We start from the raw sequence: 110332 nt of genomic DNA on the forward strand, positions 1-110332 counted from the left end.
GTTGTCCGGCCTGGGTGGCCGGAGCGGGCGCCGTGGCGGGGCCGGGCCGGTTGCCCGGCCCGACCCCGTCAGCGGGTGGTGCGGGTTACCGGTTGCCGGAGCGCCCGGTGGTGCTGCCGTGCGAGGCCGTCCCCCCAGAGGCCTTGCCGGACTTGTCGCCCTGGCCGTTGTCGCCGTTGGCGACGCCCTTGCCGGGCACCGGGGTTCCGCTGCCGGGGACGAGGGACGTGGCGGGCTTGCGGGTGGTGTCGCTCGGGCCCACCGGGACCGGGGTGGTGACACCCTGCGGCACGACCTTCTTGTCCGCCGGGGCCGGGGCCGGGACGGACTTGGCCGCGATGCTCGGCGCCACGGCGGCCGGGGCGGCCGGCGCGCTGCCGGAGGGGAGCTGCAGGGCGACGCTGCTCTGCAGGGCGCCCGGGGACACCCAGCCGGAGAGCGTACCGGCGTAGGCCGAACCGAAGGCGGTCGATCCGATGGCCAGCTTCTGAGCAGTTCCGGTCGGCACGGTGGCCTGGATCTGAACACCGGCCGGCGCGCTGACGGTGACGCTGTTGCCGACCTTGTACGCGGTCACCTGACCGGAGGCGACGGCCGAGTTCCAGGCCGCGCGGCGCTGGAACTCCAGGCCGATCTCGCGCTCACCGAGGTTCACGATCGGGGTGTTGTCGGCGTACAGCGAGCGGTAGGTGCCGAGGATCTTCTCCAGCACCGGGTACAGGATGCGGCCCTCGGAGAGGTTCGACTGGTGCACGAAGTGCGGCCGCGGGTCGTTGCTCAGCACGTGGCCGAGGTCGATCCGGGCCTCCAGCGGCACGATGTACGACTGGTAGCCGGTGGTGGTGTCCAGCGGCTTGGGCAGGCAGGTGGAGTTGGCGTTGTTCTCGCAGACGCCGCTGCCGCCGTTGGCCTTGCTGGTGTAGATCCAGTTGTACTCGTCGGCCTCCTCCTGCGCCGTGCCGGCGTTGTAGAAGACGTTCATCGGGTACCGCGGCACGGTCAGCGTGGACGGGCCGACGGGCCGCTGGGCGGGCTCGCGGGAGGCGTCGCTGCCGGTGAACTTGATGCCGTTGGCGGCGAGCGCCGGCGCCAGGTTCGGGTTGTCGCTGGTCTCCTGGGGGGCGGTCAGCAGGCCGGAGTGCTCGCCGGTGACGAGCACCTGCGGGTCGACGTTGAGGCCGTTCTTGGTGGCCCAGTCGAAGTTGTTCTTGATCTGGGTGGAGATGGTGTTCTGGTCGACCCAGACGGTGTTGCCCGAGGCGTCCTTGGTGCAGCGCCACGGCACCACGCTGACGTCCTGCACACAGCCCAGGTACGGGTGGGTGTAGGTGTGGTTGACCCAGCGGTAGCTGTTCTGGTCGGCGATCATCTGGTTGGCGGTCGGGTCCACCGTGGTCTGGTGGTCGGCCTTCCAGTCCTCGCTGCCGCCGCCGTTGAACACCATGTCCAGCGTGAAGTTGTTTGCGGTCTGCCACTGCTTCAGGTAGTTGGCGTCGTCCGGGGTCATCCGGATCGGGTTGGCACTGTCCGGGGTGCCGGGCGGGCAGGTGACGTCGCCGGGGGTGCACTTGAGCGTCGTGTCCCAGCGGTCGTCGGCCAGGAACACGTCGTCCACGTGGGTGGCGAAGTAGTTGCGGTCGTAGCCGAGGTGGACGCCCTGGGTGATCCAGTCGACCATGCCGCGGGCCAGCAGCCGGAACTGCTGCTGGTACTGGTTGTAGACGAAGGTGACGACCAGTTCCTTGCGGCCGTCGTGGGTGTACTCGCCGACCAGCGAACCGCGGGTGGTCGAGTTGGGTATCTGCGCGTCGACCAGAGGGACGAAGGAGGCGCCGGACGGCAGATTGGCGAGCGGGGTCGCCAGGTAGCCGTAGCTCTCACTGACGTTCGGGTCGTTGTCCTCGAACGGCACGCCGCCCTTGAGGTACCCGAACGGGCCCGAAGTTCCGGCCGCGGTGGTGGCGGCCTGGAATCCGTCGAGGGTCCCGACGAAACCGGGATTCTGCGCGTAGTTCAGACCGACGGCCGGGCTGGCCCAGGTGTACGCGTCAATCTGCCGCACGTTGAAAGCGGCTTCGTAGGTCGCGATCGCCGTCATCTCGGCGGCGCTGTTGGGGAAGGGGTTTTCGTTGGGCAGCACGATGCCCTGGTACTTCCCCCGCGGCAGCCCGTTCAGCGTGTCGCTCAGGAAAGCCGCGTTGATGACGGGGCGGTTGGGGTCATTGAGGCTGACGACCTTGTACGGCGTCCCCTGGCTCTTCAGCTCGGCGGTGATCGCCGCGACGGACGGACCCCCGTCGTCGATGACCAGGACGGTGAGGTCGATCCTGGGCGGCGTGGTGTCGCCGTGGGCCAGGGTGGTCTGCAGGCCGCTGGCCAGCAGAACTGCCGCTGCGCAAGCGGCAACTCTTCGGGTCGCTCGACCCATGGTTGATCCTCCCCTTGGGGCCGGCGCAGCGCTGCTCCGCGCTCGCCCGCCCGTGTAGCTGTTCGCGGGCAGCAGGCTGCCCGGCGCCCATCCTGGTCGAGGGTCGACTGTGCGAGGGACCAATTGGGCGAGAGTGCAGCGAACCTGTTACCAACGTTCATGGCGAAGCCATGGAGGCGCTGATTGTGACCGCAACCGGACCGCCCACGCAAATAATGAATTGAAAATGAAAAAACGGAAGCCGAGTGCTACAGCTGGTTACCGAGTGTGCGGCTCAGGCGGTTCCGCAGGAGACCTACACTGTCGTCGTTGCGCATGACACCCTTGCACATCTCGCCGGTCTGACGGCAGGTTCATGCAATATCGGGCACCGCTGTGCCATGTGACAGTCTGAATATGCAATGGAGGCGCGCGGGTGACCGATCGGCAGATCGAGTCCGAGCGAATCGGAGACGCACGGAATGCACTCCCGGAGCCGGACGCGGCGGTGCTGGTCGGGCGCAGCCTCGGCCTGCGCGGCGCGGTCAACGCCCGGGATCTGGGCGGCTGTCGGACGGCCGACGGGCGGTCGGTCCGCGGCGGAGTGGCCCTGCGCAGTGATGGCCTGAACCACGTCACCGCCGAGGACCTCGGACCGCTGGGCACGCTCGGCCTGCGCCGGGTGGTGGACCTGCGCAGTGCCGAGGAGATCCGCGAGGCCGGCCCGGACCGTCTTCCGGACAGTGTGATCCTGCACCATCTTCCGCTGCTGGCAACGGACTTCGACATCCACCTGACGCTGCGCAGTGCCCTGTCCGACCGCAGCGCTCGCAAGCAGCGCGCCCTGCTCGGCGGTGGCCGGGCGGTCGCGATGATGACCGGCCTCTACCGCTGGTTCGTCACCGACGCGCAGGCCCGGGAGCGTTTCGCCGACCTGCTGCGGCTGCTGGCCGCGCCGGACGGGGTGCCGCTGCTGTTCCACTGCTCGGCCGGCAAGGACCGCACCGGCTGGGCCGCCGCACTGGTGCTGACCGCCCTGGGCGTGGACCGCGAGACCGTGCTCGCCGACTACCTGCTCACCAACGAGCGTTCCGCCCCGGTGGTGACGAGGGTGCTGGACGACTTCGGCAGCCGCGGCCTGATGCGCGAGCCCGAGCTCCTCCTGCCGGTCTTCCGGGCCGACCGCGCCTACCTGGACGCGGCCTTCACGGAGGTCGAGGCCGGCTGGAGCGGCTTCGACGCGTTCTGGCGGGAGGGGCTCGGGCTGGACGAGGACGTGCTCACCGGGCTGCGGACCAACCTGCTGGACGGCGGCGGCGGTTGAGCCGGCGAGGGGTCAGCCCTCGCTGATCAGCCCCGCGCGGAGCTGGGTGAGCGTCCTGGTGAGCAACCGGGAGACGTGCATCTGGGAGATCCCGATCTCCTCGCCGATCTGCGACTGGGTGAGGTTGCCGAAGAAGCGCAGCATGATGATCCGGCGTTCGCGCGGCGGCAGCTTGGCCAGCAGGGGCTTGAGCGACTCCCGGTACTCCACGCCCTCCAGCGCGAGGTCCTCGTAGCCGAGCCGCTCGGCCAGCGGCCCCTCGCTGTCCTCCTCGCCGGGGCTGGAGTCCAGCGAGCTGGCGGTGTACGCGTTGCCCACCGCGAGGCCCTCGACCACGTCCTCCTCGCTGACGCCCAGGCAGGTGGCCAGCTCGGCGACGGTGGGGGAGCGGTCCAGCCGCTGGGACAGCTCGTCCCCGGCCTTGGTGAGCGCCAGCCGCAGCTCCTGGAGCCGCCGCGGCACCCGGACCGACCAGCTGGTGTCCCGGAAGAAGCGCTTGATCTCGCCGACCACGGTCGGCATCGCGAAGGTGGGGAATTCCACCCCGCGCTCCGGGTCGAAGCGGTCGATCGCCTTGATCAGGCCGATGGTGCCGACCTGGACGATGTCCTCCATCGGCTCGTTGCGGCTGCGGAAGCGCGCGGAGGCGTACCGGACCAGCGGCAGGTTGAGCTCGATCAGGGTGTCGCGGACGTAGGTGTGCTCCGCGCTGCCCGGTTCCAGGGCGGCCAGCCGCAGGAACAGCGAGCGGGAGAGCGTCCGGGTGTCCAGCCCGGAGCCGGGCGGCGTCTCGGGCGGAGCTCCGGGGCCGGGCGGCTCGGCGACGGGCCTTTCGAGGGACGTGGCCCGCTGGTGCGGGATCCGCTCCTCGGCAACCACGGTGCCCTCGGCCTGACCAGCGTGGATCTCCGCAGTGCCCAGCTCTCCGGACATGCACCCACCCCCTTGTGACTGACAGTTGAACGGGGGCCGTCGCACGGAGGTTCCCGGCGAGGGCCCAACCCCCTGCATACCGGAACACGATCCACGGCAAACCCGAACGTCGCAAGATGTCACGTCGGGGTAACGCGCTGCAATCTCACTCTTCCCAGGAGTTGCCGGTGCGAAGCCTGGTCAGGATCCGCGAGAGCAGCCGGGAGACGTGCATCTGGGACATCCCCAGCTCGGTGCTGATCTGCGACTGGGTGAGGTTGGCGAAGAACCGCAGCATCACGATCCGCCGCTCCCGCTCGGGGAGTTGGACCAGCAGGTGGCGGACCATGTCGCGGTGCTCGACCTCGGCGAGCGCGGAGTCCTCGTAGCCGAGCCGGTCCAGCAGGGCGAGCCCGCCCTCGTGCTCCTGCGCGGCCTCCAGGGACGCCGCGTTGTAGGCCCGTCCGGCGTCCAGGCAGGCCCGGACGTCCTCCTCGGGGATCCGCAGGCTGGCGGCGATCTCGGGCACCTTGGGGGTCCGCCCGTTCAGCACCGTCAGTTCCTCCATGGCGCTGCTGACCTGGACCCACAGCTCCTGGAGCCGGCGCGGGACGTGCATGGTGCGGACGTTGTCCCGGAAGTAGCGCTTGATCTCGCCGAGGATGGTCGGCAGCGCGTAGGTGGGGAACTGGACGCCGCGCTCCGGGTCGAAGCGGTCGATCGCGTTGATCAGGCCGATGGTGCCGACCTGGACGACGTCCTCCATCGGCTCGCTGCGGCTGCGGAAGCGGGTGGCCGCGTAGCGGACCAGCGGGATGTTCACCTCGATCAGGGCGGCCCGGACCCGCTCCCGTTCGGGGGCGTCCGGCGGCAGCTCGGCGAGCCGCTCGAACAGCACCCGGGTCAGCGTCCGTACGTCCACGGCCGGCCGGCCGCCGGCGCCGCGCAGCCCGTCCGGGCGGAGCTCGCCGGCCGGGCTGATGATCGCAGCCAGCACCTCGTCCACGGACACGTCACCCCTCCCAAAGTCGACAACGGCGGGCCCTGCGGATCGGGTGTCGCGGCTGGTTCACCACCTAGCCATGTCCGGCAAAACCGGTCATAGCATCACAAGGTGGGCGCAGTTCGGGCAAGCACCCGATGGAGGTGTGTTGGTGGGGCGCCCGGTCCCCACCGGTCCCGTCGCCGAATCGCCGCAAGGGTCGTCCCTGGACGGAGCAGAACGCCCCGCCCGGGGGCCGGGCGGGGCGGCGCGGGCCGTCCGGGGGACGGTCCGGTGGGGATCAGACCTCGATGTCGGCGATCACCCAGGTGGCGAACTCGCGCCACTGGCCCGCCGCGGCCTGGTGGGCCGGGTGGGTCAGGTAGGCCTGCAGGGACTCGCGGTCCTCGACCAGGCTGTTGATCGCGTAGTCGTACGCGATGTCCCGCTCGGTGGTGTTCCAGCCGCACTCCCACTCGCGGAGCTCGGGGATCAGCGAACCGAGCTCGGCGAACGCCTTGGCGCCGGCGAGCACGCGCTCTTCGTCCTTGGTGACGCCTTCGTTGAGCTTGAACAGGACCAGGTGCCGGATCACGATTGCCGCTCCTCGCGGACGGGGGTAGAGGGTCCCGCCCACCGTAGCCGGTGCGCCCGGGCCGGTCGCGGGCCGTCCGGGTGTCGAGCCGACCGCTACTTGATCAGGCCGGTCATGAAGGTGCCGACGGCCTTGGCCGCGTTCGAGATGCCCTCGAAGCCGAGCTGGACGAGTTCGGCGGAGCGGGCGGGTGAGGTGATGATCGAGTAGAGCACGAAGATGAGCAGGAGGATCATGCCGATCTTCTTCGCCTGCGCCATCGTGACCTTCCTCCCTGCGGTGGACCGCCGCCATTCGGGTGCCCGAGCGGCCCTGCAGGGCAGCTTATCCACCGGACGGGCTATCAAGTGTGCGACGCGTTCGTCCGACGGGACGAAGGTCCCCGTGACTGGGGCCTTTCTCCGGGTGCCCGGACGGGACCGGGGCGGCAGGATGGATGACGTACCGGGGATCTGGCAGGAATCCCCCGGTGCGTGGATCCGGAGCTCCCCGCTGTGGGACCGGGCGCCGCGACTTCCCCCGACGCGGCACCGGTTGTGGGACTCCGCCGGGGGAGCGGTCAGTCCCCCCGAGCCGCTCCCCCTCCAGGCTCCGTACGGGCCGGGCAACGGTGGTCGTCGGCCCGGAGTGCGGAGCCGTTTCCGCGTCCGAGGGTGCGTGGAAACGCCGAGGGCCCGTCCGGATCGGACGGGCCCTCGGGCTTTCCAGCGGTAGCGGTGGGATTCGAACCCACGGTGGAGTTGCCCCCACACACGCTTTCGAGGCGTGCTCCTTTGGCCGCTCGGACACGCTACCGAGGGGAACTCTACCGGACGGGTGGGGCGGTCACGAAATCCGTTGTCGGCGGGACCGCGGCCGAGGGCACAGCGGCGGGTGTCGAAGCTCAGCGGTGGGTGTCGAAGAAGGCGCGCAGCTGCTCGCCGCACTCCTCGGCGAGGACGCCCCAGATCACCTCGGGGCGGTGGTTGAGCCGGCGGTCGCGCATCACGTCGAAGAGCGAGCCGGCCGCGCCGGCCTTCTCGTCGAGGGCGCCGTAGACCACCCGGTCGATCCGGGACAGCACGATGGCGCCGGCGCACATCGTGCAGGGCTCCAGCGTGACGACCAGGGTGCAGCCGCTCAGCCGCCACTCCCCGATCTTCTCCGCCGCCTGCCGGATCGCGACCACCTCGGCGTGCGCGGTCGGGTCGCCGACCGCCTCGCGCTCGTTGTGGCCGCGCCCGAGCACCTCGCCGTCCGGGCCCAGGATGAGCGCCCCGACCGGGACGTCACCGGTGGCCGGCGCCAGGGCGGCCTCGGCGATGGCGAGGCGCATCGGCGCCGCCCAGCGGTCGCGGACCGGGTCGGGGCGGACGGGGGCGGGCAGCGGGGGGACGTACGGGACGGTCAGTGGGGTGGATGCGGGCTGCATGGCATCCAGTGTCGGGCATCCGCCCGCTACCGGACCGCCTCCAGGACCTCGCCGCAGCCCAGGGCCTCGGCGATCTCCTCCAGGGCGTCTCCGGGTACCGCGCCCTCGCCGCTGAGGGCGAGCAGCTCGTCGGCGGCGAGGCCGAACTCGGTGAGCAGGTGGGCGTCGCCGAGCGGGCCGACCGGGACGCCGCCGCGGGCGTCCGCGTCCTCGTCGTCCTGGTCCTCCGCCTCCTCGGCCTCGTCCAGCAGGTGGTCCAGGTCACCGAACTCGCTCTCGCCGGCCTGGTCGACCAGCTCGTCGGTGAGGACGGAGCCGTAGGAGCTGCGGGCGGCGGCGGCGCCGTCCGACACGAAGATCCGCGGGTCCTCCTCACCGTCCACCCGGACGATGGCGAACCAGGAGTCCTCCTGTTCGATGAAGATCAGGACGCTGTCGTCGTCCTGCGTGGAGTCGCGGGCCAGGTCGGCCAGATCGGCCAGGGTTTCGACGTCGTCGAGTTCCGTCTCGCTCACATCCCACCCGTCCTCGGTGCGAGCAAGCACTGCAGCGAAGTACGCCACCAGGGACACTCCCAAGATCATCGGTCTCGGCTGTCGGCGCGCTCGGGCAACGCGGAAATCTGGCCGCCCCCGCGCCAGAGGCGGTCCGCTTGTTCGGACCGTCCCATCGGAATCGTGACAGAAAGCCCGCCCTTGCGGGGGGTGTTCTGCAGCGCGTCTTTGCAGGTCGTGTCGGAAGGACCGGGTGGCGGACAGCGGAGCCGGGCCAGGAGTGTCCGAAGGCGGTCGAAATTTGGTCCGAACGTCCGTCGGAGTCGGGTCGGTCGAGTCGGCGGCCATCGCGGGCCCGGGTCGGACCCCGGTCGGACCCGGTTCCGCCCCTCGTCGGCTCGCCGACGGAACCGCGTCAGATCCGCGTCAGGAGCGCTTCAGATCCGGAATGTTCGCATTCGCATCGCTTCGCGCATCCGCCGTTCCCTGGTCCGCCGGGGCTGGACCCGTTCCCTCAGCTCGCGGGCCTCGGCGAGCTCACGCAGAAAGACGGCCCGCCGCTTGCGGCGTTCCGCCTCGGTCTCCGAGGGGTCGTGCGGCGGGCCGGCGCCAAGGGCCGCCCCGCCGACGGGCTCGTCCGCCGAGCCGTCCCCGGCTTTCGGGTTGCTCGTCATAAGACGTGACATTCCCAGAACGGGCGGGTTGATACCACAGGAGACGGTTCCGTCCGGACATCCGCGATGTGTCACGGCGTGTCACGGCCGTGTCACCCCGGCTGGTGGGCGGCTGTGGCACGGCGTGTCGTACAGGCGTCCAGGACCGGGCTAACCTCGATACATGCGTCTCCACGTCGTCGACCACCCCCTGGTCGCCCACAAGCTCTCCACCCTGCGCGACGAGCGCACCGACTCGCCGACCTTCCGTCGCCTGACCGACGAGCTGGTGACCCTCCTCGCCTACGAGGCCACCCGGGACGTCCGCACCGACGAGGTGGAGATCACCACGCCCGTGGCGGTCACGCTCGGCACCCGCCTCAGCTACCCCCGTCCGCTGGTCGTGCCGATCCTGCGGGCCGGCCTCGGCATGCTGGACGGGATGACCCGCCTGCTGCCGACCGCCGAGGTGGGCTTCCTCGGCATGGTGCGCAACGAGGAGACCCTGGAGGCCTCCACGTACGCCACCCGGATGCCGGACGACCTCTCGGGCCGCCAGGTCTACGTGCTCGACCCGATGCTGGCCACCGGCGGCACCCTGGTCGCCGCGATCAAGATGCTGATCGAGCGCGGCGCCACCGACGTCACCGCCGTGGTGCTGCTGGCCGCGCCGGAGGGCGTCGAGGTGATGCGCCGCGAGCTGGCCGACCTGCCGGTCACCGTGGTCACCGCGGCCCTGGACGAGCGGCTGAACGAGAACGGCTACATCGTCCCCGGCCTGGGCGACGCGGGCGACCGGCTGTACGGCACCGCGGGCTGAGTCCCCGCTCACGTACGGCCTGCTACGACCGGCCCGCCGCGTACGGGCCCCCTTCAGGCACGACTCCGAACGACCGAGAGCCCCCGGCACTGCCGGGGGCTCCTGCATGTCCGTCGGGCCTCAGCAGCTGCCGGTGGCGCTCGGGGTGGGGGAGGGCTTGGTGGCCAGGGCGAGGGCGGCGGCCGCCTGGGTCTCGTCCAGCAGGGCGTTGTAGCTGTCGCCGATCACGAAGTCCACGCTGGCGTCGGTGCGGGCGTCGGCGGTGACGGTGGCCCCGGCGATCTGCGAGCCGACCAGGGTGCCGCCCCCGGCGCCGGCCGGGCCGGCGATCACCTGGGCGGTCCCGGGCACCTTCTTGTCCAGTTCGGCCGGCGCGTTGCCGACCTTGCCGATGGTGAAGCCGCGCTTCTTGAGCTCGTCGGCGGTCCGCCCGGCCAGGCCGGCCTTGGTGGTGGCGTTGTAGACGTTCACCGTGACGGCCGAGGCCTGCGGGATGACGTGCGGGTCGCCGCCGGGGGCGCCGGGTGCGGCGGCGGTGGCGCCGGAGGCCGCGGGGGTGCCCGGCGTGGCGCCCGGCGTCGGGGCGGCCAGCGGCTTGCCGGACGACGTCGCGCAGGCCTGCGCGGAGGCGTTCTTGGTCTTGCCGATGAAGATGTCGTAGAGCTGCACGCCGCCGAGCGCGATCAGGGCCAGCGCCAGCAGGCCGGCGAGCGCGGCGATCACCTTGCGGCTCTTCCTCGGGGGCCGGCCCAGCCGTGGGTAGGCGTTGCCGGTGATGCGGTACTGCTTCCCCTTGAGGCCTTGGGGAGTCAACATGCTCACGGTTTGTCTCCCCCTCGTGCCAGGGCGGGGTCGGGATGACGACGGGTGGGCCGGGTAGGGGCGCCCCCCACGTGCGGGCGGATCCCCTGGTCGCGGCCGTAGTCAGCAGAGTAGTGCCGTACGGCTGAGAAGGTACTAAACGATCATCATGTGGAGTACGCCGGTACCCGAAAGGAGGTACCCGGGTACGCGCGGACCGCCCGCCGCCGGATGGCGAGGAGCGGTCCGTGAAGCCTGCGTGGATGCCCCGGGCCGCCGGCCCGGGGTCGGAGTCCTGGGGTCGGTGCCCTGCGGTGGGGCGCCGTCAGTCCATTTCGAGGACGCGGGCGTGGAGCACCTGGCGCTGCTGCAGCGCGGCCCGTACGGCCCGGTGCAGCCCGTCCTCCAGGTAGAGGTCGCCGCGCCACTTCACCACGTGGGCGAAGAGGTCCCCGTAGAAGGTCGAGTCCTCGGCCAGCAGGGTTTCCAGGTCGAGTTGGCCCTTGGTGGTCACCAGCTGGTCGAGCCGCACCGGACGTGGGGCGACGTCAGCCCACTGGCGGGTGCTCGTCCGGCCGTGATCCGGGTACGGCCGTCCGTTGCCGATGCGCTTGAAGATCACACGGAAAGCCTACCGTTTGGGCGGCGGATGGCGCAGCAGCCGCGACGTCGCCACGCGCGCGGGTGTGAACTGCGGATGGACGAATGTGGCTGTTTGATAGGAAATGTCGCGAACATCGGCCCCGGTTCCGATCGGGTTCCGGTCCTGAATGCGAAGCGTTCCGATCCCGTGTCCCGATCCCGTGTCCCGATCCCGCGTTCGAGCGGCGGTGAGCCTCAGCCGGCGAGCGCGGCGCCGATCCGGTCGAGCGAGGACAGCCGCATCAGGCCGTAGTTGTAGAACTCGACCTCGGGGACGCCGAGTCCACGCAGGGTGGCGATCTTGGCGGCGAGGTTCTCCGGGCCGTCGCAGTCCGAGGCCATCGGGCGCAGGATCACCGCCATCCGCTGCGGGCGGACGCCGTGCAGGGCGAAGGCGGCGAGCTTCTCCCGGACGGCCTCCGGGGTCCTGGCGTAGCCGAGGGTCTCGATCTGGTCGGTGGCCCCGGCGAGGGCGGGCAGGTCGATGCCGGACAGCCAGCCCTTGCCGGGGCCACCGCCGTCCATGAAGCTCAGCCGCATGCCGTGCCGGCGGGCCTGCTCGGTGAGGTCGGCGGCGAGCGCGGTGACGGTGGCGGCGGAGGCGTCCACGTAGGCGGCGAAGGCGCCGTCGGCGAGGGCGCTCAGGTCGGTGGGCTCGGCGGCGGCCTCCTGGTCGGCCAGCCGGTGGCGCAGTTCGCTCCGTACCGCCTCGGCGACCTGCTCGGCGGGGACACCGGCACGGGTGGCGGCGGCGCGGCAGTGCGGGCAGAAGCAGACGCCGAGCAGGGCCTCGGCGGTCGGCCCCAGCTCCTCGAAGTAGCGCTCGTGGTGGTAGCCGTGGCGCAGGCCGTGGAAGTGCAGGGACTCGGCGCGGATCGCGTCCACTCCGTAGCGGGCGAGTTCGTCGACCAGGGTCAGCGCGTACTCGTGGACCTCCGGGTTCGCCGGGCAGAGCTCGGTGAGGTGGCGGTCGCCGAAGGCGTTGGCCGGGGCGCAGTCGGGGTGGGCGAAGCCGAGCCGGTCGTTGTGGCAGAAGACCGTCCAGGCGTGCAGTTTCAGGCCGCGCCGGCCGGTCTCGGCGGCGGCCTCGGCGAAGGGGTCGCGGTCGCCGATCGCGGTGGACGGGACGGGCGTCAGGCGCCGGCCCTGCCAGCGGGCCGGGTCGGGACGGAAGTAGGCCGCGCCCGGCTCCAGGTAGCGGATCACCCGCCGGGGGTTGTGCGGGAAGACGTCGCGGGCCTCGTGGTAGACCGAGGCCAGGGTGACGCCGCCGACTCCGGCGCGGTCGGTGAGGTTGCCGAAGAAGGTGTCGGCGCCCTCGTCGAGCAGGTCGGTGGCGAAGGCGAGGACGGACGACTCCACGGTGCGGCTCCGGAGCTGGGGGCAGGGGCGTCGTTCACGCTAGCCGCAGGGGTGGGAATGGTCTATACCTGACTTCCCGGGCGGCCTACAGGCCCAGGTCGTCGAGTTCCTTGAGCAGAGCGGCGTTGGGGCTGTTCGGGTCGGTGCCGGTCGACTTGGCCTTGCCCTGGGTCTTGCCCCCGGCCGGGGCCGAGGCCTGGGCCTTGGCCTGGGGCTCGCGGGCTCGGCGCGGGGCGCGGTTGCGGAAGATCCACGCGCCGGCCAGGCCGCCGATCAGACCGCCCAGGTGGGCCGACCAGCTGATGCCCGGGGCGACGCCGGGCAGGGCGCTGGTCACCATGTAGGCGTAGGAGGCGCCGAGCACCACGCCGATCAGGGTGTCGATCAGGTTGCGGTCGATGATCCCGCGCAGCACCACGTAGCCGAAGTAGCCGAACACCACGCCGCTGGCGCCGGCGCCGATCCGGTTCGGGCTGTCGAAGACCCAGGAGGTCAGCTCGCTGGTCAGGGCGACCAGCAGGGTCAGGCCGAGGAACTTCCTGACCCCTCGGTAGGCCGCCAGGAAGCCGAAGACGAACAGCGGGCCGGAGTTGGCCTCCAGATGCGCCCAGTTCCAGTGCAGGAACGGCGCGGTGACGACGTTCGGCAGTCGGCTCACATCCTGCGGGATGACGCCGAAGCGCTTGCCGAGGTCGTAGTCGTCCATCCAGTTCACCAGCTGGATCAGCCAGATCGCGGCCAGTACCCCGACCATGGTGAACAGCGCCCGGCGGGCGTCGGCGATCATCTGGACGGGGTCGATCGTGGTTGCCGTGCTGCTGCGGTGCTCCGAGGCCATGACCTCGACTGTAGGGGCGACGGGAACGGACGTGCACCCCATTACAGTGATCGGTGGCGGCCGGTTCACGGCCGTCACCGGCCCGTTGAGAGGTGACAAACCCATGAGTGTTCGTCCGCCGCTGCCGTACGAGTTCCTGCCGCAGGTGCCGTCCTTCCCGCTGAGCAGCCAGGACTTCACCGAAGGAGCCACGCTGGGACGGGAGTTCATCTACTCCGGCGGCAACCTCTCGCCGCAGCTGGCCTGGTCGGGCCTGCCGGAGGCCACCAAGAGCATCGCCGTCACCTGCTACGACCCGGACGCGCCGACCGGCTCCGGCTGGTGGCACTGGCTCGCCCTCAACCTGCCCGCCGACACCGTCGAACTGCCGCGCGGCGCCGGTTCGTCGGACGGGAGCCTGCCGGGCGCGGCCTCCTTCCACGGCCGCACCGACTTCCCGGGCAACAAGTACGACGGCGCCGCCCCGCCGCCCGGCGCCCCGCACCGGTACGTGTTCGCGGTGCACGCGCTGGACGTGGAGAAGCTGGACGTCACCGCCGACACCCCGGCGGCCCAGGTCGGCTTCAACCTGACCTTCCACACCCTGGGGCGGGCGCTGCTGACCGGCGAGTACGGGGTCTGAGGACCGGTGTCGACGTCCGATCGTCCGGTCGAGGTCTGGCGGCTGCCCGAGGAGGACTGGCGGGCGGGCCGCCGGGCCGCGACGTGGACGGTCGGGCCGGGCGGGGAGCTGCTGGTCCTGCTGACGGCCGGAGCGGAACCGGAACCGCCGTACGACGCCTGTCTGGTGACCGTCGCGCGGGGTGGTGAGCGGCGGCTCGATCTGCCGCAGGTCCCGCTCCGCCACCCGACGTACCTCGGCCTGCTGCCGGGCGGTCGGCCGCTGGTGGTGGACGGTCGGGCGGAGGAGCTGGCGGACGGCTGGGAGCTCAACGGCCTGGTGTTCGCACCGGACGGCCGGCCGACCCGGCGGTTGCAGCTCGGCGACGACGTCCAGGCACTGGTGACGGACCGTGAAGGCCGGATCTGGCTGGCCTTCGGCGACGAGGGTTGCTACGGGGACAATCCGCTCGCCCGGCGCGGCCTGCTGGGTCTGGACGGCGCCGGGCGGACCGTCTGGGTTCCGGACTTCGAGGACCTGCCCGAGGAGCCGATGGAGGGCCTCGCCGCCGCCACCGAGGGGCGGCGGGTCTGGCTGGCCTGGTACGGGGAGCGCACCTTCCTCACCGCCGCCGACCCGGGGGGTGGGCCGCCCCTCAGCATGCGGCTGCCGGCCCGGCAGCCGGTGGGCTTCGCGATCGCCGACGACCGGGCCGTCTTCCTGCAGCCCGACGGCGAGTTGGTCCGGTGCGTACGGGAGAGCCGCAAGGGCTGGCGGGAGGTCCGCCGGGAGCGGCTGGACCTGCCGGGGGAGTTGGAACGGCAGCACGCCCACGGCCGGGACGGCGTGCTCTGGTTCCGCTGCGGCAACGGCTGGTACCGGGTCCGGGCCTGAGTCACCGGCATCGGCCCCGAGGTCCGTCTAACCCGGCTGGTTCGCCGCGTGGTCGGCCAGGTCCGCGAGCCTGCGCAGGTGCTCGCGCAGCTCCGGCGGCTCGTGCACCTCGAAGGGGCAGTCCAGCATCAGCAGCCCCGCCGCCAGCCACCTCAGGGAGTCCGCCCGGGAGCGCAGGCGGCAGCTGTGGTCGTCGATCGGATCGATCTCGTAGTCCCCGGTCCACGGCATCCAGCCGTCGACCTCGGCGGCGGGCCGGTGGACGGTGGCCACCATGGTGTGCGTCGGAGACTGGCCGCGCAGCCTGCTCGCCACGAACGCGCCGGCGTCCTCGGCGGGGAGCGGGCGCGGGGTGAAGCGGGCGCCGGTGGCGAAGGGCTCGCTCAGCCGGTCGATCCGGAAGAGCCGCCAGTCCTCGCGGTCCAGGTCGTAGCCGATCAGGTACCAGCGGCGGCCGGTCGAGACGAGGCGCTCGGGTTCGACGTTGCGCCGGGTCTCGGCGCCGTCGCGGGCCCGGTAGGAGAAGCGCAGCCGCTCCTTGGCGGTGACGGCGCGGGCGAGCATGGTGAGGTCCTCCGGATCGACGGTCGGGCCGTCCCCGGTGAGCAGCGGCACGGTGGCGCTGTTGAGCGTGCCCACCCGGTGCCGCAGCCGGGCGGGCAGCACCTGGAGCAGCTTGCCGAGGGCCCGTACCGAGGCCTCCTCGATGCCGACCACCGCGTGTCCGGCCGCCGCCCGGAGCCCGACCGCGATGGCCACCGCCTCGTCGTCGTCCAGCAGCAGCGGCGGCATCGCGGTGCCCGCGACCAGCCGGTAGCCGCCGACCGCGCCCATGGTGGCCCGCACCGGGTAGCCGAGGTCGCGCAGCCGGTCGATGTCGCGCCGGATGGTGCGGGGGCTGACGCCGAGCCGCTCGGCGAGTTCGCTGCCGGGCCACTCGCGCGGGGTCTGCAGCAGGGACAGCAGGTTCAGCAGCCGGGCCGGGGTGTCGGTCATGCCGTCCAGGATGCCGGACGAACTGGGACAGGTCCTGACCTACATGACCCCTACCTTGGTGGACGTGCAGCAGAAGAGCGAGGAGTGCGGAATGACCACGGCGGGAGCCGACCGGCGGAGGTGGATCGCGCTGGCGATCGTGATGGTCGCCTCCTTCATGGACCTGGTGGACGTGACCATCGTCAACATCGCCATCCCGAGCATCCAGCAGGACACCGGCGCCTCCTTCAGCGCCATCCAGTGGGTCACCGGCGGCTACGCGCTGGCCTTCGCGATCGGGCTGATCACCGGCGGCCGACTGGGCGACATCCACGGCCGCAAGCGGCTGTTCCTGATCGGGATCGGCGGCTTCACCGTGGCCTCCGCGCTGTGCGGGCTGGCCTCCGGCCCGGAGATGCTGGTCGCGATGCGGCTGCTGCAGGGCGGCACGGCGGCGCTGATGGTGCCGCAGGTGCTGTCGATCATCCACGCGACCTTCCCGGCGGAGGAGCGCGGCAAGGTGTTCGGCATGTTCGGCGCGGTGGTCGGGCTGGGCGCGGTCTCCGGTCCGATGATCGGCGCGCTGCTCACCGAGTGGGACCCGCTGGGCCTGGCCTGGCGGCCGATCTTCCTGATCAACCTGCCGGTCGGCATCGCCGGGCTGCTGCTCGGCCGACGCTACATCGACGAGTCCAGGGCCGAGCACGCGCTGAAGCTGGACCTGGTCGGCGTGGCGCTGGCCAGCCTCGGCCTGCTGATGCTGGTCTACCCGCTGACCCACGGCCGGGAGGCCGGCTGGCCGCTCTGGGGCTATCTGTCGATGGCCGGGAGCCTGCCGGTGTTCGCGCTGTTCGTGGTGTACGAGAAGGCCAAGACCCGGCGGGACGGCTCGCCGCTGGTGGAGCTGTCGCTGTTCCGGGTGAAGAGCTTCGCGGCCGGGATCTGCGTGCAGCTGGCCTTCGGGGTGGCGCTCGGCATCTTCTTCCTGGTCTGGACGCTCTACATGCAGGTCGGGCTGGGCTGGAGCCCGCTCAAGGCCGGCGCGACCGGCATCCCGTTCTCGCTCGCGGTCTCCACGGCGGCCGGGCTCTCGGTGCAGAAGCTGGTGCCGCGGTTCGGGCGGAAGGTGCTCCAGGCGGGCGCGCTGGTGATGGCGGCGGGCGTGCTCACCTACATCTGGGAGGCGGACCGGTACGGGACGTCGATCGCGCCCTGGCAGATGGCGCTGCCGCTGGTGGTGATGGGCCTCGGGATGGGGCTGATCGTCGCCCCGATCACCGACGCGGTGCTGTCCGAGGTGCCGCACCGGCACGCCGGGTCGGCCTCCGGGCTGATCAACACCGTGCAGCAGGTGGGGAACGCGCTCGGGCTCGGGCTGGTGTCGGTGGCCTTCTTCGGGGCGATGGACGACGTGGTCGCGCCGGACGCGGTCGGGACGGCCTTCGGCGGGGCGTTCACCAACGCGCTGTGGTGGGTCGCTGGGGTGCTGCTGGCGGTGTTCCTGCTGATGTTCGCGCTGCCGCGGAAGCGGGCGGCGGGGGGTGTCGCCGCTGCGGGGGACGCGGCGGAGGAGCAGGAGCAGCAGTCGGCGCTGATCTGACGCCCGGATGCGCCGAGGGCCTCGGTCGCGCGTGTGCGGCCGGGGCCCTCGGCGCATCCGGGACTGCACGCCGACTACGGGTGCCCGGCTGCCCGGACCCCCTGGTAGCTGCTGCCGTCCTTGGGGCGGGCCAGGTGGCCGGCCTCGACCAGGTCGCGGCGCAGGGCGGGGGCGTCGTCGTGCACGGTGCGCAGGGCGTCGTTGACCTCGGCCTCGGTGTAGCTGCGGCCCGGCTCGAACAGGGTCTCGGCGAGACGGGCCAGCAGTTGCTCCCGGCGGGCCGCCTTGCGGGGGAGGCCGGTCAGGCGCCCGTCAGGGGTGAAGAACGCGGACACACTGTGGCGTGCGGGGGTGGATGCGGTCATGCCGGAAGCGTCGCCCGGTGGAGCGGGGCGGGGCAATCGGTTTTCGGTGCCGTCGTCCTCCGGTCGGCTCAGCGGGTGCCGGGCACGGCCGCGGCGGTCGTCCGGGAGGTGGTGCGGGGCTTGGCGGCGGCCTTCGCCTCCTTCGCGGCGCGCTTCATCTCCTGCTTGAACTCCCGTACCAGGGTGAGGGAATCGGGGCCGGTGATGTCGGCGACCGAGCGGTGCGAGCCCTCCTCGCCGTACGCGCCGGCCGCCTCGCGCCAGCCCTCCGGCCGCACCCCGTACTGCTTGCCGAGCAGGGCCAGGAAGATCTGCGACTTCTGTTTGCCGAAGCCGGGGAGGGCGTTGAGGCGGCTGAGCAGCTCCTTGCCGGTGCGGGCGTCCTTCCACAGCGCGGCGGCGTTGCCGTCGTACTGCGCGACGAGGAACTGACAGAGCTGCTGCACCCGTTTGGCCATCGCGGCCGGGTAGCGGTGGACGGCCGGTTTCGCGGAGAGGAGGGCGACGAACTCCTCCGGGCTGTAGGTGGCGATCTCGTGGGCGTCGAGGTCATCCCGGCCGAGGCGCTGGGCGATGGTCAGCGGGCCGGTGAACGCCCATTCCATCGGCACCTGTTGGTCCAGCAGCATGCCGACGAGCGCGGCGAGCGCACTCCGTCCGAGCAGTTCGTCGGCCTCGGGCTGCTGGGCGAGCCGGACGGTGACGTTCATGGGGTTTGCCCTCCTCGGAGTTGACGTCGGGTCGGCGCCCAGTCTGGTGGACGCGGCGTGGGCGGACGCCGTCAACACGCCCGTAGCCGGGGAAGTCTTGGTGTCCCGGCCTTGCCAGGCCTGCATTGTTCGTTGGCGGAACGGTTGTTGGGGGCCGTTCGGAGGGGACGCGGAAAAATTTTTGTCCGCGCCGGTCACATCCGCGACGCGCGCCGGGTCAGTGCTGTGTCCGACCGACCAGTCACCGAATGGGGAGCACACCAATGTCCGTCGCCCACACCATCGTCACCATCCTCGGCGCCCTCATGGTCGGCTTCTCGGCGTACTCGGTCTTCGCCGAGGCCGAGTACGTCGTGGGACCCCTCGCCGAGTACGGCGTCCCGCGTGCCTGGTGGACCTGGCTCGGGGCCGCCAAGGCCGCCGGCGCCCTCGGCCTCCTGGTCGGCCTCGCCGTCCCGGCCCTCGGCTACGCCGCCGCCGTCGGCATCATCCTCTACTTCCTCGGCGCCGTCGTCACCGTCGCCCGCGCCCGCGCCTACGCCCACATCCCCTTCCCCCTCATCTACATGGCACCCGCCGCCGCCTCCCTGATCCTGGGGCTCGCGGCCTGACGGGGGCCATCGGCTCAGGGGCGGACCGCCGAGCGGTCCGCCCCTGAGCCGATGTCTCCGTGGGGAGTTGGGTGCGCGCTCGGCCGGGCGGGTGTTGCGGTGGGGTGGGTGTGGGGGTGAACGAGAAGGTGGGTCATTTCATATGACTGTTCCTGTTGTGCCGGTGCGGTGACCTGACGGCGGGTCATTCTTGGTCCAAACGACGCGTCCAGAAAGGCTCGCCCGCCGTGACCCAGCCGTTCGAACTGCCGTCCTTCTACGTGCCGCACCCGGCGCGCCTCAACCCCCATCTGGACGAGGCACGGGCCCACTCCACCGACTGGGCCCGGGAGATGGGAATGCTGGAGGGATCGGGCATCTGGGACCAGGCCGACCTGGAGGCCCACGACTACGGGCTGCTCTGCTCCTACACCCACCCCGACACCTCCGCCGAGGCGCTGTCGCTGGTCACCGACTGGTACGTCTGGGTCTTCTTCTTCGACGACCACTTCCTCGACATGTACAAGCGCACCAACGACCGCGAGGGCGGCAAGGCGCACCTCGACCGGCTGCCGCTGTTCATGCCGGCCGACCCGACCACCCCGACACCCGAGCCGGAGAACCCGGTCGAGGCGGGCCTGGCCGACCTGTGGCGGCGCACCGTGCCGGCGATGGGCGAGGACTGGCGGATCCGCTTCGCCGAGAGCACCCGCAATCTGCTCAACGAGTCGCTGTGGGAGCTCTCCAACATCAACGCCGGCCGGGTGGCCAACCCGGTCGAGTACATCGAGATGCGCCGCAAGGTCGGCGGCGCTCCGTGGTCCGCGCAGCTGGTCGAGTACGCGGCCGACGCCGAGGTACCGAAGGAGGTTTCGGGCTCGCGCGCGCTGCGGGTGCTGATGGACGCCTTCTCCGACGGCGTGCACCTGCGCAACGACATCTTCTCGTACCAGCGCGAGGTCGAGGACGAGGGCGAGCTGAGCAACGGCATCCTGGTGCTGGAGCGCTTCCTGGAGTGTTCCACCCAGGAGGCCGCCGAGGCGGTCAACGACCTGCTCACCTCGCGGCTCCAGCAGTTCGAGAACACCGTGTTCACCGAACTGCCGGTGCTGTTCGCGGAGACCGGGCTCGACGCCGAGGGCCGCGCCCGGGTGATGGCGTACGTCAAGGGCCTGCAGGACTGGCAGGCCGGCGGGCACGAGTGGCACATGCGCTCCAGTCGCTACATGAACGGCGGAGGTGTGAACGGCGGTGGCGCGGCGGCGGGTTCGGCCGACGACGCGACGCCCGGAACGGGCGGCGGGCTGCCCGGGCTGCCGGGTTCCGGCAACTGGTGGGACCGGTACGCGATCGGCGGCATCGGAACCTCGGCGCTGGACGTCCTGCGCAAGGGAGTTGAGAAGGCGGCGGCCCCCGCCGCCCTCCCCGCCCCCGCTGCCGAGCGGCGGGCGCGCTCGCACGGCCACGTGCCGTTCCAGCCCGTCGGCCCGTCCAGACTGCCCGAGTTCAAGCTGCCGTTCAGCCTGTCGCTGAGCCCGCACCTGGACGGCGCCCGGGAGCGGGTGATCGAGTGGGCCGAGCGGGTCGGAATGCTGGCCGGGCACCCCGACGTCCCCGGCTCCGGAATCTGGGACGCCGAGTCGATGCGCGACTACGACCTCCCGCTCTGCGCGGCCGGCATCCACCCGGACGCCACCGCCGACCAGCTCGACGTCTCCTCGGCCTGGTTGGCCTGGGGCACCTGGGCGGACGACTACTACCCGAAGGTCTTCGGGCGCACCCGTGACCTGGCCGGCGCCAAGGCCGCCAACGCCCGGCTGTCGCTGTTCATGCCGCTGGACGGTGGCCCTGTGCCCGAGCCGGTCAACGCGCTGGAGCGCGGCCTCGCCGACATCTGGGAGCGGACCGCCGGTCCGATGACCGTCGAGGCCCGGGGCAGGTTCCGGGAGTCGGTCGAGGTGATGACGGACAGCTGGATCTGGGAGCTCAGCAACCAGATCCAGAACCGGGTCCCGGACCCGGTCGACTACCTGGAGATGCGCCGCACCACCTTCGGCTCCGAGCTCACCACGGGCCTCAGCCGGCTGTCGCACGGCAAGCCCGTGCCGGAGGAGGTGTACCGACACGGCTCGATGCGCGCGCTGGAGAACTCCGCCATGGACTACGCGTGCATGATCAACGACGTCTTCTCGTACCAGAAGGAGATCGAGTACGAGGGCGAGCTGCACAACATCGTGCTGGTGGTGCAGAACTTCTTCAACTGCGACTATCCGTCGGCGGTCAGGATCGTCGACGACCTGATGCACTCCCGGCTGGAGCAGTTCCAGCACGTCGCACAGCAGGAACTCCCGGTGCTGTACGAGGACTTCGGGCTGGACGCGGCCGCCAGGGAGCTGCTCGACGGGTACGTCACGGAGCTGGAGAACTGGATCGCGGGCGTGCTGAAGTGGCACCAGGACTGCCGCCGGTACCGCACCGAGGACCTGGAGCGGCACTTCGGCGCCGAGCGGGACCTCGCGGAGGCGGTCCGGGCGCGGGCGGCGGCGCCCGAGGCGGCCGAGGCGTCGGCGGCCGGGGCCGGTGCGGCGGCCCCGAGGGTTCCGACGGCTCCCGTCCCACCGGTGCCCGTACCCGCTGCCGCGCCGGACCCGGGGCCGAGCGCCGCCGCCGTGACCGGCGCGGTGCCGCTCGGACCGACCGGCCTCGGCACGGCCTCGCTGCGCCCGCCGCTGAGCGGGGCCGTCCCGGCGAACTGAGGCGGCACACCCGAGGCGCACCCGAGGCGCACCCGCGCGTGCAAGCCCGCGCGGGTGCGCCTCGTCGTGGCTGGGCTGGCGAGTCGGGGGCCGCGCGCGCCTTCCGGCGCGCGCCCGCATCGTCACGGACCAGGGCTGAGAGATGGCCTGATCGACCTCGGCCGGACCGTGGGCGAGCAGCCCAGGACCGTGGACGTCTGACGGGGGAGCGGGAGGACCTCGTCGAGACCCTGGGCAACCACCGCGACCTGCCCGACCTGGGCCTCGCAAACCCGCTGCCGCCGGCGCCCTGGTTCGAGCCGGGAGCGAGAGGGTTCAGGCTGCCTCGGGGTTTCAGAGCGCCTCGCGGGCTCAGGACATCTCGACCCCGAGCAGTTCGCGCAACGCCCGGCCGCCGTCCGGGGTGACCCGCACGGCCCGGCCGGAGCCGATCCGCTCCACCCAGGCGCGGTCCAGGGCGGTGCGACAGAGTGCCGCGCCCAGCGCCCCGCCGAGGTGGTTGCGGCGCTCCGTCCAGTCCAGGCAGCCGCGCACCACCGGGCGCCCGCCGGGGCGGCCTGCGCGCGGCGGCAGTTCGATCGCCTGCGCGGCCAGCCAGGCGCGGCCGCGCTCGGTGACGGCGAGGCCTGCGTCGTCGCTGACCAGGCCGCGGTCGAGGAGCGCGTCGGCGACGGCCACGCCGAGGCGGCCGGCCAGGTGGTCGTAGCAGGTCCGGGCGCGGGCCTCGGCGCTCTGCCGGGTGGCCTCGCGGAGGGTGTGGGGTGCCCGGTCCGGCAGCTCGGCGGCCTCGGCGAAGACCGTCTCGGCGAAGACGGTGACGTCCTCGATCAGGGTGGCGACGGCCGGGGTGGCCAGTCGGACGTACCGGTGCCGCCCCTGCCGTTCCTCGGCCAGCAGCCCGCTCGCGATCAACCGGGACAGGTGCTCGCTGGCGGTGGACGGCGCGACCCCTGCGGTCCGGGCCAGTTCACCGGCCGTCCAGGCGCGGCCGTCGAGCAGCGCGGAGCAGAACTCGGCGCGGGTGGGGTCGGCGAGCAGGGCGGCGAGGGCGGCGAGCGAGGAGCCCCGGTGGGCCGGCGGCATGCGTCCATGGTCGGGCATACCGCCATGGTCGCGCAGGCACAGTTCGGCCGGGACCGAAACGAGCCGGGGCCACGATGGCCGCATGAGTGATCCCACGGTGATCCGAATCGAGTTCTCCCGGTACGAGGACGTGACCGCGGCCCTGGCCGACCCGGCGCTGGTCCCGCCGCCCGCGACGCCCGGGCCGTACGGCACGGTGGCCTGGCTGCGGGCCGCCGTCGCCCGGTTCAGCGCGGGCGGGCCGCACGCCCGGCGGCGGGCGCTGGTGCTGGCCGACCTGGAACGGCTGGACCCGGCCGCGCTGCGGGTCGCGGCGGCGGGCGGCTACGGGACGGACGTCCGGCTGCGGGTGGTCCGGGTGCTGGCGGCGGCGCTCGGGCTGGCCGAGCCGGAGGCCGTCGCGCGGGACGTGGAAGCGGTGTCCCGGGCGTACTTCGAACCGGCGCCGGACGACCCGGAGGCGGACGCGGCGGTCGCCCGGTTGCTGCCCGCGATGGGGGACGCCGACGAGGAGACGGCGGCCAACCGGATCGGCCTGCTCGTCCAGGCCTGTGACGCCACGGCCACCCTGGTCGAGCACGCCCGGCGGCACCCCGACGGCCTGGCCGGCGCCCTGCGGGAGGACTCGCCCGTACGGGAGATGCGCCGCTTCGCCGCCCGGGCGACCGAGGTCGGCGGGGTCGCCGTCCCCGCCGGGGCGCACGTCCTGCTGGACGTCGCGGCCGCCCAGTGGCCGGATCGCGAGCCGCTGGCCTTCGGCGCCGAGCCCCGGCTCTGCCCGGGCCGCTCGCACGCGCTGGTCATCGCCGAGGGCATCCTGTACGGCTCCTCGGATCCGGCGGACGACTCGGTGCCGCCCTCCCAGGACGTCGATCAGGCCGAACTCGCCGCCCTGATCCCGCAGATGATGGAACACGTCCTCGGTCTCGCCGCCACCTGGACGACCTGGGACGGGCGCCCGATCGTGAACGCCGACAGGCGAACCTACACCCCGCACAAGGTGGTTCGTCGGGTCGCCGACCATCTCCTGGACCACCTGGCCGAGTTGGAGGCACGACTGGTCGGCGAGCCGGCCGAGCCCGACCACTGGCACGCCTCCGACGTCACCACCCCGGCCGACCTCGCGCCGTTCACCGTCGCCGACCTGGACGAGGCCCGCAGCCGGCTCACCCGGCTCGGTCGGATCTGGTCCCAGCGGGTCGCCGCGCTGCCGGAGAAGCACCTGGACGACTCGCCGGGGGCGGGCTGGAGCTTCCGTCAGATCGTCTGCCACCTCGCCGGGGCGTCCGGCTACTACGCGGACTCCGTCGGCGAGTTGAACCCGGAGGTGACCCGATGACCCCGTTCGCCGCGCTGCACCACCGCCCCGGCCGCCCGCTGCTGCTCCCGAACGCCTGGGACCACGCCTCGGCCGTCGCCCTCGCCGCCGAGGGCTACCCGGCGATCGGCACCACCAGCCTGGGCGTGGCGGCCGCCGCCGGCCTGCCAGACGGTGCCGCCGCCACCCGCGCGGAGACCGTACGGCTGGCCCGTCGGCTCGGCCGCGACGACTTCCTGCTCAGCGTCGACGTGGAGTCCGGCTTCAGTGACGACCCGGAGGAAGTCGCGGTGCTGGCCGTGGAGTTGGCGCAGGCCGGGGTGGCCGGCATCAACCTGGAGGACGGCCGGGCGGACGGCACGCTGGCACCGGCCGCCGTCCACGCGGCGAAGGTCGCGGCGGTGAAGGCGGCCGCGCCGGAGCTGTTCGTGAACGCCCGCACCGACACCTACTGGTGCGGGCAGCACGACCCCGAGCCGGAGGCCGTCCGGCGGCTGGAGGTCTACCAGCGGGCGGGCGCGGACGGCGTGTTCGTCCCCGGGGTGACCGAACCGGCGGTGATCGCCCGACTGGTCGGCCGGGTCGCCGTCCCGCTCAACATCCTGCTGACGCCGACCGGCCCGGGCCTCGCCGAACTGGCCGAGCTCGGAGTGGCCCGGGTCAGCCTGGGCTCGCTGCTCTATCGGGCGGCGCTGGCGGCGGCGGTGGCCACGGCGGCGGCTGTCGCCTCGGGCGGTCCGGTCGGACCGGTGCCGGGGTACGCCGAGGTGCAGGCACTCAGCGGGAGTTGAGCGCTGCTCGGCGGTGGTCGGCGGAGATCGGCACTGGTCGGCGGTCGACGGCCCAGGCGTTCGCGGTGCGCCGCCCGGGCCGTGGTGGCGGGGCTCAGCCCTTGCCCTGTGCGGCCCGGGCCGCCTCGATGCCGTCCAGGATCACCCCGACGCCGCGGATGAAGCTGTTGTCCCGGCTGCCCTCGTTGACCTCCTGTTGCACCTGGGTGGTGTACAGCCGGTGCAGTCGCGGATGGCTCTTGGTGGCCTCCAGGACGGCGGGCAGCAGCTGCTCCATCCACACCCGCTCGTCCTGGCCGCTCCTGGTCAGCGCGCTCAGCCAGGCGGCCTCCACGCAGGCGGTCCCGATGGTGTATCCCATGACCGCGCTCATCGCGTCGTTGCCCTCGACGAGTTCGAAGCCGGCCGCTTCCATCAGGGCCAGGAGGGCCTCGGAGACCCGCAGCCAGTTGGGGCCGAGGTAGACCATCCCGACGTCGCCGATCACCGAGACCATCCACGGGTGGCGCAGGATGGCCGCGCGCACGCTGTCGGCGCAGTCGACGACGGTCGCGCGCCAGACCTTGGGGTCCTCGGCGCCCTCGGCCGGCGGCAGCGGGAGCTCGCCGAAGACCTGGTCGACGACCAGGGCGAGCAGCTCGTCCTTGTTGGCGACGTGGGTGTAGAGGGAGGTGGCGCCGGCGGCGAGGCGGGCGCCGAGCTTGCGCATGCTCAGCGCCTCGATGCCGTCGGAGTCCAGCAGTGCGAGCGCCTCGGTGACGATCAGCTCGCGGCTGAGGGCGGGCTGGTCCCGCCGCCGCGGCGGGCGGTTCCACGGCGACTGGAAGCCGGTCGGGTCCGGTCGACCGTCCGACGATGTGTCCTCTGACCTGGCCGCCATCGGCCCTCCTCGCTCTCGGTCCGGGTTCTTCCGATTCAGCATAAGCCGCGCCGCACGCTGTACGGCGTTGCGAACACTGTGCGGCAGTCGTACGGTGTTCGGAGTGGCGCACACCGTACGGCCGGGGTGGGCGGACGGTGCGCCCTCGACGACACTTTCGCGCGGCCGAAACCGAAGGGGGATCACGGTGGAACGTCACCCGCGTCGCTGGCTCATCCTGGTCGTGCTCTGTCTCAGCAGCCTGGTGCTGGTGATCGACAACATGGTGCTCACGGTGTCCGTCCCGCCGATCGCGGAGGACCTCAAGGCCGGGGCGCAGGACATCCAGTGGATCATCGACTCCTACATCCTGGTCTTCGCCGGGCTGCTGCTGACCTCGGGCAGCCTCTCCGACCGCTTCGGACGGCGAAAAGTGATGATCACCGGCCTGGCACTGTTCGGCGCCGCCTCCCTGGTCGCGGCGGTCGCCACCAGCCCCGGCCAGCTGATCACCGGGCGCGTCCTGATGGGTGTCGGCGGCGCACTGATCATGCCCAGCACGCTGTCCATCCTGATCACCGTCTTCGACAACGAGGAGCGGCCCAAGGCGATCGCCGCCTGGAGCGCGGTGGCCATGGTCGGCCTGATCGGCGGCCCGGTGCTGGGCGGCGCGCTGATCGCGCACTTCTGGTGGGGCGCGGTCTTCCTGGTCAACGTGCCGGTGGCGGCGATGGCGATCGTCGCGGCGGTCGTGCTGATGCCCGAGTCCAAGGGGCCGTGGCGCCGACCCGACCTGCCCGGGATGCTGCTCTCGATGGTCGGCATGACGGCCCTGGTCTGGTCGATCATCGTGCTGCCCCGGAACGGCTTCACCGACGCCGGCACCCTCGGCGCGCTGGCCGTCGCGGTGGCCGCGCTGATCGGCTTCGGCGTCCGGCAGGTTCGCACCGACTCGCCGATGGTCCCGCTCAAGCTGTTCCGCAACCGGGTCTTCACCGGCGCCAGTTTCTCGCTGGTCCTGCTGACCTTCGCCACCGGCGGCCTGATGCTGGTGCTCACCCAGTACCTGCAGTTCGTGCTGGAGTTCTCGCCCACCGACGCCGGCCTGTCCTTCATGCCGCTGGCCATCGCCTCGCTCGCCTTCAACGCGATCGGCGCCGTGCTCGGCAAGAAGCTCCAGCCGCGCGTACTGACCTCGGTCGGCATGGTGATCATCGCGGGCGGCTTCGCCCTGCTGGCCACGCTCTCGGTCGGCGACGGCTTCACCAAGGTCGCCCTGGCCATGCTGGTGCTGGGCGTCGGCGCCGGCCTCGGCATGCCGGCCGCCGCCAACGCGCTGATGGGCGCGATCCCCGGCGAGCACGCCGGAGTCGGCTCCGCGCTCAACGACACCATCCAGCAGTCCGGCGCCGCGCTCGGCGTGGCCGTCCTCGGCACCGTGCTCTCCAGCACCTACACCGGCTCGATGCCGGCCGGTGCCCCCGCCCCTGCTCGGCACGCTGTCACCGACGCGCTCGCCCTCTCGGCCTCCACCGGCGACGGGGCCCTGGCGAACGCCGCCCGCGAGGCCTTCAACACCGCGACCTCGACCACCTTCACGGCCGGCGGCGTCGCCGTCCTGACGGCGGCGGTGCTCACCCTGGTCCTGATGCGCGACCGCGGCACGGGCGGCCAGGAGGCCGTGGCGGAGTCCACCGAGCCCGCCGTCGAGCCGGTGGGCTGAGCCCCGCCGGCCGTACCCCACCGGCCCCGGCTGCCCCGCGCGGCCGGGGCCGTCGGCTCACCCGGCCCGTCGGCCCCGTCGGCCCGTCCGGGGCGTAGCCTTCGAAGCGTGTTCACCGACTACGCGGAGCGCGCGTCCCGGCTGCCCGGAGCGGTGTTGTGGACGAAGGGCGCCGACCGTACGGGCGACGGCGCGGGCGGGCTGGTGCTGCCGGACGGTTGCATGGACCTGCTGTGGACGGAGGGTCGGCTGCTGGTCGCCGGCCCCGACACCCGGGCGTTCCGGCCCGGACCCGGGCCGCGGGGCCCGTGGGCGGGCGTCCGGTTCCGGCCCGGGGCCGCTCCGGCGCTGCTCGGGGTGCCGGCCTGTGCGCTGCGCGACCAACGGGTCGACCTGGCCGATCTGCGCCCCGGCGGCGAGGTGCGGCGGCTGACCGGGCGGATCGACGCGGCGCCCGACCCGGCCGCTGCGCTGGAGCGACTCGCGCTGCGCCTGGCCGCCGAGGCGCAGCCGGAGGACCCGTTGGTACGGGCGGTGGCCGGAGCGCTCGCGGCCGGGCGCACCGTCGCGGCGACGGCCGAGGCGGTCGGGCTCGGCGCCCGCCAGCTGCACCGCCGCTCGCTGGCCGCCTTCGGCTACGGCCCCAAGACCCTCGCCCGGATCCTGCGCCTGCAGCGCGCCCTCGGGCTGGCCCGCTCCGGCGTCCCGCTCGCCGAGACGGCGGCCCGGACCGGCTACGCGGACCAGGCGCATCTGGCCCGCGAGGTGCGGGAGTTGGCGGGACAGCCGGTGACGGCACTGCTGTAGTACCGGCGCGGTGGAGCTACTGCGCCAGCGGCGCGAGCAGGTCGACCCCGTTGCCGTCCGGGTCGCGCACCGTCGCGTACCGCTGGCCCCAGAAGGCGTTCCAGGGCTTGAGCTCGCCGTGGTACCCGGCGCAGGTCAGCTCCTCGTACACCGCGTCCACGTGCGCCGGGCTCTGGCAGCGGAACGCCAGCGCGGCCCGGCCGTTGCCGGTCGGCGGCCGCCAGCCGGGGTGGAAGGAACGGATGGTGGACTCGGCGTCGAGCACCAGGAGCAACCCGCCGGGCAGCTCGGCCTCGACGTGCGGTGCCTGCTCGGAGCCCTCCGGGAAGGCGATGCCGAGCCGCCGGTAGAAGGCGACCGAGGCGGCCATGTCGGAGACGGCGAGGCCGAAGAAGGCGAGCTGCGGTGCGGGTGTGCTGTTCATGGTCGCCACGCTAGGCGGGGTACGGGCGGGGGGTCTTGAAGGAATCGGACATCCGGGTCGGCCGGCCCGGGCCCGTGGCCGCTACCCTCCTGGTCGTGTCCACTGCGCCCGACCTCGACGAACCGGTCCACCTCGTCCCGTACGACCCGGCCTGGGAGATCCGGGGCCGGGCCCTGGTGGAACAGCTCACCGCAGGGCTCGGGGAGCCGGGCCCGTACGTCGAGGTCGAGCACATCGGCTCGACCTCCGTCCCCGGCCTGGACGCCAAGCCGGTGCTCGACGTCCAGATCGGCTGTGCGGCCGGGGACGTCGACGCGGTGGTCGGGTACGTCCGCGGGCTCGGCTTCGAGCACCTGGGCGAGGCGGGCGTCCCCGGCCGCGAGTACCTGAGGCGGCGCTCGGAGCAGCCGGCCAACGTCCATGTGGTCGTACTGCGCGGGCGGTTGTGGACCGACAACCTGCTGTTCCGCGACCACCTGCGGGCCCACCCGGAGGCGGCCGTCCGCTACGCCCGCGCCAAGCGGGCCGCCGCCCGGGCCGCCGGGCGCCTGCTCGCCTACTCGGACCACAAGGCGGCCACGGTGGCCGAACTCATGGCGGAGGCACGGGCCTCCAGGGCCTGAACTGCAACCGGAAGGCCCGCTGTCAGTGGCTCCTTGTACCGTCGATCACGGCAACAGTGATCACTGCACGGGGGCATGACGAATGATCAGGACCGATCCGGAGACGCCCGACCGCTTCACCACTCCGGTCGAGGACGTCTTCGTCCGCAACCACCTCGGCCCGCACCCGCGGCTCGACCCGGCCACCTGGGCGCTGACCGTCGAGGGCCTGGTGGAGCGACCCCTGCGGCTGGACTTCCCGAGCCTCCAGGGCCTGCCGCAGACCCGGTTCACCGCCGTCCACGAGTGCTTCGGCAATCCGCTGCGCCCCGATGTGCCGACCCGCGCCGTCACCAACCTGGAGTGGGCCGGCGTCCCGCTCGCCGCCGTGCTGGAGCTGGCCGGCCCGCGTCCGGAGGCCCGGCACGTCTGGCTGGAGGGCGCCGACCGCGGCGACTTCGCGGGGGAGAGCGGCGTGAGCTACCTCAAGGACCTGCCCCTCGACCGGGCGGGCGCCGAGGTCGTCCTCGCCCACACCATGAACGGCGAACCGCTGCGCCCCGACCACGGGTATCCGGTGCGCGCGGTGGCGCCCCTGATGTTCGGCACCAACTCGGTCAAGTGGCTGACCAGGATCGTGCTGGCCGCCGAGCGCCCCGACCACCTCTTCACCACCCGCCTGTACACCCGCGTCCTGCCCGGGGAGAGCGAGGCCCGTCCGGTCCGCGAGAAGGACGTCAGCAGCAAGCTGCTCACCCCGCGCGACGGGCGGTCCGTCCCGGCCGGAGTCTGTGAACTGGCCGGCTACGCCTGGAGTTCCACCGAGGTGACGGCCGTGGAGATCGCCGTGGACGACGCCGACTGGCAGCCCGCCGAGCTGGACCGGCGCGGCCCGCACCCCAGTTGGCAGCGCTTCCGGCTCCGGTGCGAGCTCGCCCCGGGCCCGCACCGCGTCCGCTGCCGGGCCACCGACTCCGCCGGGCGGGTCCAGCCGCTCACCGGCGACCGGAACGCCGTCCACGAGATAGCCGTGGTGGCCGAGTGACGGCTGCCGCCGCGCTCAGCGCGCGACCGGCTGGGCGGTGATCGCCGGACGGACCACGGTGAGCATCAGGTCGAGGAACCGGTCGGGGTGGCGGAAGCTCGCGAAGTGGCTGGCGTTCCGGATCAGCGCGAACTCCTTGACCGGGGCGGTGACCTCGTCGAAGAAGCGCCTGGCCGGCTCGGGCGGGGTGAGGACGTCGCTGTCGCCCTGGAAGACGAAGAACGGGATCCGGAACTCCGTCCCCTCGGCGCGCTCGTCGAAGGCCGCGGCCTCCAGCTGGAGGCGCTCGGAGAACTCCATGGCCTTCAGGTACGACCGCAGGCCGCGCAGGGTGTGCAGGGGCGAGAACCGGAGCGAGCGCACCACCACGGTCTTCATGGTGTCGAAGGAGAGCGGGTCGCTGGTGAGGACCAGCTTGTTGTACTCGCCGACGTCCTTGGTGGTCCACGTCGACCGGTCGGCGCCCATCGCCAGGGCGGCGGCCAGCTCCTTCTCCTTCTTCCGGCCCGCCGCGCGCAGTCGGCCCACGAGCGCGTCGTAGGCCGAGCGCTCCCGGCCGCCGTCGATGATGTTCTGGTCGGTGCCGACGTAACCCGAGTACAGCTCGGGGTGGTTGCGGGCCAGCCGCAGGCCGAGTTCGGCGTCTCGGCGATGGCGCTCTACCGCTACGTGCCCGGCAAGGCCGAACTGATCGAGCTGATGGTCGAGTCCGTGCTCGCCGAGGCCCCCGACCTGTCGACGGCCGGGACCGGCTGGCGGGAGCGGATCACCGAGTGGGCCCGCCGGTCCGCGGCGACCCACCGCGTCCACCCCTGGCTACTGGCCGCCACCGCCATGCGCCGTCAGCTGTTGGGCCCCAACCAGCTCGGCTGGCTCGACGCGGCCCTCGCCGCCCTGGAGCCCAGCGGGCTGACCGTGGCCGAGCAGCACCGGGTCTTCGTCCTGGTCGCGGGCCTGGTCCGCACGCTCGTCCAGCAGGACCTCGACTTCGACGAGCAGCACAGCCAGGAGTGGAACCGCCTCACCGGCGAGCTCCTGGAGCGCCACGCCGACCGCTTCCCCACCCTCACCCGCGCCATCGCGGCCGGCGCCTTCGCCCCCGACCCGGTCGACCCCTTGGAGTTCGGCCTCGCCCGGATCCTCGACGGCGTCCAGCTGCTGGTCGACCAGCCCTCCTAGCGGACCGGTCCGCCAGGACGACGGCCCGGCCCGGGGGCCGCGGGGGAGGGCGGGCCGCCCTCCCCCGCTAGGCGGTCGGGCGGCTGGCGGCCAGGAGGTCGTGGAGGAGTGGCAGCAGTTCCTCGGGCGCGGCCTTGGCGAGTTCGGCGAAGGCCCCGCTGGAGCGGGCCAGGATGATCCCGGCGAAGGCGGCCGCCGCGAGTTCGGCCCGCAGCTGGGGGCGGTCCACGTGCTCGGCGGCGAAGCGGCGGTGCAGCGGCTCGACCATCCGTTCGTGGAGGTAGGTGCGCGCGGACTGCTGGACCTCGGTGTTGTCGCCGGGCAGGACCGCGGCCATGAAGGAGGGACCGGGGCCGCGTCGGGTGAGCCGCTCCACCAGGGTGCGCAGGCGGTCGTCGTCCAGCAGGTCGGCCGGTGCCGAGTCGCCCAGCTCCATGCGGACGGTGGCCAGGTAGAGCTGGGTCTTGCCGCCGAAGTAGCGGGCGATCAGCGCCGGGTCGACGCCGGCCCGGTCGCCGATCTCCCGGATGGTGGTGCGCTCGAAGCCGCGGTCGGCGAAGAGTTCCATCGCCGCCCGGATCAGGAGCTCCCGGCTGCGGGCGGCGTCCCGGCGCCGTGGGGTCGCGGGTTCCGGCTGTCCGCCGTCCGCGACGGCGGGCCCGTCGGTCCCGGGGGCCGCCTCGGTCACCGCTCGGCTCCGGCCCGCAGCACGGGCACCTCGGCCTCGCCGGCCACGCTGTCGGCGATGCTCTCTTCCACCATCAGCTCCTCGTCCACGCGGGCACCCTTGCGGGCGGCGGTCGCGGCACTGAGCCGCGGCAGGACGATCGTAGTCAGCCCGGTCACCACCCACACCGCGCAGCCGATCAGCGCCGCGTCCCGGTAGCCGCTGTCGGCGGGCAGCAGTCGGCCCGGCGCGGTGTGCGCCTGGAGGACGGCGCCGCACAGCGCGCTGCCGGCGGAGTAGCCGACGGTGCGCAGCAGCTGGTTGAAGCTGACCGCGCTGCCGACCTCGTCGGCGGGCACCGCGTTGACGATCAGCCCCGGCATCACGGCGAAGGTGCAGCCGACGCCGAGTCCGGCGATCCCCATCACCACCAGGTGCTCCCACAGGTGGTTCCGGGCGAACAGGAAGAACAGCACCGAGATCAGCGAGACCACGCAGCCCAGCGGCAGCACCAGGGCGGAGGAGGTGCGCCGGGCCAGGGTCGGGACCACCTTGTTGGACAGCAGGCTGAGCGCCGAGAACGGCAGCAGCACCAGGCCGGCCACCACGACCGAGGCGCCCAGGCCGTAGCCGGTGCCGGTCGGGGTCTGGACGTAGCGGATCACCAGTGACAGCAGCAGGTACATCCCGACGCCCGCGATCAGACCGGCCACGTCCGCGGTCAGCACCACGGGGTTGGTCAGGCTGCGCAGCTCCACCAGTGGGTGGGCGGTGCGCAGCTCGTGCCGGACCCAGCAGACCAGTAGCAGCACCGAGACGCCTGCCACCGTCCACAGCCGGGCGCTGCCCCAGCCCCAGCTCTCGCCCTCGCTGAGCACCAGCAGCAGTCCGACCAGCGCCAACCCGAGCAGCACCGCGCCGAGCGTGTCCAGCGGGCGCCGTTCGCGGTCCGTCGTCGGGGGCAGGACCAGAACGGCCAGTGCCAGGGCCAGCGCACTGATCACGGCGCCGAACCAGAAGGCCGCGTGGATGCCGAAGGACTGGGCGATCAGGCCGGTGATCGGGTAGCCGAGGCCGACGCCGGCGACGGTGGTGATGGAGAGCAGCCCGACCGCCGAGCGGGAGGCCGCGCCGGGCAGGGCGTCCCGCGCGGTGGCGATGGCCAGCGGGGTCAGCCCGACCCCGACGCCCTGCAGCGCGCGTCCCGCGATCAGCGAGCCGAACCCGAGCGGCAGCGCGGCCAGCACGCTGCCGACCACCACCATGGCGGCGGCGGTGAGGGTGACCGTACGATGGGCCGGCCCGTCGCCCAGTCGGCCGAGCACCGGGGTGGCGACCGCCCCGACCAGCATCGTGACGGTCAGCGACCACTGCGCCTCGGCGAGCGACACGTGGTCGACGGCCGCGATGGTCGGGATCATCGGCGCACCGAGGCTGCTGATCACCGCCACCACGGCGCTGAGGAACACCAGCACGGGCACCAGGGCCCGCTCACGTCGCGTCGACAGGCCCGTTCGGGTCTCCATGGACGCGCCCTCCCTTGTCGGAGATCGAGTGTCTGACGGTTGTCATCATGCGATGTCATCAGACGATGTCATCGCATGATGACATACCCGACCCGCCGAGCAGAAGCCCGTATCGACAGGGGATCGCCGCCGCCGCGCCGGGGGACCGGGTCGGGAGCGACGATGGCCCCGACCGGAACCCGGTCGGGGCCATCGAGAACGCGGAGACGCCCCGAGACCGTCGACCGCGTTCCGCCCCGTGACCGCGGCCGGCGGCCCGGGTGGTCTTCTTGTCCGACTGCCGCTCGGATCGGCGGCACGGAGGGTTGAGGGCGAACGTGACCAGGGCGAACGGGACCAGGGGCCATCAGCGTTTCCCGCATCCGCCGGTCGGTGTCACGGTCGCGCGACGACGGCTGGACGGGCCTGCGGGGGCGGGCCCTCGGTCGGGCTCAGCGCCTTCGCCGCCGCGACACCCGGGTGGTGTGCCGTGGCGACGGACGGCGGGGGCGAGAGGTCGATGCGATCTGACGCACCAGCTGGTGCAGACAGACGGCCGAGGTGATCGGCGGCAGGCCCGCGACGATGATGTCGAGCGGATCGAGGGACGTCCGGTACACCTCGAAGGAGCACAACCCCGTCGCGATGCCGGAGAAGACGACCACCACGACCCACGCGTGCACCAGCCTGCGCGATTCCAGCGTGCTGCGCAGCGTCGAGAGGCTGCCCACCAGCCACGGCCCGTAGATGATCACCGGCCAGAGGTGGTCCATTCCGTGCGGCACCCGGGACCCGGCGAGGTCGCGCAGCGGGTTGTAGCAGAGCATCCAGTCCAGCACGCAGACGGCGGTGACCGTGACGGCCGTCAGCACCCCGAACAGCTTGCGGAAGACCAGCGGCCACGACGTCGCCGACTGCTCGCGGCGGTGCCGGACGGACGGAGCGGGCTCCCGCGTCGCCTGGTGCGGCACGGTGTCGAGCAGGTCGAGGTCGTCCAGCGACGCGTAGGCGTGGTGCGGCACGGTGTCGAGCAGGCTGAGGTCGTCCAGCACCGCGTAGGGGTGGGGCTGCCCGGGCTGCCCGCTGTCCCAGTTGACCCATCCCTCGGTGGTCGGGACGCCGAGGACGCTGGCCCCGGTCCCGAACCAGGCGGAGGACTCGCCCATCGGGTCGTACATCGCCATCTCCCAACGTTGTGCCGTCCGCTGCCTTGCTCGCCCGCCGCCGAGTCGCGCGGGTCAGCATTCGGCCGGGGCCGAGGAGCCGGCACGCTGGGCGTGGCTCTCCTGGAGGTGGCGGATCGTCCGTAGGAAGTCGGCCAGCAGCCGGGAGCAGTGCGCCAGGACGACGCGCTCCCCGTTGCGGGCCAGGTAGCCGCACTGCACGTCTCCCGCGGCATTTCGACGGTCGGGCACAAAAAGCCAGCTGCCGACGCTGCATACGGGCTCCCGGTCTGCCGGGGGCAAATTTTGCCATTGACGAATTACACCCATGTCCGGGTCAACGACGGGGATGGCCCATCGAATATCCGCAATCCGGGCGACCTTTAATAGCTCATTTCGGACATGCTACATGGAATTCCTCGGACGATCCACCAGGGCTGCCGGATTAAAGAGTCCGTATGGTGCTCCCGAAAATTCCCCACCCAGCGGAATGGTGGTCATATGTTCATAACTGCCCGCACCTGCTTGGCGATTCTCCCCGGGTGGCGCGACGGGGTGGCGCGCGCGGAGGCCGCGTCCTCCCCGGAATTCTCAACGAATCAGTGGTGTAGACATCCTGCCCGCTTCGCATCTTCCGGATACTCATGTAAGGTCTTTGGCTCGTTGGAGGAATCCGCCATCCACATGCACCCGGCATGATTTTTTAGCCGGTTTCGGCAAGGGGACTGGAATGCTCGCGAGGAAGGAATATCTGGAGATGCGGGAGCTGCATCTCCAGGGTTGGTCGATCTCGGCGATCGCCCGGCATCTGGGGCGCGATCGCAAAACGGTGCGGTCCTACCTCGGCGGTGGCCGGGTCGCGGGCGTGCGCAGTGCGACGCCGGACGCGTTCCTGCTCTTCCTGCCCTACTGCCGACAGCGGCTGGCCGATGACCCGCACCTCCTGGCGACCCGGCTGTTCGCGGAGGTGGTCGAGCTCGGCTACGTCGGCGCCTACTCCACCTTCACCCGGGCGCTCCGTCGGCACGTGCTGCGTCAGCCCTGTACGCACTGCCCGCCCGGTGGGTATCCGGGCGGGCCGGTGGACGCGTCACGAGGCGGCAAGGAGATCCGGTTCGACTGGCTCCGGTTGCCCGCCCCGCCGGCGTGGTGGGGGTGCGGTACCCACGTGCAGCTGCTGATCGGCACCCTCACCACCTCCGGTCGCTGGCGCGGCGTGCTGAGCGACGGCGACGACCTCCCGCACCTGGTGGAGGCGATCGACCGGGTGCTGCGCCGGTTCGGTGGCACCCCCGGATGCTGGCGGCTCGGCCGGACGCCGGTCGCGTGCACCGTCTCGACCGGCCAGCCGAAGCCGGCCTTCGCGCAGGTGGCCCGCTACTACGGCGCGGCGGTCCAGCTCGGTCCGGCCGACCACGTCGACCCGCCGGACGAGGCCCGGGGCGCGGTGCTGCGCGACTGGTGGAACGGCTCCGCGCGTGACATCTGGCTGACCGGTGCCCAGGACGAGCTGGATCGGCTCGCACGGTGCCAGGACACCCAGGACGACCATCGGCTGCCGGCCCTGCCGGACACCCCTTTCCCCGCGCGACTGTGCACGCACCGGGTCGTCGACCCCCAGGGGCTGGTGCCGTACCGCGACAGCTTCTATGCGGTCCAGCCCGACCTCGCCGGCGCGTTGGTGACGGTCCACCACCGGCTGGACGAGCCGTACCTGTCGATCGCCACCCCCACCGGCGCCGTCATCGCCCGCCACCGGTTCGCGCCGCCCGGGTCGGCCCGGACCATGGCCGACGGCGCCGCAACGAGCGCCCTGGAACGCCCCGCGCGCCTGGCGCGCCCCCAGATCCCCGCCTGCCGGGACGGCTGGCGGCACATGCCGCTCTCGCGGCAGGCCCTGGCCGAGGCGCAGGCGCTGCGCGCGTCCGACGGCGGACGCGCGGGGGCGGACGGCGAAGGCCCGGACCGCTGAGCGGTCCGGGCAGCCGCCGGTTCCCGGTCGGCGATCCGTCCTGCCCGCCGGGGCCTTCGCGCGTGCGTCTCCTCGGGCCGGGTGGCAGCGTGGAGGAGGGGACCCGGATGCGCGGGGACAGCCCGGACGCACACAGGGAGCATGCCCTTGAGCAAGGCACAGGACGGACCGGAGGAACACCGGTCCGCTCGTGGGCGACTGCGCTCGCGGCTGCGGGCGCGCAGTGTCGCCGGGCAGGTGTTCCTGTGGCTACTGGTCGTGGTGGTGCTGCTGGTCGGCGCTGCGCTGACGACGCTCATCCTGCAGGCCCGCAGCTACGCCATCAGTGATGCCGGGCACAGCACGCGCGCCGCGGCCGTCACGTTGTCGCGCTATCCCGGGCTGGCGGCTGCTCTGGACAGCGCCGATCCGCCCGCGGTGCTGCAGCCCCTGGCCGTGGACGTGCAGAAGAGCGGCGGCTTCGACTACATCGTGATCTTCGGCACCGACGGGACCCGCTACGCCCAGACCGCCCATCCCGAGCTGATCGGACAGCACGTCTACGGCGACTACCAGGATTCCCTGAAAGGGCCGTACACCACGACCGAGAACATACCGCTGGGACCCGATGTGGACACCACCGTGGCGGTGACCAGGCCGGACGGTTCGGTCGCCGGGTTCCTCTCGGTGGGGTACTACGTCAAGAACACGACCGGCGCGGTGAGCCGGCAGCTGCCGGTCCTGTTCGGCGGCGCGGCGGCCGCGCTCGCCGTGGGCACGGGCGGGGCGGTGCTGGTGCGGCGGCGGCTTCGCCGCCAGACGCACGGCCTGGGCCCGGCCGAGATGACGCGGATGTACGACCACCACGACGCGGTGCTGCACGCGGTGCGCGAGGGCGTGCTGATCGTCGGCGGGGACGGGCGGGTGGTGCTGGCGAACGACGAGGCCCGGCGGCTGCTGGAGCTGCCGGACGAGCTGGAGGGGCGGCCGGTCACCGAGCTGGGGCTCGATCCCGGGCTGGCCGAGCTGCTGGTGTCGGGGCGGGCCGCCACCGACGAGGTGTACCCGGCCGAGGAGCGTCTGCTCGCCGTGAACAACCGTCCGACCGCGCCGTTCGGCGGCAGTGCCGGCAGTGTCGCGACGATCCGGGACACCACCGAGCTGCGGGCGCTGGCCGGGCAGGCCGAGGCGGCGCGGGCCCGGCTGAAGCTGCTCTACGACGCCGGGCTGCGGGTCGGCACCACCCTGGACATCGTGCGGACCACCCAGGAGCTGGTCGACGCGGTGGTGCCACGCTTCGCGGACTTCGTCACGGTCGAGCTGGCCGAGGCGGTGCTGCGCGGAGACGAGCCGCTCCCGGGCACGGGCGTCGCGGGGGGCCCGCGGATCCGCCGGGTGGCCGCCGGCGGCATCCGCGAGGACCGGCCGTTCTACCCGGTGGGCTCGCAGATCAGCCCGCTGCCCGGCACACCGGAGGCCCTCGCCCTGGGGAGTGGGCGCGCCGCGCTCGCCGACGACCTGCGCCAGGCACACGCCTGGCGGGCACGCGACCCGCGGACCGCCGACCGGATCCTCGCGTACGGGGTCCACTCGCTGATCTCCGCGCCGCTCAAGGCGCGCGGCCTGACCCTGGGCACGGCCACCTTCTGGCGCGCGGGGCAGTCCGCACCGTTCGGGGAGGAGGACGTCTCCTTCGCCGAGGAACTGGTCGCCCGCGCGGCGATGTCCGTCGACAACGCCCGCCGCTACACCCGCGAACACCGGATGGCCGAGGCCCTGCAGCGCAGCCTGCTGCCCCGCGGGCTGCCCGAGCAGAACGCCCTGGCGGTGGCCTACCGCTACCTGCCCGCGCAGCGGGGCGTCGGCGGGGACTGGTTCGACGTCGTCCCGCTGCCCGGCTTCCGCGTGGCCCTGGTCGTCGGCGACGTCGTCGGCCACGGCCTGCACGCCGCCGCCACCATGGGCCGACTGCGCACCGCCGTCCTCAACTTCGCCACCCTCGACCTGCCCCCGGACGAGCTGCTCGCCCGCCTCGACGAACTGGTCGCCCGCCTCGACCAGGGAGAACCCGCCGAGGACGACAGGACGAGGGCGGTCACGGGCGCCACCTGCCTGTACGTGATCTACGATCCGGTCTCCGGGCACTGCGCCATGGCGCGGGCGGGCCACCCGCCGCCCGCCCTGGTCCGCACCGACGGCAGCGTGGAGTACGTGGACCTGCCCGCCGGGCCACCACTCGGCGTGGGCGGCCTGCCCTTCGAGACCACCGAACTCCGGCTGGCACCCGGCACCGCACTGGTCCTCTACACCGACGGACTCGTCACCGGCCGCGAGCGCGACCTGGAGAACGGACTCGCCGCGCTGCACCGCTCCCTGGCGCAGGCCCCTGCCGACGGATCCCCGGAGGAGATCTGCCGGGCCGTGTCCGACGCGCTGGTCCCGCCGCACCCGAGCGACGACATCGCCCTCCTCGTCGCCCGCACGCGGCTGTTCGAGCCGTCCCAGGTGGCCACCTGGGACGTGCCGTACGAGTTCGCCGCCGTCTCCCGCATCCGCAACGCATGCGGCGACCAGCTGACCGCCTGGGGACTGGAGGAACTGGGCTTCACCGCCGAGCTGATCCTCAGCGAGCTGATCACCAACGCCCTCCGCTACGGCGCCGAGCCCATTCGCGTGCGCATGCTGCGCGACACCAGCCTGGTCTGCGAGGTCTCCGACGCCGGCAGCACCGCGCCGCACCTGCGCTACGCCGCCACCATGGACGAGGGTGGCCGGGGCCTGTTCCTGGTGGCCCAGATCGCCGAGCGGTGGGGGACCAGGTACACGGCCCGCGGCAAGATCATCTGGGCCGAGCAGCCACTGACCGCACCGGAGTTCCAGTTCGAGGCGATGCTGCTGTAGGGCCTGTGTGGCGGAGGTGGTCCTGGGCGCTGGTGCGGTCGTCGAGCCCGGCGAGGATCATGCCCCTGATCAGGCGACGCGGGGAGGGCGGTGGCACCGGGTGACCACCAGGATGGCCATGTCGTCGCCGCGTTCGCCCTCGGTCCAGTGGCCGACGTCTTCGGTGAGGGCATCCACCACCGCATCGGGGTCACCGAACAGCCTGCGCATGTGCTCCGAGGCGAGCGGATCGTAGAAGGCCCCCCGCCTGTCCCGTGCCTCGGTGACGCCGTCGGTCACCAGCAGCAGCGAGGCCCCCGGGGGCAGCCGCACGACATCGGCGGGTACGGAGCCGGCATGAGTGAGATCGCTCAGCCCCAGGCCGAGGGGCAGCTGCGGGACGGCCGGGTCGAGCCGCGCGAGCTGTCCGTCGTGAATCAGGTACGGGGGCGGATGCCCGTGGTTCACCAGGCTCACCACCGCGCCGTCGGCGGAGAACTCGGCCAGCACGGCGGTGATGAAGCCCTCCATGGAGGGCACTGGGCCGCTCCGGGCGGTATGCCTGGTCACCGCCTCGTCCATCCTCCGTCCCAACGTGACCAGGCTGGGAGCGTACTCGGCCTCCTGCCGGAAGGCTCCGATCGCGATCGACACGGCGGCCACAGCCGCAAGGCCCTTGCCCCGCACGTCGCCGATGATCATCCGCACCCCGAACGGTGTCTCCTGTACCGCGAAGAAGTCACCGCCGATCCGCGCCTCGGCCTGCGCCGCCGTATAGCCCGCGGCCACGGTCAGTGGCCCGATGTTCGTCGGCGGCTCCGGGAGCACCGCCCGCTGGACCCTCTCCGCGACCTTCCTGGCCAGTGCCAGATCGCGCCCTTGCCGCACGATCAGCCGGTTGACCGCGAGAGCCAGCACGCCGATCACGCCGACCACGGCGAGATCGACGATCAGCGGTGTCGCCGGACGCCCGCGATCGACGTCCACCAACACCGAGGCCACGCACGTGAGACACACGACGACGAGCGCGGCGCGGAAGGAGAGCGTGGCACCCGCGATGAGCGGTGCGGCTGCCAGCAGCGGGAGCCCCGTGTACGGCTGGGGCGCGAAACGATCCAGGAGGACGCCGACCACGAGGACCAGCGCCGCGAGCATCCACGGGGCCTTCGCCAGAGTGGGTCGCAGGACTTTCACGGTGCACCTCCCGTCCCGGCCGGTCAGGGCCCGGAGCGCGGGCCCCGGCCAGCCTGTCACATCAGGGACTTACACGATCTTTCGGACACGCTCGTGGTCGCCCGCAGGGCCTGCGACCCGGCCGGCCGATGTCGGTCAAGGGCGGAGATGTCATCGAGGGTGCCGCCGCAATGATCTGATTGATCATCAAACTCGGTGTTTGTCCGGGTTGTTGTGCAGCCTCACTGCATGTCCGCCGGACGTGCGGTCGGGCCGCGCGAACTGCAATGTGCCTTGAGTGGAATCGGGGCGCCGGTGCACCATTCCAGCTGGTCATGCTCACGGACGAGGGCTGATCAGGCTGGAGCAACACGTCGATCCACGCGGCACCCTCTCCGTGGTCGAGTCCGGCGCGACCACGGACTTCGCCATCCAGCGCGTCTACTACATGTACGGGCAGTCGGAGTCGGCGCCACCCCGTGGTGAGCACGGGGAGCGCGGCCTACCGGGAACTGCGGGCCGACCTCGACGCGGCCGTGCGCCGGGTCGCCGCCTCCGGCCACTACCTGCTCGGCGCCGAACTGGAGGCGTTCGAGGCGGAGTTCGCCGAGTACTGCGGCAACGGGCACTGCGCCGGGGTCGGCAGCGGCAGTGCCGCGCTGGAGCCGGCGCTGCGCGCGCTGGGCATCGGACCCGGCGACGAGGTGGTGGTGCCCGCGCACACCTGCATCGCCACCTGGCTGGCCGTGTCCGCCGTCGGGGCCGGACCGGTGCCCGTCGATCCCACGCCGGACGGGCTGTCCCTGGACCCGGCCCTCGTCGAAGCGGCGCTCACCCCCCGGACCAGGGCCGTGCTGCCCGTGCACCTGTACGGGCATCCGGCCGATCTGGATCCGCTGCTGGCGATCGCCGAACGGCACGCCCTGGCCGTCGTCGAGGACGCCGCGCAGGCGCACGGCGCCCGCTACCGGGGCCGCCGGAGGTCGTCCGGCTGCCCCGGTACACCCGTGCCGACCAGGACGAGATCTTCGGCCCGGGCGACGACCCCTACAGCGTCGGCAACCTCGGACTGACCTTCCGGCCCAAGGAGATCCACGACCGGCTCGTCGCCCACATCGGCCTGGTGCCGATCCCGCTCAGCGTCGGTGACGCGGAGCTCGCGGTCGTCGGCATGGGCGGCCTCGCCGTCGCCCCCGGCAGGCGCGACGGCAGCCTCGCGCGCGCCCTGCTCGAAGCCGCGTTCGACCACGCGCGCACGCTCGGCTCCGCGCATGCGCTGGCGTTCTGCCGCCCGAGGCTCGTCCCCTACTACGAGCGGCGGGGATTCCACGAACTGGCTGCGGAGGTGACGGTGGAACAGCCCGGAGGGCGGCTCGTGGTGATGCCGCTGCGCACGATCTGGGCGCCGCTGCACGACGGTGCCGAGTGGCCCGCGGGCGGCGGTGCGGCTGCGCTCGCTGCCGATCTGGGCCGGCAGGGGCCACGGAACGAAGAAGGCTCCGACCGGAAGCCCGGTCGTGGCCGATCGTCCGGGCACCGGCCGTGAGCTGGGCCGGTGCAGCCCTCAGGCGTCCAGCGGGTTCGCGGCGATCCTGGCGGCGATGCCGTTGCGCATCGACGCCGCCGCCGAGCTGTCCGGCTTGCGCAGCGCCTGCTCACGGAAGCACGACACGAACTCGTCGCCGAGGCCGAGGCGGGGGTGGCGTGCGAGCACTTCGCCCCGGAAGGCGGCGGTGAAGTCGTCCACGTTCCGGCCCGAGATGTCCAGGCTGGTGGAGCGTTCGAGCAGGTGGCCCTCGGGGTCGTCGGCCACGTCGACCTGATCCCACATGTGCCGGACGATCACCTCGGCCAGCCGCGTGCGGCGCGCCGCCGGCCATCCGGCACCGGCCGCGAACACCCACGCCACGTGTCCGCCGGCTTCGTCGAATGCCACGGTGTGGCTGTCGAACTCACGCACCAGGCCGATGTCATGGAACATCGCGGCCACGTACAGCAACTCCGCGTCGAACGAGATGCCCTGGGACGTGCCGTAGGCCGCCGCCCACAGGTAGGCCCGCACGGAGTGGTTCAGCAGTGCGGGGGAGCAGTAGGCGGAGGCCACTTCCCGGGCGGTGGCGCACGCGTCGGTGTCGGGGATCACAAGATCATCGAGTTTCACGTCAGTGATTATCCGTGTCGTCGGACCGTCGGACCGTCGGACCGTCAGGCGGTCGAGGCCGTGGCCTCCGTGACTCCCGTCGGGCGCCAGCTGGATCCGGCCGCGTCGAGGATGCCGGAACGGGCCACCGGGTGGCCGAGACCTTCTTGACGTGCGAGGAGACATCCCGTTCGGCGCGAGCATCCACGCCCACTCCCGGGTCGTGCCGGGCCGGGACCGGGCCGGTGCCATCCGCTCGCCGGCGACCGGAACGCCGTCCACGAGATACGGGTCGCCGTCGAGGTCGGTACGGTACTGGCTGGGCGGTGATCGCCGGGCGGACCGTGGTGAGCATCAGGCCGAGGAACTGGTCGGGGTGCCGGAAGCCCGCGAAGTGGCTCGCGTCGCGGATCAGGGCGCTCATGGGCCCCCACCAGTTCGGCCGGCTCGATGCCGCCCTCGCGGTCCTGCACTGTCGTGACGTCGTGCGGGGATGCCCTCAGCGGTGGAGCAGGGTGCGGCGGCGGTCGTCGCGGGAGAGCCGGTCGGCCAGGGCGGCGAGCGGCAGTTCGGGCTGGACGGCCAGGACGGCGCCGAGCAGCCGTACGGCGCTGGGCTGTCCCGAGCACGCGGCCAGCAGGGTCGCGGTGATCCGCGGCTCCCACCGGGCGGGATCGGCCAGGCTGAGCCGGCGGAGGGTCGACACGACCTCGGAGTCGGTCAGCAGCCCTTTCTCCTCGTCGGGGAGGAGGAAGCCGTCCTGGTGCCCGGGATCGCACCGGGCGGGCGTGGTCGCCGCGTGCAGGAAGCCGGAGGCGTGGTCCCCGTCGAGGCCGAGGCCCTTGATCAGCTCTCGCAGGGTGTTGCCGCGGGGCCGACTGCAGCCCCGTTCCAGGTTGCTGATCGCACGGGCCGTGATTCCGGATCGTTTCCCGAGTTCCTCCTGGCTGAGGCCGTGGAGGACGCGGGTACGGCGCAACAGCGCGCCGAAGCTTTCGACCTGCTCTGACACGAATCCCCCCGTGGTCGGTGGCGAGGCAGGTTTGGCTCGGGCGGTGCAGTTCGAGCAGTGCAGTCTAAACAGTAACGGGGCGGCAAAGATGGTGTGATGCACATCACATGTCGCAGTGGTCGGAGTGCGGCGCTCCGGTCCGCTGGGTCTCCGGGAATTCTTCCGGCTATCTTCCGTGGAATTTCGTGTATAAATTCCTGTTCCCGCCCCGATCGTTTCTGCAGAATTGCTGCCGCGAACGGCCGTTCGGCTGATCGCAGGTCAAGGATCCAGGGAGGGTAAATGCGCAAGATCGCGACCACCGTCGCCGCTGGTCTGCTGAGCCTGGGCGCACTCGGGGCCGGCAGCGGGGTGGCCGAGGCCGGGCAGTGGGGCGGCTACGACACCCGCGACGGCGGTGTGGCTCTGCGCGACTGTGCGTGGGCGAGCTGCGGCCTGCACGGCCGCGGCTACAGCGACCAGCACGCGTACATCTACTGCTACGTCTTCGGCCAGAGCATCAACGGCGACGCCGGCTGGGCGGACCACGACCACTACCTTGCGGACTGGTCGTACTACGGCCGCTACTACAGTGCGGACAACTACATGACGTGGGGCGGCAGCATCTACAAGTGCTGAACCGGTGCGGTGCGCACGGAGCGGAATCGACCGCTTCGTGCGCACCGCGCATTCGGCGTGCCGCCGGATGGGTCGTCCGACGCGGCGTCCGATATGCCGTCCGATGCGTCGTTCGACGCACCGGAAGTTCTCCTGAAATATCGCGGATACGGCGGTCCCGGCCGCCCGTCTCTGATTGAATCGGTACGAGAGCCTTCGACGGTGAATGATCACTGAATTCGATCACCGTCCGACCAGGGGGGTGGAATTCGTGGTGCGAGCCCGCGGGCTGCGACGATTCGGCGCGGCTGTCGTCCTGGCGGGGCTGGCCACCGGCTGTGGGGGTTCCGGCGGGGGTGGCAGCCATGACGCCGCGCTGGCCGAACCCGCCCTTCCCGCCGTGCTGACCGAGCCCTCCGACGGGGCGGCGGTTCCGCTGCCCCTCGACGGATACGCCGTCAGCAGCGCGGACTCGGCGCTGATCTTCCAGGCCCGGGAGGCGGCCACCCGGACGTGCATGAAGTCGAAGGGCTTCGACTACGCGCCTGCCGTGTTCCCGGCCGCGCCCCCGCCGTCCCCGCTCGACCCCGACTTCCTCGGCATCCTCTCGGCCGCGGCGGCCCGGCAGACCGGCTACCACCGCCCGCCCCCGCCCGCCGGGCAGGGCGCCGTCCAGCAGCAGCGCAACGACAGCCCCGAGTACCGCAAGGCCCTGGAGGGCTCCGGGGGCATGCCCGGAGCCGCTGAGCAGGCGCCCGACCGGGGCTGCATGGCCGCGTTCGATCAGCAGCCCGGTGCGACGCCCGCCGCCCCCGCCAAGGACGACGTCGTCGGCGGGCTGAGGTCCAAGGCGTACGAGCACGCCACCGGGGACAGTCGGGTCAAGGCCGCGATCACCAAGTGGGCGGGCTGCATGACCGGGCAGGGATACCACTACTCCACGCCGACACAGGCCAGTTCGGCCGCCTGGGCGGACCCGGCCTCGCAGCAGGAGAAGGACACCGCGGCGGCCGACATGGCGTGCAAGACCCAGGCCCAGCTGCTGGGCACCTGGTACGCGGTCGAGGCGGGGTACCAGACCGAGCTCATCCAGCAGAACGAGCCAGCCCTGCAGGCGGTCAAGGACCGGGCGAACCAGCGAGTCGCCACGGCCAAGAAGGTACTCGGGGCGGGCTGATGGCGCTCTCACGCAAGCGGGTGCTGCTGCCGCTCGGCCTGCTGGTCGCCGGGGTGTGCGGGGTCGGCTTCCTGGTCGGCAGCCCCGACCACTCCCGTGCCGACACGTCCTGGACCCCGCAGCAGGACCAGGTCCGGCAGCGCTATCTCGCCTACTGGGACGCGCTGTTGCAGGCCAACGCCTCCGGCGACGCCGACGCCCCGGCGCTGGCCGGCGCCGCGGCGAGCAACCAGCTGAACGTCGTTCGGCAGAACGTGGAGCACCTGCACGGCCAGGGCGCGGCGGCCAGGGGCACCGTCGGGCACGCGGTGCGCGGCATCTCCGTCGAGGACGGCGTCGCGACCCTGGTGGACTGCGTCGACGTGCGGAACTGGGTCCAGTACGACCTTGCCACCGGCGCACAACGGGCCGGGCAGATGATCGATCGTCCCAATCAACTGGCAAGCTACACCTTGGCATTGAAAGATGGTCAGTGGATGGTGACGGACAGCAAAACGGGCGGGACGTGCTGAACGGGCGGGTCCCGGACCGTGGGCGCGGGAAGCGGAGAGGGGCCGACGCCATGTCGGTGCAGACGGACGAGCCGTCCGGCGGCCAGGGGGAGGAGCCGGTCGAGAGGTCCGACGGCCGGGGCGAGGAACCGGACGAGCTGTCCGGCGGCCAGGAGGAGCCGGTCGAACCGGGGCGGCCACGGATGGCGCGCCGCCGCCGGGCGCTCCTGGTGGTCGCGGTGGTCGCCGCAGTGGTGGCCGGCGGGGGGCTGGGCGCCGCCTCGCTGATCAAGTCGCCCGCCGAGCGGGCCGCGGATACTGCGCCGCCGCCCAGCACGCTGATGACCGCTCGGGTGACCAAACAACCGCTCACCCAGACCACGGTCGTTCGGGGCCAGGTGTACCCGCCGACGCAGTACAACGTCACGCCGACGGCGGCTTCGGCGGACATCACCCAGCTCTACGTCTCGGCGCTCCCGGTCAAGTCCGGCGACCAGGTCGCCAACGGCAGGCAGCTCGCCGAGGTCTCCGGCCAGCCGCTGTTCGTGTTGGAGGGCCCGGTGCCCGCGTACCGGGATCTCAAGCCGGGCTCCAGCGGGCCGGACGTCACGGAGCTCCAGGCCGCACTGGAGCGACTCGGCTACGGGCGCGGCGGCGACGCGCAGGGGACGTACGGTCCCGGCACCGCCGAGGCCGTCACCGGCTACTACCGCCACCTCGGCTACCCCGCGCCGACCACCGGTACGACCACCCAGCAGGCCGTCGACACCGCGCGGAAGACCGTCGAGGCCGACCGGCAGGCCATCACCGATCTCAAGGCGCAGCGGGCGGCCGCGGTGTCGACGCCGACCGGCGCACCGACGCCGGCGGGCACCGCAGCGGGCGGTGCGAGCTCGGGGGGTGTGAGCTCGGGAGGTGCGACGTCCGGAGGTGCGACCTCCGGAGGGCAGGCCCAGGGCGCCCCCGCCGGGCTCGGCCTGGACCAGCAGCTCGTCAACGCCCGGAAGAAGCTGTCCGCCGACGAGGACGCCCTCGCCAAGGCGGAGGCTGTCAACGGCCCGATGATCCCGGCCGGTGAGGTGGTCTTCCTGCCCTCGCTGCCGGCCACCGTCACGGCCGTCAACTCATCGGTCGGCGCGCCGCTCTCCGGCCCGCTGCTCTCGCTCACCAGCGGCGGCCTCGCCGTCACGGGGCAGCTCACCCCGGCTCAGGCGGCCGGGATCAAGCCGGGGATGGCGGTCGAGGTCTTCTCCGAGGTGAGCGGGACGACGGTCAAGGGCACCGTGGCCGAACTCGGCGCGCAGAGCACGACTCCACCGGCCGGCCGGGTGATCGCGATAGGCGGCGGGGCCGGAGGGGGTTCCACGACGGGGGCTGGGACCGGTGCCGGGGCAGGCGGGGCCGCGGGAACCGGCGCGGGCGCGCCGAACGCGCCCGGCGGCCAGCCGGTCGCCGCCTACGTGCCCCTGCAGATCACCCCGACCGACCCGTTGCCCGCCGCCTTCAGCGGCCAGAACGTACGGATCACCGTGCTGAAGAGCAGCGCGCCGGACCCGGTGCTGAGCGTCCCGGTCGCGGCCGTGTTCACCGACTCCGCCGGGCAGACCGCCGTCACCAGGGTCGACCAGGCGGGGCAGCGTACCGCCGTCCCCGTGACGACCGGGGTCAACGCCAACGGCTACGTCGGCGTGACACCCGCCGGCGGCGCCCGACTCGCGGAGGGCGACCAGGTGGTGGTCGGTCAGTGACGGCGGTCATCCAACTCACCGGGGTCGGCCGGAGCTTTCCCGGCACCCCACCCGTCGTCGCACTGCACCCCTGCGACCTGACGATCGGCCGGAACGAGTACGTGGCGATCACCGGCCCGTCCGGATCCGGGAAGTCCACCCTGCTGCACCTGCTCGGCCTGCTCGACACCCCGACCACCGGCAGCTACGCCCTTGATGGCATCGACACCGGGCGCCTCTCCGACCGCGACCGCTCCACCCTGCGCGGGCGGCGGATCGGCTTCGTCTTCCAGTCCTTCCACCTGCTGCCGAACCGAACGGCCGAGGAGAACGTGCTGCTCGCCCAGGTCTACAACCGCACCCCGCGCGCTGGGCGCCGGGCGGCTGCCAGGGCCGCCCTGCGCCAGGTCGGCCTCGCCCACCGGATCGACTCCCTGCCAACCGTCCTCTCCGGCGGCGAGCGGCAACGGGTGGCGATCGCCCGGGCACTGGTGAACCGGCCCAGCCTGCTGCTCTGCGACGAACCGACCGGCAACCTGGACTCGGCCAACGCCAAGACCGTGATGGACCACTTCCAGCGGCTGCACGACCAGGGCTACACCCTGGTCGTGATCACCCACGACCCGGCCGTGGCCGCCAGGGCCCAGCGGACCGTACGGATCGGCGACGGCCGCCTCAGTGAGCCGGTGAACGCCTGATGGCCGGTAAGTCCCCCGGCCGCAGCGCGATCGGCGATCCCCCCTCCCGGCTGAGCCTGCGCGACCTGGTCGAGGAGGCCCTGGCCGGGGTGCTGCAGCGGCCCGGCCGCTCGGTGCTGACCATGCTCGGCACGGTGCTCGGCATCGGCGCCTTCGTCGCCGTCCTCGGCCTGACCGCGACCGCCTCGGGACAGATCGGCCGGCAGTTCGATCTCACCAAGGCGACCACGGTGACCGTCGCCGACAACCCGACGGACGACGGCGCGCCCCCCGGTACCAACCCGCCGATGAGCTTCCCCGAGGACGCGGACGCCCGGGCCCGGCAGATCAACGGCGTCACCGCGGCCGGCGTCTGGTGGCGCGTCCCGGGCGGTGAGCACCGGATCTCCACCTCGCCCACCGCCGACGGCTCCACCGGACAGGGGCTCTCCCTCTTCGCGGCCACGCCCGGCGCCGTCGCGGCGATGCAGCCGACCCTCGCCGCCGGGGTCACCCTGGACCCGTACGCCCAGCAGGCCCGGCTGCCCGTGGTGCTGCTCAGCCGGACGGCGGCGAGCCGGCTGGGCGTCAACCGTCTCGACGCCCAGCCGGCGATCTTCATCGACGGTCTGCCGTACACCGTGATCGGCGTCTACTCGGATGTCCAGCGGCTCCCCGACACCTTGCTCGGGGTGATCATCCCCGGTACCACGGCGCTGGACCGCTTCGGCAACCCCGGCAAGGGCGAGGATCTGGGCGCCCACCTGGTCGCCGCGACCAGGGTCGGGGCGGCTCCGGTGGTCGCCCGGCAACTGGCGGTGGCGCTGCGCCCCGACGCGGCATCCCGGCTCACGGTGACCCCGCCGCCGGACCCGCACAGCCTGCAGGACCACATCACCTCGGATCTCACCGGCCTGTTCCTGGCGCTCGCCGCGATCTGCCTGGTGGTCGGCGCGGTCGGGATCGCCAACACCACCCTGGTCGCCGTTCTGGAACGCACCCAGGAGATCGGCCTGCGCCGCTCCCTCGGCGCACGCACCCACCACATCGCGGCCCAGTTCCTCACCGAGTCCACCGCCCTCGGCACTCTCGGCGGCCTGATCGGCACCAGCCTGGGCGTCCTCGTCGTCCTCGCGGTCGCCGCTGCCCGCTCCTGGACAGCCGTCCTCCAACCCCTGGCGACCCTCCCCGCCCCCCTGATCGGCACCGTCGTCGGCCTCCTGGCCGGCCTCTACCCAGCCCTCCGCGCCGCCCGCACCGACCCCCTCAAGGCCCTCCGCAGCGGCTGACCCCCCGGCCAACCGCCACCACACGACGATGGCCCGGACCGCTGAGCGGTCGGGGCCATCGTTTGCCCTGGCGGGCGAAGGCGGAGGATACGAGATTCGAACTCGTGAGGGGTTGCCCCCAACACGCTTTCCAATTCTCCCCTGTGCAGTCCGCTCGCGTTCACATCCGTCCTGACCTGCGGCGGAGCGAACCGCTGGGCGGCGGCCGAACCCGGCTGGACGGGGGTGAATGAGACCAGAACTGAGACCGGGGCGCGTGTCTCTCCGGTCGTCTCAGGCTCTACTTGCCGTAGTGGTAACGGCATGCGATGACGCACAGGGTGTCGGCCTGCTCGTCAAGGATGTAGACGAGGCGGTGTTCCTGATCGATCCGGCGGGACCAGGCCCCGGCGAGCTCGTGCCGCAAGGGTTCGGGTTTGCCGATGCCCTCGTTGCCGTTTCGGCGGATGTCGTCGATCAGTAGGTTGATGCGCTTGAGAAGGCGGCGATCGTCGGCCTGCCAAGACAGGTAGTCGCTCCAGCCGCGCTCGGTGAACTGGACCTTCACGCGCTCTGCTCGGTGAGGTCTTCCGGGTCGATCAGTTCGCGGGCCACCGCACGGCCCTCCCGGTACTCCTGCAGGGAGCGGCGGAGGTGGTCGGCGTTGGCCGGAGAGCGCAGCAGGTAGTCGGTCTCGCGGAGCGAGGCGTACTCGGCCAGCGAGACGACGACCAGCGGCTCGTGGCCGGCGCGTGTGATGACGAGCTCTTCGGCGTCGCTCTCGACGGCATCGAGCGCGGCGGCGAGATTGCCGCGGAGCTCGGTGGCACTCATCGTCTTCATGTTGTACAGAATAACGTACATCAATCGAGCGGGCCTTCGTGAAGGCGGAGGATACGAGATTCGAACTCGTGAGGGGTTGCCCCCAACACGCTTTCCAATTCTCCCGAACCCCGTCCGCCGGGGTTCGCACCCGTTCTGACCTGCAGTGGAGCGGACCGTTGGGTGGCGGCTGGACCTGGTTGGACGGGGGTGAATGAGACCAGAACTGAGACCAGCTGGCTCCGCTCACCAGGCCCGACAACCCCTGCTCACGACCTCTCTGGTCAGTTGGCTCCTGCCGCCTCCACCATGAGGCGAGCCCGCTTCTCAGCGCGCGGTTCGGCCTTCCAGTCGGGCAGGAACCTCGACGAAAGGGGGTTGCTTTCGATCATCTGTCGGGTGGACCGCATGCCTTCGTCGATGACCGCGTCCCACTTCTCCGTGGCGAGCTCGACGCGGCAGGGCAAGTCCTTGATGATCTTCTCGTCCACGGTCAGGTAGTTCGATGCACGCCTTTCGCTTCCACGGGTCGTGGGCACGTGCGCGTCGGCCAGCTTGATCGGGAAGCAGGGAGGAGAGGGCCGCGTCCCCGTTCTCGGCGATCCTTCGGGCGGCCTTGTTGGCTGCCCCGAGCTCTGACCTGGAGGGCTCGGATCGGGACCGTGCTGCGGGCACTGCCGGCCGACGTCGAGGACGACCCCGAGCGCGTACGGGAGAACCGCGACCAGCTCGGCCGCGCGGCCGAGCGACCTTGGCTGACGGTCCTCGCCTGGGCCGCCGCCTGCGGCGAGATCGGCCCGGCTGCGCTGACGCCCCGGGTGGCCACCGTGGCGGTCGACCTGCTGCGCAACGAGTACGCGCTCAACGCGATGGCCGTTGTCCCGGACAGTGCCCTGGTCGAGATCGTGGACCAGGTGTACCAGGCCCTGGTGCGCGGACCTGGCTGACGGTCCGTTGGGTGTGGTCCTGTTCAATGCTCGTCATGAACGTTCACGGATTGGTGTCCAGGCTGCCCGAGCCGGAGGTCCTGCGGGCCCGCTGCCGGTCGCTGAAGCTGCTCGACATCCTTCTCACCGAAAGCGTCTGCCAGGCTGAGAGGCTTGACTACCAGTCGAATTGGCGCCCAGGGGTGGACCTGGCCACGATGGAGGACGGCTCCGGCGATCTGTACGGGATCGTCTTCGATCCGGCCGGGGTCCTCCTCTACGGCTACTGCTACGAGAGCGATGTCGCGCGGAAGCGGCCCGGGGGGCACTGGCCCGGGTTGCTGGACGGCCTGCCGGCAGGGTTGGCGCACTATGCGGCAGACCCGGAGCTGCAGTCCGACGACGGGTTCTTCGAGGCGACGGTGTGCGCATGGCGCGAGGCCGGCGCCGCCGCGTGGCAGTGCGGGCCGGTGGTGTTCGCCGAGGGTGAGTCCGACGGAGCGGGTCAGCTGCTCGGGGTGCTCGCGGACGGCAGGGTGGAGACCGTCAGCAGGGATGCCGAGGACTACCACGAACGACCTGTCGATCGCGATGCCGTTGCCGCGTTCCTGGCGAGCGAGCCGCTACCGCGCTGGGCGGCCCTGGCGATCGAGCCTGCGCTGGACCTCGAGTGGTTTGCTGCCTTCGCCCGCAAGATCGGGCGCCCGGTGGCGGACATGTGACCGAGCTGTCAGCGTGTCACGTACGGGGTCGTGGGCTGTTCCTCGTCCGTGCCGCTACTAAACCGGGCCACTCGACGAGTGTTGCGATGCCTGGGCCTCTGCTGTGTCGATCAGGGTGGTGATCACCGTGAAGAGCGGCGGAGCGGCTGTTCGTTGACACCGAGTGGAACGTCCTGGGCCCGCACGTGCGCTCAGCGCGAGCTGTGCTGGCGCTCACCGCTCGTAGGACCACGCTTGGCCGGTCTGCCGGTACTGCTCGACAGGGATGGGCTCGACGCCGGCGGCCATGCGTGCGGTGTAGAGCAGGCCGTCGAGGTGATCGATCTCGTGGTGGATCAGGCGGGCGAGTCCGCGTTCGTAGGTGGTGGTGGCCACCTGGCCGTCCAGGGTGGTGGTCTCCACGGTGATCCGCAGCGGCCGGGGGACCAAGCCGCGAACGTCGAAGAACGACAGGCAGCCCTCGAACTGCTCGTCCGCCTCGTCGGAGCGGTCGGTGACCCGCGGGTTCAGCAGGACGATCGCCGGAGCGTCCGGGGCAGCAGGCTGGACGATGGCTGCGGCGCGGCCGATGCCGATCTGCGGTGCGGCGATACCCATGCCCTTGGCGAAGGGGTGGACTTGGCCGATGCGCTCCATGGCGGTGAACAGCTTCTCGATGACCTGCTCGGCGGCCTCGCGCTCGGTGGGCAGGTCGAACGCTCGGGCGGGCTCGGCGAGTACGGGCGCGCCCTCCTGGACGACGCCGAGGCCGCGCATCTGGTCGCTGGGCCGCACCTGGATCACCTGAACTCCCCTTGGTTCGTGTCGCGTTCGGGTCGGGCCCGGAATCGCCATTCCAGACGGTACCGGGCGTGGAGGGCCGGCGTGGACGTGCTCCAGGAGAAGACGCGCATCCCCTCCTCCTCTCGCCGGATCGGGGCGGTCCGCAGCGGCGCCGCCTCGGCCGTCATCGACGTCTCCATGCCCCACACTGCTGGGTCGAGGTCGGCTGGGAAGGCGAGTTCGACTTCCAGGTGCTCGGTGGGCAGGCGGACCGCGCGCTGGAACCAGCGGCCCCACTTCTCCTCGCCGACCGAGTAGGCGTACTCGATCCAGACCTCCTCGCCCGGGTAGAGCGGGAAGCGGCCGTGCTCGTTCTCGAAGAGCAGCCACACTTCCTTGAACGCGTCGCGGTCGTGCTTGGCCTGCCAGTGCATCGCCTCCCCGCGGCAAGTCGCGGTGAGCGCGAGCCCGAGGCGAGCCCCGAGGTATCGCTGGGATCAGTGCGTTGAGGTCTGCCGAAGGTGTCCGGCGGCCTTTCCTGTCTGGTCCCGTCGCATGGCCGTCATGGACAGCTCGGCGAGGCGAGGGAGGAAGGTCAGGTCCAGCTGATCGACCGGGTGCAGCAGGCCACGTTCGCAGGCCTCTGCCGTCCATACCGTGTAGCTGGCTCGCGGGTACGCCGTGTTGATGCCGATCTCGCCCTTCGGGATCGTGCCGTTGAATGGTGTCGGGATGCCTTCGGTGTTCCAGTAGTCCCACGCCTCAAGGGACTTCGCCTGCTCGAAGGCGAGATAGAGCTGTGGGTAACGGTCGATGATGCGCATCTCGAGGAAGACGAGCTGCCCTAGCAAGTGGGGCGCGGCCGTAGCGAGGGCGTCGAAGTCCGCGTCGCCGAAGGTGAAGGACGCCGCGTCCTGGCTGGGCGCGAGTGCCACGCTGGCGAACAGGTGTGACAGGCGTTGCCTGGTGAAGCGGGCCACCCCGGCGCTCAGGTCGGCCTCGATCTGTCCGACGAGTTGGAGGAGGCGTTCGTATCCCGGGTTGAAGCGGGACAGGTCGAAGAGCTTGTCCATGCCGTGAACCGCGGAGAACGCGAGCCGCTTGTAGAGGCGGTTGTTCATCTCTCTGAGCTGGGCGTATGCCTTGGTCTCGGGGGTCGTGGAGTGGAGCATCAGGTACTCGGAGAGCACCTCGAAGTAGAGGTAGCCGAGGAACGGGAAGGCCGGCACGGTGGCGGCGAGCTGGTCGATGAAGTCGGTGTCCGGCGTTGGTGTTCCGGTGGCGTTGGCGAGGGCGGTATCGAGGAAGGGGCCGCAGCCTGGACGCGTTGCAGGGCGGCGCGGCGGAGCTGGGTGTCCTCGTGTTCGGTGAGGAAGCTGCGGTAGGTGAGGTAGGTCCGCAGGTGGATGGCGCCGAGGCGGAGGTAGTCGATGCCCTTGGGCGGGACCGGGGCGTCGGGGGTGATCTCGAAGACAAGGGTGCGGGTGTGCTTCTTGGTCTCCAGGAGGTAGGAGCCGAGGTTGTGGGGGCGCAGGCCGGCGGGCTCCGGGGTGAGGGGCACGCAGTAGAGGGCGGCGACGAGGCAGCCGGTGGAGGCGTAGAGGTGGCCGCTGGTGCGGATGGCGTCGAGGGCGACGGTGGTGTGCATCAGGTGGATGGGGCGGCCGGAGGCGAGGGTCTCGGTCATGGCGTTGCCGCGCAGGAGCCAGCCGTTGGGGGTCTCGTGTTCGAGGTGGGATCGCCAGTCGGCTTCGGTCTCGGTGAGGCCAGCGGGCTCAGGGCGGGTGGGGTTGGTGGTGTGGTCGGTGTGGGCGTTGTCCCACTCGGCGTGCATGAGATGGCCTCCTACTGCGCGGGGTCGAGGATCTGGCGGGCGTGGATGAGCGCTCCGTGGTTGCTGGCGCCGTCGAGGCGAGCCTGTTCGCTGCGGACGACCAGGGCGTGGGCAACGGCATGGAGCCAGGTGGGCGGCACGAGCCGCAGGTGGGACGGGTCGGGCCACCAGCGGGCGAGGGGGAGCCGGTAGCGGTCCAGACAGTCGGCAGCCTTGAGCAGGTCGATCAGGTGCGGTGCTCGCTGGTAGACGCGGTTCTGTTGCACGGTGAAGCGCTCGTACGGCACGTCGTGGAGGCTGATCGCGGTGGCGGCCTGCGCGAGGACGTCCTGCGGCAGCTCCCGGCCGACCAGGCCGGTGACAGCGGCGTGGTTGCGGGTGAACCAGGCCGCTGCCCGCCGGCCGTGACCAGGGTCGTCGCGGTCGTTGTGACGCTGGCAGTCGTGGACGGCTGCGGCGGCGCACAGCGCGGCCCTGTGGTCGCGGTCGAGCCCGTACTCCTGGGCGAGGATCGATGAGAGCAGCGAGACCCGAGCGTTGTGCCGGACGCCGTGGATGGAGACGGCGCACCGGGGCTCCGCGAACCAGTTGACGTCTGGTACCAGCATGAGCGGCGGGTGTGGCAGGGTGGGCGGCGCGGCGGAGGCCTCGGGCCGCATACCGGCGATCCAGTCCAGGGTGGGCTGGTCCATGACCTGGTGGTCCGGAAGCATCCGGTTCTCGGCGAGTTCTCTGAGTGACGCGGCGCCCGAGCGGTGCGTTCGTTGGGCCATGTCTGTTTCCTCGAAGGGATGGGTTCGGTGGGCTTGAAGCTGGGCGTGGCGGTCCTGACCATGGGCACGCGGCCGAAGGAACTGGCCGAGCTGCTGGCCTCGGTGGAAATGCAGACCGTCCCGGCCGCGAAGGTCGTGGTGGTCGCCCAGGGCTGCCCGCTGCCGGAGCTCCCGACGTGGGTGGAAGGCGTCGAGCTGGCCGAGAACCTCGGGGTGACCGGCGGCCGGAACATGGCGCTGGAGCACCTGCGCGACGTGGACGTGGTGATCGACCTGGATGACGACGGTCTACTGGTCGCCGACGACGTGTTCGCGAGGATCGAGGCCCTGTACGAGGCCGACCCCCGGCTGGGCATCGTCTCCTTCCGGATCGCCGACGAGACCGGGCTGACCCAGCGCCGCCACGTTCCCCGGCTGCGGGCCGGCGATCCGATGCGCGGCGGCGAGGTGACGAGCTTCCTCGGCGGCGGCCATGGGCTGTCGACGAAGATGCTGAAGCAGGTCGGGGACTGGCCGGACGCGTTCTTCTTCGCGCACGAGGAGACCGACATGGCCTGGCGGGCACTCGACGCCGGCTGGCGGGTGCTGTACGCCCCGGAGCTGCTGCTGCAGCATCCGCGGACCAGTCCGACCCGGCACTCGTTTTTCTATCGGGTGAACGCCCGCAACCGCGTGTACCTCGCGCGCCGCCACCTGCCCGCCCTGCTGGTGCCGGTTTACCTCGGTGTGTGGGTGGCACTCACCATCGCCCGCACCCGGAACCTGGCTGGGCTGAAGGCGTGGTTCTCGGGCTTTGCCGAGGGCTGGCGCACACCGTGCGGGCGGCGCAAGCCGATGCGCTGGCGCACGGTGTGGACCATGACCCGGCTCGGCCGGCCCCCGATCATCTAGGCCGCAGCCGCCCGGCGCATCCACTTCGGGATCGCGCTGGGGTTCGCTCGCAGCCAGGCCACGTAGCGGGCGACGCCCTCCTCGATGTTGGTGGTCGGCCGCCAGCCCAGCAGTTCCTCCATCCGCTGGACCGAGGCGTACCCGCCCTCGGGGTCGCCGGGCGGCATCGGTGTCTCGACGAGCTGGGTGTCGGGGTAGTGGGCGCGGACCAGTTCGGCGACCTGTCGGATCGACGTGCCGGTGCCCGTACCGATGTTCACCGTCTCGTTGTGCGCGCGGGGCGAGGTCAGCGCGTGCAGGGTGCCGACGGCGATGTCGTCGACGTGGACCAGGTCACGGATCTGACGGCCGCCGCCGTTGAGCTGCAGCGGCAGGCCGAGCGCGGCCCGCATTGCGAACCAGGCGACCACCCAGGAGTGGCTGTTCTCCTTCACGATCTGCGGTTCACCGTAGACCGAGAAGTACCGCACGATCGCGTAGGAGCGGTCAGCCTTCCCGAGCACGGCGGCGGTCTGGTACTCGCCCCACACCTTGCTGTTCCCGTACACCGACACCGGCGAGACAGCGGCGTCCTCGACGAACCGAGGGCTGCCGTTGCCGTAGACGCTGGCCGAGGAGACGAAGACCATGCGCTGCACCCGCGTGGAGGCGGCGACGGCGTCGAGGACGTGCTGGGTGCCGATGATGTTGGAGTCGATGGCGTCCAGCGGCCGGCGCGTGCAGGCGGCGACGTCGGCCAGGGCGGCGGCGTGGATGACGTAGTCGCATTCGGTGATCACTCGGTTCATCAGGCCCTGTTCGGCGATGTCGCCGACGATGAAGTCCGGGTTGAAGGTGTCGATGCCGAAGCGCTCGCGGTACACCTCGGGCGGATAGGCGTCGAGCTTGCACACCGAGATGGCGCGTGCGCCGAGCTGGCGGAGCTGGGCCGTGATGCGGCTGCCGATCAGGCCGCCGGCCCCGGTGACCAGGACGGTCTTCCCGGCAAGCTGTTCAAGGGACATGAGGTGTTCCCTCCTGTGGTGAGCGTGGAGTGTTGGCGGATCAGTTAGCGCGGTGCCGCGGGCAGGCGCACTCGGGCCAGACCTCGATCCGGGCGACGTACTCGTCGGGGCCCGGGTCGGCGGCGATCACGCCGGAGTCGTCGTAGCGGGTGCCGTCCACCGCGACGCTGAACGTGCGGATGGTGAGACCCGGGCGACGCCTGGCGTGAGTGGCGCGGCCCTCTTCAGCAGTTGTGCTCGCCTCGCTATCCGCCGGGGACCGCGCTTCCGTCGTGCGTCGGGTCGTGGCGTTGTCCATCGGATCCCTCCCATTGCCGACCTCGGGTCGATGCGCCCGTGGCGCTGTACGGGGTGATCGGCCGGTGCTGCAAGCCGCCCCGATCTCACGCTTCGCTGTCAGTTGTGCGCGGATTGCGAAGTGTCGTCAGCATGGCTGCGGGCGGTGAGGCATGGATACGACATCGCTGCCGTCGTGGTGGCGTCATCACCGGGCGCTGGTTGGTGTGGCCGACGACGACGTGCGTCATGACCACCGTCATGGCTGCCGTCATCTGGCCCGAGAGCCCTCCGAACGGGTTTCCTGCCAGCCGACCATGGCTATCGTCAGAGCAGACGAACGGGGACGGAGAGGATCCGCAGTGGCCGAAACTCCCACGCTCTTAAGGGTCTTGACGCTGCAGCGACACTGGCAGGTCTACGAGACCTTCCGCCTCCGGTTCGAGGCGACGGCGAACTCGGCCGCCGAGCAGGAGAACGACCCCCCGGCTCCGGGGCCTGTCGGTCTCCAAGCGGCAGTTCGAGCGCTGGTACGGCGGTGCGGTGAAGACCCGCCCCTACCCGGACCAGTGCCGGGTGCTGGAGACGATGTTCGGCGTCAGCGTCGACCTGCTCCTCGCGCCCGCACCGGCCGCTTCCCTGCCCGCACCTGCGGTCGCCGCCTCCTTTGTCGTCCCGCCGCCACGGCCGGTCCCTGTCCTTCTCCCCTCCGAGCAGGCAGCGGTACTGCCTGCTGGCGGCCCGTCCAACAGCGAGACCCGCTTCGACGCACCATGGAATTGGAAAGGCAGGTCGCGATGGCGGCTCGTCGCGCACTTCGGTTCACCGCGATGGCGGAGGGCAGCAGCATCGGCCCGGAAACCCTGGGCCAGATCCACGACGAGGTGCGGCGGCTGACCGTCGCCTACCCCAGGCTGGCGCTGCCGACCCTGCTCGGCGACCTGGTCGAGGTCCAGGACCTCACCTTCCGGCTCCTGGAACACGGCCGGGTCAAGCCGCTGCAGGCCCGGGAGCTGTACCTGCTCGCCGGGATCACCTCCGGCATGCTCGCCGAGGCCAGCCACGACCTGGGCAACCCGAGCGCCGCGATGATGCAGGCCCGCACCGCCTTCGTCTGCGCCGACAACGCCGACCACCACGCCATGCGCGCCTGGGTCCGCTCGCTCCAGTCACTCATCTCCTACTGGGCGGGCCGCCCCGGCGTGGCCGCCGAGTACGCCTCCCTCGGGCAGAGCACGGCCGTCGACGTCCGCGGCACCACCAGCGTCTGGCTGGCCTGTCTCTCCGCCCGCGCCCACTCCCTCCTCGGCGACGGCGAGGGCGCCCGCTCCGCCATCCAGCAGGCCGAGGATGCCCGCGCGGCCGTCGAACCCGATGACCTCGACGCGTTCGGCGGCATCATGACCTTCCCAGTGCCTCGCCAGCTCTACTACGTCGCCGAGGCCACCGTGCAGCTCGGCGAGGATCCGGCGCTCGGCGAGAGCCAGTCCGAGGCTGCTGTCACCGCCTACCGCAACGCCTCCGAAGACGAGTGGGCCTTCGGTGACGAGGCCGGCGCCCAGACCGATCTCGCCCTCGCCCGCATCGCCCGGGGAGAGGTCGAAGGCGCTGCCGAGGCCGTCCGCCCGGTGCTCGACCTCCCTATCGAGCAGCGAAACTTCGGCATCGTCAGCAGCGCTCAGCGCGTCCACGCCGCGCTGAGCGCCGATGGCCGTCGCGACGCCATCGTGGGCGTCGACCTGCAGCAAGAGATCGAGGCCTTCACTGCGACCCCGACCTCGGTCCTCGTCCGGTGACCCCGCGGATAGGCTCCGCAGCCATGACCCCAGTTCACCTGGCTGGCCCCCGCCTGGCCCTGCGCGAAGTCGAACCCGAGGACACCGACGCCCTCCTGGCCATCTACGGCGACCCCGAGGCCACTCGGCACCTCAGCTTCGAACCCCGTACCCGCGAGCAGGTCCAGGCGATCACCGCCCGCTCCATCGCCTCCGCGAACGCCACCCCGCGAACCGAGTACTGCCTCGCCATCACCCGGCTCGGCGAGCACCGGCTGATCGGCTACGCGCGTCTGGCCACCGAGCCGCAGCAGGCCGCCACCATCGGCTTCGCCCTCCACCCGGCCGAGTGGGGCAAGGGCCTCGGCACGGAAACTGTCCACCTGCTGTGCGCCCTCGGCTTCAACACCCTGGGCCTGCACCGCATCTGGGCAGCCCGCTCACCGCTCAACGAGGCATCGGCGCGCACGCTGTTGCGGGCCGGCATGACGGAGGACGGGCGGATCCGCGACCACGTCTTCGTCCACGGCGCCTGGCGCGACTCGATCACCTACTCGATCCTGGAGCACGAGTGGTCGCCGAACGGCGTGCTGGGAATCGCCGCCGAGCGCGAGAGCTGAGTTCCGGGCCTACAGGCCTGGCAACGCAGCACCTTCGCGACCTCCCCGCTGGCCTTGGCTCCGGGGCCGTCCTCGCACCCCTGGGCGAGGGCAGATGCGTGTGCGGGCGCTAGGACCGTCCTTTGCGACAACTCGCTCCGTCAGGAGCGGGCCGGGGTAAGGATGACTTACCCCACAACTTGCTCCGGCTTCCGGCGGTCTGACCTGGGTCCGGATCACAGGTGAACTCTTGTAGCCAGGGACGCGGCCAATGCGCTGGCAGTGCTCTTTCTGGGCTTATGCAGACCAGATCACGGGACGTTTCGGCGTGCGGTGGAAGCGCGGAAAGCTGCTCGAAGGCCGGGCGTTCACGGCGAGGCGTACACGCGAGCCCCCTATTGGAGGGGGGCTCGCGCGTGAACGCGGGGTCGCGTGGACGGCGTGTGCGCCTCCGTGATCGCTCTACCTGCGGTTTCTTCGTCGAGCGTGGACGGTGTGAACGGCTTTCGCAGGGCTCTCTGCGGAAGGCGTCCGTGGACGGTCCCGTGTGCGGTCCACGCACGGAAGGTGCCCCGTGCTCACCGGCGGGCCGGTTGCGACGGTTGACGCTGCCCGCTGGCCGACGCGGTCACCCCAGTCTGTTCAGTCGGTCAGAGTGACCGGGGTGGCCGGAACCCCGGTCACTGCGGTCGGTCAGTACGACGTACTGACCGGGGACGTGGTCACCCGTGCTGTCCCCGGTCACTCCGGCCGTGGTGGCAGTCAGGAGACGGCCGTGATGTGTCGGGCGGACGGGCGATATCGGACTCGCCCCGGCGGAGCCCGACGAAGACGCGGCCTGAGCACGCGTTGGCTCAGAGCTCCTGATGTCCGAGGGCCCGACGGCGATGCCGTCGGGCCCTCGGCGCAGACGCGCGGCGGTGCACGCGGTCAGAACGGGGCTCAGGCAGCGGCTTCGACGCCGAGGTCGGCGAGCAGGCCGCGGATGCGCCGTTCGATCTCGTCGCGGATCGGGCGGACGGCGTCGATACCCTGGCCGGCCGGGTCGTCGAGCTTCCAGTCCAGGTACTGCTTGCCGGGGAAGTAGGGGCAGGCGTCGCCGCAGCCCATGGTGATCACCACGTCGGACGCCCGGACAGCCTCGGTGGTGAGCACCTTCGGGGTCTCGGCGGAGATGTCGATGCCGACCTCGGCCAGGGCCTCGACCACTGCCGGGTTCACGGTGTCGGCCGGGGCGGAGCCGGCGGAGCGGACCTCGACCCGGCCGCCGCCGAGGTGGGTGAGGAAGGCGGCGGCCATCTGGGATCGGCCGGCGTTGTGCACGCAGACGAACAGGACCGACGGGACGGTGGGGATGTTCACGGCAGGGTGCTTCCTTGGTCGCGGGATGCGGAGGTCGGGCGGTCAGCGGCCGGTGGTGGCGAGCGGGCGGTCGGGCCGTACGGCCGTCTCGTCATCGGACGCCGGAGTCGGCCGGCCGAACAGGACGGCCACCAGAGCGAGTCCGGCCACCAGGCCGACCATCTGGGCGGCGACGAACGGCAGGACGGAGGCGGGGGCGATTCCGGCGAAGGTGTCCGTGAACGCGCGGCCGATCGTGACCGCCGGGTTGGCGAAGCTGGTCGAAGAGGTGAACCAGTAGGCGGCGCCGATGTAGGAGGCGACCGCGACCGGAGCCAGGTGCGCGCGGCCGACTCTGCCCAGGCCGAAGATCAGCAGGACCAGCCCGGCGGTGGCGACGACCTCGCCCAGCCACAGGTGCGGGGCCGAGCGGTCGTGACCGGACCAGTGCACGAGCGGCTCGCCGAACATCGCGTCCGCCAGGACCGCGCCGCCGATCGCCCCGGCGACCTGGGCGGGCACGTAGGCGGCGACCTCCCGGAGGGTGAGGCCGTCGCCGTCGCGCCGACCGGTCCACCAGGCGGCGAGGGTGACCGCCGGGTTGAAGTGCGCGCCGGAGACCGGACCGAGCAGCAGGATGAGCACGCCGAGGCCGAAGACCGTGGCCAGAGAGTTGGCCAATAGCTGCACGCCCACGTCATGGGAGAGCTTGGTGGCCTGGATGCCGGAGCCGACGACGACGGCGACCAGCGCGGCGCTGCCGGTGAACTCGACGGCGGCCCGGCGGACGAGTGGTGCGGGCTGTGTCATCTGGGGGCTCCCTCGGCGGCTGGGGTCTGGAGCAGGGAGGAGAGCTGGGCCAGGGCGGTGGGCAGCACCCAGTAGTAGACCCACGTGCCGCGCCGCTCCGAGCCGACCAGGCCGGCCTCACGCAGCACCTTCAGGTGGTGGGAGATGGTCGGCTGGGAAACGTCGAACGGGCCGGTCAGATCGCAGACGCACGCCTCGCCGCCCTCGTGCGAGGCGATCAGCGACAGCAGTCGCAGCCGCACCGGGTCCGAGAGTGCCTTGAACATCCGGGCCAGGTCGACGGCGGCCTCTTCGTTCAGCGGCTCGCGGACCATCGGCGAGCAGCAGGCGACCGCCGCCTCGTCCTGGTCGAGCACCTTCAGATCCAGATTCGACATGCGTCTATGTTGACGCTCATCTAATCCGGTGGCAAGCTCGCCTGTATCGACAGATATCGATACAGGAACCCGGATCGGTGAGGACCGCCATGTCCCGTGTTCAGCTCGCCCTGCGCGTCGCCGACCTCGAAGGCTCCATCGCCTTCTACTCCAAGCTCTTCGGTGTCGAGCCCGCCAAGCGCCGCCCCGGCTACGCGAACTTCGCCATCGCCGAGCCCCCGCTCAAGCTCGTCCTCATCGAGGGCGAGGCCGGCGAGGACACCCGGCTCGACCACCTCGGCGTCGAGGTCGAGTCCACCGGGCAGGTCGCCGCCGCCACCGCCCGCCTCAAGGGCGCCGGTCTGGCCACCTTCGAGGAGAGCGACACCTCCTGCTGTTACGCGCTCCAGGGCAAGGTCTGGGTGACCGGCCCCGGCAAGGAGCCCTGGGAGGTCTACGTGGTCAAGGCCGATGCCGACACCCTCGGCAAGAGTGCGGACGGCGCACCGGACGCCTGCTGCACTGCCGACCCGCAGCATCTCGACCCCACTCGAAACCCGGCCGAGGCCGAGGTTGGCACGGACTGCGCCTGCGGGAGCTGACTCGCGGCGGCCCGCAGGCTGTCGGCGCCAGGGGCCAGAACCCCGACTGAGACCAAAACTGAGACCACGACGCGAAGAAGGCCCCGACCGGAAACCCGGTCGGGGCCTTCAACTGCCTTGTTAGGCAGAGGCGGAGGATACGAGATTCGAACTCGTGAGGGGTTGCCCCCAACACGCTTTCCAAGCGTGCGCCCTAGGCCTCTAGGCGAATCCTCCGTGGGAGAGCTTAGTACATGTTTTGGGGTGCTCGCGACCAGCTATCCCGCAGGCCGGGGGTGGGGGTGGCCTGTGGATCGTCGGGGCCGGGATCCGGTAGTGTGGGTGTCAGCCCCTCGTGTGGCGTCATCTCTCTGAACCCCCCCAGGGCCGGAAGGCAGCAAGGGTAGGAGGGCTCTGGCGGGTGCACGGGGGGTCTTTGCGTTCCCCGGGTCGTGCGGGTTCGGGCGGAGTGTGGGCCCGGGGGTGAAGGGGCGACGCGTTTGTCTGTCCGTCCCGATATCGTCGGTGGTGTGTCCCTAGCCCTGTACCGCCGCTATCGCCCCGAGACCTTCGCGGAGGTCATCGGGCAGGAGCACGTGACCGCTCCGCTCCAGCAGGCCCTGCGCAACAACAGGGTCAACCACGCGTACCTGTTCAGCGGGCCGCGCGGCTGTGGCAAGACGACGAGCGCGCGCATCCTGGCCCGTTGTCTGAACTGTGAGCAGGGGCCGACGCCGACGCCCTGCGGGGAGTGCCAGTCCTGTCGGGACCTCGCGACCGGCGGGCCCGGCTCGATCGACGTGATCGAGATCGACGCGGCCTCGCACGGTGGTGTGGACGACGCGCGCGAGCTGCGCGAGCGGGCCTTCTTCGCGCCGGTGCACAGCCGGTACAAGATCTTCATCCTGGACGAGGCACACATGGTGACCTCGGCCGGGTTCAACGCGCTGCTCAAGGTGGTCGAGGAGCCGCCGGAGCACCTCAAGTTCATCTTCGCGACCACCGAGCCGGAGAAGGTGATCGGGACGATCCGGTCCCGTACCCACCACTACCCGTTCCGGCTGGTCCCGCCCGGCACGCTGCGCGACTACCTGGCGGACGTCTGCCGTCGCGAGGACATCCAGGTCGAGGACCCGGTGTTCCCGCTGGTGGTACGGGCCGGCGCCGGCTCGGTGCGTGACTCGATGTCGGTCATGGACCAGCTGCTGGCCGGTGCCGGGGACGACGGCGTCACCTACCAGATGGCGACCGCGCTGCTCGGGTACACGGACTCCGCGCTGCTGGACGAGGTGGTGGACGCCTTCGCCGCGCACGACGGGGCGACGGTGTTCCAGGTGATCGACCGGGTGGTCGAGGGCGGGCACGACCCGCGTCGCTTCGTCACCGACCTGCTGGAGCGGCTGCGTGACCTGGTGATCCTCGCCACGGTGCCGGACGCGGGCGAGAAGGGGCTGATCGACGCCCCGGCGGACCGGGTCGCGGTGATGCAGGCGCAGGCGGACGCGTTCGGTGCGGCCGAGCTGAGCCGGGCGGCGGACATCGTCAACACCGGGCTGACCGAGATGCGCGGCAACGCGGCGCCCCGGCTGCAGCTGGAGCTGATCTGCGCCCGGGTGATGCTGCCGGGCGCGTACAGCGACGAGCTGTCGCTGCAGGCGCGTCTGGACAAGCTGGAGCGGCGGGCGGCGGCCGGCGGGTTCGCCGCCGCGGCGGGAGTGGCGCCGATGGCTCCCGCGGCCGCTCCGACGGGCGCTCCGATGGGCGTCCCGTCGATGGAGCCGCCCGCGCCCGTCGCGGCCCCGGCCCCGGTGGCCCAGGCCGTCGCGCCGCCGGTGGCCGCCCCCGTGCAGCCCGCCCCCGTGCAGGCCCCGCCGCCCCCGGCCCCCGCCGGGCCCGCTCCGGGCGCCTGGCCGATCCCGCGCAGCTTCCCGCCCGCGGGAGGCGCTCCGGCCCCCGCCGCCTCTCCCGCGTCGCAGCCGCAGACCGCCCCGGCGCCCGCGCCCGTCGCGGCACCGGCACCGGCACCGGCCCCCGTGCCCACGCCCGCCCCCGCAGTGGCCGCCCCCGGCGGTCAGCCGTCCGCGGCCGCGCAGCAGGGCGCCGCGCAGGTCCGGCAGCTGTGGCCGCAGATCCTGGAGGCGGTGAAGAACCGCCGCCGCTTCACCTGGATCCTGCTCAGCCAGAACGGCCAGGTGGCCGGGTTCGACGGCAGCGTGCTCCAGGTGTCGTTCATCAACGCCGGCGCCCGGGACAGCTTCGTCGGCAGCAACAGCGACGACGTGCTGCGCCAGGCGCTGGCCGACGCGCTGGGCGTGGACTGGCGGATCGAGTGCATCGTCGACCCGTCCGGCGGTGCCGGCGCGGCCCCGAGCGCCGCCCCCGCCGGTGGCGGCTGGGGGGCCCCGGCCCGTCCGGCGGCCGCCGCGCCGCCGATGGCCGCCCCCGCCCCCGCGCCGGCCCCGGCGCCGGTCCAGCAGGCCCCCGCCCCGGTGCAGCCCCAGCCCCAGGCGCAGGCCCCCGCGTCGGTCCAGGCCCCGCCGCCCGCGGCGGTGCCGCAGGCCCGTCCGGTGCAGTCGGTGGCCCCGGAGGACGACATCCCGGAGGAGGACGACCCGGACCTCAACGAGGAGGCGTTCTCCGGTCAGGAGCTGATCATCCGCGAGCTGGGCGCCACGGTGCTGGAGGAGATCCACCACCGCGGCAACTGAGCGGGCCCCGGGCCCGTAGGCTCGGCGGTGACGAACGACGAACCGCATGACAGCAAGGAGTGAGCCGTGTTCCCCGGTGGCGGTCAGCCCAACATGCAGCAGCTGCTCAAGCAGGCGCAGAAGATGCAGGAAGAGCTCGCCAAGGCCCAGCAGGAGCTGGCCGAGGCGAAGGTGAACGGTACGGCGGGCGGCGGCCTGGTCGAGGCCACCGTGACCGGTTCCGGTGAGCTGGTGGCGCTGACCATCGCCCCGGCCGCCGTCGACCCGGAGGACACCGAGACCCTGGCCGACCTGATCCTGGCGGCCGTTCGGGACGCCAACCAGGCCGCCCAGAAGATGCAGGCCGAGCGGATGGGCCCGCTCACCCAGGGCCTGGGCGGCGGCATCCCCGGCCTGCCGTTCTGATCTGACACAGGTCAGCGCCGCAGGTCGGCAAGCACGTCTGAGCCGCAGGGCAGGGCACGGGCAGGGCAGCGGCAGAACACGGGCCAGGGCGCCGGTCAGCGCCCGGTCCGTACAGCAGACGGTCTGGAGTTCACACGACGGACCAATGTGATTTCTGTGGGAGTCGGGCGTCGGGCGGTGTGTCCGGCGCCCGATTCGTTGGATGATGGCACCGGAGCTCCACCGACCATCCGAGGGAAGGCGCGACGTGTACGAGGGCGTGGTTCAGGACCTGATCGACGAACTGGGCAGGCTGCCCGGCGTCGGGCCCAAGAGCGCGCAGCGGATCGCCTTCCACGTGCTGCAGGCCGACCCGACGGACGTGCGCCGCCTCGCGCACGCGCTGCTGGAGGTCAAGGACAAGGTCCGCTTCTGCGTGGTCTGCGGCAACGTCGCGGAGGCCGAGCAGTGCCGGGTCTGCCTGGACCCGCGCCGCGACCTCGGCGTCATCTGCGTGGTCGAGGAGTCCAAGGACGTCGTCGCCATCGAGCGCACCCGTGAGTTCCGCGGCCGCTACCACGTGCTGGGCGGCGCGATCAGCCCCATCGAGGGCGTCGGCCCGGACGACCTGCGCATCCGCGAGCTGCTGTCGCGCCTCGCGGACGGCACGGTCACCGAGCTGATCCTGGCCACCGACCCCAACCTGGAGGGGGAGGCGACCGCCACCTATCTGGCCCGGCTCTGCAAGCCGATGGGCCTGAAGGTGACCCGCCTGGCGAGCGGCCTGCCCGTCGGCGGGGACCTGGAGTACGCGGACGAGGTCACCCTCGGCCGCGCCTTCGAAGGGAGACGACTGCTCGATGTCTGACCGGACGATCAACCAGCAGCCCCACGGGGAGCCCGAGACCCACGCCCCGCACACCCACGGCCACGGCTCGGAGCCGGACGACTTCGCCGTGCAGATCGCCGACTCGGTGGAGAGCTTCGTGCTCGCCGTCACCGAGGTCGCCAAGGGCGACGAACCGGGCAGCGCGGTCTCGCTGCTGCTCCTGGAGGTCTCCCAGCTGCTGCTGGCCGGCGGCCGGCTGGGCGCCATCGAGGACGTCGTCCCCGAGGACCGCTTCGAGCCCGACGCCGGTCCCGAGCCGGACGGCGAGCAGCTGCGCGAGCGCCTCGCCGCGCTGCTCGCGCCGATCGACGTCTACCACGAGGTCTTCGACCCGTACGGCCCGCCGGAGAAGCCGAACGCCTTCCGGATCTCGGACGACCTGGCCGGCGTGGTCAGCGAGCTCCAGCACGGCCTGACCCACTACCGCGAGGGCCGGGTCAGCGAGGCGCTCTGGTGGTGGCAGTTCTCGTACCTCTCCAACTGGGGCACGACCTGCACCGCGGTGCTGCGGGCGCTGCAGTCGCTGATCGCCCACGTCCGGCTGGACAGCCCGATCGGCGCGGTGCCCGACGGTGCGGACACCGACGACGACGGCCTCACCGACGAGCAGCTGGAGCAGCAGGCCGGTGATCTGATGGTGGCCGAGCTCGGTCTCGGGCGATAGCCCGTCCGGGTGGTGGGCCGCCCAGGTGGTGGGCCGCGGCGCACATGTGACGAATGCCTCAGCCATTCGCCCGGAAAAGAAATCCGGCCGTGGCGGCGTCCATCCGTCCGATGATTCTTCGGAACCGCGCCGAATGCCCCGCAGACCTGCCGGTGGCGCCCCGCCTGCCGTCGCTCACGTGCTGAAACGGCCGTCTCATCATATGGAAGACACCAGTCGGGACACCCCTGCTCGGTAGACTGACGCCGACCGCACCCCCCTCTCCCCCGGGGGGTACGGGGGCCTGGCGCCCCCGGAAAACGACACAAGTCGAGGAGCGCACGTGGGCCTTGTCGTGCAGAAGTACGGCGGCTCATCCGTTGCGGATGCCGAAGGCATCAAGCGCGTGGCCCGTCGAATCGTTGACGCCAAGAAGGCCGGCCATGAGGTCGTCGTCGTGGTGTCCGCGATGGGCGACACGACGGACGAGCTCATCGAACTCGCGGAGCAGGTGTCACCGCTTCCTGCCGGCCGCGAGTTCGACATGCTGCTGACCGCTGGAGAGCGCATCTCCATGGCGCTGCTGGCCATGGCGATCAAATCCCTGGGTCACGAGGCCCAGTCCTTCACGGGTAGTCAGGCCGGTGTCATCACCGACTCGGTCCACAACAAGGCGCGCATCATCGACGTGACGCCGGGTCGCATCCGCACTGCCCTGGACGAGGGCAACATCGCGATCGTGGCCGGCTTCCAGGGCGTGTCCCAGAGCAGCAAGGACATCACCACGCTGGGCCGCGGCGGCTCGGACACCACGGCCGTCGCCCTCGCGGCGGCGCTCAAGGCCGAGGTCTGCGAGATCTACACCGACGTGGACGGCGTGTTCACCGCCGACCCGCGCGTGGTGAAGAAGGCCCGCAAGATCGACTGGATCGCGTACGAGGACATGCTGGAGCTGGCCTCGTCCGGTTCCAAGGTGCTGCTCGACCGCTGTGTGGAGTACGCCCGCCGCTACAACATCCCGATTCACGTACGCTCGTCCTTCTCGGGTCTTCCCGGGACGATCGTCAGCAACGACAACCCGAACAAGCCCGAAGGGGGCGAGATGGAGCAGGCCATCATCTCCGGAGTCGCCCACGACACCTCCGAGGCCAAGGTCACGGTCGTCGGGGTGCCCGACAAGCCGGGCGAGGCGGCGCGCATCTTCCGTGCCATCGCCGACGCCGAGGTCAACATCGACATGGTGGTGCAGAACGTCTCCGCCGCGTCGACCGGCCTGACCGACATCTCCTTCACCCTGCCCAAGACCGAGGGCCAGAAGGCCATCGACGCGCTCGGCCGGGTCAAGGAGGGCATCGGCTACGAGTCGCTGCGCTACGACGACGCGATCGGCAAGATCTCGCTGGTCGGCGCCGGCATGCGCTCCAACCCGGGCGTCACCGCGACCTTCTTCGAGGCGCTGTCCGCCGCGGGCGTGAACATCGAGCTGATCTCCACCTCGGAGATCCGCATCTCGGTGGTCACCCGCGCCGACGACGTGCCGGAGGCGGTCCGCGCCGTGCACAGCGCCTTCGGCCTGGACAGCGAGTCGGACGAGGCCGTCGTCTACGGCGGCACCGGGCGATGACCCGGCAGCCGGGCAGGGGCTCCGGGCGATGACCCGGCGTCCGAACCTCGCCGTCGTCGGCGCCACCGGCGCGGTCGGCGAGGTGCTGCTCGGCCTGCTCTCCCTCCGTCAGGACATCTGGGGCGAGGTCCGACTCGTCGCCTCCCCGCGTTCGGCCGGCCGCGCGCCGGTCGTGCGCGGGGAGGCTGTCGGGGTCGTCCCGCTGACGGAGGAGGCCTTCGCCGGGATCGACGTCGCCGTGTTCGCCGTCCCCGACCAGGTGTCCGCCCAGTGGGCGCCGATCGCGGCATCCAAGGGCGTCGTGGTGGTCGACGACTCGGCCGCCTTCCGTACCCGCGGGGACGTGCCGCTGGTCGTCCCCGAGGTCAACGCGGCCGCGCTGCGGATCCGTCCGCGCGGCATCGTGGCCAGCCCGGCCGGCACCACGCTCGCACTGGTCGCGGCGGTCGGCGCGCTGCACGCCGAGTACGGGCTGGAGCAGCTGGTCGTCGCCACCTACCAGGCCGCCAGCGGTGAGGGCCGCGAGGGCGTCGCCGCGCTGCGCGAGCAGACCACGCTGGTGGCCGGCACCGAGGTCGGCCGGCAGACCGGCGACCTGCGCGCCGTGATCGCCGACGACGGGCCGTTCGCCGCCCCGCTCGTCCTCAACGCCGTGCCCTGGACCGGCGGCCTGCGCGAGGGCGGCTGGTCCGCCCAGGAGCTGGGCCTGCGCGACGAGGCCCGCAAGATCCTCGGCCTGCCCGCCCTGAGGGTCTCCGCGACCTGCGTGCGCATCCCGGTGGTGCGCACCCACGCGCTGGCCGTGCACGCGCGCTTCGAACGCGAGGTCAGCCAGGAGCACGCGCAGGACATCCTGCGCGAGACGCCCGGTGTGGTCCTCTACGACGATCCGGCGGCCGGGGAGTTCCCGACGCCGAACGACGTGGTCGGCACCGACCCGGTCTGGGTCGGGCGGGTGCGCCGGGCGCTGGACGAGCCGGACGCGCTCGATCTCTTCCTCTGCGGCGACAACCTGCGCAAGGGCGCCGCGCTGAACCTGGTGCAGATCGCCGAGCTGGTGGCCCGTGAGCTGACGGCGGGGGAGGAACGGGCCCTCGACACCCCGGACGGGCCCTCGGAGCGCCGGACCTGAGGGTCCCTTGTGCCCGGGGATGTCCGCACCTGTGTCCGCTCCTCGACACAATCTGTCCGGAATCCCGTGGGAATCCCCTGGAGGCCTCTTCCGCCGATGCGGAAGAATGGCCCCCGGGCTGGGCAACCATGACAGGGGATCGAGTGTCCAACGGGCGTGGCGAACGTGATGGTGGGGGCAAGGGCGGGCATCCCGGCGAGAGCCGCGGTGGCCTTCCCCTCGCGCGCCCCGTGGTCTTCGAGTAGGCCGGAAGACGACCAGATGACGGCGGCCGCACGCGGTGCGGCGGACTCCGGCGCGGGTACCGACGCGGGTACCAGCGAGGACCTGCTCACCGAGACCTACCAGGCGCACTACCGCTCGCTGCTGCGGCTTGCCGCGCTGCTCCTGGACGACCTCTCCACCTGTGAGGACGTCGTGCAGGAGGCCTTCATTCGGGTGCACGCCGCCCGGCGCCGGGTGCGCGAACCCGAGAAGACCCTGGCCTACCTGCGGCAGACCGTGGTGAACCTGTCGCGCTCCACGCTGCGCCGCCGCATCCTCGGTCTGCGACTGCTGCCGAAGCCCATGCCTGACATGGCCAGTGCAGAAGAAGGTGCCTACGATGCCTTGGAGCGCGACCAGTTGAAGGCCGCGCTGCGTGGTCTGCAACGCCGTCAGCGGGAGGTTCTGGTGCTGCGTTACTTCGTGGACATGACGGAGGCGCAGGTCGCCGAGACCCTGGGCATCTCGCTCGGCTCCGTGAAGGCCTACGGATCACGCGGACTCGCCGCCCTCCGGACCCAGATGGAGGCCGGACATGGCTGACGGCGCCTGGCAGCGGCCCGGGGACGACGACCTCTCGGGTCTCTCCTCCGAGGAGCGGGCACTGCGTGAGCTGATGCACCACGCGGTGGCCGGGATCCAGCCCGAGTCCGGCGCCCTGCCCCGCATCCGTCAGGCCGTACCCCGGCGCCAGGCCGCCCGGCGCGGGGCCTGGACCGGCGCGGCGGCGCTGGCCCTGGCCGTCGCGGTCGCCCTGCCCGTCCTGCACGACGGGGACCACCTCGGGCTCTCCGGCGGGCCCGGCTCGGCCGAGGCCCAGAGCCCGACCCCCACCGCTCCCGGCGGCAGGACGGGCGGCGGGTCCGCCGGCACCGGCGCGGCGGTGCACACCGGCCCGAGCGGCACCGGGGACACCGCGTCCTCCTCGGGCACCGCCTCCGCGTCGCCCAGCCCCGGCGTGGACACCACCCGGCCGGGCCTCACCCCCACCCCCACCGGGGCCCCCGGCACCGGGGACGGCGGGATCGTCCCGCTCTGCACCCGGACGGACCTCGGACAGGGCACCGCGCAGGTCGGTGCGGCGGACGGGCAGGGGCGGATCTACGGCTCCTTCACCGTCTACAACGTCTCCGGGCGCAGCTGCCGCCTCGGCGGACCGGGCGCGGTGGCCGTCACCGAGGTCAGCGGCGCCGACCGCAGCCGGGTCCGTACGGCCGACCACACCCCCGGCGACCCGGCGGGCAGTCTGCCCGCGATGGACACCGAGCCACCCGTACTGGCGCCGCAGGCCGGGTACCGGGTGCCGTTCGCGTGGATCCCCGACCAGGGCTGCGGCTCCGGCGGCTCCGGCGGCACCGCGACCAGCGCGCCCACCGGCGCCAACCAGGTGGCCCTGACCACCCAGGCCCCCGGTGCCGCCTCGGACGCCCCCGCCTCCGGCAACTCGGCGGCCCCGAACTCCAACCCGCAGGCCAGCGCGACGCCGACCTCCGGTCCCACCCCGGCGCCCAGCCCGACCGCCACCCCGACCGGCAGCCCCACCACCGGCCCGGCCACCGCCACCATCGCCCACACCCCAGCGCCGGGCAGCCCGGCGGCCGCGACGGCCTCGCTGCCGGTCGCCTGCGGGGGGACGCTCTACCGGGGCGGGGTGCAGTCCACGGGCGGGGCGGCCGCCCCGCCGTCGGGGACGCCGGCGGCGGGCTGAGCAGGGCGCTCCCGGGCTCCGCTTCTCGGGCTCGGCTCCTTGGGGCTCCCGCGTCTCCCGCGTCTCCCGCGTCTCCCGCGCCCGGCGGTCCCCCCGTCCTCGGCGGACCCCGTGGTCCGGGACGGTGTGAGGAATGGTTACCGTGGGGGGTGTGTACCGGTTCCTCCTGACTCCGCGCTGGCTCAGCGGCACCGCACTGGCCATGGCGGCCGTGGCGGTGTGCGTCTGGCTGGGCACCTGGCAGCTCGGCCGATTCGAGGACCGCGTCACCGTGCACCAGGAGACCAAGCAGTCCCTCACCGCTTCGAGTGACGCAAAGCCGATCGACGACCTGCTCACCCAGGCCAGCCCGCAGGTGACCACACAGACCGTCGGCAAGCCCGTCACGGTGACCGGCAGCTATGACACCGAGCACCAACTCCTCGTCCCCAACCGGGTGCTGGGCGACAAGCAGGGCTACTACGTGCTCACCCCGCTGCGCACCGCCGACGGACACGCCGTCGCCGTGGTGCGGGGCTGGGTGCCCGGCGCCCCGTCCGGGGCCGTGGCCGAGGCGCCGCCGACCGGACCGGTGACGGTGACCGGACGGCTGCAGGCCAACGAGGCGGTGGGCAGCAACGGCGCGGTGGCGGGTGGTCGGCCCGCCGGGCAGCTCGGCATGATCAACCGGGCCTCGCTGCTGAACGTCCTCGAATACGACGGCTGGTACGACGGCTGGGTGGCCGCCGACCAGGTGCCCACCGGGCTGACGGCCGTGCCGACCGTGCAGCCGCAGGGCGGCGACGGGCTCACCCTGCGCGCCTTCCAGAACCTGGGCTACACCCTGGAGTGGTTCGTCTTCGCGGGCTTCGTGGTCTTCATGTGGTTCCGCCTGCTGCGCCGCGAGGTGGAGGCGGAGCAGGACCGGGCCCTCGGGCTGGACCCGGTCCTGGACTGACCCTTCGGAGCCCTACCGGGTGGGCTTGCCGGGCGCGGGCACCGGCTTGGCCGGGGTCGCGACCGCCGATGGGGTCGTGGTCGGGGTCGCGGTCGGGGTCGCGGTGGGAGCCGGCGGCTGGGCCGACGGCTGACCCGGTGTCTGCGAGGGGACGGCCGGGCCGACGCCGCCGAACGGCGTCGACATGTCGTCGTCCTCCTCGGGTACTGCGTTGTCGCAGTGGCCGCGACCGCCGGCCCCGCCCGAGTCGTAGTGGTCGATGTGGTGGTGCACGGTGCGCCCGTTCGACCCCTTGGACCCCTTCGAGCCCTTAGAGCCCTTCGATCCCGAGCCGGACGACCCCTTCGACCCGCTGGACCCCTTCGACCCGCTGGACCCCTTCGACCCGCTGGAGCCCTTGGCCAGCTGGACCGTGCCGTCGCCGGGCTGGTACGCCGCCCGGACGACGAACGAGCCGACCCCGGCCCCCGCCGCGCCCGCCTTCGTCGCCGTGGCGAGCGGCGCGCCGGGCACGGCGCCCGCCGGGGGCGTCGAGGCGCCCGCCGTCGGAGCGGGCGGCACGGGCGGCACGGTTGGCACGGCGGCCGTGGGGCTGGGCAGCACGGGACCGACCGGGGGCGGGCAGGCCGCCTCGGCGGCGTGCGAGCCCGAGCAGCCGGTGAGCACCAGCGCCCCCGCCACTGCCGCTCCCGCGAGCGTCAGCGGACGCCTCACCCAGCCCCTCCCACGGCCCCGCCGGGCATGCCGAGGTGGCGCCGGACGAAGTCGATCTCCAGCCGCAGCTGCTTGATCCGCTCCTCCACCACCAGCGACCCGTGCCCGGCGTCGTACCGGTACACCTCGTGCGGCTTGCCGAGCCGCCCCAGCTGCTCGACGTAGTTGTCGATCTGCCGGATCGGGCAGCGCGGGTCGTTCACCCCGGCGCTGATGTAGACCGGCACCCGCACCTGCTCGACGTAGGTCAGCGGCGAGGAGGCGGTGAAGCGCTCCGGGACCTCCTCCGGGGTGCCGCCGAAGAGCGTGCGGTCCAGCGACTTCAGCGCCTCCATCTCGTCGGCGTACGCGGCGTGGTAGTCCGCGACCGGTACGGCGGCGACGCCGAGCGACCAGCTCTCCGGCTGGACGCCCAGGCCGAGCAGGGTCAGGTAGCCGCCCCAGCTGCCGCCGGTCAGCACCAGGCGCTGCGGGTCGGCCAGGCCGTCGGAGACCGCCCACTCCCGTACGGCGGCGATGTCCTCCAGCTCGATCAGGCCGACCCGCTCGTGCAGCGCGTCGGTCCAGGCCTGCCCGTAACCGGTCGAGCCCCGGTAGTTGACCCGGACCACCGCGAAGCCGTGGTCCAGCCAGGCGGCCGGACCGGCGGCGAAGGAGTCGCTGTCGTGGTGGGTCGGGCCGCCGTGGATCTCGAAGACGGTCGGCAGCGGGCCGTCACTGGGGGCGTGGCCGGCCGGGCGCTGCACCAGGGCGTGCACCCGCCCGCCGGGGCCGTCCACCCAGACGTCCTCGACCGGGACGGAACCGGGCGGCACCGGACCCGGCGCCCGCAGCACGACCGCACCGGCGGTGGAGCGGACGGCGGAGGGCTCGGCGGCGGAGGACCACAGGTACTCCACGGTGCCGTCCGGACGGGCGGTGGCGCCGCCGACGGTGCCGCGCGGGGTGTCCAGGCGGGTCAGCCGGCCGTCCGCGAGCGAGTACGAGAACAGCTCGCTGCGGGCCTCGTACTCGTGCTCGACCAGCAGCTCCCCGGCCCCGGGGCGCCACTGCGCGGAGACGTCGCCGGGCAGCTCGCGGCCCTGCTCGTCGCGCAGCGGGAGGGCGGTCTCGGCGCCGGTGGTGACGTCCCAGATCATCGGCTCCCAGCGGCCGGTGCGCTGGTGGGCGACCAGCAGGCGGGTGTCGCCCTCGACCGGGGCGAAGCCCAGGCAGGCGACGCCGCGCGGCTCGTCCCGGCCGGTCACCTCGTCCAGCTCGGCGACCGTCTCGATGCCGTCCCCGCCGAGGCGGACCACGCGGATCGCGGAGTGCATCGCGTCGCCGTGCTCGGTGTGGTCGATGGCGAGCAGGGTGCCGTCGTGGCTCAGGCCGCCGACACCGCCGTACTCCTCGTGCCGGTAGATCTCGACCGGCTCGGCGGCGCCGGGGCGGCGCAGGTGCAGGGTGGTGCCGTCCTCGTCGGTGGAACGGCCGACGACCACCGTCCCGTCGCGGCCGAGGGCCAGGCCGGCCGAGTAGGAGGGGGCGAGACCGGGCACGGCCTCCTCGTCCGGGCCGCCCGCGAAGGGCTGGCGGCGCCAGACGCCGAACTCGTCGCCGTCGTGGTCGTCGAACCACCAGACCCAGGCGCCGTCCGGGGACAGCTCGGCGTCGGTGGTGCCGTTCGGGCGGTCGGTGACCTGACGGTGGGTTCCGGTGGCGCGGTCCCAGGCGTAGACCTCGTAGGTGCCGGTCGAGTTGGACACGTACAGGGCCCGGTCGGGGGCGTCCTCGGCCCAGTCCGGCAGCGACACCCGGGCCGCCCTGAAGCGCTGCTCCCACGCCGGTACGGCGCTCTTCTCCTCGCTCATCCGACCATCCAACCCGATCGGTGGGAGGGAACGGAACCGGCGGGTGGGTTCGATCCACCCGCCGGTTCCGTTCCTTCCGTTCCTTCCGTTCGCTCCGTTCCGTTCCGTTCCCGGGACGTTCACGAACGCCCGGGTCCTGAGAACGCCCGGGGTTCCAACCGCGCCCGGGTTCTAACCGCGCCCGGGGCTCTGGGAACGCCCGGCCGTGCGCGGCAGCAGCCGGACCAGTCCCACGAGGACCAGCTCCAGCACCGCGAGCGCCGTCACGCTGCGGCCGAAGGCGGCGGTCGCGTCGCCCGCGCCGTAGTAGACCAGGCCGATCAGCGCGATCCCGACGGCGCCGCCGACCTGCTGCACGGTCGACACCACCCCGGCCGCCGAACCGGCCAGCTGCGGCTCGACGGCCGCCAGGGCGACGGTGGTGACCGGGGCGATCACCAGGCCCATGCCGAGGCCGTCGACGAACAGCCCGGGCGCCAGCCACCAGGCGCTGCCGTCCGCCGCGCCGTAGGCGGCGAGGGCGAGCAGGCCCAGCCCGGCGGCCATCAGCAGGCCGCCGACGGTGATCGTGCGCGGCTCGCCGAGCCGGGCGGTGACCAGGTGGGTGGTGTTGGAGGTGATCAGGTAGCCGAGGCCGATCGCGGTGAACACCAGTCCGGCGCCGAGCGCGTCCAGGCCGCGGCCGAACTGCAGGTGCAGGGCGAGCACCAGGAAGAAGGAGGCCTGGCCGAGCCAGAAGGCGAGCTGGGCGAGCAGTCCGGCGCTGAACGCGCGGCTGCGGAACAGCCGGGTGTCGACCAGCGGGGCTGCGTCGCCGATGTGGGTGGTGGTCCGCGTGGCACGCGTGGTGCGGTGCTGGTGGACGGCGAAGGCGGTGAGCAGGGCGAGCGAGGCGGCGAGGCAGAGCCCGGTCCACAGCGGCCAGTCGAGCCCCGGCCCCTGGATCAGCGGCAGCACCAGGGCGGTCAGCCCGAGGGTGACCAGCAGGACGCCGACCGGGTCCAGGCCGGGCCGCTGCGGGGCACGCGACTCCGGCAGGCAGCGGCGGACGAGGGCGAGGGCGGCCAGACCGATCGGCAGGTTGATCAGGAAGCAGCTGCGCCAGCCGAGGCCGAGGAGGTCCGCGCGGATCAGCAGCCCGCCGATCAGCTGACCGAACACCGCGCCGACGCCCATCGTCAGCCCGTACCGGGCGAAGGCCCGCGCCTGCGCCGCGCCGCTGAAGGCGGTCCGCAGGATCGCCAGCACCTGCGGGCCCATCAGCGCCGCCGCCAGGCCCTGGACGACCCGGGAGCCGACCAGGGCGCCTGCGGTGGGGGCGAGGCCGCAGGCGGCGGAGGCGAGGGTGAACAGGGCCAGGCCGAGCACGAACACCCGGCGGCGGCCGTAGCGGTCGCCGAGCCGGCCGGCGGTGACCAGCCCGGCCGCCAGGGCCAGGCTGAACCCGGCCATCACCCACTGGACGGCGGCGGGGCCGGCACCCAGGTCGGCCTGGAGGGAGGGGACGGCGACGTTGACGACGAAGACGTCGAGGGCGGTCATGAATGTGGCGGTCAGGACGACCAGCAGCAGGCCCTTGGGGGCCGTGGCTGTCTTCGGCGCAGCGACGGCCGCGGCTTCGGCCGACCGCCGGGTGTCCAGGGCGGTGCTCATCTCGGGCTCTCCTCAAGGGCTCGGGGCTCGGGGCGGGGTCCGGGGTCCGGGCTCGGGGGCCGGGTTCGGGGTTCGGGCTCGGGTTCCGGTTCCCGTTCCGGGTCGTTCGGGGAGGGGCGCCGTCGGGTGGCCCGGCGGCGCCCCTCCGGGCGGGTCGCGCCAGCGGCTCAGGCGCCCGGCACGCGGTCCAGGAAGCCGTACACGGCGCCGATCCGGCCGTCCGGGGTGGCCGCCAGCACGTCGAAGCCGATCACCACCGGCTCGGCGCCAGCCGGGCCGAGGTTCCAGGTGAACCGGGCGATGTCGTGGTGCGCGTCCACCGGGCCGAGAGTGAACTCCAGCCCCGGGAACTGGGCCTGGGCCGCGCCGATCAGCGCGTCGATCGCGTCCCGGCCGGCGACGGCGGCCAGCGGGTCGGTGTAGCGGCCGTCCTCGGCCCAGACCTCGTCGATCAGCTTGCGGCGGGCCGCCGGGTCGGTCTCGTTCCAGACCGCGAGGTAGCGCTCGGCGAGCTGCTGGAGGGCGGCGACGGTGATCTCGGTCATGGCTGTCTCCCGTGTTCCGGTGGGTGGTTGGGCGGGTCGTTCCCGCTGCTCAACCAAGGTATGGACGGGCCGGGCCGGGCGAATCAGTCACGTATAGGCATGGCGGTACGTAGCTCTCGCCGCGGGGTACCGGCGGCCGGCTGGGTAGGGTCGGGGGCATGCTGTACGGGAGGGAACACGAACAGGCCGCCGTGGCAGGACTGTTGGCGGCGGCGGCGAGGGACGGACGCAGCGGGGTCCTGCTGCTGCGCGGCGAGGCGGGGATCGGCAAGACCGCGCTGCTCGACGACGCCGTCGCGCGGGCCGGGGCGGGTTTCCGGGTGATCCGGGCGGCCGGCGTCGAGTACGAGGCCGAACTGCCCTTCGCCGGGCTGAGCCTGCTGCTCGCCCCCGGTCTGGGTCGGCTGGACGCCCTGCCCGGGCCGCAACGGCGGTCCCTGGAAGCGGCGTTCGGGCTCGGCGACTCGTCGACGGCGACTGCGGACCGGCTGCTGGTCGGCCTCGCCACCCTCGGACTGCTCGCTGAACTCGCCTCCGAACAACCGCTGTTGTGCGTGATCGACGACGTGCAGTGGCTGGACCGCGCCTCCCTGGACGCGCTGCTGCTGGCCGCCCGGCGGCTCCAGGCCGAGGGGGTCGCCCTGCTGCTCGCCGCCCGCACCGAGGGCGGTGCCTCCGCGGAGCGGCAACTCGGCCTCCCCGAACTGCGGGTGAGCGGCCTGTCCGAGACCGACGCCACCCGCCTGCTGGCGCACCGGGCCGGTCCCGACCTGCCCGCCGCCGTCCGCGACCGACTGCTCGCCGAGGCCGCCGGCAACCCGCTCGCCCTCGCCGAACTCCCGGTCACCGCCGGGCCGCAGCCGCACACCGCGGGCGGGCTACCGCTCACCAGCCGGCTGCTGATCGCCTTCCACGGCCAGGTCACCGGCCTGCCCCCGGCCACCCAGGCCCTGCTGCTGATCGCCGCCGCCGAGGAGAGCGGCGAGCTGGACGTCGTGCTGCCCGCCGCGGCCGCGCTCGGCGTCGGTGCCGAACAGCTCACCCCCGCCGAGGAATCCGGCCTGGTGACGGTCACCGCCGACCGTCGGATCGCGTTCCGCCACCCACTGCTGCGCTCCGCGATCCTGCAACGCGCACCACACCACCAGCGGCTGACGGTCCACCGGACCATCGCCGAGGCGCTGCCCGACGGCGACCGCCGCACCTGGCACCGCGCCCTCGCCGCCACCTCCCCCGACGCCGACCTCGCCGACGCACTGGAACGCACCGCCGTCCGCGCCGAGCGCCGCGGCGGCCACGGCGGCGCCGCCGCGTACGAGCGCGCCGCCCGGCTCACCCCCGACCGCGACGCCGCCACCCGCCGGCTCGTCCTGGCGGCCGAAGCCGCCACCGAGGAAGGCGAGTTGGCACGGGCCGAGGCGCTCGCGGACGAGGCCGCCGGCCGCACCGACAACGTCCTCGCGCACGCCCTGCTGGACCAGGTCCGGGCCACCGCGCACTTCTGGCGCGGCTCGTACCCGACGGCGAACCGGCTGCTGCTCGACGCCGCCGGTACGGACATCGAGCCCTCGCACGCCGCCCGGATGCTGTTCCAGGCCTTCCACGCCGCCTGGTACGCAGGGGAGGAGGCGGTGGTCGCGGTGCTCGACCGGCTCGGCGCCCTCCCGCTCGCCCCCGACGACCCCCTGGCCCCGCTCGCCCGCCACCTGCCCGCCGCCGTCCTCCCGGCCCTCGGCAGACCCGCCGGGCCCCTGCCGCCCGTCCGGGAGAGCGCCGGGGCCGCCCGCCGGGCCGGCGCCGAGACCCCCGTCGACCTCGTCCAGCTCTGTGGCGCCACCCTCATCCTCGGCCGCGACGAGGAGACCGTCGAACTCGGCGGCGAACTGGTCGCCGAGGCCCGCGCCAAGGGCACCGTCGGGGTGATGCCCACCCTGCAGTTCTTCCTCGCCGAGGCCGAGCTCTTCCACGGCCGCCACGCCGACGCCGAACTCACCGCCACCGAGGCCCTCGCCCTCGCCCGGGACACCGGCCAGCACCAGTGGGTCAGCCAACTCAGCGCCCTGCTGGCCTACCTGGCCGCCCTGGACGGCCGCACCGAGCGCTGCACCGAACTGGCCACCACCGCCCTCGCCACCACCGGCCCGCAGACCGCCGCCCCCGCCGCCGGCCGCCCCTGGGCCCACTGGGCACTCGCCCTGCTCGACCTCGGCCAGGGCCGCGCCGCCGGCGCCGCGGACCGCCTCCACCCCCTCACCACCGGTCCGCACCGCCACCACGTCTGCGCCACCCGCGCCGTCCCCGACCTGGTCGAGGCCGCCGTCCGCCTCGGCACCCCGGACCGCGCCGCCGAACCCTACGAACGCTTCGCCCGCTGGACCGCCGCCGCCGACCGCCCCTGGGCCGAAGCCCTACGCCTGCGCTGCCAGGCCCTCCTCGGCCCCGACGAACTCGCCGAACCGGCCTACCGCGCGGCCCTCGACCTCCACGCCACCACCCACCGCCCCTTCGAACACGCCCGCACCGCCCTCCTCTACGGCGAATGGCTCCGCCGCACCCGCCGCCGCACCGACGCCCGCCCCCACCTCCACTTCGCCCTGGAAACCTTCGACCGCCTCGCCGCCCACCCCTGGTCCACCCGCGCCCGCACCGAACTCTCCGCCACCGGCACCCCCGCCCCCGACACCCCGCTCTCCCCACAGAGCCTGCAGACCCCGCTGACCCCTCAAGAACTCCAGATCGCCCGCCTGGCCGCCCAAGGCCTCACCAACCGCGACATCGCCGCCCAACTCTTCCTGAGCCCCCGCACCGTCGCCCACCACCTCTACAAGGCCTACCCCAAGCTGGGCATCACCTCCCGCACAGCCCTCGCGTCCGTGCTCTGACGCCGCCAAATGGACGGGGCCCTGCCAATGAGATTCGGCAGGGCCCCGTCCATTCAGTTTTCGGCGTCGATGTCATCGCTTGATGCACCATCTGTGGAGTGCTTCCAGCCTTCCGAATAGTGCTCTCGGTGATAGGCCAGATGCGCTCGGTCTATCTGGTGGTCGGGAGCCTCGCGCAGTCTTCCGATCGCGGTACCTGCAGCGTGATCAGTAATCGTCAGATCGTCGGCAATTGTTAGGGTGCCGAAGTCGAACAGGGTGTGGTGGTTGGGACAGAGACAGAGCACATTGCCGGCGACATCAGGGCCGGAGTGCGGCTGCCCCAAGCCGCGGATGTGGGCCGCCTCAGCGTAGGCGCCCGTAGGGGTGCGGAGCCGGGCGCCGCACACCTGGCAGGTGAAGTCGTGCGTCTGCTTGACGAATTCTGCCACCTTGGTGCTGCGAATGACCCGTTGGAACGTCGCTTCTGTGCGAGTCGGCTTTGTCCGGCCAATGGGCTCGATCAGCGACTGGCCTGAAGTTTCCTTCTTGGCGTAGTCGCGTTGCACCAGTCGATAACGCCAGATCCGAAAACCGGAACGACCAACATCGCTCCAGGAATCCTCGACGTGGAAGAGCCCGTCGTAACGATAGCTAGGCTGAGCCGATCGTTTGGAGCCATGCCGAACCGCGCGAACAACCCGCACCGGCGCACCTGTCGCCTGGCTCGTCACAAGGGCTGCATTGCCAAGCGTGAGCGTCTGGTCGCGCACCTGTCGACCTGTATCAGGATCGCGTCCGCCCTGCCCCGTGTAGACGATGACGTCGCCGTCGTCCTCATCGTCCTCGTAGCCTCCGGAGACGACGATGGACTCGGCCCCGAGCAACGCCGTGCCGCAGATCCCCGCTTGCAGTGGCCGGTGCACCTTGGCATTCGCCAGTGCGCGCCGGTTGACGAAGCTGCGCCCGACTTCTATCCCTGGCACAGATCCAAAGCCGTCAAAGTTGGTAAACATGGCGGGAAGAGCGTCGTTCGGCAAAGCTCTGGGCCTCTCAGCGACAAAGAACCGATGTACCAGGGGTCGACCTTCGTATCGCGAAACGCATGCAGGCCCAACACAGTTCCGCTGCCGGAAGCTGACTAACCGCCCACCCGAGGTCTCCCTGTCGGTAGCTCGCCCAGCGCTTGTGCCAGCAGGCGAAGTCTCCGGTGGGTGAGCTCATCGCCTCGTCGGGGGGCATGGTCGGCGAGTTGTAGATCGTCATCACCCTCGAGCTCGCCCTCTTCGCACCGACGTCTTGGTAGATGGCAGCGTCACTATCGACGGCAGGGAGCTGGGTCATGCGCGCCGGCCGCACCGGGTGTGGCGGCTGGACCCTCGACCGCCGACCCGGCAGGCCGCCCACCGACTCCAGGGCCCCGGTGCGGGCGGCAGCCACATCGGATGCTGATCGGGGGCTTGGACCTGGGCGTGACGGCCGGAATCGGGCCCCGCCTGCGCACGGTGGGCGACGGCCAGGCCGCCGTCGAGCGGACACCCTGTCACGCCAAAGGCCCTCGGACCCGCCACGTGTCGTGGATCACGCGGCAGTCGCCGTTGGAGGTGGACGGCCCTACTGACGGCTCCTCAGCAGCCGGAAACGCCAGAGGGCCCATCGGATCTCTCCGATGGGCCCTCTGGACTGGGTCGGGGTGGCGGGATTTGAACCCGCGGCCTCTTCATCCCGAACATGGCCGGGCACTTGACCTGGGGTCAAGCTGTCGTTGACCTGCGCACACCGTCCCCGAACGTCCGTGGTTGTCCGGCGAAGTACGCGCCCGTTGTAGCGCAGTTAGACACTCAGTCTTTGTCGGTACCTTCCCGGGGTTCTCCGCGCGGATCCACGGCACCAGCGCCACACGGTCCGCAGGCGGTCCGGAGCCGTCTAGACGGGGCTGGCGTCAAATTCTGCTGAGGAATCAGTAGTATCCAATCTGATCTTGATCAGGTCCTCAAACTCGTAGAGGGCATCCACAACCGCAATCCACCGCCCCCATGCGTCGCTGGCGGAGAGTTGCTGTTCGAGCGGGGCCGCCAGCCCCTTGAATGGCCAACCACTCGATTGGCCGGCCCGATGGGCAGCCTCTCCCCTTGCTGCTGCAAGGCTCTGGAGGGCTGCACAGAGAGTCGGACACTCTTCCTTCACCAAGTGCCTACTAAATCCGAGCGGCGCAAGGAGAGTCATCAGATCGGAATCACTGATTCCATGGCTTACTCTAACGACATTATCTCGATACCAAACGCAAAGTTTGGCTACCAGGGTCTTCCTGTTGAGTATGGGAACCTCATCGTCGGATCCCGCCCTCTTTCGCGCCCTAAGCTCCTTTGCAAATTTTCCGGCCTGATTTGGCGTTGCGTAGAAGTCGACAAAATGGCCAGATTCGAGAAGATTGCCAATGTTTGCGCGAAAGTGAATGCTCAGGGCGTGGATGCAATTATGCCCCTCGCGACCACTGTCCATCTCTACGCAGTCGGAGAGGAAAGAGAGGCAGCGCGCCTCAAAGAACTCCTCCAGCTCGGAGCTGCAAAGGACGACAAATGCGCGCGTTCGCGTATATACCTCGTTCAGGTATTCATCGGTAATTTCCTCGGGATCCTGAGCGGGCTCGCCATCCTTACCTAAGATGCCCAGCTGAGTTGCAACTCTGAAAATCGTCGACACGAGCGGGTCGTACGGAGCTTCTGTCATCTCGGCATCCGCGCAACGGTCTCCGGGAGCTCGTGAGGAAGGCCGCTGGCCTTCGATAGCGCCTCCCCCCATGCCTCAAAGCGCTTTCTCACTGCCAGCGGGGTCTTGGTGGTGCTGGAGATAGAATCAATGAATCCACTATCTTCCATGCATAGGGTCTGGAATGCGGCCACGGTGTCGCCGGTGTGCCCTGTTTGCCAGTTGCGAAGATGGGGATCTGTCAGATAGTGGACCTGAACATCGAAGACCGCCCTGTTCATCGAGCGCTCAAACTTACCCAATGAGTACTTCCGGCATGCGTGATCGCCAAAAACGTCCCGCGCGGCCATGATGGAGCCTTCCATCAGGTCGAACGCCGCCTTAACTTCTGCCTCGGCGCCACCCTCCCATTTGCTGGAAAGATCCTCGGCAGTTCCATCGAGGAAGTTCTTCAAATTGCCCCTATAGTCGACAACCCCAAGATGAAAGGAGAGGAATCTGAGAAGCAGCTCCGCGTCTACCATTCTGCGATCCGGCTTGGACTTTCGGAGAAGCCATCGGAGGGCTGGACTTTCCCCAGACCGGCTATCGATGAAATCCATAAACTTTCCGGGGTAGAGAGCCTGGCGCAGCTCTTGCGGAGAAAGCTTCAAGCTGCCCGAGTTTAGGCGATAGAACACGGTGTAGAGGAAATCCTGACTGTGCCACTTGCGCAGCAAGACTGCCCGGACAGTGGCATTTTCAAATCGGATCGTCTCTGCAGGGAAGCGGCTGTCCATCTCCTCGAAGGTGATGCCGTTCAGCTTGCGACTCTCCGTGAGGCCGGTTAGGCGAATCTTCCTGTCCTGCCAATCATCATCACGGGAGTCGCTTGGGTCGGCACAGAACTGCCTAATGGCAAGGAGCCGCTGCTTGCCATCGATCACAAGAAACTTTCCTGGACGCTTTGGATCCTCTGCCAGCACGATTTGAGGAACCGGATATCGCTGAATTAGCGACTCGATGTAGCGAGACTTGGCAATCTGGGTCCATGCATCCCGGCGCTGGAAGCTGGGATTGAGATCAATCCGTCCCTTCCTCATCTGGCTTACGACCGTTTCAACCGTCCAGTCGATTGTGGTCGTTGCCGCTTCATCGTCTTGCCAAGGAGACAGATCGCCTTCTCCCTCGGCGGCCTCATCCTCGTCCCAGCCCTCAAGATCCGTCATGCCCAGATTTTATGCGCCTCTTGGTGCCTCGCGAGGTGGAATCGACCACTAGCCGGCCCGAGTCGACGATGGAGAGCGGCAAGCGCGTCACAGGCGGTACGGGTGGCGTAGCGGTTTTGGCTGGTGTCCTGTCCGGTCTGGGGTCGAGCATGATCGGGGGGCCGTAAGCTGCTGCGACTCGGTCAGGGTTCTTTGGGCCTGACCACAATTTGGCCGAGTGGCCCCCCATTCTTGCTCGACGCGGGTCCCTGCCCGGGGAGGTGGGTAAAACCGTGGAGCCGCCCGCCCCAGACCCCGGTGGGGTTGGTTCTGAGCCGCACCTTGCGCACCCTCCTCCGCTGCGGGGAAGCTTGTCCCTACCGCCCCGGCCTTAGCCTTCCGCCCATCGGGGGCGGCCGACGACAGCGAAGCCCCAGCCGGGGCGCAGACAGGAGGCGGGGCGCGCGCCGGAGGAAGGCCGGCGCCGCCGCGCTGTGCGCGGTCACCCCGAACCTTGTGTGAGGCTGCTCTTCGAGTAGTTCAGGAGGCCGGGGGTCGACGCCGGATCTCCGATCCGCCGTGATGCGCCTTCCCCTTTGAGCTCCGCCCACCTCCCCGCCGAGCGGAGCGAGGCGCCTTGAACCCGTAGAGAAGATTTTTACGCACACCCCTCTCTCGACTCCCTTCACCTTGGACTCCTGGCCGCTGGCTGAACTTGCCTGGTCGGCTGGCTCTCTGCGTTCCTGCCGACCGCTACGTGGGCATGCTGACCTTGGTCAGGGAGAGCACGCCGGAGGGGGACGCATGACGGAGCTGGTGGTCAAGCCTTGGCGAGTGCCGGGGAAGGAACGCCTCTACGTCAACAGGGCTGGTGCCCGAGGCGATTCGGTAGCCTGGCTGGACTGCAAGACCGGTGTCGTCACGGTCGACATCCCCGAGTTCGAGGCTCTCGCACTGACCAAGGTCGAAGAGTGGTGCCAATCCTCCGGTAGCCACGTACCACCGCGCACCGTTCGACGCCGAGAAGAGAAAAAGCAACAGCCCGCGAAGACAACCACGGCTCCGGCGCCGCAGCCTCGGGCGGAAGTCCCGTTCCTCCCTCCGATGCGGGAAGAGGACGACCTCGCACGGAACTTGCCCGGCGCGGGATTGGAGACCCTGGTACGCCAGGGTGAGGAGAAGTACAAGCTGCTCGTCCGCCTCGCCGCCAAGCTCTCCCGTCAACGCCTCGGTGATTCAAGCACGCTGCGCGGTCTCGAAGGCGAGAAGTTCGTCGGTGCCCGCCTGGAACCTCTGAAAGCCACCGGCTGGCGGGTCCTGCACGGGGTGCCGTTGCCGTCCGGGTCCGACATCGACCACGTGGTCATAGGCCCGCCGGGCGTCTTCACGGTCAACTCGAAGCATCACCCGGGGGCTGCCGTCTGGGTCGGCGACAAGGTCGTGAAGGTGAACCGCAACGGCTTCCCGTACTTGGAGAACTCCGAGTTCGAGGCCAACCGCACTGCCAAGCTGCTGTCCGAGTGGTGCGGCTTCGAGGTCCCCGTTCATCCCGTCATCGCCGTTGTCGGCGCCCAGAAGATCACGCTCGGGGCAACGCCTGGGGTGACAGTCATCGACGGTGAGCAGATCGCCGCTGTCCTGCCCGCCTGGCCGGCGGTTCTGTCTCCGAACAGGGTGGATCGGATCTTCACCATCGCCCGCCACCGCCATGTCTGGAGCCAGATGGGCAAGCGGAGCAGGAAGGCCCGCTGACTCAGCCCGCCTGCGGCATGTCGGTGAGTGTCCGGCCGTCGTGTGTCCGAACATGCGGGGCCACGTCGCCCTGGACGGCGTCGAGCAAGCGGACGGCATAGACCTCGCCCATGCGGTCGGCAATCTCCTCCGGGGTGAGCCACGCGACGGCCGTCGACTCGTCGGACAGCTGCTCGCTGCCGCCCTCGGGGTGGCACCGGAAGACCAGGGCGACGATCCCACGGGTCACGTTCTTGTAGACCCCGGTCAGTCGTTCCACTGAGACCTTGATCCCGGTCTCCTCGTACACCGCGCGGCGTACGCCGTCTTCGACCGTCTCCGAGAGCTCCAGAACTCCGCCGGGTGGTTCCCAGGTGCCGTTGTCGGCTCGCTGAATCGCGAGAATCCGGCCGTCCTCGCGCACCACCGCCCCGGCTACGGACACGGAGTGGGCACACTGGCGGCGGAACGGGTTCGCTACCTGGCTGTTCCAGCCGGCGGCCACCGGCTGGTACCCGAAGAAGGCCCCTGAGGAGGCGCGCCCGGTGCCGGTGCTGGCTGACCCGTGGCCCGGCATCCCGGCCCGCGGCCGGGGAGCCGCCGCCCGCGCTCAGGCCTGTTGGCTGCCGATCGCGCGCGGTCCCACGCCGCACGGGCTCCGGCACTCGCACAAAACGATGATGGACGAGCTGCGGACGCCGGCGAAGCTCAAGGACGAGCGGATGGGGCACGAGGACGGCTCCGTCCAGGCTCGCTACTCCCACATCACGCCGGAGATGCGCCGGGACCTCATGGAGGGGCTGACCCGGATGTGGCTCGCGTCACTCGAAGTTCGCCGTCGGATGTCGCCCGGCTCGCCTGTAGCGGTTCTGGACGCCCTGCTGAAGGCGCCTCAGCAGTAGGCCTCGGGAGAAGGTTTCCCGGTGGTTTTCTCCCAGGATTCTCCCGAGAGTCCCCGGAAAGCCAGTCAGGGCCGGTCTCCCTTGCGGGAGACAGGCCCTGAGCTGGTCTTACTGGGTCGGGGTGGCGGGATTTGAACCCACGGCCTCTTCGTCCCGAATGAGGTCACGGTGAGGCCGCACTCAGGAGGAAGACTCGAACATCTACGTGAGGAGGTTGGTCGGCGTTGGCTCCACGCGGTTGAGCGGGGTTGCTGATTCAAGATCCACTCCCCGCTCACTCCCCAGCTCTACCGTCTCCGGGGACAGCGCGGGCCTCCGGTTCGGAGTCCGTGCTGTCGTTGCTCTCGTGGTGGGCCGGGTGCCGGTGTCCTCAGCTGTGCTGGCCGCAGTGCGGCCACTTGTCGCGGCCGCAGTGGTGCCAGTGACCCGAACCGGGGGGATGAGGCGGGGTCGGTAGCGGTGCCGCTGTCGCGTCAGCCGGCGGCGCGACGCCACCCGCCTGGGCGCCGCATCCTTGCTGTGCCCTGCGTCATTCGTCAGTTGTTTCCTCAGTAGCAGCTACAGCGGGTGTGTCTCCGGATATCCCACGCCAGTAGGTGAGGCTGCTCCCGACAGCCAGAGCAGCGGGGTGGTCCGCGCCCATTACCCGTACGACATCGGGAAAGGCCGCTGAAAGCAGACTGGCAGCATCGGCTGCGTCGCCCGCCATCCCCCGCCATTTGGCGAGACCGACTCGGACCCCCAGGGTGTCAGGGTGGTCCGGGCCCAGTAACCGCAGCATGTGCTCGAGTAGCTCGGCGTGATCCGCTGCCGCCCCTGCGGCGTCACCGGCCAGCCCCTGACACTCGATGAGACTGCCCCGTGTAATCAGGGTGTCGCGATGGTCAGGGCCCTGTACGCGAAGCCTGACGTTCAGTAGCTGGGCGAACTCGGTGACCGCCCCGGCTAGGTCTCCTGCTTGACACCGCCAGTGGGCCAAGTAGCCCCTGATCGTCAGCGTGTCGGGGTGTTCAGGTCCCGATAGCTGCAGGGCGTGCTCCAGTAGTTTGGCGAAATCGTCGACGGCGTCGGCAGCGTTCCCCGCACGTCCTTGCCAGTGGGCGTGGTAGGCCCGGGCTGCCAGAGTGTGAGGATGCTTGGGGCCGAGCACCCGCCTCATGCGTTCCAGCAGCTCCCTGCTGGCTGTGACTGCACCGGCTGCGTCCCCTGCTTCGCCTCGCCAGTGGGCGAGGTAGCCCCGGACCGTCAGAGTGTGGATGTGTTTTGGGCCCAGCACTCGCAGCGTGCGATTCAGCAGCTCGCTGAGTTCGACGGCAGCGCCGACGGCGTCGCCAGCCTCACCGCGCGAAATTGCGAGGCTCACTTGGAAGGCTAGGGTCTCGGGGTGGTCGGGGCCGAGACGACGGTGGGATGTGTTCGCCAGATATTGGTGGTGGCTGACTGCCGCAGTGAACTGGCCGCTCTTGCTGAGACTTTGTCCGGCGTGAACGAGCAGGGAGTGGCAGCTGGGTTGCCACAGGGCATCACCGGCGTGACGGGTGAGGGCGTCGACATTCGCATGCAGGGCGCGGACCAGGTCGGCCTCCCGTCCGCTCTCGGGCCAGGCGGCACGGATTGCGTCTGCGGCGACTTGGGTGATCAGGAGGTGCTGCCCGTAAGTAATGCCATCTCGGACCGCGCGCTGGATGAGCTGATGAATGCGTACTGTCTGGAGGGGGGTGCTAGGGGTGTGGTCTATCAGATTAAGACGATGCAGAGCCCTTATGGCACTGGTTACTTGCAGATCTGTGACCCAGTTAGGCGTTCGTTGACGTTTCCAAAGCCAGGACCGTCGACCTTGCGGCCTAGCAGCGTTGGTCACTTCGTTGCGGTCGAGGACTACAGAGAGAAAGGCGAGAAAAGGGCGACTTGTTAAAATAGCGTCAGGGATGCCATTGGAGTCGAGCATCGCTACCAGCTGAAGTATGGGGCGGGCGAGGCCGGCTAGGCTGAGCCGTTCCGCGCGGGTGATCGACAACGACCAGGCGGCGGCCACGCTTGCCGTCTGGTCATCCGGCAGGGCGTCGGGCTCAGGCAGTAGATCCGCCAAGCGGCGTGTCTGGTCGGCTAGAAGTTCGCGGTAGTCGGCGCAGTTCAGGTCGGCGTCGATGAGGTAGGCGACGGCCTGGGACAAGGCGAGTGGGAGATAGCCGAGGTCGGCGGCGAGGGCCCGAAGATGCTGGGCCGGCTCGTAGCGACCGTGTGCGGCCAGCGCTGCGCGCAAGTAGGCGGTGGCCTCGTTTGGGGTGAACAGACCCACCGGCACCCGGAGCTGGCCATCCCCAACTATGGCGGCATCACGGCGTCGGCTGGTGACCAGGGTGCGGCCGTTGAGGTTGGCCGGTGGCCGGAGGCCGCGTAGATCGGCAGGGTCGGTGATGTCATCCAGGACGATCAGCCATCGGCACGGCTCTGCTTCGGCCTTGGGTTCAAGCCAGGCGAGGAACTCTTCTGCGGCGCGCTCTGGATTGCCCGGGTCGGTGCCCAGAACCTCGACAGCGGCCTGGGCATACCCGGACACCGCCGTCGTGCGGGTACCGGCGTTGATCCAAACGAGCAGGTCCACCGTGCCAGACCGCAATGCGTTGCGGGCATAGTCTGCGGCCAGCTGGGTCTTGCCAACTCCGCCGGCTCCCGACAGTACGTGGTAGAGCACTGCCGTTCCGCCGTTGGCGATTGCCTCCCGTACCTCGTCCACGACAGCCCGGTGCTGGAAGGAGCGGGCGCGAGAAGGGATCACGCCTACCTGGTGGGGCCAGGACACCGGAGGCTTAGGAGCGGAGTAGTACGCGACGAACTCCGCGTGGCCGACGGCGACCCCATGGCGATCGGCGTAGACGGCGTTGTGTGCTGTGACCTGAGGGGCTGAGATATTGCCGGGTGCGTTCAGCCCTGGTGCGGACCCGGCTGTGGAGGGTTTCCCAGGCTCACGTCCCCCATGGTGAAAGCAGCCGCAGACCCATGGTCGGCGCGGATTTCCACGTTCCCGCCTACGGCCTGCCCGCCGTTGCCCGCTGACACCCCTCCGGCCGAGCCAGACAGCGCCTGCAACGCGTCCACCTCCCGCTGCAGTGCGGCAGCGAAGTCTGCGTCGTGCTCCGTCGCGTCTTCCAATGCCAGTTCGAGGCGCTGACGAGTGCGCGGGTGCAGCTCCTCGTGCCCGGACTCAGCCTCCTCACGTGCTCGCTGAAGCGCGGGGTCTTGGCCCAACTTGCGGCTAACCAGGTCATGCAGCCGGTCCATTCCAGCGTCCAGGCCGCGATCGACCTCTGCATCAGCCCGACCAGCCAGTCGGTGCGTCTTGCGGAGTACCCAGGCGAACACGTACCCGACCGCGATTTCAATGCCCGTCATCGTGCCCCCGGATCGTCACTGACACTGCCTCAGACCGTACCTCGAAGGTGTCACCCCAAGAGGGCCGATCACGATGAGCGGAGCAAATTCGGCCTGAGGCGACAGCAGTTGTCCGCGACGTCGATCGCTAAGACGGCGTTTGAGATCTGCCGTGCCGTGGGGCTGGCAGGGTCGTTGAGCTCTGTGTGAGTGGTTCTGGGGGTGGGTATCCGTCGGACCTGGCGGACGAGCAGTGGGCACTGGTGGAGCCGTTGCTGCCGCCGGCGCGGGTGCGGAGGGCACAGCAGCGGAGTACAGCAACCGCCGAAACAGGCGCCGGCCTTCCCCACACTCCACGGACCGGCTGACCACTCAGCAGGCCCCCACGACCACCCTGCCAATAGGTCGCATCGAGGGGGCTAGGGGTTCAAATCCCCCAGCGGCTCAACTGGTTTCGGTCAGAGCTGATCAAGGGGGACCGCACTCGGCGGGTAGCTGTACCCGTAGCAGACGCAAGAGCCCGACCGCTGGCGACGGGGGATGCGCAAGCGATCGGGCTACGCAAGCGTAGCAAGGCCACCCTGTTGGCGGGAGCCTGCTGCAGGCCTGCGGCGCTGGCGCGTGATTGATGTCACGCCGTCAATAGTCGCACGGAGGATCGTACGAGAGCCGGGGCAGGTACTCCTGCCACTTCTCCGGTGTCAGCACTCCCCGAGTGGTCGAGCAGATATGACCGATCGCCGCGTCGACCTCCAGGTTCCACAGCCGCACGGTGTCGGCACCGCTCGATACGCCGAGCAGGTGGCTCTTGGGGCTGAACGACAGGAAGTTGCCCCTCTTGGCGTTGGGGCTGATCGACTGTCCGATGGCCGTGGCCTCGGTCGGGTGGGCGACGTTCCAGAGGCGGACCGTGTTGTCGTTGCCGCCGCTGGCCAGGATGTGGCCGTCTTGACTGAACGTCAGGGAGACGACCGCCTCGGTGTGGCCGGTGAGTGGGGAGCCCAGTGGCCTTGCCCTGAGGGGGTCGGAGATGTTCCAGAGGCGGACTGTGTCGTCGTTGCTGCCGCTGGCCAGCGTATGGCCGTCCGGGCTGTAGGCGAGCGCGTTGACGGGGCCGAGGTGGCCGCTCAGGGGCGCGCCGAGTTGGGTGACGTGACGGGAGTCGGTCACGTTCCACTGTCGGATGGTGGTGTCCGCGCTGCCGCTGGCCAGCGTACGGCCGTCGGGGCTGAAGACAAGGGCGTTGACGTACCCGGTGTGACCGGTGAGGGGGGCGCCGATGGGGAGGAGGTGGGACTGGTCGGCGGCGTTCCACAGCTGGATGGTTCGGTCGTCGTAGGCGGTCGCGAGCATGTGCCCGTCCGGGCTGAAGGCCAGCGCGTCGGGGCCGGCGAACCGCGTGCGGAGTGCGACGGGCGGGCCGTCGGGGACGGGGTGGGCCGGGTCGGTGACGTTCCACAACTGCACCGACTCTGCCGTGTTGTCTCCCGTCAGCATCGCGAGGGTGCTGCCGTCAGGGGAGAACACCAGCGACCGTAGGGAGCCGCCCCCGGGTGCGAAGGGTTCGCCCAGCGCCACTGGCCGGCCGGGCGTCTCCACGTTCCACAGTCGGACCCTGCCGTCGCCTGCGGCTGTGGCCAACACCCGTCCGTCCGGGCAGAACGCACCGATACGGCCGATCATGTCCAACGTCGGGATCGACCACAGGCGGACCTTGCTGTCACCGCTCCCGGTGGCGAGCGTCCGGCCATCAGGGCTGATGCCGAGCGCGTACATCTCACCGCTGCCGCCGGCGAGCGGCTCGCCGACCTGGGACGGGTACGCCGGGTCGCTGACGTTCCACAGGCTCGCCGTGCTGTCCGCGCTGGCGGCAGCGAGCATGGTTCCGTCCGGGCTGAAAGCCACCGACCAGACGGGGCCAGTGTGGCCGGTGAGCGGCGCGCCGAGCGCTGCCGCGTGACGTGGGTCGGCCACGTTCCACAGCCTGATGGTGTCGTCCACGCTGCCGCTGGCGAGTGTCCCGCCGTCGGGGCTGAACGCCACGGAGTGCACGGTGGCCGTGTGCCCGGTCAGCACGGTGTTGATCGGCGTCGGACGGCTGGGATCGGCCATGTCCCAGAGCCGGATCGTGGCGTCGTCGCCACCCGCGGCCAGCGTGCGCCCGTCGGGGCTGAACGCCACGGAGCGTACGGCGGCGGTGGGCCCGGTCAGGGTGCCGAGCGTCTTCGGCCGACCGGGGTCAGTCATGTCCCACAGGCGGACGGTGTGATCCTCGTCGGCGGAGGCCAGTGTGCGGCCGTCCGGGCTAAAGGCGAGCAGGTAGATCGTGCCGTCATGGCCGGTCAGGGCCCCGTCGATCGGACGTGGGCGACTCGGATCCCGTACGTCCCACAACCGGATCGTGCCGTCGTCCGAGGCACTGGCGAGCGTATGGCCGTCCGGGCTGAAGACCGCGGTGCTCACCCAACTCGCATGGCCAGTGAGGGGTTGGCCCAGGGGGACGGGGTGGGTTCGGTCCGCCACGTTCCACAGCCGTACGGTGTGGTCATAGCTGGCGGTGGCGAGGGTCCGCCCGTCCGGGCTGAACGAGGTGAGGTAGACGGCGCCGGTGTGGCCGAGGAGTGGCGTGGCCAGCGGCGCGTTCACGATCGAGATGATCCGATTGCCCGTGCTCTCGTCGTTCGGCCGCAGGCGGTGGGCCACCAGGTCGAGTTGGGCGGACAACGACGGATCGGTGTACTGCACGCGGTCGGCCTCGGCGAGCACCTGCTCGAAGACAGCGTCGTCGCGCTGCTGCCACGCCAGCACCGCCGCGCCGACGGCCAACATGGCGAGGACGACCAGCGCCGACACGGCACCCCGGCGCACCCGGACCGTACGCTTGTGCAGGCTGACCGAGGCGGCCAGGAACTCCACCGCGCTGCGGGTCAGGAAGGTGTCACCGGCGGATTTCGCCCAGCCGTAGGCCTGCTCGAGGCGGGACCCCCGGTAGAGCAGCGACGAGTCCCGATGCGAGCCTTCCCAGGCCCGGCCGTCCTCCTCCAGGCGCTGGCGCAGCAGGTTGCCGTTCCGGTCTTCGTCGATCCAGTCGCGCAGGCGAGGCCAGGCGTGCAGCAGGGCTTCATGGGTGATCTCCGCCGTCTCCGCGTCCAGCGTCACCAGCCGCGCCCGCACCAGTGCTTCGAGCGACTCCTCCGTCTTGCCGGGGTCCGTCGACTCCTCGGCCAACTGCCGCCGCGTTCCGCGCCTACGGGTGGCCTGGGTGTCCTCGCCCAGCCGGACCAGACGCAGTAGGAGCAGCCTCGCGGCGGTACGCGCCGCTGGATCAAGACCGGACCACGCCTGCTCGGCGGTTGCGGCCACCGCCCCCTGGATCCCGCCCGCCGCCCGGTAGCCGGCCAGCGTCAACCGCCCCGCCTTCCGCCGCTGCCAGGTCGCCAGCAGAGCATGTGAGAGCAACGGCAATACTCCCGCGTTGTGCGCCCCGCGGGGTCCATCGGCACTCACTTCCCGGACGATGAGCTCCGCCAGCCCCGGCTCAAGCTCCAGCCCTACGGCCTTGGCCGGACCGGTCACGGCCTCGCGCAGCTCAGTGGTGGTCAGCGGCCCGAGCACCATGTGGCGGTGTTGCAGCGCGTCGGCCAGTTCGGGATAGCTGAGGCACTGCTCGTAGAAGTCGGCGCGTATGCCGAGGACGACAAGCACCGGGGCGTGCTCGCCCGGCTCTGCGGGCGAGCACGCGGCGTGGAGGACCTGAATGAAGAGGCGCCTGCGCACTTCGTCGGAGTAGAGGGTGAATGCCTCCTCGAACTGGTCCACGATCACGACCGGACGGGTTGCGGAGTCAGCCTCGCGATGGGCCCAGGCGGTGACGGCCCCTCGCACGGCACGCGCGAACTCGGGTGTGCCAGGTGCTACGGCAGCCGGTTCCTCTGGCGCCGACCCGTCCATGGCCGCGACGACGTCAGCGAGCTCGGGGATACGACGGGTCAGCTCGGCGAGAGGATCGACGCCCGGCACGAGTTGCACAACGCGACGAGCCTGCCCGCTCCCCTCTCCCAGCGCATTGCTCTGCAAGGCGGGCACGAGACCGGCATGGAGGAGGGAGGACTTGCCGGCCCCCGAAGCGCCCACGAGCATGACCAGGCCACCTGTCTGCTCTGCCGCGCGGAGCAGGGCGACGAGGGTGTCCGTGCTCCGTTCACGGCCGAAGAACCATCGGGCATCCTGCCGACGGTAAGAAGCGAGCCCCCGGTACGGACACACGCCGCCGGTAATGGCGGCCGGCGTTTCGCCACGGGCCCGTTCGTCCGCTAGCGCCTCCGCCTCTGCCTCCGCGGATGCGGTGGCCCGGTCTCCGGCCGGATCGGCCACCGCCCGCTCCCACAGGGACTGCCACCGGGCCACGTCGTACAGGCCTGCGGACACGGGCACAGGCCGCGAACGCCGGGCCTCGGGGATCAGGATGTGCAGTACGGCGGAGAGGGCGGCGAACTGGGCAGGCACGTTCCTGGCCCGTCGCCAGTCACTAATCCGCTGGGCCGACACCCGCACGGGCAGCCCGCGTTCGTCGACCCGCTGCAGCCGGACGACCCCCTCGGACACGCGCTTGAGTGGAGGGTTGCCTGCCTCCTTGTACAGCAGCGCGAGCTGTTCTGCGAAGGCAGCGCGTGCCCCTGTGTCGGGAGCCAATGCCTCTCCCCCCCTCACTTCCCCCGCCGTTGGACGTCCGGACCGGAAAACCCACTTTATATGCCTGACCTGCGGCTAAGCACCGAGCGGACGCCAGCACCCTCCTCGGCGTGCGCCCCGACTGGCACGATCAGAATGCGTCGTCCGGACAGGCCCCAGGCCCAGTGCTCGGAGAGCGCCCACGAGGCCGCCGCATGGTTCGGCACCGGTCCCCACAGGGGAGGGACCGGTGCCGAACCATGCGGCGTCGAAAAGCAGGTCGGGTTGGATGCTGATTGCTCAGCAGCCGACCCGGCCTCACATTTCTCTGCCGGGGTGGTGGGCGTCGACCTCGTAGCCGCTTCGTCCCGAATTAGGCCCTGGATCACGCACTGCCCAGACCGTGGAGGCTCGGGCATTTGCTCGGACTGTCATACACCGTCGGGCAGTCCAGCTGCGCGGCAGGGTGATCTCGCGAACCGGCCCTGCAGCTACTGCTCAACTGCGTAGCCCAGCCTGGGGTGCTCGGGCAGTCTGTGGGTTCCGTCCGCGTGACGGGTGGAACCCAGACGGCTGCGTCTGGTGCCAGGGGCATGTATTCCGTGCCCGCCCTTCTGCACGTGTGCTCGGGATGCTCTCTCAGCTCTGGTTGCGATTCGAGCTTCCTCTCGGAGGTGGCAAGAGCAGGTCTCGTTCCGGGTGGCTCTCGCCGCTGACGTTGCCCTGGACGCCGAGGTCCTGGCGGGCGGCGTCGTGGAACTCGTTGATGGCGCCGAAGACGGCGCGGTTGCGGGTCCGCCACTCGTCGAGTGTGCCGTGGACCTTGCCGCCGGCGTGCCAGTCGACTTCGAGGGCCGCCGCGTTGAGCTGGTGCGCAGCCTCTACGACCTCGTCGCCGCCGAGGAGCATGATGCGCTCGAAAGCGCGGCCGCGCTGCCAGCCGGCATCCGCCAGCTCCGCGGTGAGCTCGTGCTCGCCCTTGTTGCTCGCGTGAACGCCTTCCTTGTGCTCGTAGAGCTGGACGGCCAGGAAGACGCACGACCTGATCTTGTCGATGTAGCCCTCGTACGCGTTGAGCTTCTTCTCGTCCCATCGGGTCAGCAACTCGTGTTGTTTCCGGCGCCGCTCCATCGCGTGGTTGGTGAGGTGCGTCGTCAGCGCACCCACGAGGACGGCTGCGATCGTCACAATCTGTTCGGCCGCGGCCAAGTCTCCCCCAAGACATGAAGTTCTCTTGATGTCTTGAGGATTCTAGGAGTTGGACGGGACGCGCCGCCCTGCTAACGGCTGACTTGCCGCATGTCTGTTGGTGCGCGCTGGGGCATGCAGGCTGAAACATTGGGGCGCTGGATCAGCTGGCGTGGGAGCATCCGGGGCGGGTGCGTGACACTGTGACAGCTGTGACGACCGCGCCTGATGTTCCAGCCGGATCTGAGGCGGAGGCGGTCCTGCTGCGTGCGGAAGTCCGTGGACGCTTAGGGGGTGATGGGTACTTCGTAGACCAGTTCGCAGAGGCCTGCGGGGAGGACGATGTCGGCTGTCTCGACTGCACGGCCGTCGTCGGCGACGTACGTGCGCCGGATGTGCGTGACGAGGGAGCCGCGCTGCACGCCGAGGAGTGAGGCTTCCTCATCGGTCACGTGCCGGGGCTCGGGCTGTTCGGTGAAGTGGCTGACCGTGATGCCGATCTCCGCCATGCGGCTCACCACGCCGCGGCCGGCAAGCGGCCCGCCCTCGGGCAGGACGATGATCGTTCCTGCGGTGAGGTCGTAGGGCTCCCAACTGGTAGACAGCTGGATCGGCTTGCCGTCGGCGAAGTACTCGTAGGACGTGCGCACGCAGAGGTCGCCCTCGGCGATCCCGAGGCGGGCTGCGATGTCCGCCGGCGCCGGGACCTTGGCGTCGGTGCGGCTCTCCCAGGTGCCCCGCCGGCCGAGGCTGGTCATGTCGGCCTGGAAGGGTGAACCTCCGCGGTCTTCGCGTGCTCGGGAGCGGACCAGTCGAAGTCGCTGGCGCGGCTCGGCGACGAACGTGCCTGAGCCCGCGCGGCCTTCCAAGGCGCCCTGGAGGATGAGGAGTTCCTGCGCGCGCCGCACAACGTTGTCGCCTACGCCGAGCTCGCGCGCGAGCTGAGCGCGCGAGGGCAGACGGTCGCCCGGTGCCCATTCCCCGCTGGCGATGCGCTCTTGCAGGGCGTCTGCGATGCGCAGGTACGGAGGTTGCTCACGCATATGGAAAATCTAGTCCACTAGGTCTAATCTAGTTAACTAGCTTCGCTCTGAGTGGCCGAGAAGCTACGGAGGGGTGTCCTGTGTTCTCGTGCGATCGGGCACGTGCTGACGGCATCACTGCTGGTCTCTTGGCCCTCGGGCTCGATCCGCAGATGAAGGATCACGGCAATCACGCCTGCATAGAAACGGAGGTGCCGGACTCGACAACGGCCGAGTCGTGGGGAGTTCTCCTGGCGTTGCTGGAGACAGCCGACCAGTTCGGACTTGTCAGCAGCGCCAGCCGCGGCCTGATCGCATGGGCCGCTGTCCGCATGGATGCGCCCGCGACGGACGATGCAGTCGCCGTCGCGGGACAGTGCCGTCAGCTGTATGGGAGCTGATCAGCGTGTTCGACCTTATCCGCCCCGCCCCGACGCGGACCAGGCGTCAGCTCGTTGCGTTTTCGAGCCGTCGTGCCCCGGCCCCGCGGCCGTACCGCAGCTCCACCGATGACAACCGGAGGTGGTGAGCGCGTCATGGCCGTCCGATACACACGTGTGGCCGAGGACCTCCGGCGCCGAATCGGCTCCGGGGCGCTCGCGGCCGGCAGCAAGCTGCCCCCGGAAAGTGAGCTTGCCGCGACGTACGAAGTCGGCTTGCCGACTCTGCGTCGGGCTCTGGAGGAGCTCCAGTCCGAGGGGCTGATCGAGAAGTTCCATGGCAACGGGAACTTCGTTCGCCGTCCGGTTCAGCCGATCACTTACGCCAGTGGGCGCCACCCGCAGGACGCACCGGCGGTGTACTCGCCTTTGCTGCGGATCGAGGTCACCGTGACCGAGGTCAGGGCAGCGGGCGAGCTCCAGTCGTTGCTCCGGGTCCGCGCCAAGACTCCGGTGGTCGAGCGTGTCTACCTCAGCGAGCAGGCTGGTCGCCCGTGCAGTCTGGCGCGCGTCTACGTGCCGCGTGCGCTGGACGCTCCTCTCTCGGAAGCTCCGTGGTCGCCCTGGGGCGACGACGTCCGCGCGCATCTGCTCGCGCGCGGCATCCAGTGCGCGGCGACTGCCGAGCGCGTCACTGCGCGCTTTCCGAGCGCCGAAGAGGCCGACGCGCTTCGCATCGTTGCCCGGATCCCCGTCCTGGCGATCGAGCGCACGTCGGTTGACAGCACCGGTCGCGTGGTGATGGGCGTGTTGCTGGTGCTCCCCAGCGACCGAGCCGAGGTGGTCTTCTCGACCGGCGGGCCAGAGCTGATGGGGGCCGGGAAGTGACGAAGCCCATCGGAACGTCTCAGGCTTGGCTGTCTCGTCATCAGAAGTCGGTTGGCGTGGCTCGGAGCCTGCTCCGGGAGTTTCTGGCAGACATCGAGAGCGGCCAACTGTTCCTGGGCGTCGGCGAGTTGGTCGCGTCTGAGCTGGTTAACAATGCCGTGCAACACGCGCGGGTGCCAGGCCGTTTGATCTTCGTCCGATTCGACATGGAGCCCGGGCTGCTGCGCATCGAGGTTCACGACGCTAGTCGGCGGATCCCGACGATGCGCACGGCGGGCGATGAGGACGAGTCCGGCCGCGGGCTGCAGTTGGTTGACCAGCTCGCGAAGGAGTGGGGCGTGAGCCCCCGTGAGGGTGTGGGCAAGGCGGTCTGGGCGTTGGTTGCCCCAGCGGACGAGGGGTGCGCTGTGAGCACTGACCAGACCGCGCAGCATCAGCAAGAGGCCGAGGAGAGTGCGCGGTGATCAGCATGAACGACGGAGAGACGAAGGCGTTCGGCCCGGTCGTGGCCTCGATCGACGGCATCATGCCCGAGGCGGAGTTCTTCAGGCTCCCCGACGCGCTTGCGGCGCTGCTCAGGGAGATCGAGCCGCTGGCGGTGTGGGCATGGCACCGGGACTTCATTGAGTGCGGCCTCGGTCGGCCGGGTGCGGCGGAGTTCATCGCGGGTCAGGTGCAGCGCACGGGCAGCTGGACGCTGGCGCTCTACGTCGGCGACCTGTTGGAGCCTGCCGAGCCCCACATGATCAGGATCCGCCCGGCCTATACGTCGGCGCCGAAGTGAACGCGCAGGCCTCTGCTCAGCCCAGCGCACGCGTCTGACGGATTTCGAGCAGGGAGGGGAAGTGCAGCCGCTCCGGGCCGATCGTGCCCGGAGGCCGGCCAGGCCACCCCATCCCTGAGGCGCTGACTACGGCTGAGCCCGGACATCTCTCCGTCCTGGAGAGGTGTCCGGGCTCTCGCCGTTCCGGCCGCGAGACGAAATGCTCAGGCTCCGGTGGGGTACTGCCACGCCAGTCCCGCAAGCAACTCCGCCCTGGCTTCGATGACCGTCATCCGGGCCTCGCGCTCGGCGCTGTCGACGTGGGCGGCCTGGCTGGTCACCTGGCCGGGCCACTTTCGGTAGTGCAGGCCGACCTCCGGGGAGAACCAGCCGCGGCTCACCGCGCTGAGTGCGAGGAGAAGACCGGTGTCCTCGGATGCGGGGAGGGCCATCCAGGCGCCGAGGGCAAGCAGCAGGTCGCGCCGGATACACAGCGTCGCCGGGTGGACCTGGGCGCGGTAGTCGTGAGCCTTCCAGTGGTCCAGGACGGCACCGCGCTCGATAGGGCCGGCGGGCGGGTCCTGGTCGAAGCCGACGAACGAGCCGTCTGGGAGCAGGTCAAGGACGCGCGAGGTCGTCCAGCCGATCTCGGGGTTCGAGGTGAGCGCGGCGATATCGCGGGCGAGGGCGCCGGGGGCCAGCATGTCGTCGGCGTCCAGCACCTTGACGTACTCGCCCTCGGCCCGCGCCAGTGCCATGGTCCGGGCCATGCCCGCACCGCCAGGTCGGCCCTGGCGGAAGCTGATCCGGATGTCGTCGGGGACGTAGGGGGCGACCTGGTCACTCCTACCGTCTTCCTGGATCAGCCAGAGCCAGTCCCAGCCCTCCGGCAGTTCCTGCTCGCAGAGTGACTTGTAGGCGTCCGGCAGGAACTGCGCGGCCGGCGGGTGGACGGCGGTGACGATGATGATGCGCCGCTGCACGGCCCTCACCACCTTTCCAGTTGAGTAGTGAAGGTCAGCTCCGTGCGGTCGCCCGGGAGGGTGACGTCAGCGATGTCCACGACGCGCCCCTTGACGTCGAAGGACGTCTTTCGCAGGACCAGGACGGCGGTGCCGGGCGGCAACTCCAGTTCCTCGGTTTCCTCGGCCGTCGGTGGCCGCGCGGTGACGCGCTCGACGATCCGGTCGACCTCGATGCCGACCGTGTGGAGCTGGTTCTGCGTCCCGCCGGGCCAGGGCTCCTTCGTGGCGTCCAGAAGGTCGGGGTTGCCCGCGATCATGTCGTGGACCAGGTACGAACGGGTGAGATTGAACGGAGCCGTCTCCGTGCGGTAGCGCGTATGGAAGACGCGCTCCAGCAGAGTCGTTCCTTCTGCCACTCCGAAAGCGGCCGCCCACTCGGCGTCCGCGGGGATCTGCCGGTACTCGGCAGTGAAGACCAGGTCGTCCAGCTCCAGACCGGTGTCGCGCTCGGTCGCGCCAGTCTGCTGGCGCTGCGCCAGCGAGCTGCGCGCGCGGTCCTTCTCCCACTGGTGCCGGCCGTTGCTGCGCTGTACGAGCTTGCGTGCCTTGCGGACGAAGGTGCCGCGACCGTGCTGCTTCTCGATCAGCCCTTCGGCCTGGAGGAGAGCCAGGGCCTGGCGGACGGTCGGGAGGCTCTTGCCGTACTGCCCGACGAGGCTCGTCTCCGCCGGCAGCCGGTCGCCGGGCTTCAGTTCGCCTGCCCGGATGAGCTGGCGGAGGTCGTCCGCGATGCGCTCATACGCCTTCGCCATGGTGATCACCGTCCTGGTCGTCTAGCGGAAACCAGCATACGAGTCCTCAAGAGGACTTGACGAGTTGGGGTGACGTGACTCATAGTCATTCGCAACTCCTCAAGAGGACCTGAGGACAGGATCTCTTAAGGAGTTGCGGGCGACCGGGCATGACCGGACCCGCTTCCGATCCCGAGAGGGGGGCCAATGCAACTCGCAATCGGTGACGTCGTCCGCGACCGGAGCGACATGACACTGGGCACGGTGGCCGGTGCCGCCGACCAGGCTGACGGCAGCGTCGTGGTGATCCAGCTCTCCGGCGGGGAGCTGCGCCAGGTCCAGCGGTACGACCTGGAGCTGGTGGGCCGCCGGCCCGAGTCGAAGACGGCCGGCGGGAGTGTGGCGTCGTGGGGCCGCCACGGTCTCGCCTTCACCGCGGCGACGCTCGGTGGTGGCGCCGAGCTGGCTTCTGGCGGCGGCTGGCTGCTGGCCTTCCTGGTCGGTCTCGGCTCCTCCTCCGCCGTCGTGACGGCCGTTCAGGCCGTGCAGCGGATGGCCGCCCCGCGGCGCATCCACGTCTGAATAATCCGTCGCCAGCGGTGGCGGTCGACGGATCAAGGAAGCCCGCCGCCCTGGCTCTCTCCATCCCTTCCAGGAGCAGGAGAAGCATGCGCACTTCGTTACACGATCGACAGGCCGACAAGGCCGAGGAGTTCGAAGAGCAGGTCGGTCGGGTGTCGGAAGGCGAGCAACTGCCGGAGTTCCTCCGTGATTTGTTCGTCGGTCGGGCCGGCGAATCCGACGTTGAGCGCGCTGTTCGCGTGGACGCTGCCCGGGGCATCCTGGCGGACCTCCGCGAGGACGCGCCTGAGCTGGTCGCGTACGTCGCGGAGCTGCTGCTGGGCGCCGCCACGCTCGTGACACGCTCCGCCGACTACCGGTCGTTCCGGCCGGGGACGGCCGCATGAGCCGGCCGACCGTCTACAGTCCGCGGGCCGCACGGCAGTTGGACGCGGTCGCCGTGGAGCTCGCGCGGGCGCAGGTCGGGCGAGAGCGGGCCGAGGCCGATGCCGTGGCGCAGAGCGCGCGTATGGCCGCCGAGCGGGAGCGCCAGGCGGCGTTGGCCGAGTTGCGGGCGGTCGCGGAGGCCGAGCGCGAGCGGCGCAGGGCGCGGCGGCGCTCCGAGCGGGCACGAAGGTGGGCCAACCGCCGGGAAACCCTGGCCGGCCGTGCGGCGCTGCTGGCCACTCTGGCGGTGATCGTGCTGTTCGTGGTGGTGGCGCTGCCGGCGCAGATCAGCTTTCTCGCTCAGCGCTGGTCGTTGCCGATGGCGCTGGCCGGCGGAAGCGCGCTGGAGTCCCTGACGTGGGTCTTCGCACTGCAAGGCCGGGTGCGGGACGCGCGCGGCCTGTCCGCAGCGGTGCACCATGCGGGCATCTGGGTCGCGGCCCTGGTCGCCGCGGGCGTCAATCTCACCCACGGCGCGCAGATGTGGGGGATCGGCTTCGCGGTCGTGGCCGCGTGCGGCTCGCTCGCCGCGCCGATCACCTGGCACATGTACTTGCACTCGCAGCGGGAGGGCGTCAGCGACCCGGGCCAGGCACGGCGCGACCGTCGGCGGAGGCGCCATCACCGCAAGGTGGCGCAGACCGCGAGGTGGCTGGCCAGCGCGCTGCCTTCGGAGCTGGCGTCGGACGAGTTGTGGGCGCTGGCCTGGCGGGCGGTGCACGGTGCCGAGCCGGGGGTTACTGCGGACCTGCTCGGCGCGCACGCCAAGGCGTCAGCGGCGGTGGCGAAGTACCTGTGCCCGGGGGACCGGGCCGACGTGGACCTGCTCGCCCAGCCTGCCGCCGGTCGGCCTGCGCTGTGGACGACCGATGCGCGGGCCGCCGTGGAAGCCGGCTTCGCCGCTGCCCGACCGGTCGCCGAGCTCCTGCGGGTCGACGCCAACGGCTCTGCACCGGCAGCGCGGCCAGCGGAGCGTACAACCCCGTACAGCCAGCTCAGGGGCCGTACAAGCGCAAAGGGCACACCCCGTACAACCTCCGTACCGGCCGCACTGGACGACGCCGCGATGGAGGCGAAGCGCCGTGCGGCACGGGCCGCGATCCGGCGCACGCTCGCCGACGGCCGCGTTCCCTCGCCGACCGAGATCGGGCGGACACACGGCATGTCCCCCGAGTGGGGTGCCAAGCAGATCCGGACCGTCCGGACGGAACGGCAGTCCGCGCCCATCGGCGCGACCGGCAAGTGACCGAGTCATCCCCAACCTGAAGGGACTATGCGATGAGCCTCATCGTGACGTACGTGCACGCCACTCCCGAGAGCACGGTCACCGGGAAGCGACAGGCCGACGGTTGCCCCGTTCTGACACTGGCGATCGCGACGGGTGAGGTCGACATCTTCGGCCCGAGCCCGAAGTTCGACGGTCCCGCCGCGCACCTCGCGTTCGCGGAGGCGCTGGCCAGCGCGGCGCACAGGTTCCTGGAGCTGGCCCGGGACTACGCCGCCGGAGCGCAGCCGTGGCAGCTGGACCGGCCGGGCGGAGTCGAGCCGGAGAACGTCCCGGACGTCGTCGCCGAAGCCGACACGGCGCGCTCGCTCTGAGACGCCGACGAACACCCGGGACTCGCCCCGCCTGGCAGCACAGCGCGTCCCGGGCCCCCTTCGCCACCGACGTGAGGAAGGATCCACAGTGAACCACGACGACGAAAGCGACGACGCGCGCGAGCTGTTCGCGCGCCTCGAAGCCGAGTTGAACGCCGACCGCGACGGCAGCCCGGCAGGCCTCGGCCAGGGCGGGCCCCAGCGTGAGCGGCACGGCACCGAACCTGCCCCGGCCGTCAACCAGGGCAGCCCGGAGACGGACTCGGTGTACGAGGACGCACCCGCCGCGTCGGTCGACAAGCCGGCGCCCGCCGGTCCCGGGTGGCTGGAGCGCGTCCAGGCGGAGAAGCGCCGACCGGTGGTCCCGGCCTGGCTCCGGAGCAAAGCCGAGTTTCAGGCAGCGGCTCGCTGGACGGTGGGCCACTACGCCCACACGATGGGCTTCCACGCGGCCCGCCTGCCGGCCTACGCGGGCAAGCTCGCGGTGCGCTCGCCCCGCGGTGCCGCCCGTGCGATGCGGGAGTTCCGTCGGTGGACGCGCGACCTCGAAGGCGAGCCGATCCGCGCGTACGCCGTCGCCGCCGAGGACGCCGAGCTGTACCTGAAGCTGACCCGTCAACGTGACCGGCGGGTCGCCGCGCGCGGCTGGCTCATCGTCCTGTACGCCCTGACCGTCGCTGCGTTCGTCCCGCTGTTGGTGCTGAGCACTCCCGGATGGATCCAACTGGCACTCGTCGCCGCCGTTGTGCTCGGCCTCGGTGCAGCAGGGGCACCGGCCGATCAGCCGCTGATCTCCCGCGCGGTGATTGCGGCGACGGTGCAGCGACTGACCTCCGAGATGGTGGAACGGGCGTTGTCCGTGCTGGCCATCAGCGGTATGACTCAGTACCTCTCCAAGGGCGGCCGCGTGGAGTTCACGGCCCCGATCACCCGCGACGGGCCCGGTTGGCGCGCCGACGTCCAGCTCCCGCCTGGAGTCACGGTCGGCGAGGTGATGGAGAAGCGCGACAAGCTGGCCTCCGGTCTGCGTCGGCCGCTGGGCTGCGTGTGGCCGGAGCCGATGGCGGGCGAGCACCCGGGCATGATGGCGCTCTGGGTCGGCGACCAGGACATGAACAAGACGCGCCAGCCGGAGTGGCCGCTACTCAAGGCCGGGACCGTGGACCTGTTCAAGGCGGTTGGCTTCGCCACCGACCAGCGCGGACGCTGGGTCGACGTCACCCTGATGTACGTCGCGGGCGTCATCGGTGCCATCCCGCGTATGGGCAAGACCTTCCTGCTGCGCCTGCTCCTGCTGATCGCGGCCCTGGACCCGCGCGCCGAGCTGCACACCTACGACCTCAAGGGCACCGGCGACCTGGACCCGGTCGGGGAGAAGGTCTCGCACCGCCACCGGGCCGGCGAGGACGACGAGGACATCAAGTACGCCCTGGAGGACATGCGCGCGATCCGGGAGGAACTGCGCCGCCGCGCCAAGGTGATTCGCTCCCTTCCGCGAGACATCTGCCCCGAGTCCAAGGTCACCAGCGAACTGGCCGACAAGAAGTCGCTGGGGCTGCACCCGATCGTCATCGGCGTGGACGAGTGCCAGAAGTGGTTTGAACACTCGCTCTACGGGCGTGAGTTGGAGGAGATCTGTACGGACCTCGTCAAGCGCGGTCCGGCGACCGGCATCGTTCTCCTGCTCGCCACGCAGCGCCCGGATGCCAAGTCGCTGCCGACCGGCATCAGCGCCAACGCCTCCGTCCGGCTGTGCCTCAAGGTCATGGGCCAGCTGGAGAACGACATGGTCCTGGGCACCAGCTCCTACCGCAACGGCATCCGGGCCACCACGTTCGCGTGGGCTGACAAGGGCATCGCCTACTTCGTAGGCGAAGGCGCGGACGCCCGGATCGTGCGGGCCGTCAACATCGACGCCCCCACGGCCGAAGCCATCGCCACCCGCGCCCGAGCGGTGCGCGAGCGGGCCGGCCTGCTCACCGGATACGCCGCCGGCAAGGACAGCGCACCGGCCGACGGGCCGTCCTACGACCTGCTGGCGGACATCCTCGCCGTCGTCCCGGCCGCCGAGGCGAAGGTGTGGTCGGAGACCGTCGTCGCCAGGCTCGCGGAGCTCCGCTCGGAGGTCTACGCCGGGTGGGCGCCCGACCAGCTGACCGCCGCGCTCAAACCGCACGGCATCAGCACCGGCCAGGTCTGGGGCACTGCCGAGGACGGTAAGGGCGCCAACCGGCGCGGCATCACCCGCGCTCACATCGTCGCCGCTGCTACGAAGCGTGATCAGAAGCGCGACGCGGCCTGACCGCCGTCGGCGCTAGGTCTAGCACCGGCACCCGCTAGACCTAGCGCCCCCGCTAGCACGCTCAAACCGCCCTGAACAGGGATCTATCGCCTAGCGCCCCGTATCTCGGGGCGCCCGTAAACGCCAGGGAGGATGCATGTCCAGCGCCCTGCTGGCCGCTAGCCCAGTCCTGCTGTTCATCACGCTGGGTTACGCGCTGCTCTGCGTGGCCAGCCCGTTCGGCGACTGCCGTAAGTGCCGCGGCTTCGGCTTCCACCTCAAGTACGACCGCCGCGGCCGGCCCTGCCGGGGGAAGCACTGCCGCCGCTGCGACGGCATCGGCAAGCGCATCCGGGTCGGACGCCACCTCTACAACCTCGCGCGCCGCCTGTGGGCCGGCGCCCGCTGACGTCCTCACGAAGGGAGTCCGGCCGTGGCCGTCACCATCTCCACCGCTCTGATCTTCTTCGCCATCACCGCGGTCCTTGTCTGGGCCAAGCGAGTCAGCATCCTCGCCGCCGCCGCGGTCTGGCTCTCGGGTTTCACCGCCGCCGCGACCGTGGTGGCAAGCCCCATCCACGCCCTGCTCACCGCACTCACTACGGCCGGCCGCTGAGCCACCAGCCGAATCGGCGACAGCCGACGCCCGACTGGCCGGCAGCAAGGCCGGTTGTCGACGCGTCAGCCAAACCCGGGACAGCGGACGACGGATCAGGAAGCCCGCTGCCCCGGCCTCCATCCCAACCAGGAATAAGAGGTGCTCCAAGCATGCACCACGCCACCCCCGGCCCGCTGCTGCGGGCCGCATTCAAGGCCATCGAACGCGGTTGGCACGTCTTCCCGTTGGTGCCTGGCGAGAAGCGTCCGGCGGTCAGGGCCTGGGAACCGCGCGCCACGACCGACCGCCGGCGCGCCGCCCGGTGCTGGACCGCGGGCCGCTACAACGTCGGTGTCGCCACGGGTCCCTCCCGGCTGGTGGTCATCGACCTGGACGTGCCCAAGCACAGCCAGGACCGGCCGCCGGCCGGGACACCGGCCGGAGTGGCTGACGGCCGTGACGCCCTTGCTCACCTCGCCGAGCAAGCCGGGAAGCCGTTCCCGGGTGAGACCCACACCGTTCGAACCCGCCGCGGGCTCCACCTCTACTTCGCGGCTCCCGCGGGTGTGGAGCTGCGGAACACCGCCTCGGTTCTCGGGTGGAAGGTCGACACCCGGGCCTGTGGCGGCTACGTGGTCGGCGCCGGCAGCACGGTGGACGGCAGCCGCTACCTAGTGCTCCGCGATGAAGAACCCGCGCCGCTGCCGGACTGGATCCGCGAGCTCCTCGTGCCAGCATCTCTGCCGCCGCAGGTGCACGTCACCACCAAGCTGACCGCCAGCGACCGCCACCGCGCCTACCTGGACGCTGCGGAGGGACGTGAGTTGGAGCGCGTCACCGGCGCCCGCCCGGGGCAGCGGAACCGGGCCCTGTACCTCGCCTCCGTGGCGCTGGGGCAGCTCGTGGCCGGTGGTGAGCTGTCCGCCTTCGAGGTCGCCGAGCGGCTCGTCTCGACTGCCCTGGCGAAGGGCCTGGCCGAACGGGAAGCCCGAGCCACCGTCGCCTCGGGCTTCCGCGCCGGGGCCAAGCGTCCCCGTACGGTCGCGCGGAGGTGGGCGGCGTGAGCGAGTCCTCGTACATCCCGGGAACCGGCTCGCCGGACCCACTCCCGTTGCAGCCCGCGCAGCAGCGCATCCGTACCGCCTGGACCGCCGACGAGCTGATGGCGGCCCAGTTCCCCGAGCCGCGCTGGGCGGTGCCCGGCATCATCTCGGAGGGGGTCAACCTCCTTGCCGGGCCGCCCAAGGTCGGTAAGTCGTGGCTCTCGCTCGGCCTGGCGCTCTCGGTCGCCGCAGGCGGCCAGGCCCTTGAGCGGGTCCGGGTGGACTCCGGCCCGGTGCTGTACCTGGCGTTGGAGGACACCGCGCGCCGCCTGCAGACCCGGATGCGCAAGATCCTCGGTACCGCTCCGGCGCCGTCCACGCTGACGCTCGCCACCTCGTGCCCCGCGCTGCCGCAGGGCGGAAGCGAGGCCATCGCGCAGTGGGTCGAGCGCCACCCGGACGCCCGGATGGTCATCATCGACGTCTTCGCGAAGATGCGCGGACCGTCCATGCCCGGTGCTTCCGCCTACGACGCGGACTATGCGGCCGTCGGCCACGCCAAGCGGATCGCCGACCACTACGGCATCGCGATCGTGCTGGTTCACCACGTCCGCAAGGCCGGCTCGGACGACTTCCTCGCCGAGGTCTCGGGCACCAACGGCCTGGCCGGTGCCGCCGACGCGACCCTGGTCCTCAAGCGCGCCCGGGGCCAGGCCGACGGGGTCCTTCACGTCACTGGCCGCGACGTGGACGAGACCGAGTACGCGCTCCGCTTCCACCCGGAGGCGGGTGCCTGGCAGCTCCTCGAAGGCACCGCGGCCGACCACACCATCGGCGACACCCGCGCCGCGATCCTGCGCTACGTGCGCGCCAACCCGGGGGCCAGGCCGAAGCAGATCACCGAGGGGACCGGCCTGGAGCCGGCCCTCGTCCGGCAGACCTGCTCCCGGATGGCCAACGATGCTCAGCTCTTGCGGCGGGCCGGCGGCTACGCCGTCCCGGACGAGAACGGGGGACAGGGATGACCAGTCACAGCCGTCACAGTGTCACACCCGTCACGCCGGAAGCGCTGTACCGTCCGGATCAGGTCGCCGCGATGCTCGGGCGCTCGGAGTGGTGGGTCAGGGACCAGGCCAGGAAGACCCGCATCCCGTACTGCCGGGTCGGCAACAGCTACCGGTTCACGGCCGAGCACCTGGTCGAGATCGTCAGGCTCCTCGAAGTGCGCCCGCAGGTGAGCCCGCCTCTGATCTCCGTCGACCCGCAGCCGGCTCGCTCGGCCTGTCCTGCTGGCCCTGAGCGGGCTGCCGCGCCGCAGACGTGCCTCAAGGCGCGGCCGCCGCGTCGGCGTCTGCGTGAGCTCCAGACGGCCGCGGTTGCGTAGGGGGAGGGAACAGCAATGGGGTTCGGAGAGAAGCGCGGCGACTACTACCGCGGCCGGTACTGGCTGGCTCCGGGCAAGCTCGCCACCGTGGCGGACGAGAACGGCGCCACGATCCGGTTCCGCACCAAGCGGGAGGCGGCCAAGGCGGCCAACGACAAGGAGGCTCTGGTCCGCGCCGGGACGCTGCCGCCGGCGCCCAAGCCTGCGCCGGAACCGCAGCCTGCGCCGACGCCGCTCACCTTCGGCGAGTACGCCAGCTCCTGGTACGGAGAGCAGGACCTGGCCGCCTCGACCATGCAGAACTACAAGCGCCACATCGAGCAGCACCTGCTCCCCGAGTTCGAGTCGGTTCCGATCGTGGAGATGACCCGAGCCCGGATCGAGGCGTGGGCCAAGGCCGAGCGGGAGCGCGGCTACGCGGTGAGCAGCATCAAGACCTGGCGCAGCACGCTGCACCTGGTCCTCGGCGATG

The 110332-nt window shown here is 71.3% G+C and carries 109 protein-coding genes, 2 tRNA genes, 1 other RNA gene and 1 pseudogene (1 of these 113 running past the window's edge); 57 read left to right on the forward strand and 56 right to left on the reverse strand.

Translation table 11 applies throughout. The features are described 5' to 3' along the window. Positions 1–85: 85 nt before the first annotated feature. Positions 86–2428, reverse strand: coding sequence for a hypothetical protein (locus ACIRYZ_RS01805; RefSeq protein ID WP_402938192.1), 2343 nt, complete (start codon positions 2426–2428; stop codon positions 86–88). A gap of 415 nt (positions 2429–2843) precedes the next feature. Here ACIRYZ_RS01805 and ACIRYZ_RS01810 point away from each other — a divergent pair, with 415 nt between their 5' ends. After that, positions 2844–3731 carry a tyrosine-protein phosphatase gene (locus tag ACIRYZ_RS01810; protein WP_402938194.1) on the forward strand — a complete coding sequence of 296 codons (888 nt, stop codon included), beginning with the start codon at positions 2844–2846 and terminating at the stop codon, positions 3729–3731. A 12-nt stretch (positions 3732–3743) separates the two neighbouring features. On the opposite strand, the gene ACIRYZ_RS01815 is transcribed toward ACIRYZ_RS01810, so the two are convergent. From ACIRYZ_RS01815 to ACIRYZ_RS01850, 8 genes are all read right to left on the reverse strand, one after another. Beyond that, positions 3744–4664 (reverse strand): RNA polymerase sigma factor SigF, encoded by a 921-nt coding sequence (locus ACIRYZ_RS01815; RefSeq protein WP_402938197.1) that lies wholly within the window; start codon positions 4662–4664, stop codon positions 3744–3746. Positions 4665–4809: 145 nt separating this feature from the next. After that, complete coding sequence (locus ACIRYZ_RS01820; protein WP_402938516.1) at positions 4810–5649, reverse strand: SigB/SigF/SigG family RNA polymerase sigma factor; 840 nt, start codon at positions 5647–5649, stop codon at positions 4810–4812. Positions 5650–5926: 277 nt separating this feature from the next. After that, complete coding sequence (locus ACIRYZ_RS01825; RefSeq protein ID WP_380612966.1) at positions 5927–6220, reverse strand: Dabb family protein; 294 nt, start codon at positions 6218–6220, stop codon at positions 5927–5929. A gap of 95 nt (positions 6221–6315) precedes the next feature. After that, the gene (locus ACIRYZ_RS01830; RefSeq protein ID WP_387613602.1) at positions 6316–6480 is read right to left on the reverse strand and encodes a hypothetical protein; all 165 of its coding nucleotides are present in this window, start codon (positions 6478–6480) and stop codon (positions 6316–6318) included. Between the two features lie 448 nt (positions 6481–6928). Beyond that, a tRNA-Ser gene (locus ACIRYZ_RS01835) sits at positions 6929–7015 on the reverse strand. Positions 7016–7103: 88 nt separating this feature from the next. Next, a complete protein-coding gene (tadA, locus tag ACIRYZ_RS01840; protein ID WP_393023211.1) occupies positions 7104–7631 on the reverse strand; it encodes a tRNA adenosine(34) deaminase TadA in 528 nt (175 codons plus the stop codon). A gap of 26 nt (positions 7632–7657) precedes the next feature. Then, positions 7658–8215 carry a tRNA adenosine deaminase-associated protein gene (locus ACIRYZ_RS01845; RefSeq protein ID WP_393023209.1) on the reverse strand — a complete coding sequence of 186 codons (558 nt, stop codon included), beginning with the start codon at positions 8213–8215 and terminating at the stop codon, positions 7658–7660. Positions 8216–8562: 347 nt separating this feature from the next. Continuing rightward, a complete protein-coding gene (locus tag ACIRYZ_RS01850) occupies positions 8563–8799 on the reverse strand; it encodes a hypothetical protein (protein WP_402938201.1) in 237 nt (78 codons plus the stop codon). Between the two features lie 163 nt (positions 8800–8962). Between ACIRYZ_RS01850 and upp the strand changes: the two genes are divergently transcribed. Continuing rightward, a complete protein-coding gene (gene upp / locus ACIRYZ_RS01855) occupies positions 8963–9598 on the forward strand; it encodes a uracil phosphoribosyltransferase (RefSeq protein ID WP_350506235.1) in 636 nt (211 codons plus the stop codon). 120 nt (positions 9599–9718) lie between these two features. Here upp and ACIRYZ_RS01860 read toward each other — a convergent pair whose 3' ends face one another. The 4 genes from ACIRYZ_RS01860 to ACIRYZ_RS01875 all read right to left on the reverse strand — a co-directional run bounded on the left by ACIRYZ_RS01860 (position 9719) and on the right by ACIRYZ_RS01875 (position 13241). Next, complete coding sequence (locus ACIRYZ_RS01860; protein WP_402938519.1) at positions 9719–10414, reverse strand: LytR C-terminal domain-containing protein; 696 nt, start codon at positions 10412–10414, stop codon at positions 9719–9721. 310 nt (positions 10415–10724) lie between these two features. Then, the gene (locus ACIRYZ_RS01865; protein ID WP_014136828.1) at positions 10725–11021 is read right to left on the reverse strand and encodes a type II toxin-antitoxin system VapB family antitoxin; all 297 of its coding nucleotides are present in this window, start codon (positions 11019–11021) and stop codon (positions 10725–10727) included. Positions 11022–11236: 215 nt separating this feature from the next. Further along, a complete protein-coding gene (locus tag ACIRYZ_RS01870) occupies positions 11237–12403 on the reverse strand; it encodes a hypothetical protein (RefSeq protein ID WP_402938204.1) in 1167 nt (388 codons plus the stop codon). An 85-nt stretch (positions 12404–12488) separates the two neighbouring features. Beyond that, the gene (locus ACIRYZ_RS01875; protein WP_402938207.1) at positions 12489–13241 is read right to left on the reverse strand and encodes a rhomboid family intramembrane serine protease; all 753 of its coding nucleotides are present in this window, start codon (positions 13239–13241) and stop codon (positions 12489–12491) included. Positions 13242–13344: 103 nt separating this feature from the next. Between ACIRYZ_RS01875 and ACIRYZ_RS01880 the strand changes: the two genes are divergently transcribed. Both ACIRYZ_RS01880 and ACIRYZ_RS01885 read left to right on the forward strand, forming a co-directional pair. Further along, entirely contained in the window at positions 13345–13863 is a 519-nt protein-coding gene (locus tag ACIRYZ_RS01880; RefSeq protein ID WP_393023198.1) for a YbhB/YbcL family Raf kinase inhibitor-like protein, read from the forward strand. Between the two features lie 6 nt (positions 13864–13869). Further along, on the forward strand, positions 13870–14736 hold the full coding sequence (locus ACIRYZ_RS01885; RefSeq protein ID WP_402938211.1) for a hypothetical protein: 867 nt from the start codon (positions 13870–13872) through the stop codon (positions 14734–14736). Between the two features lie 27 nt (positions 14737–14763). Here the strand turns inward: ACIRYZ_RS01885 and ACIRYZ_RS01890 are convergent, their stop codons facing one another. Beyond that, positions 14764–15732 carry a helix-turn-helix transcriptional regulator gene (locus ACIRYZ_RS01890; protein ID WP_402938214.1) on the reverse strand — a complete coding sequence of 323 codons (969 nt, stop codon included), beginning with the start codon at positions 15730–15732 and terminating at the stop codon, positions 14764–14766. A 91-nt stretch (positions 15733–15823) separates the two neighbouring features. On the opposite strand from ACIRYZ_RS01890, the gene ACIRYZ_RS01895 reads away from it, so the two are divergent. Then, on the forward strand, positions 15824–17311 hold the full coding sequence (locus ACIRYZ_RS01895; protein WP_402938522.1) for an MFS transporter: 1488 nt from the start codon (positions 15824–15826) through the stop codon (positions 17309–17311). 74 nt (positions 17312–17385) lie between these two features. Here ACIRYZ_RS01895 and ACIRYZ_RS01900 read toward each other — a convergent pair whose 3' ends face one another. Next, entirely contained in the window at positions 17386–17676 is a 291-nt protein-coding gene (locus tag ACIRYZ_RS01900) for a DUF2087 domain-containing protein (RefSeq protein ID WP_402938216.1), read from the reverse strand. Positions 17677–17744: 68 nt separating this feature from the next. Next, positions 17745–18386: an HhH-GPD-type base excision DNA repair protein gene (locus ACIRYZ_RS01905; protein ID WP_393023189.1), complete on the reverse strand. Its 642-nt coding sequence runs from the start codon at positions 18384–18386 to the stop codon at positions 17745–17747. Positions 18387–18649: 263 nt separating this feature from the next. Here ACIRYZ_RS01905 and ACIRYZ_RS01910 point away from each other — a divergent pair, with 263 nt between their 5' ends. Together ACIRYZ_RS01910 and ACIRYZ_RS01915 are read left to right on the forward strand one after the other, a co-directional pair. Then, positions 18650–18997 carry a DoxX family protein gene (locus ACIRYZ_RS01910; RefSeq protein ID WP_402938220.1) on the forward strand — a complete coding sequence of 116 codons (348 nt, stop codon included), beginning with the start codon at positions 18650–18652 and terminating at the stop codon, positions 18995–18997. Between the two features lie 227 nt (positions 18998–19224). Beyond that, entirely contained in the window at positions 19225–21732 is a 2508-nt protein-coding gene (locus ACIRYZ_RS01915) for a germacradienol/geosmin synthase (RefSeq protein ID WP_402938222.1), read from the forward strand. 351 nt (positions 21733–22083) lie between these two features. Here ACIRYZ_RS01915 and ACIRYZ_RS01920 read toward each other — a convergent pair whose 3' ends face one another. Then, positions 22084–22815: an ArsR/SmtB family transcription factor gene (locus ACIRYZ_RS01920; protein WP_402938524.1), complete on the reverse strand. Its 732-nt coding sequence runs from the start codon at positions 22813–22815 to the stop codon at positions 22084–22086. Between the two features lie 82 nt (positions 22816–22897). Between ACIRYZ_RS01920 and ACIRYZ_RS01925 the strand changes: the two genes are divergently transcribed. Together ACIRYZ_RS01925 and ACIRYZ_RS01930 are read left to right on the forward strand one after the other, a co-directional pair. Next, positions 22898–24154, forward strand: coding sequence for a hypothetical protein (locus ACIRYZ_RS01925; RefSeq protein ID WP_402938225.1), 1257 nt, complete (start codon positions 22898–22900; stop codon positions 24152–24154). Continuing rightward, on the forward strand, positions 24151–24924 hold the full coding sequence (locus ACIRYZ_RS01930; RefSeq protein WP_402938228.1) for an isocitrate lyase/phosphoenolpyruvate mutase family protein: 774 nt from the start codon (positions 24151–24153) through the stop codon (positions 24922–24924). The genes ACIRYZ_RS01925 and ACIRYZ_RS01930 overlap by 4 nt, the downstream gene beginning before the upstream one ends. Positions 24925–25018: 94 nt before the next feature. Here the strand turns inward: ACIRYZ_RS01930 and ACIRYZ_RS01935 are convergent, their stop codons facing one another. Continuing rightward, positions 25019–25804 carry a TetR/AcrR family transcriptional regulator C-terminal domain-containing protein gene (locus ACIRYZ_RS01935; protein ID WP_402938230.1) on the reverse strand — a complete coding sequence of 262 codons (786 nt, stop codon included), beginning with the start codon at positions 25802–25804 and terminating at the stop codon, positions 25019–25021. Between the two features lie 187 nt (positions 25805–25991). Between ACIRYZ_RS01935 and ACIRYZ_RS01940 the strand changes: the two genes are divergently transcribed. Beyond that, positions 25992–27506, forward strand: coding sequence for an MFS transporter (locus ACIRYZ_RS01940; protein ID WP_402938232.1), 1515 nt, complete (start codon positions 25992–25994; stop codon positions 27504–27506). 108 nt (positions 27507–27614) lie between these two features. Continuing rightward, a complete protein-coding gene (locus ACIRYZ_RS01945) occupies positions 27615–28313 on the forward strand; it encodes a helix-turn-helix domain-containing protein (protein ID WP_402938235.1) in 699 nt (232 codons plus the stop codon). 16 nt (positions 28314–28329) lie between these two features. On the opposite strand, the gene ACIRYZ_RS01950 is transcribed toward ACIRYZ_RS01945, so the two are convergent. After that, positions 28330–28737 (reverse strand): VOC family protein, encoded by a 408-nt coding sequence (locus ACIRYZ_RS01950; protein ID WP_402938238.1) that lies wholly within the window; start codon positions 28735–28737, stop codon positions 28330–28332. Between the two features lie 95 nt (positions 28738–28832). On the opposite strand from ACIRYZ_RS01950, the gene ACIRYZ_RS01955 reads away from it, so the two are divergent. Beyond that, positions 28833–29360 (forward strand): GrpB family protein, encoded by a 528-nt coding sequence (locus ACIRYZ_RS01955; RefSeq protein ID WP_402938240.1) that lies wholly within the window; start codon positions 28833–28835, stop codon positions 29358–29360. Positions 29361–29442: 82 nt separating this feature from the next. After that, on the forward strand, positions 29443–30384 hold the full coding sequence (locus tag ACIRYZ_RS01960) for a molybdopterin-dependent oxidoreductase (protein ID WP_393023159.1): 942 nt from the start codon (positions 29443–29445) through the stop codon (positions 30382–30384). A 15-nt stretch (positions 30385–30399) separates the two neighbouring features. Here ACIRYZ_RS01960 and ACIRYZ_RS01965 read toward each other — a convergent pair whose 3' ends face one another. Further along, on the reverse strand, positions 30400–30912 hold the full coding sequence (locus ACIRYZ_RS01965) for a serine aminopeptidase domain-containing protein (protein WP_402938243.1): 513 nt from the start codon (positions 30910–30912) through the stop codon (positions 30400–30402). Between the two features lie 81 nt (positions 30913–30993). Between ACIRYZ_RS01965 and ACIRYZ_RS01970 the strand changes: the two genes are divergently transcribed. Continuing rightward, entirely contained in the window at positions 30994–31563 is a 570-nt protein-coding gene (locus ACIRYZ_RS01970; RefSeq protein ID WP_402938245.1) for a TetR/AcrR family transcriptional regulator C-terminal domain-containing protein, read from the forward strand. Positions 31564–31630: 67 nt separating this feature from the next. Here ACIRYZ_RS01970 and ACIRYZ_RS01975 read toward each other — a convergent pair whose 3' ends face one another. The 4 genes from ACIRYZ_RS01975 to ACIRYZ_RS01990 all read right to left on the reverse strand — a co-directional run bounded on the left by ACIRYZ_RS01975 (position 31631) and on the right by ACIRYZ_RS01990 (position 35150). Beyond that, positions 31631–32251, reverse strand: a complete 621-nt coding sequence (locus ACIRYZ_RS01975) for a helix-turn-helix domain-containing protein (protein WP_402938248.1) — start codon at positions 32249–32251, stop codon at positions 31631–31633. Beyond that, positions 32248–33756, reverse strand: a complete 1509-nt coding sequence (locus ACIRYZ_RS01980; protein ID WP_402938251.1) for an MFS transporter — start codon at positions 33754–33756, stop codon at positions 32248–32250. Before ACIRYZ_RS01980 ends, ACIRYZ_RS01975 begins: the two co-directional genes overlap by 4 nt. 431 nt (positions 33757–34187) lie before the next feature. Further along, positions 34188–34919 carry a hypothetical protein gene (locus tag ACIRYZ_RS01985; protein ID WP_402938253.1) on the reverse strand — a complete coding sequence of 244 codons (732 nt, stop codon included), beginning with the start codon at positions 34917–34919 and terminating at the stop codon, positions 34188–34190. 54 nt (positions 34920–34973) lie between these two features. Beyond that, positions 34974–35150 (reverse strand): hypothetical protein, encoded by a 177-nt coding sequence (locus ACIRYZ_RS01990; RefSeq protein ID WP_402938256.1) that lies wholly within the window; start codon positions 35148–35150, stop codon positions 34974–34976. A gap of 505 nt (positions 35151–35655) precedes the next feature. Here ACIRYZ_RS01990 and ACIRYZ_RS01995 point away from each other — a divergent pair. Together ACIRYZ_RS01995 and ACIRYZ_RS02000 are read left to right on the forward strand one after the other, a co-directional pair. Further along, a complete protein-coding gene (locus ACIRYZ_RS01995) occupies positions 35656–36870 on the forward strand; it encodes a Mu transposase domain-containing protein (protein WP_402938258.1) in 1215 nt (404 codons plus the stop codon). A gap of 141 nt (positions 36871–37011) precedes the next feature. Then, positions 37012–39750, forward strand: a complete 2739-nt coding sequence (locus ACIRYZ_RS02000; RefSeq protein ID WP_402938261.1) for a SpoIIE family protein phosphatase — start codon at positions 37012–37014, stop codon at positions 39748–39750. A gap of 69 nt (positions 39751–39819) precedes the next feature. On the opposite strand, the gene ACIRYZ_RS02005 is transcribed toward ACIRYZ_RS02000, so the two are convergent. Next, positions 39820–40884 (reverse strand): PP2C family protein-serine/threonine phosphatase, encoded by a 1065-nt coding sequence (locus ACIRYZ_RS02005; RefSeq protein WP_402938263.1) that lies wholly within the window; start codon positions 40882–40884, stop codon positions 39820–39822. Positions 40885–41384: 500 nt separating this feature from the next. On the opposite strand from ACIRYZ_RS02005, the gene ACIRYZ_RS02010 reads away from it, so the two are divergent. Further along, positions 41385–41975, forward strand: a complete 591-nt coding sequence (locus tag ACIRYZ_RS02010) for a DegT/DnrJ/EryC1/StrS family aminotransferase (RefSeq protein WP_402938266.1) — start codon at positions 41385–41387, stop codon at positions 41973–41975. Between the two features lie 50 nt (positions 41976–42025). Then, entirely contained in the window at positions 42026–42448 is a 423-nt protein-coding gene (locus tag ACIRYZ_RS02015) for a GNAT family N-acetyltransferase (RefSeq protein ID WP_402938527.1), read from the forward strand. 18 nt (positions 42449–42466) lie between these two features. On the opposite strand, the gene ACIRYZ_RS02020 is transcribed toward ACIRYZ_RS02015, so the two are convergent. Both ACIRYZ_RS02020 and ACIRYZ_RS02025 read right to left on the reverse strand, forming a co-directional pair. Continuing rightward, a complete protein-coding gene (locus tag ACIRYZ_RS02020) occupies positions 42467–43063 on the reverse strand; it encodes an HD domain-containing protein (RefSeq protein WP_402938268.1) in 597 nt (198 codons plus the stop codon). Positions 43064–43541: 478 nt separating this feature from the next. Then, complete coding sequence (locus ACIRYZ_RS02025) at positions 43542–44054, reverse strand: helix-turn-helix domain-containing protein (protein ID WP_393039522.1); 513 nt, start codon at positions 44052–44054, stop codon at positions 43542–43544. Between the two features lie 282 nt (positions 44055–44336). Here ACIRYZ_RS02025 and ACIRYZ_RS02030 point away from each other — a divergent pair, with 282 nt between their 5' ends. The 6 genes from ACIRYZ_RS02030 to ACIRYZ_RS02055 all read left to right on the forward strand — a co-directional run bounded on the left by ACIRYZ_RS02030 (position 44337) and on the right by ACIRYZ_RS02055 (position 50012). Beyond that, the gene (locus tag ACIRYZ_RS02030; RefSeq protein ID WP_402938272.1) at positions 44337–44672 is read left to right on the forward strand and encodes a hypothetical protein; all 336 of its coding nucleotides are present in this window, start codon (positions 44337–44339) and stop codon (positions 44670–44672) included. A gap of 250 nt (positions 44673–44922) precedes the next feature. Continuing rightward, a complete protein-coding gene (locus ACIRYZ_RS02035; RefSeq protein ID WP_402938275.1) occupies positions 44923–45828 on the forward strand; it encodes a hypothetical protein in 906 nt (301 codons plus the stop codon). Next, a complete protein-coding gene (locus ACIRYZ_RS02040) occupies positions 45828–46340 on the forward strand; it encodes a hypothetical protein (RefSeq protein ID WP_402938278.1) in 513 nt (170 codons plus the stop codon). The genes ACIRYZ_RS02035 and ACIRYZ_RS02040 overlap by 1 nt, the downstream gene beginning before the upstream one ends. A 50-nt stretch (positions 46341–46390) precedes the next feature. Next, positions 46391–48067, forward strand: coding sequence for a peptidoglycan-binding protein (locus ACIRYZ_RS02045; RefSeq protein WP_402938281.1), 1677 nt, complete (start codon positions 46391–46393; stop codon positions 48065–48067). After that, entirely contained in the window at positions 48064–48744 is a 681-nt protein-coding gene (locus tag ACIRYZ_RS02050; RefSeq protein ID WP_393039507.1) for an ABC transporter ATP-binding protein, read from the forward strand. Before ACIRYZ_RS02045 ends, ACIRYZ_RS02050 begins: the two co-directional genes overlap by 4 nt. Beyond that, complete coding sequence (locus ACIRYZ_RS02055; RefSeq protein ID WP_402938285.1) at positions 48744–50012, forward strand: ABC transporter permease; 1269 nt, start codon at positions 48744–48746, stop codon at positions 50010–50012. Before ACIRYZ_RS02050 ends, ACIRYZ_RS02055 begins: the two co-directional genes overlap by 1 nt. Positions 50013–50292: 280 nt before the next feature. Here the strand turns inward: ACIRYZ_RS02055 and ACIRYZ_RS02060 are convergent, their stop codons facing one another. The 3 genes from ACIRYZ_RS02060 to ACIRYZ_RS02070 form a co-directional block, all read right to left on the reverse strand. After that, positions 50293–50559 (reverse strand): Txe/YoeB family addiction module toxin, encoded by a 267-nt coding sequence (locus ACIRYZ_RS02060; RefSeq protein ID WP_355201987.1) that lies wholly within the window; start codon positions 50557–50559, stop codon positions 50293–50295. Next, complete coding sequence (locus ACIRYZ_RS02065) at positions 50556–50834, reverse strand: type II toxin-antitoxin system prevent-host-death family antitoxin (protein ID WP_355201984.1); 279 nt, start codon at positions 50832–50834, stop codon at positions 50556–50558. Before ACIRYZ_RS02065 ends, ACIRYZ_RS02060 begins: the two co-directional genes overlap by 4 nt. Positions 50835–51097: 263 nt before the next feature. Then, positions 51098–51304 carry a hypothetical protein gene (locus tag ACIRYZ_RS02070; RefSeq protein ID WP_402938290.1) on the reverse strand — a complete coding sequence of 69 codons (207 nt, stop codon included), beginning with the start codon at positions 51302–51304 and terminating at the stop codon, positions 51098–51100. Between the two features lie 171 nt (positions 51305–51475). On the opposite strand from ACIRYZ_RS02070, the gene ACIRYZ_RS02075 reads away from it, so the two are divergent. Further along, positions 51476–51760, forward strand: a complete 285-nt coding sequence (locus ACIRYZ_RS02075; RefSeq protein WP_402938293.1) for a hypothetical protein — start codon at positions 51476–51478, stop codon at positions 51758–51760. 35 nt (positions 51761–51795) lie between these two features. Next, positions 51796–52461: a hypothetical protein gene (locus ACIRYZ_RS02080; protein WP_402938295.1), complete on the forward strand. Its 666-nt coding sequence runs from the start codon at positions 51796–51798 to the stop codon at positions 52459–52461. 213 nt (positions 52462–52674) lie between these two features. Here the strand turns inward: ACIRYZ_RS02080 and ACIRYZ_RS02085 are convergent, their stop codons facing one another. The 5 genes from ACIRYZ_RS02085 to ACIRYZ_RS02105 form a co-directional block, all read right to left on the reverse strand. After that, entirely contained in the window at positions 52675–53244 is a 570-nt protein-coding gene (locus tag ACIRYZ_RS02085; RefSeq protein ID WP_402938298.1) for a peptide deformylase, read from the reverse strand. Beyond that, positions 53241–53657: a hypothetical protein gene (locus ACIRYZ_RS02090; protein WP_402938301.1), complete on the reverse strand. Its 417-nt coding sequence runs from the start codon at positions 53655–53657 to the stop codon at positions 53241–53243. The genes ACIRYZ_RS02085 and ACIRYZ_RS02090 overlap by 4 nt, the downstream gene beginning before the upstream one ends. Before the next feature lie 63 nt (positions 53658–53720). Beyond that, positions 53721–54452, reverse strand: coding sequence for a hypothetical protein (locus tag ACIRYZ_RS02095; RefSeq protein ID WP_402938303.1), 732 nt, complete (start codon positions 54450–54452; stop codon positions 53721–53723). Beyond that, positions 54395–55057, reverse strand: a complete 663-nt coding sequence (locus ACIRYZ_RS02100; protein ID WP_402938306.1) for a hypothetical protein — start codon at positions 55055–55057, stop codon at positions 54395–54397. The genes ACIRYZ_RS02095 and ACIRYZ_RS02100 overlap by 58 nt, the downstream gene beginning before the upstream one ends. An 11-nt stretch (positions 55058–55068) precedes the next feature. Beyond that, positions 55069–55830 (reverse strand): hypothetical protein, encoded by a 762-nt coding sequence (locus ACIRYZ_RS02105; protein ID WP_402938309.1) that lies wholly within the window; start codon positions 55828–55830, stop codon positions 55069–55071. Positions 55831–55848: 18 nt separating this feature from the next. On the opposite strand from ACIRYZ_RS02105, the gene ACIRYZ_RS02110 reads away from it, so the two are divergent. Further along, positions 55849–56721, forward strand: coding sequence for a glycosyltransferase family 2 protein (locus ACIRYZ_RS02110; protein WP_402938311.1), 873 nt, complete (start codon positions 55849–55851; stop codon positions 56719–56721). On the opposite strand, the gene ACIRYZ_RS02115 is transcribed toward ACIRYZ_RS02110, so the two are convergent. Both ACIRYZ_RS02115 and ACIRYZ_RS02120 read right to left on the reverse strand, forming a co-directional pair. Continuing rightward, a complete protein-coding gene (locus ACIRYZ_RS02115) occupies positions 56718–57725 on the reverse strand; it encodes an NAD-dependent epimerase/dehydratase family protein (protein ID WP_402938314.1) in 1008 nt (335 codons plus the stop codon). The two genes, ACIRYZ_RS02110 and ACIRYZ_RS02115, sit on opposite strands and share 4 nt — an antisense overlap. A 40-nt stretch (positions 57726–57765) precedes the next feature. Next, positions 57766–58023 (reverse strand): hypothetical protein, encoded by a 258-nt coding sequence (locus ACIRYZ_RS02120; protein WP_402938316.1) that lies wholly within the window; start codon positions 58021–58023, stop codon positions 57766–57768. A gap of 775 nt (positions 58024–58798) precedes the next feature. Here ACIRYZ_RS02120 and ACIRYZ_RS02125 point away from each other — a divergent pair. Both ACIRYZ_RS02125 and ACIRYZ_RS02130 read left to right on the forward strand, forming a co-directional pair. Further along, positions 58799–59797, forward strand: coding sequence for a hypothetical protein (locus ACIRYZ_RS02125; protein ID WP_402938319.1), 999 nt, complete (start codon positions 58799–58801; stop codon positions 59795–59797). Between the two features lie 23 nt (positions 59798–59820). Then, complete coding sequence (locus ACIRYZ_RS02130) at positions 59821–60396, forward strand: GNAT family N-acetyltransferase (protein ID WP_402938321.1); 576 nt, start codon at positions 59821–59823, stop codon at positions 60394–60396. 921 nt (positions 60397–61317) lie between these two features. Here ACIRYZ_RS02130 and ACIRYZ_RS02135 read toward each other — a convergent pair. From ACIRYZ_RS02135 to ACIRYZ_RS02145, 3 genes are read right to left on the reverse strand one after another with little or no spacing between them, the layout of a single operon-like run. Next, positions 61318–61737, reverse strand: a complete 420-nt coding sequence (locus tag ACIRYZ_RS02135; protein ID WP_402938324.1) for an arsenate reductase ArsC — start codon at positions 61735–61737, stop codon at positions 61318–61320. A gap of 42 nt (positions 61738–61779) precedes the next feature. Continuing rightward, on the reverse strand, positions 61780–62526 hold the full coding sequence (locus tag ACIRYZ_RS02140) for an aquaporin (protein WP_402938326.1): 747 nt from the start codon (positions 62524–62526) through the stop codon (positions 61780–61782). Then, positions 62523–62840: an ArsR/SmtB family transcription factor gene (locus ACIRYZ_RS02145; protein WP_402938530.1), complete on the reverse strand. Its 318-nt coding sequence runs from the start codon at positions 62838–62840 to the stop codon at positions 62523–62525. Before ACIRYZ_RS02145 ends, ACIRYZ_RS02140 begins: the two co-directional genes overlap by 4 nt. A 152-nt stretch (positions 62841–62992) precedes the next feature. Between ACIRYZ_RS02145 and ACIRYZ_RS02150 the strand changes: the two genes are divergently transcribed. Then, a complete protein-coding gene (locus ACIRYZ_RS02150) occupies positions 62993–63484 on the forward strand; it encodes an ArsI/CadI family heavy metal resistance metalloenzyme (RefSeq protein WP_402938329.1) in 492 nt (163 codons plus the stop codon). A 131-nt stretch (positions 63485–63615) separates the two neighbouring features. Here the strand turns inward: ACIRYZ_RS02150 and ACIRYZ_RS02155 are convergent. Next, positions 63616–63700, reverse strand: a tRNA-Ser gene (locus ACIRYZ_RS02155). A 110-nt stretch (positions 63701–63810) separates the two neighbouring features. On the opposite strand from ACIRYZ_RS02155, the gene ffs reads away from it, so the two are divergent. From ffs to ACIRYZ_RS02205, 10 genes are all read left to right on the forward strand, one after another. Beyond that, an RNA gene (ffs, locus tag ACIRYZ_RS02160) (signal recognition particle sRNA small type) lies at positions 63811–63901 on the forward strand. A 92-nt stretch (positions 63902–63993) separates the two neighbouring features. Beyond that, positions 63994–66171, forward strand: coding sequence for a DNA polymerase III subunit gamma and tau (locus ACIRYZ_RS02165; protein WP_402938332.1), 2178 nt, complete (start codon positions 63994–63996; stop codon positions 66169–66171). A 66-nt stretch (positions 66172–66237) separates the two neighbouring features. Next, entirely contained in the window at positions 66238–66576 is a 339-nt protein-coding gene (locus ACIRYZ_RS02170) for a YbaB/EbfC family nucleoid-associated protein (RefSeq protein ID WP_380612906.1), read from the forward strand. A gap of 247 nt (positions 66577–66823) precedes the next feature. Then, positions 66824–67423, forward strand: a complete 600-nt coding sequence (gene recR / locus ACIRYZ_RS02175; protein ID WP_224284008.1) for a recombination mediator RecR — start codon at positions 66824–66826, stop codon at positions 67421–67423. Next, complete coding sequence (locus ACIRYZ_RS02180) at positions 67416–68108, forward strand: DUF5063 domain-containing protein (protein ID WP_393037971.1); 693 nt, start codon at positions 67416–67418, stop codon at positions 68106–68108. Before recR ends, ACIRYZ_RS02180 begins: the two co-directional genes overlap by 8 nt. Before the next feature lie 322 nt (positions 68109–68430). Then, complete coding sequence (locus ACIRYZ_RS02185; RefSeq protein WP_030288196.1) at positions 68431–69711, forward strand: aspartate kinase; 1281 nt, start codon at positions 68431–68433, stop codon at positions 69709–69711. A gap of 28 nt (positions 69712–69739) precedes the next feature. Beyond that, entirely contained in the window at positions 69740–70843 is a 1104-nt protein-coding gene (locus tag ACIRYZ_RS02190) for an aspartate-semialdehyde dehydrogenase (protein WP_402938338.1), read from the forward strand. Between the two features lie 168 nt (positions 70844–71011). Further along, positions 71012–71650, forward strand: a complete 639-nt coding sequence (locus ACIRYZ_RS02195) for a SigE family RNA polymerase sigma factor (RefSeq protein WP_402938533.1) — start codon at positions 71012–71014, stop codon at positions 71648–71650. Further along, a complete protein-coding gene (locus tag ACIRYZ_RS02200; protein ID WP_402938341.1) occupies positions 71643–72815 on the forward strand; it encodes a hypothetical protein in 1173 nt (390 codons plus the stop codon). The genes ACIRYZ_RS02195 and ACIRYZ_RS02200 overlap by 8 nt, the downstream gene beginning before the upstream one ends. A 151-nt stretch (positions 72816–72966) precedes the next feature. After that, positions 72967–73752, forward strand: coding sequence for an SURF1 family protein (locus ACIRYZ_RS02205; RefSeq protein ID WP_402938344.1), 786 nt, complete (start codon positions 72967–72969; stop codon positions 73750–73752). Positions 73753–73764: 12 nt separating this feature from the next. On the opposite strand, the gene ACIRYZ_RS02210 is transcribed toward ACIRYZ_RS02205, so the two are convergent. From ACIRYZ_RS02210 to ACIRYZ_RS02225, 4 genes are all read right to left on the reverse strand, one after another. Then, positions 73765–74466, reverse strand: a complete 702-nt coding sequence (locus tag ACIRYZ_RS02210) for a hypothetical protein (protein WP_402938346.1) — start codon at positions 74464–74466, stop codon at positions 73765–73767. After that, the gene (locus ACIRYZ_RS02215; RefSeq protein ID WP_402938349.1) at positions 74463–76319 is read right to left on the reverse strand and encodes a S9 family peptidase; all 1857 of its coding nucleotides are present in this window, start codon (positions 76317–76319) and stop codon (positions 74463–74465) included. The genes ACIRYZ_RS02210 and ACIRYZ_RS02215 overlap by 4 nt, the downstream gene beginning before the upstream one ends. 171 nt (positions 76320–76490) lie before the next feature. Then, positions 76491–77972 carry an MFS transporter gene (locus ACIRYZ_RS02220; protein WP_402938352.1) on the reverse strand — a complete coding sequence of 494 codons (1482 nt, stop codon included), beginning with the start codon at positions 77970–77972 and terminating at the stop codon, positions 76491–76493. A gap of 167 nt (positions 77973–78139) precedes the next feature. Next, positions 78140–78517, reverse strand: a complete 378-nt coding sequence (locus ACIRYZ_RS02225; protein ID WP_387621260.1) for a nuclear transport factor 2 family protein — start codon at positions 78515–78517, stop codon at positions 78140–78142. Between the two features lie 158 nt (positions 78518–78675). Here ACIRYZ_RS02225 and ACIRYZ_RS02230 point away from each other — a divergent pair, with 158 nt between their 5' ends. After that, on the forward strand, positions 78676–81399 hold the full coding sequence (locus tag ACIRYZ_RS02230; protein WP_402938354.1) for an ATP-binding protein: 2724 nt from the start codon (positions 78676–78678) through the stop codon (positions 81397–81399). Between the two features lie 53 nt (positions 81400–81452). Here ACIRYZ_RS02230 and ACIRYZ_RS02235 read toward each other — a convergent pair whose 3' ends face one another. The 3 genes from ACIRYZ_RS02235 to ACIRYZ_RS02245 all read right to left on the reverse strand — a co-directional run bounded on the left by ACIRYZ_RS02235 (position 81453) and on the right by ACIRYZ_RS02245 (position 85295). Continuing rightward, the gene (locus ACIRYZ_RS02235; RefSeq protein WP_402938357.1) at positions 81453–82394 is read right to left on the reverse strand and encodes a YDG/SRA domain-containing protein; all 942 of its coding nucleotides are present in this window, start codon (positions 82392–82394) and stop codon (positions 81453–81455) included. Positions 82395–83304: 910 nt separating this feature from the next. Further along, positions 83305–84108: a hypothetical protein gene (locus ACIRYZ_RS02240; protein ID WP_402938359.1), complete on the reverse strand. Its 804-nt coding sequence runs from the start codon at positions 84106–84108 to the stop codon at positions 83305–83307. Further along, positions 84105–85295, reverse strand: a complete 1191-nt coding sequence (locus tag ACIRYZ_RS02245) for a DUF262 domain-containing protein (protein WP_402938362.1) — start codon at positions 85293–85295, stop codon at positions 84105–84107. The genes ACIRYZ_RS02240 and ACIRYZ_RS02245 overlap by 4 nt, the downstream gene beginning before the upstream one ends. A gap of 783 nt (positions 85296–86078) precedes the next feature. Here ACIRYZ_RS02245 and ACIRYZ_RS02250 point away from each other — a divergent pair. Further along, a complete protein-coding gene (locus ACIRYZ_RS02250) occupies positions 86079–87026 on the forward strand; it encodes a nuclease-related domain-containing protein (protein ID WP_402938365.1) in 948 nt (315 codons plus the stop codon). A gap of 1 nt (position 87027) precedes the next feature. Here ACIRYZ_RS02250 and ACIRYZ_RS02255 read toward each other — a convergent pair whose 3' ends face one another. Beyond that, complete coding sequence (locus tag ACIRYZ_RS02255; protein ID WP_402938535.1) at positions 87028–87450, reverse strand: NUDIX hydrolase; 423 nt, start codon at positions 87448–87450, stop codon at positions 87028–87030. Between the two features lie 7 nt (positions 87451–87457). Here ACIRYZ_RS02255 and ACIRYZ_RS02260 point away from each other — a divergent pair. Then, positions 87458–87907: pseudogene (locus tag ACIRYZ_RS02260) on the forward strand (LacI family transcriptional regulator); the annotation flags it as partial. Between the two features lie 529 nt (positions 87908–88436). Here ACIRYZ_RS02260 and ACIRYZ_RS02265 read toward each other — a convergent pair. The 5 genes from ACIRYZ_RS02265 to ACIRYZ_RS02285 form a co-directional block, all read right to left on the reverse strand. Continuing rightward, positions 88437–90644, reverse strand: coding sequence for a tetratricopeptide repeat protein (locus tag ACIRYZ_RS02265; RefSeq protein ID WP_402938368.1), 2208 nt, complete (start codon positions 90642–90644; stop codon positions 88437–88439). Positions 90645–90832: 188 nt separating this feature from the next. Then, entirely contained in the window at positions 90833–91300 is a 468-nt protein-coding gene (locus tag ACIRYZ_RS02270) for a hypothetical protein (protein WP_402938371.1), read from the reverse strand. Positions 91301–91918: 618 nt separating this feature from the next. Then, positions 91919–95971, reverse strand: coding sequence for an AAA family ATPase (locus ACIRYZ_RS02275; protein ID WP_402938374.1), 4053 nt, complete (start codon positions 95969–95971; stop codon positions 91919–91921). Between the two features lie 618 nt (positions 95972–96589). Continuing rightward, positions 96590–97159 carry a hypothetical protein gene (locus ACIRYZ_RS02280; protein ID WP_402938377.1) on the reverse strand — a complete coding sequence of 190 codons (570 nt, stop codon included), beginning with the start codon at positions 97157–97159 and terminating at the stop codon, positions 96590–96592. A gap of 266 nt (positions 97160–97425) precedes the next feature. Then, entirely contained in the window at positions 97426–98181 is a 756-nt protein-coding gene (locus ACIRYZ_RS02285; protein ID WP_402938379.1) for a GntR family transcriptional regulator, read from the reverse strand. A 536-nt stretch (positions 98182–98717) separates the two neighbouring features. Here ACIRYZ_RS02285 and ACIRYZ_RS02290 point away from each other — a divergent pair. Genes ACIRYZ_RS02290 through ACIRYZ_RS02300 form a run of 3 tightly spaced genes read left to right on the forward strand, consistent with a single transcriptional unit; the run spans position 98718 to position 100212 of the window. Continuing rightward, positions 98718–99428, forward strand: a complete 711-nt coding sequence (locus ACIRYZ_RS02290; protein ID WP_402938382.1) for a GntR family transcriptional regulator — start codon at positions 98718–98720, stop codon at positions 99426–99428. Next, complete coding sequence (locus ACIRYZ_RS02295) at positions 99425–99892, forward strand: ATP-binding protein (protein ID WP_402938384.1); 468 nt, start codon at positions 99425–99427, stop codon at positions 99890–99892. The genes ACIRYZ_RS02290 and ACIRYZ_RS02295 overlap by 4 nt, the downstream gene beginning before the upstream one ends. Next, positions 99889–100212 (forward strand): hypothetical protein, encoded by a 324-nt coding sequence (locus ACIRYZ_RS02300; protein WP_402938387.1) that lies wholly within the window; start codon positions 99889–99891, stop codon positions 100210–100212. Before ACIRYZ_RS02295 ends, ACIRYZ_RS02300 begins: the two co-directional genes overlap by 4 nt. Positions 100213–100415: 203 nt before the next feature. On the opposite strand, the gene ACIRYZ_RS02305 is transcribed toward ACIRYZ_RS02300, so the two are convergent. Both ACIRYZ_RS02305 and ACIRYZ_RS02310 read right to left on the reverse strand, forming a co-directional pair. Beyond that, positions 100416–101174, reverse strand: a complete 759-nt coding sequence (locus ACIRYZ_RS02305; RefSeq protein WP_402938390.1) for a glycosyltransferase family 2 protein — start codon at positions 101172–101174, stop codon at positions 100416–100418. Positions 101175–101179: 5 nt separating this feature from the next. Next, a complete protein-coding gene (locus tag ACIRYZ_RS02310) occupies positions 101180–101968 on the reverse strand; it encodes a GntR family transcriptional regulator (protein ID WP_402938393.1) in 789 nt (262 codons plus the stop codon). A 186-nt stretch (positions 101969–102154) separates the two neighbouring features. Here ACIRYZ_RS02310 and ACIRYZ_RS02315 point away from each other — a divergent pair, with 186 nt between their 5' ends. The 11 genes from ACIRYZ_RS02315 to ACIRYZ_RS02365 all read left to right on the forward strand — a co-directional run. Then, positions 102155–102529: a hypothetical protein gene (locus ACIRYZ_RS02315; protein ID WP_402938396.1), complete on the forward strand. Its 375-nt coding sequence runs from the start codon at positions 102155–102157 to the stop codon at positions 102527–102529. Between the two features lie 86 nt (positions 102530–102615). Next, positions 102616–102915 carry a hypothetical protein gene (locus ACIRYZ_RS02320; protein ID WP_402938399.1) on the forward strand — a complete coding sequence of 100 codons (300 nt, stop codon included), beginning with the start codon at positions 102616–102618 and terminating at the stop codon, positions 102913–102915. Then, a complete protein-coding gene (locus ACIRYZ_RS02325) occupies positions 102912–104201 on the forward strand; it encodes a hypothetical protein (protein ID WP_402938401.1) in 1290 nt (429 codons plus the stop codon). Before ACIRYZ_RS02320 ends, ACIRYZ_RS02325 begins: the two co-directional genes overlap by 4 nt. A 32-nt stretch (positions 104202–104233) precedes the next feature. Next, on the forward strand, positions 104234–104554 hold the full coding sequence (locus ACIRYZ_RS02330; protein WP_402938404.1) for a hypothetical protein: 321 nt from the start codon (positions 104234–104236) through the stop codon (positions 104552–104554). A gap of 88 nt (positions 104555–104642) precedes the next feature. Next, positions 104643–106856: a cell division protein FtsK gene (locus ACIRYZ_RS02335; protein WP_402938407.1), complete on the forward strand. Its 2214-nt coding sequence runs from the start codon at positions 104643–104645 to the stop codon at positions 106854–106856. A 136-nt stretch (positions 106857–106992) separates the two neighbouring features. After that, positions 106993–107244 (forward strand): hypothetical protein, encoded by a 252-nt coding sequence (locus ACIRYZ_RS02340; RefSeq protein WP_402938410.1) that lies wholly within the window; start codon positions 106993–106995, stop codon positions 107242–107244. 24 nt (positions 107245–107268) lie between these two features. Beyond that, complete coding sequence (locus tag ACIRYZ_RS02345) at positions 107269–107451, forward strand: hypothetical protein (protein WP_396254010.1); 183 nt, start codon at positions 107269–107271, stop codon at positions 107449–107451. Positions 107452–107603: 152 nt separating this feature from the next. Next, a complete protein-coding gene (locus ACIRYZ_RS02350) occupies positions 107604–108497 on the forward strand; it encodes a bifunctional DNA primase/polymerase (protein ID WP_402938413.1) in 894 nt (297 codons plus the stop codon). Then, on the forward strand, positions 108494–109501 hold the full coding sequence (locus ACIRYZ_RS02355) for an AAA family ATPase (RefSeq protein ID WP_402938416.1): 1008 nt from the start codon (positions 108494–108496) through the stop codon (positions 109499–109501). The genes ACIRYZ_RS02350 and ACIRYZ_RS02355 overlap by 4 nt, the downstream gene beginning before the upstream one ends. Next, positions 109498–109860, forward strand: coding sequence for a helix-turn-helix domain-containing protein (locus ACIRYZ_RS02360; RefSeq protein WP_402938419.1), 363 nt, complete (start codon positions 109498–109500; stop codon positions 109858–109860). The genes ACIRYZ_RS02355 and ACIRYZ_RS02360 overlap by 4 nt, the downstream gene beginning before the upstream one ends. Before the next feature lie 15 nt (positions 109861–109875). Continuing rightward, a protein-coding gene (locus ACIRYZ_RS02365) for a LacI family DNA-binding transcriptional regulator (RefSeq protein WP_402938421.1) crosses the window boundary here: on the forward strand, positions 109876–110332 show its start. 1082 nt of this gene lie beyond the right edge of the window; 457 of the gene's 1539 nt are visible here — the first part of the coding sequence; its start codon is at positions 109876–109878; its stop codon lies off the right edge, out of view.

Source organism: Kitasatospora sp. NPDC101155, from assembly GCF_044768305.1.
GTDB lineage: Bacteria > Actinomycetota > Actinomycetes > Streptomycetales > Streptomycetaceae > Kitasatospora.

Bases quoted from the DNA above. Each gene is read 5' to 3' on its own strand.
- ACIRYZ_RS01805 (WP_402938192.1), bottom strand. From the start codon at position 2,428: ATGGGTCGAGCGACCCGAAGAGTTGCCGCTTGCGCAGCGGCAGTTCTG.
- ACIRYZ_RS01815 (WP_402938197.1), bottom strand. From the start codon at position 4,664: ATGTCCGGAGAGCTGGGCACTGCGGAGATCCACGCTGGTCAGGCCGAG.
- ACIRYZ_RS01830 (WP_387613602.1), bottom strand. From the start codon at position 6,480: ATGGCGCAGGCGAAGAAGATCGGCATGATCCTCCTGCTCATCTTCGTG.
- tadA (WP_393023211.1), bottom strand. From the start codon at position 7,631: ATGCAGCCCGCATCCACCCCACTGACCGTCCCGTACGTCCCCCCGCTG.
- ACIRYZ_RS01845 (WP_393023209.1), bottom strand. From the start codon at position 8,215: ATGATCTTGGGAGTGTCCCTGGTGGCGTACTTCGCTGCAGTGCTTGCT.
- ACIRYZ_RS01850 (WP_402938201.1), bottom strand. From the start codon at position 8,799: ATGACGAGCAACCCGAAAGCCGGGGACGGCTCGGCGGACGAGCCCGTC.
- upp (WP_350506235.1), top strand. From the start codon at position 8,963: ATGCGTCTCCACGTCGTCGACCACCCCCTGGTCGCCCACAAGCTCTCC.
- ACIRYZ_RS01860 (WP_402938519.1), bottom strand. From the start codon at position 10,414: ATGTTGACTCCCCAAGGCCTCAAGGGGAAGCAGTACCGCATCACCGGC.
- ACIRYZ_RS01875 (WP_402938207.1), bottom strand. From the start codon at position 13,241: ATGGCCTCGGAGCACCGCAGCAGCACGGCAACCACGATCGACCCCGTC.
- ACIRYZ_RS01880 (WP_393023198.1), top strand. From the start codon at position 13,345: ATGAGTGTTCGTCCGCCGCTGCCGTACGAGTTCCTGCCGCAGGTGCCG.
- ACIRYZ_RS01890 (WP_402938214.1), bottom strand. From the start codon at position 15,732: ATGACCGACACCCCGGCCCGGCTGCTGAACCTGCTGTCCCTGCTGCAG.
- ACIRYZ_RS01895 (WP_402938522.1), top strand. From the start codon at position 15,824: ATGACCACGGCGGGAGCCGACCGGCGGAGGTGGATCGCGCTGGCGATC.
- ACIRYZ_RS01900 (WP_402938216.1), bottom strand. From the start codon at position 17,676: ATGACCGCATCCACCCCCGCACGCCACAGTGTGTCCGCGTTCTTCACC.
- ACIRYZ_RS01905 (WP_393023189.1), bottom strand. From the start codon at position 18,386: ATGAACGTCACCGTCCGGCTCGCCCAGCAGCCCGAGGCCGACGAACTG.
- ACIRYZ_RS01910 (WP_402938220.1), top strand. From the start codon at position 18,650: ATGTCCGTCGCCCACACCATCGTCACCATCCTCGGCGCCCTCATGGTC.
- ACIRYZ_RS01920 (WP_402938524.1), bottom strand. From the start codon at position 22,815: ATGCCGCCGGCCCACCGGGGCTCCTCGCTCGCCGCCCTCGCCGCCCTG.
- ACIRYZ_RS01925 (WP_402938225.1), top strand. From the start codon at position 22,898: ATGAGTGATCCCACGGTGATCCGAATCGAGTTCTCCCGGTACGAGGAC.
- ACIRYZ_RS01930 (WP_402938228.1), top strand. From the start codon at position 24,151: ATGACCCCGTTCGCCGCGCTGCACCACCGCCCCGGCCGCCCGCTGCTG.
- ACIRYZ_RS01935 (WP_402938230.1), bottom strand. From the start codon at position 25,804: ATGGCGGCCAGGTCAGAGGACACATCGTCGGACGGTCGACCGGACCCG.
- ACIRYZ_RS01950 (WP_402938238.1), bottom strand. From the start codon at position 28,737: ATGAACAGCACACCCGCACCGCAGCTCGCCTTCTTCGGCCTCGCCGTC.
- ACIRYZ_RS01960 (WP_393023159.1), top strand. From the start codon at position 29,443: ATGATCAGGACCGATCCGGAGACGCCCGACCGCTTCACCACTCCGGTC.
- ACIRYZ_RS01980 (WP_402938251.1), bottom strand. From the start codon at position 33,756: ATGGAGACCCGAACGGGCCTGTCGACGCGACGTGAGCGGGCCCTGGTG.
- ACIRYZ_RS01985 (WP_402938253.1), bottom strand. From the start codon at position 34,919: ATGGCGATGTACGACCCGATGGGCGAGTCCTCCGCCTGGTTCGGGACC.
- ACIRYZ_RS01995 (WP_402938258.1), top strand. From the start codon at position 35,656: ATGCGGGAGCTGCATCTCCAGGGTTGGTCGATCTCGGCGATCGCCCGG.
- ACIRYZ_RS02000 (WP_402938261.1), top strand. From the start codon at position 37,012: ATGCCCTTGAGCAAGGCACAGGACGGACCGGAGGAACACCGGTCCGCT.
- ACIRYZ_RS02005 (WP_402938263.1), bottom strand. From the start codon at position 40,884: ATGCTCGCGGCGCTGGTCCTCGTGGTCGGCGTCCTCCTGGATCGTTTC.
- ACIRYZ_RS02030 (WP_402938272.1), top strand. From the start codon at position 44,337: ATGCGCAAGATCGCGACCACCGTCGCCGCTGGTCTGCTGAGCCTGGGC.
- ACIRYZ_RS02040 (WP_402938278.1), top strand. From the start codon at position 45,828: ATGGCGCTCTCACGCAAGCGGGTGCTGCTGCCGCTCGGCCTGCTGGTC.
- ACIRYZ_RS02045 (WP_402938281.1), top strand. From the start codon at position 46,391: ATGTCGGTGCAGACGGACGAGCCGTCCGGCGGCCAGGGGGAGGAGCCG.
- ACIRYZ_RS02055 (WP_402938285.1), top strand. From the start codon at position 48,744: ATGGCCGGTAAGTCCCCCGGCCGCAGCGCGATCGGCGATCCCCCCTCC.
- ACIRYZ_RS02065 (WP_355201984.1), bottom strand. From the start codon at position 50,834: ATGAAGACGATGAGTGCCACCGAGCTCCGCGGCAATCTCGCCGCCGCG.
- ACIRYZ_RS02080 (WP_402938295.1), top strand. From the start codon at position 51,796: ATGAACGTTCACGGATTGGTGTCCAGGCTGCCCGAGCCGGAGGTCCTG.
- ACIRYZ_RS02090 (WP_402938301.1), bottom strand. From the start codon at position 53,657: ATGCACTGGCAGGCCAAGCACGACCGCGACGCGTTCAAGGAAGTGTGG.
- ACIRYZ_RS02100 (WP_402938306.1), bottom strand. From the start codon at position 55,057: ATGCACGCCGAGTGGGACAACGCCCACACCGACCACACCACCAACCCC.
- ACIRYZ_RS02105 (WP_402938309.1), bottom strand. From the start codon at position 55,830: ATGGCCCAACGAACGCACCGCTCGGGCGCCGCGTCACTCAGAGAACTC.
- ACIRYZ_RS02110 (WP_402938311.1), top strand. From the start codon at position 55,849: ATGGGTTCGGTGGGCTTGAAGCTGGGCGTGGCGGTCCTGACCATGGGC.
- ACIRYZ_RS02115 (WP_402938314.1), bottom strand. From the start codon at position 57,725: ATGTCCCTTGAACAGCTTGCCGGGAAGACCGTCCTGGTCACCGGGGCC.
- ACIRYZ_RS02120 (WP_402938316.1), bottom strand. From the start codon at position 58,023: ATGGACAACGCCACGACCCGACGCACGACGGAAGCGCGGTCCCCGGCG.
- ACIRYZ_RS02125 (WP_402938319.1), top strand. From the start codon at position 58,799: ATGGCGGCTCGTCGCGCACTTCGGTTCACCGCGATGGCGGAGGGCAGC.
- ACIRYZ_RS02130 (WP_402938321.1), top strand. From the start codon at position 59,821: ATGACCCCAGTTCACCTGGCTGGCCCCCGCCTGGCCCTGCGCGAAGTC.
- ACIRYZ_RS02140 (WP_402938326.1), bottom strand. From the start codon at position 62,526: ATGACACAGCCCGCACCACTCGTCCGCCGGGCCGCCGTCGAGTTCACC.
- ACIRYZ_RS02145 (WP_402938530.1), bottom strand. From the start codon at position 62,840: ATGGTCCGCGAGCCGCTGAACGAAGAGGCCGCCGTCGACCTGGCCCGG.
- ACIRYZ_RS02150 (WP_402938329.1), top strand. From the start codon at position 62,993: ATGTCCCGTGTTCAGCTCGCCCTGCGCGTCGCCGACCTCGAAGGCTCC.
- ACIRYZ_RS02180 (WP_393037971.1), top strand. From the start codon at position 67,416: ATGTCTGACCGGACGATCAACCAGCAGCCCCACGGGGAGCCCGAGACC.
- ACIRYZ_RS02190 (WP_402938338.1), top strand. From the start codon at position 69,740: ATGACCCGGCGTCCGAACCTCGCCGTCGTCGGCGCCACCGGCGCGGTC.
- ACIRYZ_RS02195 (WP_402938533.1), top strand. From the start codon at position 71,012: ATGGTGGGGGCAAGGGCGGGCATCCCGGCGAGAGCCGCGGTGGCCTTC.
- ACIRYZ_RS02200 (WP_402938341.1), top strand. From the start codon at position 71,643: ATGGCTGACGGCGCCTGGCAGCGGCCCGGGGACGACGACCTCTCGGGT.
- ACIRYZ_RS02215 (WP_402938349.1), bottom strand. From the start codon at position 76,319: ATGAGCGAGGAGAAGAGCGCCGTACCGGCGTGGGAGCAGCGCTTCAGG.
- ACIRYZ_RS02220 (WP_402938352.1), bottom strand. From the start codon at position 77,972: ATGAGCACCGCCCTGGACACCCGGCGGTCGGCCGAAGCCGCGGCCGTC.
- ACIRYZ_RS02225 (WP_387621260.1), bottom strand. From the start codon at position 78,517: ATGACCGAGATCACCGTCGCCGCCCTCCAGCAGCTCGCCGAGCGCTAC.
- ACIRYZ_RS02230 (WP_402938354.1), top strand. From the start codon at position 78,676: ATGCTGTACGGGAGGGAACACGAACAGGCCGCCGTGGCAGGACTGTTG.
- ACIRYZ_RS02235 (WP_402938357.1), bottom strand. From the start codon at position 82,394: ATGTTTACCAACTTTGACGGCTTTGGATCTGTGCCAGGGATAGAAGTC.
- ACIRYZ_RS02240 (WP_402938359.1), bottom strand. From the start codon at position 84,108: ATGACAGAAGCTCCGTACGACCCGCTCGTGTCGACGATTTTCAGAGTT.
- ACIRYZ_RS02245 (WP_402938362.1), bottom strand. From the start codon at position 85,295: ATGACGGATCTTGAGGGCTGGGACGAGGATGAGGCCGCCGAGGGAGAA.
- ACIRYZ_RS02250 (WP_402938365.1), top strand. From the start codon at position 86,079: ATGACGGAGCTGGTGGTCAAGCCTTGGCGAGTGCCGGGGAAGGAACGC.
- ACIRYZ_RS02270 (WP_402938371.1), bottom strand. From the start codon at position 91,300: ATGACGGGCATTGAAATCGCGGTCGGGTACGTGTTCGCCTGGGTACTC.
- ACIRYZ_RS02285 (WP_402938379.1), bottom strand. From the start codon at position 98,181: ATGCGTGAGCAACCTCCGTACCTGCGCATCGCAGACGCCCTGCAAGAG.
- ACIRYZ_RS02310 (WP_402938393.1), bottom strand. From the start codon at position 101,968: ATGGCGAAGGCGTATGAGCGCATCGCGGACGACCTCCGCCAGCTCATC.
- ACIRYZ_RS02315 (WP_402938396.1), top strand. From the start codon at position 102,155: ATGCAACTCGCAATCGGTGACGTCGTCCGCGACCGGAGCGACATGACA.
- ACIRYZ_RS02320 (WP_402938399.1), top strand. From the start codon at position 102,616: ATGCGCACTTCGTTACACGATCGACAGGCCGACAAGGCCGAGGAGTTC.
- ACIRYZ_RS02325 (WP_402938401.1), top strand. From the start codon at position 102,912: ATGAGCCGGCCGACCGTCTACAGTCCGCGGGCCGCACGGCAGTTGGAC.
- ACIRYZ_RS02330 (WP_402938404.1), top strand. From the start codon at position 104,234: ATGAGCCTCATCGTGACGTACGTGCACGCCACTCCCGAGAGCACGGTC.
- ACIRYZ_RS02340 (WP_402938410.1), top strand. From the start codon at position 106,993: ATGTCCAGCGCCCTGCTGGCCGCTAGCCCAGTCCTGCTGTTCATCACG.
- ACIRYZ_RS02350 (WP_402938413.1), top strand. From the start codon at position 107,604: ATGCACCACGCCACCCCCGGCCCGCTGCTGCGGGCCGCATTCAAGGCC.
- ACIRYZ_RS02360 (WP_402938419.1), top strand. From the start codon at position 109,498: ATGACCAGTCACAGCCGTCACAGTGTCACACCCGTCACGCCGGAAGCG.